Origin of the sequence: Sphingomonas chungangi (assembly GCF_013778325.1) — a bacterium.
Classification (GTDB): Bacteria; Pseudomonadota; Alphaproteobacteria; order Sphingomonadales; family Sphingomonadaceae; genus Solisphingomonas; species Solisphingomonas chungangi.
Map to the genome: position 1 here is coordinate 500,799 of NZ_JACEIB010000006.1, position 88,855 is coordinate 589,653.

Below are 88,855 nucleotides of genomic sequence, written 5' to 3' on the forward strand. Positions count from 1 at the left end.
GGCCGTGTTCGATGCGGCCCGCTTAAAGGAGATGCATCATGAAGATCGTCGTCATCGGCGGCACGGGCCTGATCGGATCGAAGGTGGTAGCATCGCTGTCCGCGCAGGGGCACGAGGCGCTGGCCGCGGCGCCGAGCACGGGCGTCGACACGCTGACCGGTAAGGGGCTGGACGAGGCATTCGCCGGCGCCGACGTGGTGGTCGACATGTCTAACTCGCCGTCGTTCGAGGACGAGGCGGCGATGCATTTCTTCGAGACCGCCGGCCGTAACATCGCCCGCGCCGAGAAGGCGGCCGGCATCGGCCACCATGTCGCGCTTTCGGTGGTCGGTACCGATCGCCTTCAGGCCAGCGGCTATTTCCGCGCCAAGCTTGCGCAGGAACGACTGATCCAGGCATCGGGCATCCCCTTCACGTTGCTCCACGCGACGCAGTTTTTCGAATTCCTGCGCGGCATCGCCGATTTCTCGAAAACGGATGCGGAAGGGATCGTCCATCTTCCGCCCAGGCGCTTCCAACCGATGGCGGCGCAGGATGTTGCCACTGTCGTGGTAGAAGCGGCGCTCGCATCGCCTGCGAACGGCACGATCGAAGTGGCCGGGCCGGAAATCTTCCGCCTCGACGAGCTGGTCGCGCGCGTGCTGCGCCACGACAAGGACCCGCGCCGCGTGATTGCTGATCCGGATGCACCCTATTTCGGGCTGGATATCGACGACAGGTCTCTGATGCCTGGGCCCGGCGCGCGGCTCGGCGCAACCAGCTTTGATTGGTGGCTCGCCAACGTGCCAGCCCCGCAGAAGCGCTGACCCCACAAAACGGAAGGACAGGGTTATGCTGAAACGCATCTGCCTCGCCATGGCCGTGCTGCTGGGGCTCGGCGACATCGCCAACGGCATCTTCATGCTCGCATCGCCGGCCGCCTGGTATTTCGCGGTGCCGGGCGTCACGACCACCGGCCCCTTCAACCAGCACTTTCTCCGCGACATAGGCATCATCTTCGTGTTTCTCGGCGGCGGCTATCTCGCCGGAGCAGCGCGGGCAGAATATCGCGTCGTGCTGTGGGGAACTGCCACGCTGTGGCTGTGCAGCCATGCCGTCTTTCATTTCTGGGAGGTGGCTGTCGGCATCTGTGGGGCTTACGCTCTTGCCCGCGATTTTCCGGCGGTTACGCTTCCCGCGGTGATCGGCGTCGTGCTCACGGTCTGGGCGATTAACGATCGATGTGCACCCCGGAAGAGCTGACTTTGCGTTCCCTCGGCTCGTAGCTGGTAGCTTCCGCGCCGTCTTGTGTTGGGGACGTTCTCATCTGCGCCACTTTCGGTCGTTGCTGGGTTCGAAAGCCACTCCCAACTGCAGTCGGTCCGGTCCAGCAGAGCTACCAACCATTCGGTTGCACCTCACGATGATTAATTTCCGTCAGCGCGCGGCCGGCTGACATGGCGGTCGCGATTGCTTGCAGCGAATACAAGCTATTCAAAGTTACCCACTACGAACGCTGGGACGGATCGCCGACATACCCCTGGTCGAAGGGGCGAAACTGGTTCGCCCGGATATCTGGAGTATGCCGACATGGTCGATGAGAATGGCCCGCACTACTTCGTGGCTTTTCAAACGCCGGGACCGAATTGGGTGCCGGGCGTCAAATATAACGAGCAGCCCGAATTCATGTCGCACGTCGGGTATATGACCGAATTGCAGGAGCGGGGGCTCACTGTGCTCAGTGGCCCCTTCATGCAGGAAGCCGGCGGCCTCAACGGCGTTCTCGCCGATGGCGGCATGACCATCTTTAAGGCCGGGGATTGGGACGAAGCGATCCGGATCGGCACGGATGACCCGACCGTGAAGTCGGGCATGCTGAACGTCGATGTGAAGATGTTCTGGGTGCCATTTCACGACTGAATGGCGTGGGCCGAGACCCACAACACTGCCTCAACGATTTGGGGCTGAATCTGCTTCTACCGGGGGCCTGACGAGCCTCGGGTGCGCATCCGCCCGGGCCGCAAGCGCTTGCCGGTCACCCTCTAAGGATCGAAACAATGAACCGACTTGAAGGCAAGATCGCCGTGGTAACCGGCGGCAGCAGTGGCATGGGACGTGCGACGGCACGGCAGTTCGTCGCGGAAGGCGCGACGGTCGTTATCACCGGCCGGCGGCAGGACCGGCTCGATGAGACTGTTGCCGAGATAGGCGGCGCAATCGAAGGCTTCCGGGGGGACATCGCCAATCTCGCCGATCTCGAATGCTTGCGCTCGCATATCGCGGACACGCACGGTCGCGTCGACGTGCTGTTCGCCAACGCTGGCGGCGGATCGCTTGGTCCGTTCGGCAAGGTGTCGGAAGCGGACTTCGATCGGACGATCGCCACCAATCTGAAGGGCACGTTCTTCACCGTTCAGACCCTGCTGCCGCTCATCGTGGATGGCGGTTCCATTATTCTCAACGGCTCGATCGCTGCCAGTCTCGGTATGCCGGCCTTCACGGTCTATTCTGCCACGAAGGCGGCCATTCGGTCCTTTGCCCGCACTTGGACGACCGACCTCAGTGCCCGCCGGATCCGGGTGAACACTTTGGCGCCGGGAACGATTATCACGCCGATCATGACGGAGCAGGCTGGCTTCAGTGACGAGCGGCTCGAACAATTTTACGAGAAGTTCGCCTCGGAAACGCCGCTCGGCCGGAACGGCGACCCAAGCGAGATTGCTTCGGTCGCGACGTTTCTCGCCTCGGCCGAAAGCAGTTTCATTACCGGCGTGGAGCTCCACGTCGATGGCGGATATGCACAGGTCTGATCGCTCCCCCTGCAGCTGACAACAGTCCGTCGACCGGCCCACTATCATGGTGGCGCCGGCCGACGGATCGGGTAGGATCGTAAACAGAGATGGCTGTCGGGACCGAGGGCTTGAGCGATCAATTTCAAGCCCTTCGGCTGTTCGTGCAGATCGCGAGAACCGGAAGCTTTTCGAAGGGCGCACGGGCGCTTAAGCTCTCGCAGCCTACCGCATCGCGCATCATAGCACTGCTCGAGGAGCAACTAGCCACGACGCTCTTCACCCGATCGTCGCGAGCGCTCATGCTCACCGATGCCGGCAAAGCCTATCTGTCGCGCGTGCAGCCAATCCTGCAGTCGCTCGAAGAGGCTGACAACGAGATACGCGGAACCGACGCACTGCGCGGTACCTTGCGGATCGCCGTCGCATCGATCATCGCATCGCGAGCGATCGTTCCCCGGCTTCAGGCTTTTGTTGCCCGACATCCCGACCTTGGGGTCGAGCTGTCGATCGACGATCGTCGGCAGGATCTGATCCAGGAGGGGATCGATGTTGCGATCCGGTTCGGCAAGCTGCCGGACTCGACGGCGACGGCGCGCTTAATCGGGCGCTGGCCGCTCGTCGTCGCTGCCGCTCCGTCATATTTAGAGGCTCATGGCGTTCCGGACGAGCCGTCGAGCCTTGAAGATCACACTTTCGTCATCGCCGGTCCGGTTGCGAGCAAGGAACTCTCGTTCCAGCGTGGCAACGTCGAGATCAAGGTACAGCCCAAGGGCCAAGTTTCGATAAGCGCGGCGGAAGTCGCCGTGAGTGCCGTCCGGGCCGGCTTGGGCATTGCCGTTGCGAGCCTTCCAGCATTTAGTGAGGACTTCGACATGGGGTCGCTCGTCCAACTACTTCCCGCTTGGAGCCTCGGCGACATTGAAGCGCACGCGCTATTCCCAAGCGGCCAAGCTCCAAAGCCCGCCGCTCGAGCATTCGTCGAGCATATCGTCCAGGAAATTCGTTCGGTATGAACCGCCATCAAAAGAGACTCGCGGATTCCGATGTTGCGGGCTCTTGCGGGGGCATCCCATGTTGAGCGGACTAGCCGGAGCGCGCCCAATATCAGCCGATCCTAACCCCTCTCTTCAATCAAAGAAGCGGACGTTTGTTCAGGTGTGGCAGTGACCTATGAGTACGGCCGCATTCTGGCGGCGACCGGAACTACCGGCCTTGAATGCGGCTACTCCTTCATTTCGGCATCAGTCCAGATTCCTTGAACGTATCGATCAATGCGTCGAAAAGGCCTAAGTCAGACCGACTACGCGCCATGAGCTGGGCGCCGCTTACAGCGGCGAAAATTGCACGCGCTTGCGACTCGACTTTGTCTTCCGGTGCCGAAGCCGCGGTAAGCATCCTGGAAATCCAGGCTACGTTGACGTCGGCGAAGGTCTGTACTTCCTTCTTCACCGTTTCAGGTAGGTCGTCGTATTCGGCGGCCATGAAGCCGCAAAGGCACATCCGGTTGTCCTCCTCAAGGGCCACGCGCCAGAGGGCTGGATAAGCCTGCAACGATTTGATCGGATCCCCGATCTTCGCCGAAAGCTCCTCCAAATTCGCCGCCGTGCTTTCCCAGTACCGTTTCGCGACCGCAGCGCCGAGATCCGCCTTGCTGGGGAAGTGATGGTAGAGGCTTGGCGCCTTGAGGCCGATTGCCTCCCCGATGTCGCGGAAGTTCAGCCCGCCATATCCGTGGGCCTGCGCCACCCGTCGGGCGGCTTCAAGGATCGGTTCTCTTGCATTCTCACTCATAGCTACGGTTCCTGATATCCTACCAAGTGATAGGTAGGGGTTGACGGCGCAAAACGCTAGAGCTATCTGATTCCCTACCAACCACTTGGTAGGATAAGATCATGTCGGACGCCATTACACAATTGGATGCAAGCGGTATCGCCGAGCTGATCGCGAAGCGGGAGCTCTCGCCCGTCGAGGTCATGCAGGCTCATCTCGACCGCATCGCCGAGGTGAACCCCAGGGTGAACGCCATCGTGACGCTTGCCGACGGTGCCTTGGATACCGCGAAAAAGGCCGAACAGGCGGTACTGTCGGGTGCCTTGCTCGGTCCGCTCCATGGCGTACCGTTCACGGTCAAGGATAGCATCGATACCGCCGATGTGCTGACCCAGCGCGGGTCACCCATCTTCAAGGGCCGCGTCCCCGAGGCCGATGCTACCGCCGTCGCCAGGATGAAGGCGTCTGGTGCCATTCTTCTGGCAAAAACGAATGCGCCGGAATTCGCGACCTCCATCGAGACGGATAACCTGCTCACCGGCCAGACGAACAACCCCTGGAATCTCGACTACACGCCGGGTGGCTCGAGTGGTGGCGAATCGGCCGCGATCGCCGCCGGCATGTCGCCGCTCGGACTTGGTAGCGATCTGTCGATCTCGACTCGGGGACCGGCGGCCCATACCGGCATCGTCGGCCTCAAGGCGACGCATGGCCGTGTACCGCTTACCGGTCACTGGCCACGCGCTCCGCGTCGCCTCTGGCACATCGGTCCGATGGCACGCAGTGTGCGCGACGTGGCACTGGCTTATTCGATCATCGCCGGCCCTGACGGTGCTGACGGGTTCTCCACCTTGCCGCCGACCATCGACCTGGGCACGACGCGGACCCGTCCGCTGCGCGTAGGCTGGCTGGCCTCTCCTGGCTTTTTCGGCCCGATCCATCCCGAGGTCGCGGCGACCGTCAAGGCAGCCGCCGAAGCCCTGCGCGGCTCCGGCGCGGAGGTGGAAGAGGTCAACCTGCCGCTCCTGAGCGACACCGACACCGTGAGCGTCTTGTGGCAACTCCACCAAATGGAGGCAGCGCCCGGGTTCAGGAAAGCCACGGAAGGTCACGAGGATCAGATATTCCGCCACGCCAAGCTGGTACTCGATGGAGCAGACACGTCGATCGAGGACTTCGTCGCTGGCGAGCAGACGGTGGAGCGCCTCCGCGACGAATTCGCCAGTTATTTCCAGCGTTACGACGTGCTGCTGGGGCCCGTGACCCCGTTCCCGGCCACAAAGCACGGCCTGGACGACGTAATCGTGGACGGAAAGGCATGGTCTGCCTTTCAGGTCATGAACGCGACCTCGCCTTTCAGCCTGACCGGCCTGCCCGCGATGACACTTCGCTTCGGGACGAGCAGCGACGGCCTCCCGATTGGCGTCCAGATCGTGTCATCTTGGTACGCGGAATCGACGATGTTCGAAGCCGCGTCGCGTCTTGAGTCCTCCAGTCCGGTCCGCGACATCCGCCCGGTCCTCTGACACCTAAAGGGCGGGAGCAAACCTCCCGCCCCATGATCAAGACAAAGAGGCGTGTGGGCACATCGCTTGTGAATCGCGATGGATAGGCGGTTGCCGACAGGTCGCTTCGCGGTCAGGGACGGCAAAGGTGCGGATATTCGGCAAGGCGTCAAATGTCGCCGTTCAACGTGATAAGAAGGATCCCCAATTGCGGATGGTCTGGTCCTTGCGCACTTGCTTCACTGGCGTCTGTGGGTGAAATCAACCGAAAGACGCAATCGTTGAGACCGCATCGGCGAAGGCTGCGGGCGCCTCCTGCGGCAGATTGTGGCCGATGCCGCCGCTGACCGGGCGATGCTCGTAGCGGCCGGTGAAGCGCGTCCGATAGGCGGTGGGTTCGGGGTGCGGCGCGCCGTTGGCGTCGCCCTCCATCGTGATGGTCGGCACCGCGATCGGGGGCGCCGCCGCCAGCGTCGCCTCGGTCGCGTCGTAGCGCGCCTCGCCCTGGGCGAGTCCCAGCCGCCAGCGATAATTGTGGATCACGATCGCGACGTGGTCAGGATTGTCGAAGCTCTTGGCCGAGCGCTCGTAGGTGGCATCGTCGAAATACCATTGCGGGGAGGCGGTCTGCCAGATCAGCCGGTTGAAATCGTGCCGGTTCTGCTCGTAGCCGATCCGGCCGCGCTCGGTCGCGAAGTAGAATTGGTACCACCAGGCGAGCTCGGCCTTGGGCGGCAGCGGCGCGACATTGGCCTTCTGGCTGCCGATCAGATAGCCGCTCACCGAGACGAGGCCTGCGCACCGCTCCGGCCACAGGGCCGCGACGATGTCGGCAGTGCGCGCGCCCCAGTCGAAGCCGGCCAGCGTCGCGCGGCGGATCCCCAGCGCGTCCATCAGCGCGATCACGTCGAAGGCGAGCGCCGCCTGCTGGCCGTTGCGCACCGCGTCGGCGGAGCGGAAGACGGTGCTGCCATAGCCGCGCAGATAGGGGACGATCACGCGATGCCCGGCCTGGGCGAGCAGCGGCGCCACCTCGGCGAAGGCGTGGATGTCGTAGGGCCAGCCGTGGAGCAGGATCACGGGCGCGCCACTGGTCGGGCCCATCTCGACATAGCCGATCGAGAGCGGGCCTGCGTCGACCTGGCGGATCGGGCCGAAGGGCGCCGGCGCGGCGGCGCGCGCGGCGGTGGCGAGCAGCCCGACCTGGCTGGCGACGACGGCGGCGGCGGCCATGCCAAGCAGGCCGCGGCGATTGGGCTCAACCGCATTGCGAAACGGATCGATCATCATGAGACTCCTAGGGTTTTGCGCACAGAGAGCCACCGGCGGAGGAAATCAGCGGCGGCGCCGTGGCACGCACGCACTGACGGTGACAAGAACGATGCCGGCGAGGATCGCGCTGACCAGGCCATCGGCCATGGAGGAATAGGCTGCCCAGGCGATCGCCATGGCGCTCAGGCCCGGCAGGCTCCAAGAGATCCGCATTGGATCGCGACAGCGGCTGGGCTTGAGCCGGGCGAGAATAATCGCCGCTGCCTGATCCAGTTGGAGGGTGCTGAACTGGGACGCGGCCATCCCCGCCTCTGCCGCAGTCACTACCCCCCGATATCTCAGCCGTATGCAGAAAACGCGCAAGGCTTCGAGTCTGGGATCAGCAAGGCCGCGAGGGCGTCTCCAGCCGAACACCGCCTCGTATGCGGCCGCGCTGCGCGACGCATGCGGGATCGTCGTGAGACTCTCCGTCAGGGCCAGATGGACGACCGACCTCTCGAGCGCTGTAAGCGGCTGGCGAAAGCTGGCCGTGTCTTCGAACATCCCTTCAGATTTCGGGTTGGTCTCCGATAGAGGAAAATGAGCTTGGATAGTCATCGCATCCTCCTTGTCGCTGCGGCAACGGCGATCGTGTCTGCCGCGCCCTCGTCGCAAGCTCCTAGGGACGTGCCTCGCCGGACTGCTCGCTCACCATGAAATCCGCGTACCAGCTCGGCCAGTCCGGATCGGGCTTTCCGTTCCGGGCTTCATGCTCACCGTGGGCCGCTGCGGCGCGACGAAGCGCGTCTTTGAGATCGCGCGTGGACGCGTAGGTGGTAGCACCCGTACCAATCCGCCCCGGAAAGCGGGACGTGATCTCCTGCAACACCCAGCCATTGCCGTCCGGATCGCTGAAGGTCAGAAAGGATGCGTAGGTGCGTCGCTCTGGATCAGGCCCAGACGCGCGCGCGTCCGGGTCGAAGCGATTATAGCCGCCCGACGCATCGTGGAAGACGTCGCTGGGGTTTGCACCATTGGCAGCGAGTTCGGCATGGGCTGCCGCGATATCGGACACCACGAGGTGCACGAACTGGCTCGAGCCTGGAGCCGAAGGCGTGAGGCCCGTACCGATCAGGATCGAACAGGGCGATCCGGGCGGGGTGAATTGCAAGATCCACCCGCCGTCGGTGGTTCGGATATCGGCGTCCACGCGCCAGCCGAGCCGACGATAGAACATGTCCGCACGACCGACGTCCGAGACCGGAATGACGATCGCCTCAAGCTTCATGTCGATTTGGCTGCTCATGATCTTGTCTCCCTTGTTGGTCGATGCGCAAAGGCGCCTTCATGCATCGTGCTTGGCTGCGACGTTTCTGCCGAGGTCGAACTCGACGGCCGAGCGTCGCTGCAGGCCGGCGCGCAGCAATGAGGCGGACCTCGCGCGCGTTTCGTCACGCGCCGTCGACTGGAAAAATTGGGCGAGCACCGGCGGAAAAACGGTGTCCGGCGGCAGGGTGACGTCGTCGACAATGGATTTGGTCTCGGCGAGCGCGCGCTTGTCGAAACCGGCAATCCGGCGCGCGAAGCGATCGACGAAAGCCTCCAGTTCGTCGTCTTGGAGCGCGCGGGTCACATAGCCGTAGCGCTCCGCGAGGGGACCTGGGAAGTCGTCGGCGCCGAGCACGATCTCGAGCGTCCGTCCGCGACCGGCTAGACCTGCAAGGCGTGCCATCGGATTGCCCCCCGGAACCGCGCCGAGACCGACCTCGAACTGACCTAGCACGGCTTTTTCGGCGCTCGCGAACCTCAGGTCGCATGCGAGTGCGAACTCGCTTCCTGCGCCTCGAGCACGACCTCGTATCGAGGCGATCGATACAATGGGTGCCCGGGCAAGTCGGATCATCACATCGATCCAGGGATGGTATCCGGTCGGGCCCGGCTGCATCGCAGCGATGCGCGCCTTGTCGGCCAGCACGTCATAATGCGCGAGGAAGAAGTCGGGATCGGCGCTTGCGAACACGATCACCTTCACATCCGGATCGGATTCGAGCCGTCCTACGAGATCGAACATTTCCTCGATCATGTCCGGATCGATGAGATTGATCGGAGGATTGCGAAAGGTCGCGTGCCAATATCCCGGCGCGGGAAAGGAGAGGGAGATCCGCTGCATGGTTCGGGCTCCTGCTGAGCACCCGGACGCTCCGTCGCGGGTTGAAAGCCAGGATATACTCATGCCGGTTTGATGGAATTGAACCATCGTATGTCTGTGCAATACATCCGTCCGATTGCCAGTGCGATCCTGGATCTGCCACGTATCGGTCATCGGGAATCAAGTGTGATCCCCGTGACGATGAAGTCTACCGATTGCGACATCGCATCCGACTGCCTGCGTTCGACGGCTTTTTTCGTCGCATCGATCATCCGAGGAGATTTAAGATGAACGACAATCAGATCGTTGATTCGAGCTTTACCGCCATCATCAACGCGCCGATCGAAAAGGTCGACATCCCCGCCTGGGCGTTTTCGTTGCCCGACCACGAATATCAGGACTGCTCTGGCGCACATGTCGCCGCCGGCTTCACGACTGGACCCGACGGCAAGCGCATGTCGATCAACGTCGAGATCATCGGTGGCAGCCTCATGGTCCAGCATTATGTCGAGACCCTGGGCGAGAAGGACCACCTGATCCTCGAATCCGTGTCCGACGTTTTCACCCCCAACGGCCGGACGACAATCAACGTCTTCTGGGAACTGAGCGTGAAGCCGCTCGGCGACGGGCGCTGCGAGTTCACCAACCACGTGCGTTCGCACGCCACCGAGGAGCTGCTCAATCTGCTCGATCGTCAGGGCATTCCGTTCGATGTCTTCCGCACGCAGCGGCAGCCGATGTCGATCGCCCATAACCAAGGCGAGACCCCGCTCTTTGCGGCCAGCATCGAGCGCGCGGCGCTCCGCGCCTGACGACCGCACGCAATCGAGGAGATCCGGAATGGAACCGCCCACCTATTCGCCGGCGACGACCGCCCTGCTGTTCGTCGACCCGTATAATGACTTCCTGTCCGAAGGCGGGAAGGTCTGGCCGCGCATCGAGCCAATCGCGAACGAGGTCGGCCTGATCGCCAACCTCAGGTCCATCGTCCGCGCCGTCCGAGCCGCCGGCCTTCGCGTCTTCATCGCTCCCCATCGCCGCTGGGAGCCCGGCGACTATGAGGATTGGTGCCACCCCAATCCGACGCAGCGCGCGATCATCGAGCGGCACAGCTTCGCGCGCGGCGAGTGGGGCGGCGAATGGCACCCAGAATTCGCACCGCAACCCGGCGACATCGTCGCCAAGGAGCATTGGGCACAAAGCGGTTTCGCCAATACCGACCTCGATCAGCAGCTGCGCCAGCACGGTATCACCCACGTCATTCTCGTGGGCCTCCTTGCCAATACCTGCATCGAGTCGACCGGGCGCTATGCGATGGAGCTCGGCTATCACGTGACCCTGGTTCGCGATGCGACCGCAGCCTTCTCCAGGGATATGATGCACGCCGCGCACGAGCTGAATGGCCCGACCTTCGCACACGCAATCTTGAAAACGGCGGAGCTTCTCAACGCGCTCCCGCAGTTGGCTGCCGCGGAATAGCTGCCAATCGAGCCTAAGAGGCGTCTTTTCCTTTGAGGGCAAGGCGCCTCTTCCGGTCTCGCATTGCCCGCCCGGTTTATCGTCAGTTCGGCTGTTCGTCCGAGGCAAGCGCTGCCGGAAGCGTGAAAGCGAAGCAGGCCCCCGTTTCTCCGTTCAGCGCCCGGATTTCGCCGCCATGATCCTCCACGATCGACCGGCAGATCGACAGTCCGATGCCGAGCCCGTCGGCCTTGGTAGTTGCAAAGCTGTCAAACAGATGGTCGGCTATGGCGGGAGAAATGCCTGGGCCGTTATCCTCGATCTCGACCTTGATTTGACCAGATCCGCTCAGCGACGTTCGGATTGCTAGGATTCGCATCGGCCGGCCATGCTGGACCATCGCCTGCTTGGCGTTCACGGCGAGGTTGACGAGCACCTGCTGGAGTTGGGTGCGGTCCGCGTCCACATAAGGCAAGCCTGTGGCCGCATCGAAATGGACGCGCACGTCGCTCGACTGCAGGTCGCGGCGGAGAAAATCCAGGGTTTCGGAGACAATCTCGTTGATCGACTGACGTGTACGACCAGCAGGCGTGCGGGTCGCCATGCCGCGGATACGCTGAATGACGTCGGCCGCCCTGCGTGCGTCTGCGACCATCCGGAAAGCGAGTTGCCGGGCTTCCTCGGCATTGGGCTCGGCGCGATCGAGCCAGCGCAGGCTCGTCTCCCCGTTCGTCACGATCGCGGCAAGGGGCTGGTTCACCTCGTGGGCGATCGACGCGGTCAGCTCGCCGAGCGTGGCAATCCGCGCGGCGTGGATGTAGTCCGCCTGGATTTGTTGGAGCTTCCGCTCGGCATCCAACCGGTCCGTGATGTCGATGACCCCTAGTGTGACGACGCCACGCTTACGCGTCTCGGGCGACCATGCGACAGTGAACATGACGTCGAGCCGGCGACCGGAATGGTGATACAGGCTGGTCTCGCGCACGAAGGTCGGCTGCTTTTCGAGGACTGCGACGAGGGAGTCGACAAAGACGGCGTAATTCTCCACCGGCCAATATCGATCGGTTCCGAGACCTACGATCTCCTCCTTGGTCGCCGCCCCGAACATCTCCAGCGTCTTCACGTTGACATCGAGCACGCGCGTCGCCGCCATCATCTCCCGGACCCGTTCGGGGCGTGCCGCGAAATAGCTGCGTAAATCGATATTCTGCTCGCGCAGCGGGAGGAACATTGCGCCCACCGCGTTGAAGTCGATCTCCCAGAAGGAGACTGCCATGGCTTCGAACAGGTTGCGGAAGCGATATTCGCTCAGCCTGATCGCCTCTTCGTTGGCACGTTGCTCGGTCACGTCGCGGCCGGTCTCGACGATCTGGAAAGGGCGACCGTCGTCATGGCGCCGTACGGACGCTCGAACCTCGATCCGTAACTGGCTGCCATCCTTGGCCCACCGGGCTAGCTCGCCAGTCCAGCCACCGTCGGCGAGCAACGTGGCGTCGACCTCGGCTAGCAGTTCGGGCGGGTCGAGCGGCAACAAGTCCGCGAGGGGGCGACCGACCGCCTCAGCGCGAGTCCAGCCATATTGTGCTTCTGCAGCTGCATTCCACTGGATGATCGTGCCGTCTGGAGCTCGCACGATGATGCTGTCGTGGACCAGATCCAGGATCTCGGGACCGCCCATCCAACCGGTCTGCCCCATGGCGTGCACTCGCGCTAGAGGAACCGCCATCATGCGGCCAGTACGCGATCGAGGCAATCGAGCAGATCACGCATCTCGAACGGCTTGCGCAACAGACAAAGCGCGCCGGTCGCTTTCGCCTCGCTGGCCCATTTGGCAACGTCGCGGGCTGTGATCATGATGACGGGGACGGGATCGCCGGCTGCCCGGAGTCTGCGCAGCATCTCGATACCGGTCATGCCCGGCAAATGGATGTCGGAGATGATGCAGGCGCATGTGCCGTCATGCTCCGCGAGGAATTGCTCGGCTGACGCATAGCCCCGGGCCGAGTGCGCCATTGACCGCAGCAGGCCTGCGAGCGCCAACCGGAGAGACTCATCATCCTCGATAATGCAGATAGGTCTCTCGGATTGCACGGGCAAGTCTATGGTACGCATCGGGAAATTGTCGCAGATCGCGGCCGTGTCGCTAGTATACGTGGGGTGCCCACCGTCATACCTATGTATGATTACCGGCTCTGATCCGGTTTGACCTGCAATGCTTCGGCCATCCGGACGAGATCGGGGAGGGTCCGCGCGCCCATCTTCCGCATAGCGGCGCCGCGATGAATCTTGACCGTGATCTCGCTCAACTCGAGATCGCCGGCAGCCTGCTTGTTAAGCCGCCCGGCCGTGACTAACGCCATCACCTGCTGCTCTCGCGGCGAAAGCGTCTCATAGCGGCTGCGCAAGGCATCCGCGGCCGCAGCGGCGCCCTGTCGTTCGCGATCGCGCTCGATCGCGGTGGTGACAGCGTCCAGCATATCCTGATCGCGAAACGGCTTTGCCAGGAAATCCACCGCGCCCGCCTTCATGCCGCGCACCGACATAGGAATATCGCCATGGCCTGTCATGAAGACGACCGGGAGGTGGATGCCGAGCCTGTTGATCTGGTCCTGAAAGTCGAGCCCGTTCACGCCTGGCAGCCGCACGTCGAGCACAAGGCAGCCGGGCTGACTCCCCCGGTCGGCATCGAGGAACTCCCGCGGCGTACCGTAGGTCCTGACCGCGAGTCCGACCGAGCGGAATAGCGAGTCCAGAGCAAACCGCAGCGACGCATCGTCATCGATGACGTGGACGATCGCCAGGTCCGGTTCAGCTGCGGGCGCCAACCACGGGTCTCCTCGGAAGATCAACGAAAATGCCATCATCGGCTCGCTCTCGTCAACGTCGACCGTATGACCCTGCGGCGCCTGCGGATGGCGAGCATCTGCGGCTATGCGAAAAAAGGGACTTGGATGCCTGCCTCGGGGAGGGGCGGCTATCCAAGTCCCCCGAGCTCAGCGCATCGACCGAAAGCCGGCGCGGAGCTCTGAGGCGAAAAGCTGGGGCTGTTCCCACGCGGCGAAGTGGCCGCCCTTGGGCAGGCGGTTGTAATGGACCAGGTTCGGATAGGCGCGCTCGGCCCAGCTACGCGGAGCCGTATAGATCTCGTCTGGGAAAGCGCTGATCGCGGTCGGCAGCGCCACGCCTTTGGGTGCGAAGAATGGGAGTTTGCTTTCCCAGTAGAGGCGCGCGGACGAGACGGCTGTCCGCGTCAGCCAGTAGAGCGTCACGTTGTCGAGGATATCGTCGGGTGTCAGGCCCTCCGGCTCGCCAGCAAGGGCGCGCGCTATCATTCGATAGCTGCGGATATCGTGATCGAGCATCCAGGCCGCGAGACCGACCGGCGAGTCCTCCAGCGCATAGAGCGTCTGCGGGCGGTTGCCCATCTCCTGGGCGTAAGCGAGGCCATGCTTGTAGAAATCGTCGAGCTGAACCCAGGCATACCGCTCCTCGGCGGAGAGGCCGCTGGGTGCTGGCTCGCCATATTGCAGAGCATGGGAGATCGCCTTCGGCAAAGTCGCGGGCATATTGGTGTGAATGCCGACGAGGCCGGCCGGCTTCAGCAGCGCCATCTGCTCGGTGACGGCATTGCCCCAGTCTCCGCCTTGAGCGACGTAGCGATGATAGCCGAGGCGCTGCATCAGCACCGTCCAAGCTCTGGCGATACGGACTGGATCCCAGCCAAGTTCCGTGGGCTTGCCCGAGAAGCCGTGGCCGGGCAGCGACGGGATGACGACATCGAAGGCGTCTGCCGCCGTTTCGCCGTGGGCTTTCGGGTCGGTGAGCGGCCCGATAATCTTCATCTGCTCGATGATCGACCCAGGCCAGCCGTGTGTGATGATCACGGGAAGCGCATTTTCGTTGGGGGAGCGGACATGGATGAAATGGATATCGACGCCATCGATCTCGGTCATGAACTGCGGGAGTGCATTGAGACGGGCTTCGCATTCTCGCCAGTCGTACCCGCCGGTCCAGCGGCGGGCGAGCGCTTGGATGGTGGCCAAGCGAACACCCTGCGTATCGTCACGGACCACTTCCGGCGATGGCCAGCGCGTCGCGAGCACACGGCGCCGAAGATCGGCGAGATCGTCGGCCGGAAATTGGACACGGAAAGGTCGGATGCCGGTGTTGTCTGCCAGTCCGCGCATGGCGGGGGCCGTCAGGCCGGCCTGGCCTGCGAGGGACAACGCGCCGATGGCGGTCGTCGTGGCAATGAGCTGCCGGCGGTTTGGGCGTGAGATATCCTGATCCACCTGTCGTCTCCCGAAAAGCGCGTCGGATGCCCGACTGACCGGAGGATGTGTGAAGCGGATGCCGGGCGGACACTATTGTACGAGCGTGTCCGCCGCTCATGCCTTGGTATGATCGTTAAACACGTGGACGCCATGAGGAGCATCCATATCGATTTCGGCGCGGCCGGGGCCCGTCACCTGAGAAAGCCCCAAGCTTAATAATAGGGGTCAGGCTCGACGTAACCCGGGAGGTTTGACGACAAAGAGTGCTTAAGCCGCTGTCCCTTTTCGTCCACGAGAACCTCGAGCCTGCCTTCCTCCAGGCCAACAAAGCCGATGCGCGCAACATCGTCCGGATTGCTTTTCGGGAGATTTAGGCCGGCGGTTAGATCGGTGTCGACGTAGCCAACGTGGAGAGCGACGACACGCGTACCCTGCTGCTTAAGGGCGAGCCTGAGATGATTGGTATAGCTCCATGCAGCCGCCTTCGAGACTCCGTAGGGTGTCAGGAAAGGGACTGGCAGCCAGGACGCGTTCGAAAGGATGTTGATAATTCCAGCTTCTTCGCTTCGGGCAAGAATGGGAGCGAAACTTTGCGATACCCGGACAACGCCATGATAGTTCACCTCGAAGACGGCCCTCGAAACCTCCTCGACATGGTCGTCGAGCGCGTCGCGCACGGAGCCTCCGATCCCCGCGTTGTTTACCAGAAGCGTCACGTCGGCCGCCTGCAGCACGGCCGCCGCGACGGACTGGGGATCGGTCACATCGATCTGGACAGGGATGAGACCCGACTCATCAAAGCCTTCCACCTTGCGCATCCCGGCGTAGACTTTCGCTGCGCCCAGTGCTCTTGCCTGTCTCGCAAAAGCCAAGCCGAGTCCGCGGTTCGCTCCGGTAATGAAGACAATCGAGCCTTGCACCTTCATCGGACCGGCCCCCTCGTGTCACCCGGTTCGTTGTGGCCTCCCGCCTGGCAGCCACAATGCGAAGCTGCCACGCGCCGCATTTCAGCGTAACATCGATCGTCAGTGACGAGCAATCTGATCGAAGAAATTTGCTGGGCATAGAAGCCCCGCGGTGGGTCGAATTACCGCAGCTCCATAACGGGGCCTTATCACCAAAAAACAGCGGATCGTAGTTCGTCTACGCACGAGAATGAGCACCGCAAGCACGGCCACTGACCGCCGTTGCGACCAAGCCCGGCGGGTACGTCAGGCCTCTGGTTCAATAATGTGGCATCGCCATTTCGGATCCGCTGGGTTGTCTCAGATGCAGGTCAGCAGCGCGCCCAATTGCCGCCGTTCCCTGACTTTTGAGCATTTCCTAATTGCTGACGGTCAGCTCACACGTTTGACCGCGCCAGTATGACGCCACGAGCGCTGCTCCGCGAGAAAGGCACACCCTACGGCGAGCTTGCGCCCAACGCAGGGCCGCACGCTCGCCGTCATGCAGGTGTCGGCGGGATCTCAGTCCTTCAATAGCGTCAATACGCTGCGCCTGCTCGGACGCTGGATGCGGATGTTCACGATCCGGAACCAGAGCTCGATCGCCATGGCTTACAAGGAGTTTGGCGACGACGATCGGATGCGCCCGTCCAGCTATTACGACCGGATCGTCGATGTGATGGAGGAGCTGGTGCGGATGACCGTGCTAATGCGCCCGCACGTCGCTCAGCTCGTCGACCGATATTCCGAGCGCAAGGAGACCGGTTTACCGGTCGCGCGCGAGGACCATTCGGCGATCGCAATCGGACGGTAAATTCTCGCTCTGGACGACAGGTAACAGGGACCGTGCGTCCTTCAAACGGCACCAAATGGTCGAGCGCTGCCCAGCTTCTCAGCGCCCATTTGTGGTTATTTCCGAGCCTCGGAGCCTACAGGTCATCGAACAATGCAAGCAAGTGGGCATGCCGGACCCGCTCAAGAACGCTATCGAAAGTCTCGAAGGGCTCGCCGGCCGCAATGTGATGTTGGATCTGCGCGAACTGCCCACGAGCAGAGGGCCGAGACTCCGACTTCAGATGCACAGCGTTCGCGAGTTGCTCGGGGCTTGCGCATCCCTTGCGGACCACGCCGCTCAGGGTCTGCAGGACGATTGGTACGTCAGGCTCTTCTCCGGCCGCCACGGCTCTCGCCGCGATGATGCGTGCCGGCATGCCGGCGACGAAGGCGAGGTCCGGAACTAGGCGAACCGCGAAGTGCCGCGCAGTCTCGCATGTCTTGATGAGATGCTCCTTGGTCCCAATCGCACGTTCGAGCTCACAGAGCGGCTTGCCCGCCATCCACGCAGTCAGCAGCGGTCTGATCTGCGGCAGCGCGACCTTCGCCTTGGCAACATTGCCGGCGATCGCCCGATAGTCCTTTCCAAATAAACCTTCGATGTCGTTGGGCCTGATCAGATGCATCAACCAAGCCGGGTTGGCCTCGATCCAGTCGAACAGCGTGTTCATGCAGTCCGTACTGTCACCGTCGAACGCTCCTCCCTCGATCAGCGCTGCCAGACTGGCGACGATCTCATAGGGTAATCCCGCCGACGCGGCGACGCGCTCGAGCCAGGTCAGATCCTGCTTCGGCGCCAGCTCATCGCGACGCGCGAGCGCCGCGTCGATGCGGCTCTCGATCCACTCGGCCTTGCCCTCCTGACGCTTGCGGTACGCGGCGAAGGATCGCCGGATCATCGCTTTGGCAGGTTCGTCGGGCGCATCGTCCTCGCCGACCGGTAGACGGGCGAGGAAATAATCCTCATTGCCTTCATGTGCGTTGGTGTGGATGCGATCGAGCAGGCCAGTGATCGGGTCATCGATCTTCAGGCACTGGTCAGACTGCGAGAAGATGCTCTGCAACGACATCCAGTGGCGATGGATCGTGTTTTCATCGTCATCGATGTTGATGATCTTGCTCGGCACCACCAGTACGAAGCCTTGGCCGCCTTCCCCCGCACGACCCGCGCGACCGGCGGCATTGAGCAATTCGTGCGCGTCGAGTTGCTTGAACTTGTCATCCGACACGTCCCAGCGGCTGTCGCCGGCGATTAGGACCACGTCGCTTGGCAGGTTCATGCCCTGCGCCAGCGTGGAGGTGGCGAAAAGGGCGTCGACACCATCCCGCCGCTTAAACAGCGATTCGTGAAGCATCCGCTCGGGCTTGAGTAGCTGACCGTGGTGACTGGTGGCACTCCCATCGACTTGGCCGGAGGCGTCCAGCTTGAGGTAGCAGTGCTGCGGCCCGCCCATCTCCTCCTCGACCAGTTTGCGCCAGCCTTGCTCCTCCTCGGTGAGCACGACGCGGCGTTTGGGCAGTAGGCTACGAAAATGACGGACGGTAGATTCGGCGGCGGTCGTACTTTGCACGAAGGTCAAGGTCTTCAAACCATCCTCGGCCGCAGCGGCCGCAATCGTGCCAGCGACGATGTTGCCGTTCGGCGTCATATACCAATCGCCGGACTTTTCCGACACGCCGGTGGCGAAGGGTACCGCCTCGTCGAGGAGCGCCATTAGCGCATAGTCGTCGCGGTCACGGGTCGCCCAGGTCTGCCGCAGGCAGAAGAAGGCAAAGGGCTGTGCATCGAGGCGGCTTGCGAGAGGCTTGGGTACGCCCTTGGTGGTGGCGGTAAGCTGCTCCGTGGCGAGCAGCTCGTTGAGCGCGGTGATGCGTTCAGCTTCGTAGGCCACGCAGCCGCGTGCCTGGCGGGTCGGTTTCCATGCGAGATCGAGCGGGAGGCACGGGCGGCCGGTGAGCTCGGTCACCCAGCCCGCCATCTCTTCGGCATTTTGCATCATCGCCGATACGAGCAGCAGGTCGGCATCGGGCGCATAGCTGGTGAGATTGAGGATGCACAGCATTGCGTCGATCGCCCGCCGGCTGCGGTCGGATTCGCGAGGATGAAGGAGGTGGCACTCGTCGAACACCACCAGCGCGACCTGCGCGAACGCTTCCGGCTGTATCGACTGCAGCACGAGACAGCGCTCGGGCGTGGTGACGATGATTTCGGGAAGATCGAGGAAATCGGAGAAGGTGATCTCGTCGTCGAGATCGCCAAGCACGGTGAAGTCCTTGAACGCATTGCCCAGTGTGAAGGCGGTCTGGTCAACTAGCGCCAATGTCGGCGCGAGCACAACGACCTGTCCGCCGCCCAGCAGCGCAGCAGCGATCTTGAGTTCTGCCAGCGTCGACTTGCCGCCCCCAGTCGGGAAGCTTACTGCCGCGGATACACCCTTGGCGAGATAACCCTTTTCCAGCGCTTCGCGGTGATTCCGCCAGAGATAAGGACGCTTGCGCGCGGCGCGGCGAATAACCTGCCACCACGCGCCCGGATCGACACCATTCGGCGCGGGAACTCGGCACAGGGCTGATTGGGCCAAATCGCCCGACACAGCCAGCAGCAGCTTGGCGATATGGAGCGGCCCGGGAAAGGCACTGAAGACCTGGGGACCATCAACCTCGAACACGTCGTCGATCGGGGCGACGCACAGGGCGCGTACCTGGGCGAAGATGCGGCGTGATTCTGACATCGCGTCGGCAGCGGCACCTTCACGTGGAGCGACGAGCAGTTCGCGCGCGAGCTGGATGACACCCGCGTGCAGCCGGCGCAGCAGCGCCTCCACCGCGATACCGCTTGCGCTCGTATCGGATGGAGAATCGTAGAACTCGAAATTGTCTTCATCGACCTCGCTGGTGATCACCTCGCGCAGGCGGCCGGTGGCCAGGTTGCCGATCGCGGTCACCAATCGAGCCTCGGCGCTCAGATCGCCGTCCGGGCGCTTGAGCCGCTTGGCCATCTCTGCGGCATCGCTCTGCGAATCCGCGATCAGGAACAACAGCGTCGCGCAGATGTCGTGATCGGCATGGATCGCGTTGATGCTGGAGAAGCGCGGCGCGCCGTCGGCGACGACGGTCTCGGCCATGAGACACAGCTGGTGCGCGGTGCCCGCCACGAACCCGGCCGAGGCGCGGTCGGCTCGCTCGGGCGTGGTTGCGACGAGGAGTTCCTGGGCCGCCGCCAGACGGCGCATTTCGGCGAGCAGCTCTATAACGGCTTCGCCGCGCTGCTCGAGGGTCGCGAGACCGCGCAACCGAACTCGCGCCGCGACGATCTCGGCGAAGGCGTTGGTGAAGCGTTGCGGCAGCTCGGAAAAGTCGAGGTCACCAAGCGGCGGCGCGCGGCCGATCAGGTCGATCGTGACAGGATCAAACATCGTCGCGCCAAACCTCGATCTGCTTGATAGCGTTGGCTGAGAAAACCTTCATCCAGTCGCGCAGCTTGGGGATGGCGATGGTTTCGGCCTGGCGGCGAGCCGCGAGCCCGGGCGCCACGTCGTCAAACCCCTTGAACAGTGCCGCGCGCAAGTCATCATCGTCGTGAGCGGTGTCCGCGGTAACTGCCACACGAAAATGCCGGGCCTCCTCCCAGGCGATCCGTTCCACCGCACCATCAATATCCAACTCGGGGAGTCGTTGTTGATGGGCTTCGAGCAGGCCGCCCGCCTCCGGGATCAGCTCATTCATACGTAGTCCGCTTTCCAAGTCTCGAATGCCCTTCCACACATCGCCAGCGATCGTGCTGCGGGGGTTCTCCGTCGCCTTGTCCTCGAAAATGATGACCGCCGTGATGGTCTTCCCGGACTCGTCGAGTTTCAACTGGAAGCCATCGAAGCCCTTGTGCGCATGAATCATATGCGGCGCGCGGATTACAGCCCCGGCTTCGGCACGGTGCGCCGCGATCCACGAGATCGCTTGGAAGACCCAGCCATCGCGATGATATGGCGGCTTGTCCTTGGGCACGGTCAGTAGTCTGATCGCTCCGGCCGCCGTGTCGGCGCGAGTGGCGGGCGGCCGTTTGTCGACGCCGGCTAGGATCGCTGCGACATGCCGCGCCTGCCCGAGCGCCAGCCGCGCGACCTTACCCGCAAGATCGTCCTCGTCAGCAATGGTCCATCGCGAACCGTGACACAGTGTTCCGTGCGATATCGGTATCAGCGTCAGAGGCATCGTGCCTCCGACAACCCCAGCCCAGCCATGGCCCCTCCCTAATGATGCCAAACACGGCATCCGCTAATATATATAAGTGACACCACTGGAACATATCGAAGCGGAAGCGGACCAAATTGAATGCAACTGATCGCGAGACGTCGATTTTCCAATATCACCCGAAATCTCATATATATTTGCGGTAATCTGAACTCTCTGTCTGGCCGTCAGTGACGTATTTAAGAACCTCTCCTACCATTCTAGCTGCCCGGATAGGAATGGGCAGACGCTGGTTCATCTGCGTCGAGTTCCAGTTGATCTTGGTCAGCGAGAACACCTCCGCCGCGATCTCGGCGACGGTGCTGTCGCACGACTTGTGCGGGCAGAGGAGCAGGGGGCGAGGGTCGTAGGTACCCGGATACGTCCCGTAGTATGGGATGCTGCCGATCGTGTAGAGCAGGCCCCGGCCGCCGAGATCGACGAACGTGCCGCGCAGCACGGGATAGTTGCCATCGCGCAGCACCTTGATCGATCCCGATTCCTGCACCCAGACCAGATCCCGCATCGCGATGCCGGCCTCGCCGATGGCATCGAGGATCCCATCGGCTTCGTCCTCGCGGAAGCGCGACGTCTTCAGCACGATGATCCGCGCCGGCAGCGTCATGTGGTGCGCCTTGTAGGCGGCGAGCACGTTGCCGACGAGGTCGCGCGCATCCTCGCGCGTCATGTAGGGGTGCCTTCCGCGGCTCTCGGTATGGGCGCGCTTGCCCTTGAGGACGAAGCCCCGGCCACGCTCGTCGAACATCTGCGCCGCGCTGGTGAACAGCTGCTGCCCGCCCGCCTCGCGGTAGAAGCTGATGCCGACGTAGCAGGCAGTGTACTCGCCCTCTCTCGCCATCCGCCGCCAAGGGATCCGGCCGCTGCCCTTGTAGTAGAGCGTGGTCAGGAGGTTCCAGCTCCGTCCGGCCATGTCCTGGATCTTGCGGGCGCTGCTCTCCTTCACCTTCAGCGGGATCGCGGCCTTCTCGTCGACGACGTCCTCCCAGACGATCTGGATCGGGAAGTTGAGGCCCATAGCCTTCGCCTTGAGCATGCCGCGGAAGTTCGGCGCGTCCGATCCGCTGCTGTCCTCCTCCTCGAGCGTGCCGCCGGCCTCGACCTTTGCGCTCCAGACCCGCTCGATGAGACGGACGGGCAGCGCGACGATCGCGACGTCCGGGCGATGACCACCGTCGTCCAGCGCCTTGAGCTGATCGATGATCGCGACGACCGCCATCTCGACGGCGCGGCCATGATCCGGCTCCTTGGCGATCTTGTCGATCGTCCCCTGCGTCAGGGTCGACGTGGCCGCGTCGTCCACGTCGAAGCGGCACCGATAGGGATTCTGGTTGCCGAGCCCTGGGAACGCCGGGTGCAGATTGGGATGCTTCTCGGACTTGCCCGCCATGCCGCCTGCCGCGGCGGCAAGAAACTTCTTGGTGTCGGCGATCGTCTTGGACGACCCGACGACGCCGATCTGGATGACCTCGCCGACATGGGTCTGGAGCGGGCCGGCCTCGGTCAGCCCGAGACGCGGATCCTGATGGTGGTGGCGATCGCCGAACTCCAGTTCGGGCTCGTCGAAGATGTCGCTTTCGAAGTCGCTCATCCCAGCATCCTGAACTGTTCCTCGCGCGGTTCGGATTCGGGCTGCTTGCCGCTCTTCCTCTCGCGCTTCTCCTTCCTCTCCCGCTTCTCCTCTTCCGTCGGCCCCCAGGCGTCTTCGGGCACCCGGGTCTTCAGTTGGATGCTCGGCGGGGGACCGAAGAGCAGCCGGCCCTCGGTACCGTCGATCTCGTCATTCGCCGGATCGTCCAGGCCAGAGGTTAGATCGAGAAGGTCCTTCGTCGGCGGAAGCTGGTCCCTGGTCAGGAACCGGTGCCACATGATCACCTGTCCGCGCAGGGCGGAGCTGTTGTCGAGCCGCTTCTTTCCCGACAGGAGGGCGGCGGGATAGGGATGGGGCGCGAACCCGTTGGTCGTGAAATGGTAGGTCGGCGTGACGACCAGATACCATTGGCCGACCAGCCGCTCGAACCGGGGCGCGAACGCGTGATGGCGGACGAACGCTACCTTGTCGGGCTCGGTCTTCGACATGACGACGTTGACCACGTCGGTGTCGGCCTCGCGCTTCGAGGCCGTGTAGGTGAAGGTGCGAGTGGCATTCTCCTCCTCGGCTCGGAAGTAGAGGAGCTTCTTCGATTTCTCCCACCCCAGATCGCCGAAGTTCTGGTGCTTCAGCGTGCTGTTGAGGAGGTAGATAAAGTTGTTCTGCTCGAGCTCGTCGTCATGGAAGGCGATGTCCTCGGTGTCGATCACCTCAACCTGGTCGATGTCGATGATCTCGCGGCAGCATGATGTGCGGGGATCGTGGAACGACCAGAACTCGTCGCCGCGGATCACCCAGTCGAACCTGACGGGCTCGTCGCCGTCGAAGAGGATCGCGGCGGCCTTCTTCGCCGAATAGGGAGTGGTCGCGACATACATCTCGCGGGGCAGGGTGACCGGAAGGATGTTGACGAGCGCGGTCTCGCCGCCGCCCAGTGGCGGAACATAGTAGCCGGGGCCTGCCTTCGGCACGGTGAGCGCCGCGAGACGATCGACCGCGTCCCCGTTGAGGATGTCCTTCGCCTTGTCGAACTCTAGCCGGCGCTCTCCTTCGGTGAACCCGACCGGCACCTGCTTCCAGAAGTAGGTCTCGTCCGACTTGCGGTAGAGGACGATGATCACCGGCAGATTGGACGAACGCCAGTACTCGAGATCCTCGATGCGGAGGAGGTAGCTGAAGCCGGCGTCGTTTTCGCCCGTGTACCTCTGAGACTCCGTCGCCTTGACCTGGACGGCGATCATCCGGGCGAGCGGGCGGCCGTCGTCCATGACCTCGGCGATGCCGTCCACACCGGCTTCGAGGCGCGACCGGCCGTCGAACTGGAAGCCTATGTTGAGGAACCGGAGGCGGGCCGCCGCCTCGCCTATCTCGCCGATCATCTGACTGGGAGTGAGGCGCTTCGTCATGCGCCTTCATTAGAACAAGTCGCGAACCCCGACCAACCTGAAAATCGTTGAAGACGATCAGTCATCCACAGTCTCGTCAGTTGTAGCGATCGTCAGGCGCGGGCGATCAGCTACCGCATTTTAAGCCCCTGCTGACAACCTTGGGGAAAGGCAGCTAACTACGCCACTCGGCTGGAACCAGTCCGTCGCCTAACGGCCAGCACAGGTCATGCTCGTCGTCTGATCGACCAGATCAGGCTAGACAGACTCGTGATCAGCGCGGCTACAGCCGTCAGCAGGGTTGGATCGATATGCATCGAGCGACTCCTTCGAATCACTCGCTAACCTATTTGGCACTATGTAGGAAAGAACAAATTTAGAACGAGGCGGATGCTGGATCTCCGGACCGTTGCGCTCTCTCCCGAAACGGGCCTGTCTCTCATCGGCCAGATGAGGGCACAAAAATACCCGTTAGTCGATGTCTGCACGCTTCCGCGTCGCTTGGTAGAAGGGGAGCGGGAAAGCATAGGAGGGTAGTGGTGGCTTCTGTTCTCGACGCGCGCCGCCCCGATGCTAAGGAAGCTCCGATGCGCACAGATCTCGACCATCTACCCCACGCCAAGCAACGCGAACTGGAGCGGGTCGTCCATATTCTTTTTGAGGAATTCGAGGCGGCCAAGGCGCGTGCGACCGGCGAACGCAAACGTGGCAAGATCCTGAAGGTCATCCTCTACGGTAGCTATGCACGCGGCGGTTGGGTCGATGAGCCCCATACAGCGAAGGGCTACATCTCGGATTTCGACCTGCTGATCATCGTGAATCAGCGCGAACTTGCCGAGCGCGAGCAATGGGTCGATGCCGACGATCGCCTAGCCACAGACCTTGTCGTCAATAAGACGCTGCACACGCCGGTGAACTTCATCGTACACTCGCTTCAGCAGGTGAATGACGGCCTTGCGCATGGGCGCTTCTTCTTCATGGATATCGCCGGCGATGGGATCGCGCTGTACCAATCCGATGACACGCCATTGCACACGCCGAAGCCGAAATCTTCAGAAGAGGCTCTCGCAACTGCAAAGGACTATTTTGCTGAATGGTTCCCAAGTGCAGGCGGAGTTTTGGATACGGCCCGATATGTTCTTGGCAAGGGGCGGTTGAAGGAGGCTGCCTTCAACCTTCATCAGGCGGCTGAGCGCCTCTACCACTGCGCGATGCTTGTCTTAACTTTCTATACACCGCACAATCACAATCTCAACTTTTTGCGCAAGCAGGCCGAGAAGCTTGATCGGCGGCTCTACGACGTGTGGCAGCGCGACGATCGTAAGCACCGCGCGATGTTCGAGAAGCTTAAGGAAGCCTACGTCAAGGCCCGGTACTCGAAACACTATGAAATTAGCGAGGACGAACTGATCTGGCTCGGGCAGCGGGTCGAACAGCTAGGACAACTCGTCCATACTATTTGCACTGAGCGGATTTCGCATCTGTCGCAATCCCTCTGACGATCTTTGAACATTGGTTAGCGGTCCAGAGATCGCAATTTCAAATGTATGGCCTTGTTGATAATATCTCTTTCGGCATAGAGGTCAGAATGGAAACAATCGAAAGTCGAGACACGGGCGCAAATGGCCTTGGTTCGGAGCAATCGCCCCGAGCTTTCGATTGGTTTTGGCGGCCTTGGTACGCTAAGCTTCTCGTGGTCCTTGCAGTTCTCTATTGGGTCGGCCTTTACACCATGCTTCTAATGCCGGTTGAATGGTTGAGCGGCTCTGTTACAGGCGGCATGGTCTGGCTCATTCTCCTTTTCAACCCTTTTTCGGTTATCGCAATCCTCGGCTTCGGGTTTCTGAAGGCCAAGGTCGCCTGTGGAGATTGGATCATTCTCCCCGGCGCGCCTCTCGAAATTGTCGAATGGCAGCGAAGGGAACGCGAGGCAGCTTACATCAACCCCGCGGATGCTCGGTCCGGTTACATGCACCAAGATCATCTTGACGGCCGATAGCCTAGCGATCGCGTCGGTCCTTGAATTGAGCGTCTCCGTCGCCCCAGCCATGGTTTCTGTCACCCGCCAAGCGTCCGGACCCGAGAACGGTAGTTTGCTCGTGTGAGATGAGTGGCGCCGTCACCTGCGTCGTCCCACGGCCCGCATCGGCCGCGTCTAGGTACCGATTCCTAAGACCATCGTTCCCAAGCACCTGTTCACTCAGCGTGTTGGCAAATGCAGTTTCCGGTTTTGAGGATCGTGATGCTGCGCGTTCGGCCATCGCAATGGCGCTCCGCACGTCGTAATTGACCGTGTCGAGCGAGGCTCTAGCCTGCGTTGAGACGATCCCGCGATCCGAGATATCGAAATTGAGACTACCGGCAGCGGTGCCAGAAGTGCCCCCTCCCTTGCGTAGTCCGCTGCCGCGCGTTGAGGACCCCGTAAGGTTTGCTGTTGCGGTTTGGCCGTCGCCTGTCTGATGTTCGGCAGAGCGCGACAGCGCTCGTTGCCACCCTGTCTGACTTATGACGGCGGTGATGTCGCGCTCCAGCGTATCGGCCACCTGCGGCTTCAGCCGCCAATTGCCGCGGCGATCCATCTCGAAACCGCCGTGCAGCCAGCGCGTCATGGCCGCGTGGCCCTCGGCGCCCCCGCCCAGGAAATGCTCGATCGTGTCCGGTCCAGCCTGCTTGCCGGCCTCGAACTTGGTCGACGTATCGCTGCGCGCGGATTGCGAGAAGCCGGTGCTGCTCGAGACGAGGAGGTCGTTGTCGGCGAAGCTGAAGCGGGCGTGGCCCCCTCGCGCAATCGCGCCATATTGGCTGTCGTTGATTAGTCCGCCGCGGCGAAGCTGCGCGGCGGTCCGTGGCGTGACATTCATGCTGAGATCACCATTCTGTGTGAGAGCGAGCTGCTTCCTGTCCATCGCAATGCCATGGGCGCGCAACAGGCCCTGCATGCGGGTCAGGCGCTCCTGGTCGACGATCTGGTTGGTCCGCGCATTGCGCCCCCGATCGGCTATGGCATCTGCGCCACCGTCCGCCATGTCTACCTGATTGCCGGCTGCGGCGCCGAGCGTTTTGATGAAGCTGTCGAGGTGGGCAGCTTCGCGGACAGGAACGCCGGCGGCCGCCGCGGCATCAGCGAAGCCGGCATTTTCGGACTGGCGCCGTTGTTCTCCGATCATGGCATTGCCGCGTACGCCGTCTGGACCGATCTCGCGCTGGGCGTCCAGTTTGCCGGACCGCTCGGCGAAATCGTAGCCAGCTGCCTCACGGGTCCGCGCATAGAAGCTGGTTCCTTCGCGTGCCGCCTCGCGGGTCGCCCCATCAGCTGTGCCGACCTGATTGGCGGCATTGTAGGTTTCAAGTGCATGCTCGACCTGAGCCTCGTTCCGCCCCGTCGCGTGGGCTAGCCCGGTGATCGCGGAAGAGCGGGCTTCGCCGGAGAGCGCGTTGATGAAGCCGATGCGCCGCGCGGTCTCCTGGACGGAGAGGCCTAGCATGGCGGAGGCAGCGCGCTGTCCGGTATTGGTGCCGGTGCGCGTGGCCTGCTCGGTGGCGACGTTCCCGCGCTCGGTCGCGGCAACTTGGCCGCCCGCGAAATCGCGGCGGCCTTCCATGGCACCGACCTGCGTCTGGGCGCCCGTAATCTCGTTGCGGAGAACCTGCTCCTGCTTGAAACTGTTGGCGATAAGCTTGCCGAACAGGGGATCGGCAGCGGCGTCGGCGATCACACCGGACGCCTTCAGCTTGGCATCGTCGGCAGAATATCCGTCGCGCTGGAAGTGGCGAGCAGCACCATCCATCATCATCGCGTAGGCGCGCTCGTCGCCGAACGCCTTCCATTGGACCATATTCTGCGCGAACGACGCGAAAGCGCGTTCGCCGGCTTGGCCCTTGCCGAAATAGGTCTGGCCGAGCGAGCGGAGGGCATCGCCCTGCGCGAACTGCTGGAAGGCGGCCGTTGCCGCGTTGGCCTGGACGGCACGCTGGGTTGCGGGATCCGAGAGATCGCCTCCTCTCAATGCGGGTGCCAGGCCGCCAAGTTCGCGTGCGGCATCGATTCCACCCATGCCGAATGCGGGAATTCCGGGTGCGCCTGGTACCTGTCCACCGACAATCCCGCCGGCCTCGCCGAAACCGCGGTTCGCGGCGAAGCTCGATCGTTCGCCGAAATCCCCGAAGGTCGAGACCGCGTTGCGGCGGGCCGAGGTGCCGAAGGCCGAGGCCTGTGCCTCGAGCGCGGAGGCGCGGCCTTCGCTGGTGGCGAGCGGGGCTGCTGCAGCTGATGCCCCGCGAAGGTCGGCAAGCGCACCGCTCGTGACGGCGCTGAACACGTTGCCGGAGAAGCGGAACACCGTGAAGACGAAGGCACCTGCGAGGCCTGCCGCAGCGGTGCGGAAGCTGCCGAAGATGGCGAGCGCTTTCTGGGCCGCCAAGGGCGCCATCAGCCAGGCATTGGCGGCGACGCCGTTGGCACGCATCTCGGCGAGCGCGCTCATCGCGCGGCCAAGCGTCAGCTGGTAAATGCCGGCATCGATCACGCCCCAGAGCGCCACGAATACGAAGAGCCCAAGCGCGAAGCTCGCCACCCTCAGATTAATCGGGGTCAGAATGAACAGCAGCGCGATCGGCACCATGAAGAGCATGATCCCGAACACGGTCGCGCGGATGGTGGGCATCCATTCGTTGGCGACCGAGAGGGTGGCGAGGCCGCTGGTGATGGTGGCGCGATTGGCCATCACGCGAGCGGCGGTCGCCGGGCTGTCCTCGAAGAGCACATCGCCGACCGTGTTGCCGAGCAGGATGTCGGTCATCAGCCCCTGTGTTCCCAAGGTATTGCCCATCATCATCTGCCCGATCTCGCCGAGCTGGCCCTTGCATCGGGCGAGCTGGTTGGTGTCGGTGCCGTCAAAGCCCGAGCGCGCACAGACCTGGTTCTGGTAGCTGGCGAAGGTCGTTGGATCGCTCAGGCGCGACTGAATATTGGCCCAGGCGTCCGCGCAGCTCATCGTCGTGCCGGCCTTGTCGGCGCTCGAATAGACGGTCGAGTAAGTGGCGGGCCCCGCCATTGCACCGAAGGCCGCGGCGAGGTCCGTCGTGGTCCGGAACAGCTTGTCGTCATCGACGCCGTAGGCGGGCGATACCCGCGCGACCGGGTAGCATTGGCGGGCATAATCCTTGACCGTCTGATCGAGGAAGATGTCGGTCATCGGTCCTTGGGGCGTCACCGCGTTGAAGAAGAGGTCGAAGGCGTGGCCGCCGGCGCCGAAGACGATCTTGCTGTCGGGATCGACCGTGTTGTCGTCGATCGTCTCGACCAGCGCATGTTCCATCAAGTTGGTAGTGCCGGCGACGAGAACGAGCAGGTTGGGCACGCCACCGACGGGCTGATAGGCGTTGCGAACCGGGTCGTAGACGTTGACCGTGCCGGTCGTGGCGATCATGCCCACAAACAGGCCGATCCCGACCAGCATCTGGAAGCCGAAGGCGACGAGGCTCATGCCCGAGCCTCGGATCGAGGCGAGTGCGGCGCCCATCGCGATGCCCACCGTCGCGATGATCACCACCAGGGTCTCGTAGCGCGGATCGGCGAAGATGAGGGCGACGAGGTGGAAGGCATCGACCGTCTCGGCGAAGCCATCATAGGTGTAGAAGCTCGTGTCAAGCGCCAGCGCAGGCGAGGCGAGAAGGGCGGCGGCGGCGAGGGCGAGGACGAGGCGGAGCGCGCGCATGTCCGGTCTCACGGGTTGCGGCCGGCGGCGGCGCCGGCGCTGTTGCGCGCGTCCTGATCGCGTTGGCGAAGAAGGCTGGCGTAGGAGGTCGCGAGATGCGCCTGGTTGAGCGCGGCCAGATAGGATTGGCGCATCTGGGCGCGTTGGCGCAGCACCTCCTCGCGAAGGTCGCGCAACTGCTCGATCCCCTTGGTCAGGATCTTCGTCTGGCAAATGTCCTTGCTATTCCCGTCGGCGGCGCCGGCTGAGGTGACGCCGCGCTCCGCGTTGCCGATCGCGAAGTCGAGGCTTCGGGTCAGGTCGTTCAGCATCTGATAGGCGAGGGTCAGCGCGACGAGATCGTCGGTGTCGTCGATCACGCTGCCCGGCACGCCCTGGCGGACGCCCCATTCGAGCATGCGATAGACGGGCAGCGTATGGACGTTGGCGACGAACTGCTTTTCGTCGTCGGTGAGCGTGCCCCGCGTGCGGATCTTGTCGCTGATCGACTGCATCCGGTCGCGGGCGAGTTCGAGCGCGCCCTTGGTGCCGTCCTGTGAGCAGTCGTTGGCCGTCGGCGGCACGTTAAGGGCGCGCTTCTGGACCTTGCCGGTCAGGAAATCGTCCGAGCTCTCGGTATCCTGGAGCGGGCAGGCGGGGATTGCCGAAAAGAGCGGCACCTTGTCGTTCGTATCCCAGCGCATGTAGACGTCCCCGACCCGCGCGCGCATCTGGTCCGCCCAGTCGCCCGCGCCGACGCGGGCGGCAGCATGTGCCAGCAGCGATCCCGTCTTGAAGATGTCCGTGACCTCCGCCGGGCAGTTCTGCAGCGCGTCCTTCAGATCCTCGGTCGGGTTGTTGTTGTTCGCCTGGATCTTCTCGCGGGACTGCTGGTAGCTCTTGGCGAAGCCCTGGGAGATCGACTTCGATCCGGTCATCTCCTCGATGATCCCGGACATGGTGTCGTCGCCCTTGGCGATCTCGACCATACGGTTGGCAAGACGGCAGTCATTGACCTGGATCGAATTCAGGTAATTGGTCGCGGCCTCGAGCTTCGAGATGATATTTCCCATTTTTTCGTCAAGTGTTTCAAGGAGATACTGAAAGGCGACGGCAGGTGCCGCCTGCAGGATGCTCTCCAGCTTCTGGACGAGATAATCGGGATCGAGGAACGACATGCCGCCGAGGAACATGTCGATGCCGCCGCAGCCGCCTTTGATCTTGGGCAGCGTCAGCGACATCAGATAGTCGTTGTGGACGTCGACGCGGCCCGACATCCCGCCGGCGGTCAGATAGCCGCGGGTCTGGTCGTCGAAGCTTCCAGGCGACGCATAGGTCGCATTGTCGAACCAGCTCTCCGCCCAGCTCGCGGCGCTGGCGGGGGAGGCGGCGCCGACGAGCGCTGCCAGGAACAGGAAGACGGCTGTCAGGCCGGTGATACGCACCTTGCTGCGCATTGCGGGCTCCAGTGATGGAAAGGGATAGGTGTTGAGCCCGCCATGCTCAGCGCCGCGACGAAGAGGCCGGCATCCCCACGATGCCTGTGAATTTGGACATGGCGCGGACGCCGACCGCGGCACGCACGCCGGTCAGCATCTTCGTCGCCAGATAAATGTTGCGTGCAAGATTGGGCAGCAGGTCGGTCCCCACTGCGATCGGGATCGTGCGGTTAGGATCGGCGATCGGCCGGACCCAGACGACGGGGTCGCCCACCCATGGCAGCCCTAGCCGGCCGGACCGGAGCATCGCGTCCTCGCGGGACAGGGTCGCGACCCGCCAACCATAATGCGCGCGGAACATGCCGAGCTTCGCCCAGACGTCCGCGCAGGGCAGGCATCCCGGTGAGGTGCTGGCCTCGATCATGAAAGCCGGCGCCTCACCTTTGAGCGTGTCGGCGAAGTCGGGCGGGAAGTCGCGTGTGGCGGGCACCCGATGCAGCCAGGCGTCCATCGCGACGCTGTTGGCGACCGGGTGGATGGCGGCACGCATCGCGGTTTCGCGCGATATCTCCGCCGAGGCGCGCCCGGCGAGGAAGGCCGACAAAGCGACCAGGATGATGAGCGTGATCGCCCGACTCATGGCTGGACTGTTCCCGAAGTGTCGACGAGTTCGGCACCGACCGCGCGGGGATCGCTTGCCGAGACCGGTCCGTTGGCGAGCGCGTCGAAGAAGCCGTCTTCTTCGCCGGCACCTGTCATGAACTGTTCGGGACGGATGTCGCCGGTGAGCAAGCGCACGGCCTGATAGGCCATCTGGGAGAGGTTCGGGTAGGCCTCGACGCCGCTCGCGATCACCATCTTCTGTTGGGAATTGCGCCGGATCACCATCGTCGTCGGGGTGACTTCGACGCCGAACCGTTCACCGAGATCGGGCCGTTGTTCGAGGTCCATCAGCGTCACCTGCCAGCCCATTTCCTCCTGGAAGCGCTGCACGATCGGCCACTGGACGCGGCAATATCCGCACGACGCCCGCGAGAACATGACGAGCGCGAACTCGTTGGCATGCGCGCGGAGATAGCGGCGCCGGGCATCGTCCTTGAACGCCAACAACTGGTCGCGCGCATCGCCTACCATGGGATTGGCCGACTTCGAATTGAGCTCTGGGTGTTGCAGCATCGCGATCTGGGTGACGCCGGCAAAGGCCCGAGCCTTGCGGCGGGCGAAGTCCTCGAGCTTCCAGAAATCCGAAACAGCGTCGACCGTCAGAATCGTGGCAGCGTAATCGCGTTGCTGTTCGATCAGCGTGTGGATCTTCGGTGGGGTCCAGGTGGCGAGCTCGGCCATCGGTGGGATGACCGGCTTCACGAGCGGAGCCTCGTCCGGCTTTGCCGGATCGGCTTTCGGTGGCGGGGCCTGATACCACCAATATCCCCGGCTCTCGTTTGCCACGGGGGTGGATTGTGCGACGGCAGGCGCTGCAGCAAAGAGCGCGAGCATCGTGCACCGAGTGAGCTGATCGATCACAGCACGCGCTCCATACGGGTGAGGCGATCAACGGCCACCGGGCCGTAATAGCGGCTGTCGTAGCCGTCAGGGTGCGAGGAGCCGACATAGGCAAATCCCGCAGGGATCGGTTTGCGACCCCACGCGAGATGGACCAGCGGCTGGCGCTTTCGCCCAAAGGCTTTGCTGACCCCGACGAGGCGGCCGTCGCAATAATACCAGCCATCTTTCTTGCTCGGCGCCATGCGGGAGGGGCGGTCGATCTCGGCCAGCGTCTGCCCGGCCATGCAGAGCGCATATTTGGTGACGTTGACCGGCTTGGGTCCGGCGATCAAATCGGCAAGCCGGAAGGACACGAGATCACCACGATGGATCGGGCCGGGTGCGGCGCGCACGATCCAGGCGTCGATCGACGGACTCATCACCAAGGTGAAGTGCGGGATCGCCAGCGCCGTCGCCAGGCCGACTGGCAGAACGATGCCGTAGGCCTTCCAGAGCTGGTCGGGGCGGGGCGGGGCGCCGAGACCCGACGCGCCGAGTGCGACCGCCGCGCGGAGCGGCAGCAGCCGGATCTCCGTGCAGCCGGACCTAGCGATCGCCCAGGCGAGCTTCAGCATCGCGCACCTCCTCTTTGGCACCGAGGCGACCGGCTTCTTCCAGCAATCCCGAAAGGGCGGCGTCGCCGTAGACGACGGGCGTCGGTGCGGCGGGGGTTTCGCCCCGCTCGCAATAGGCCTGGGTCGGATCGCCCGCGACCATCGCCATGGCGGGCACATGTTCGATGCCATGCTGGCGGAATGCGATCGGGTCGACGACGATCGGCGTTCCCCGCATTGCGCAGGCTGGGCCTTCGCAACCCGGATCGAGCCGCAATATCTCGGCCGAGAGCTTCGCCATCGGCGCGACGCGATGCAGGCCTCCCGGCATGCCACGGAAGGCCAGCGCGCCCCCGGTCTTCTCGAGTGCCGCCGCGTAGGTGCGCAGTTCGTCGATCGGCATGGACGATGAAACGAAAAGCAGAGGCACCCAGCGGACATGGGCGTCTGGCGCGGCGACCCTTGCGAGGCTGACGATATCGGGCTGGCTCAGGCCCAAGGCCTGCCCGACCCGCATAGACATGGTTGTCTGCTGGGCGACGAGACCAGTTTTACCCTTGGCCATTGCCGCATCGGCCCGGCGTGCCATCCCCGGATCCGCCGCCTGCGCATGCATCGCGCTCCAGGCTTTGCGCTGTGTGGCGCCATCGGCCTTCGGCGTTTCGAACGCAGGCAGCGTCATGGCAGGGGCTGACGCCTTGTCCTGCGCCATGGCGTGGCGCAGGGCGTCCATTGCCGCCTGACCCTCCGCCGCCACGTCTGTCGGCTTCGACGGCGGCGCGGCCCATGCCGATGTTGCGCAGCATGTCGCCGTGAGGCCGAGGGATAAAGCGAGGGCGAGGCTATGGGGCGATCGTCTGCATGTACGCATTGATCTTGTCCTTCATATCGACCTGAATTTGCGAGGCAGACTTGCTCTCGATGTCACTGTAATATTCCGACAGATCCATCCGGCTGAAGTCGAGCGCTTGAAACTCTTCGGCCGTGAAGCCACGGCAGTCGGGGTGCTTCACCGGACCCCAGCCGATAGCGTTGAAGTCCTTGAGCTGCGGACGACCCTGCTCCTGGATGATCCGGCCGAGCTTGGTATTGAAACAGCACTGGCTCTTCGCCTTCTGAATGCAGATGCCGAGTATCGAGGAGGCGCAATATTCGCCGACTTCGTGGCACATGCCCGAGCCCTTGAGCATGCCTGTCTCCATGTCTTGGCTATCGCAGCCCTGGAGCAGCGTCTCGATCATGAAGTCGATGGCGAGGCTGATCGCGATCGATGTCGGGTCGATCCCGACGATGATCGCATGCGCGCCGGCGCTCGCTGCCTGGCTCGCGGTCGCCCCGGCCTTGAAAGCGGCGTAGGCCGCCTTGATCCCGGTGAAGAGGTCTTTCGCGACTGTGATCTTGGTCGATAGCGACATGAGCGACGAGCCCATCCCGTCCTTCACGATCTTGCCCTTGTCGGCGCAGCAATTCTGGAACGTGTCGAGCAAACCGGGCGGCCGGCACCGCAACGCCCGCCCGGAGAAAATCTGGATGTTGCCGAGGCAATTGCCGTTCGCATCGACCTGGCCATCATTGGAGGCGCCGGGATCGTCGACGACCAGCTCGCTGACGATCGGGTTCTGGCCGGTGTCGATGCAGGCATTGGGCGAGCAAGTCGGCACCCCGCCCAAGGCTGCGGCCACGCATCCATATTGAGGTCCGAGCGGGCAGGCATATTGGCCGGCGGTGCCGATGGTGCAGCTGACCTGCTGGATCGGGCACTGCCAGTTTCCACCGGCCATCGCCGTGCAGCTGGCGGTTTCGCCGGGATCGGCGGCGTCGCCATTGCCGTTCAGATCGACCGCGCAGATTTCCTCGGCCTGGGCGGGCAGGGTGATGAGCGTCGTCGCGGCAAGGAGGAGGGCGAGCGGCAGGTGTCGGATCATTGCACGCTCCCCGCATTGCAGGTGAGGTCGCTGCCGGCGAGCCGGACGCTCTGCATCATCACCGCGGCCTCGGGGAATTCGTCGAGGCAGCCGCAGGCGCTGACGACCTCCTCGCCAGGTCCGGCCGGACAGATAGTGTCGGTGCTGCCAACGCCTCCCGAACAGGTGTGGTAATAGACATTCCAACCGGTCGGGTCGTTCTGCTGCGATCCTGTCACCCCGACGGGCGCGGCCGCTGTGCTGGCGGCCGGCGCGCGCGTCTTGCAGATCGCTTCGCAGGCCGGGACCGCGGGTTCGCTTGGGCTACTGAACACGGCCGTCGTGGTGGTGACCGTGCCGTTCGCGCTCCTCGTCTGATCCGCGAGCAGGGTCTCGGTCGAATGATCGATGATGTAGGCGCCGCGGCTGAGATCGGGTGCCGCCGTGGTGCCGCTGTCAATGACGCAGCGATATTGGCGGTCGCGCTCGAAGAACGGTCTCGTCAGCGACAATGCGCAGCTGGCAGAGCCAAACTGGCGCGTTTGCGGAAGCGGGGTGAGCCCCGTGTGGACGCCGCCTGTGACGGTTGTGACGCCATCGACATCTTCGCTCAGCAACTGGCACTGGCTCTGGCCTTCATAGCCCGAGCAGAGATCGGCCAGATCCTCGGTCGCCTCGCAGCCCGTATCGACCTCGATACGGACATCGAGATAGCCGCTCTTGTGGCTGCCATGCGCGTGGATGCGGGCATCGATCGTGACGGCGCCCTGGCGGAGCAGGGCCGAGAGATCGGTGTTCGGCGCAGCGCTGTGATCGTCACCGGTGCCGCAGTCGCTGGGCAGCGCGTCGGTCATCCAGGGACCTTCGCCGGCGGACGCGACGATCGTGCCGTTGACACGGGCCTGGAGGAAGTCGGCGGTCTGGATGTCGGTCAGCCGTGCCGAGACCAGCCGATCGGGCTTGGCAACGGTGAAGCGCCCGGTGAAGGTCGGCGGGGGATAATCGCAATTGCCCGTACCGCCGATCCGGTAGATGCGACAGCCGGCGCCGCAGATCGTCACGCTCTCGAATGAGCCGGTCGCGGTGACGATCTCGTCATAGGTCGGCGACGTCACCGTGACCTCGCGCTGAATTGTGCAGCTTCGTGTTTGAGCGACCTTTCCGGTGCCGGCGGGCGAGCCTTTCAGCATCTGGAAGATGCTGTTGCTAGACGCCTGAGATGCGGCATCGGCCTGGATCGCCGTCGGGTTGGACGCATAAGCCGTCTGCCCGACCGCCGGGCTCGATGCGCAGGATGTCGACTGAGCGCCGACATAGTCGATGACCGGCCCGTTGATGCTGGCCTGGGCGGCCCCGTAACGCGGATCGGCGGTGGTGAGCGCGCCGACGACACCTCCGCCGAGATCGCCGAGCACCGAGGGCATGTTGCTCCAGGCGAGATCGTGGCCGCAGCTGTTGTTGATGCAATAGCAGCTGGTCAGGTTCGGCATGTCGACCTGGGTCAGCTTCAACGCGCCCGCGCCGTCGACCGCCCACTGGAAATCCTCGCACGCATCCCAGGTGCCGGGCGTGCACGAGATGATGCCGTTCGCGCAGATGCCCGAAACCGGCATCGGCAGCGTCAGCGCGGTATCGAAGCTGCCGTCGAAATTGGTGTCGCGACTGATCGTGACCGTGCCGAGATCGCCGGTCGCCGACGGCTGGACGAGCAGCTCCAGCCATTTTGCGCTCTTCTCGCACGCGAGCGCGGCGGTGAAGCTGGTCTTGCCGTCGATCGTACTGATCGGCTGGCCGGAGAGGCCCGGTGTCACGACATTCTGGAGCAGTGAGTTGCTGTCCGACGTTCGGGCGCGCGACGCGGCGGCGGCGGCCTGCGCCCGGTCGGCCATGCTCTGCGCGTGCGCGGTCGCGCTGCACCCAATCAGCATCAGGGCCACGGGAAGGCAGGGGCGCACCTTCATGATTCCTGGGCCTCGACCACGATGATCCTGCGGGTCGCCACCAGGAATCGAAGGTGGAGGTCACCATCGTCGGTGGCCACGCGAAACATGGCCTTCGAACCGAAAAGGGTCAGCGCGGCCTTCGCCCGGACGGGGAGCTGAGGGGGCCTCTCCTCGCCCGGACGAGGGGGCGTGGCCGCGCTGACCGCGGGAATGGCATTGCCGGGGAGGGGCGTGGCCATTCCCGTTCCCCGCATGGATGCGTCGGCCTCATGGCCAAGGCGGGCAGACCAGAGTGGGCCGCATCCACACGGGAAAAGATGCAAGGGGCTCATGGCGCCGACACTCCGGCGCAGCAGATCACCTTGTTGAAGAGCATGAACTGGGCGTTGTCGTGTGCCGGCGCGTGCATGGCGCTCGTCCAGAGCGAGCCGGCGCGTCCGATATTGACGCATTGGCCGCCCTTCACGGGCTCGAGCATCTGGAACTTGTAGCGGGACTTCTTCCAGATCGGCGTCGGGATATCCGAGCAGCCATCCGACGAGCTGATTGTCGAGAGACCGAGCCTGCCCATCATGAACTGGCCGCGCGCGGCGAGGCCCGCCCAGGCCTCGACGCTGTCGTCGAAATGGATGTCGCCGCCCAGCGGATAGGTCGAGCCCCAGCTCCCCATGCACCAGAAGAGCGGGTCGAGCACCTTGCCGGCAGCCGCCGCCGCGCTGTCAGCCATGCAGGCGAGACCGGCAGCGGGGTTGCCGAACAGGATACCTTCGGGCTGGATGATCTCGCCCAATGTCTCCGACTGCCAGGTCGGCAGGATCTCGGTCATCAGCGCGACATCGAAACCCTTGGTCTCGAGGCAGGGCAGGTCGGTGAACATGTCGAGCATGGCCCAGACCGGCGAGATGTAATAATGCATCTGGGCGAACATCTTCCGGGTGTTCGTCCCGTCCGAGATGGACGACTGGCTGCCCTGCAGCTTGCCGTGGGTGGGCAGTATGTCGGTGCCGAGCGCCATCATGCAGTAGGGCTGCGTGACGACATCGACCATCCGCGACGGCGACCAGAAGCTCACCTTCACGCCGAACCAGAAGGTCGCGCCCTTGCGGCAGGCACATAAGGGACTCTCGGAGGATTGAGCATCGAGCGCGGTCGAGAGCTTGTCGAACGTGCCGATCTTCACGCCCCCGATGGTGATAGGGAAGATGCAGGTCCACTGGACCTTGGTGATCGGATTGAAGACCGCGTCCGCGGGACAGGCCGAGGCATGCGCGGGAGCGAGCGGCGCCAGCCAGAGCGCAGCGGCGCCTGCCGCCAGGCGGAGCATGGAGGCGAGGCGGATCATCGCGCCGTCCTCGACACCGGCGCCGGGGCGCGCTCGTCCAGCACCAGCTTCGTGCCGGCCTGCGATATGATGACCGGCGCGACGGTCAGGCCCAGGCGCTGGCGCACGGCGTCTTCGAGGATGAAGATCGGGCGGCCGACCTTCTGCGAGAGCGCGATCGGATCTGGGGACGGAGATGACCCTGAGGCGAGCAGGATCCAGTCGGTCGGCCTGGCCTCGTCCAGCGCCCAGCCGACCTCGCCGGCATGCACCACGATCAGCCGCTGGGGCAGGCGCACATAGGTGAGCGGATTGAAGGTGAAGCCCTTCGGGTAAAGCACGCGGCCATCGGGCAGGCGGATGTCGTCGCCGAGCGTGTAGAAGGGCACGACGGTACGGACGGCATTCCGACGCGCGACCCCAAGCGCCGCGCTGCGCATCGCGGTCCAGTCCGAGCGCGGCCCGAACCTGCTCGTCATCGGCGGGAGCGATGCGACCTTGCCCTCGATCTCGCTCAGCGCATCGGGCTCGGCGATCGGCCAGGTCCGCCCGATCGTCGACGTTGCAGCCTCGGCTGGCAGGACCAGCGTGGCCGGCGCCAGCAGGAGCGCGGCGAGACCGGCGGCTTCGATCCATGCGGGCCGGGCCTGATGGGCGAGGGACGCGGCGATCATGATTTCGGCCTCGCGAAGGCGCGTTCGCCGAAGACAGCGACGAGCAAGGTGGCGATCGAGAGCAGGACCAGCGTGGCCGCGATCGCCGCCAGCGTGCCGTCGAGCGTGGTCGCGTTGCCGAGCAGCAGCACGCTGGTCACGATCAGCAGCAGCTCGCCGCCGATCAGCAGGCGCGCCGTCCAGTTGGCCGGGCGTGTTGAGAGGACGCCCCTCATGCCTGCCTCCGGCGACGGACGCGAGACACGATCCATCCGGCGGCCCCGGACGCCAGGATCAGCACCCCGCCGCTTGCGAAGCAGGCACCCGCGACGATGATCGCGCTGCGGATCACTTGGGCCCAGGACTGGTGGAGCGAGAAACCGGCGACCGCGACGAGCATGCCCATCATCAGCGTCTCGATCAGGATAAGCCGGATACGCCAGCGAAAGGCGTCTGCCTCTGCGCGGACCGCGACGCGCGCCTCGATGATCCGCTCCATCTCGTCCTCGCGCGCGAGGTGCAACTGGAGCTGGTCGGGATGGGGATGAACCTGACCCATTTCTGTCACTCCGCCGCGACCGGCAGCACCGGCTGCCCGAGGATGGAGGCTGGATCGATGCCGGCGAGCTCGCAGACCGCTTCGAGCGGCGATCGGCCGGCGCGGACCTTGGCCTCGAAGGCGGCGACCTCCTGGGGCGCGGACGTATTGATCCAGTAGGAGAAGGGATCGACGACGAGGCGCGCGATGCCCAAGCCCAGCGGCGAGTCGATGAAGACCTCGCTGTAATGCGGCTTGTTGTTGCGGACCGACTTCAGCAGGTCGAGCACGAAGCCCGAATAATCGAGGATCTTGTTGTCGACCGCCTTGTCGTAGGTCGAGCCCTGCAGCAGGAAGCGGGTCGCGGCATTCTCCAGGATGACCTGGCCGGTGCCGCCGAACAGCATCAGGTCGTTCATGCTCTGCAGCACGATCCCGAAGCTGCCCTGGTATTTTCGCGCGCGGCGATAGCCCTGCGCGAAGGCCTCGGCGAGCCGCGACAGGTCCTGACCTTCGGTCCGGGTCATGAACTGGGCGGCTTCGTCGCAGAGCACGAAGCGCGGCCGGTCGCGCTCCGAGAGGTAGAGTTCCTGCGTCAGCGCGTTCACCACCACCATGACGATGACGTTGAACAGGTCCGGCATGTTCTTGAGGCGCTCGAGCTCGAGCACGACGAATTCGTCATGCGCGATGTCGAAGGTCGAGGGTCCGTTGAAATAATGGCCGTAGACGCCGTCGCTCGCGAAATCGCGCAGGTTGAAGGCGAGCTCGCGCGCGACGGGGATCAGATGCTCGACCCGGTCGAGATCGCTAGCGGCGAATTCCGGGTAGGAGCCGAGCCAGGCGCGGACCGCGTCGATCCCTTCCTCGGCATGGCCTTCGTCGATCGTCCACTGGACGGCCGACTTGAGCAGATTCCATTCCGAGGTGGTGACGCCCTTGCGGGTCGCGGCATTGGCCATCTCGGCGACGATCGCGACCGCCATGCTGATCGCCGACTGGCGATCGTCGCCGTCGAGCGCGAGGCCGAGGTCGAAGGGGTTGAGGACGAGATGCTCCTCGCCCACGTCGATGTAGCGGCCCGAGCAGAGCGTGCAGAGCTTGCGGTAGCTTCCGCCGATATCGATGATCCGTATCAGCGCGTTCTGGGCAAAATATTGCAGGCAGAGATTGTTGAGCAGGAAGCTCTTGCCGGCGCCGCTCTCGGCCGAGACGACGAAATTGTAGTTGTTGATGCGTGGATCGAAGAGATCGAGCGTGACGAGCTGACCCTTGCGGCCGACATAGAGGAGGGCGGGGCGGCCGCCGCCGCGGAAGTCGGTCTGGATCGGCGCCATCAGCACCGCGCTCTTCACCGGCATACGGAAATCACGTTCGAGGAGGCGCAGCGTCTTCCTGTCCGGATAGAGGCCGAAGGGGAGGCTCATCGGCAGGAGCACCGGGTTCAGGTAGCTCTCCTCCTGCATCATGAAGGGGAGCGGCTCGGACTCCCACAGCCGCTTTGCCCTGGCGGCCATCTCGCGGGCATGCGCGCGGTCGCGGCCGAACACCCAGAGCGTCGGGATCACGCGGACGAACTTGGAGGTGCCGGCCTCGTCCAGCACCCAGCCGATCTCCTCGATCTGCTTGCCGACCTCGACCGCGAAGCTGCCCGCCGCCTTCTGCGCCGACAGGATCTGGGCACGCTTGTGAATCTCGAACTGGCTGTGATCGAAGAGCACGTTGAGAGTCAGCAGGAAGGGACCGCCAATCTGGTCGCTGTCCTCGGACGAGCCACGCATGCCGCCGGTGAGCCGGTTGGCGCGCTCGGCGGTGATCCGGCGGGCGGGCGACTTGGGCGTCAGGCAGCGCGCGACATGGTTGCCGAGGAACAGCTCCGGCCCCTCGAACGACAGATCCGGCCCCGCATCGATGATCTGGCGGCGGATCGGTGGTGCAGCACCACCGTCGACGGGCTTTGCGGTGAACACGCCGGGTGCGTCCGCGTAGACGCCGTTGAAGATGCGACGATAGAGACTGACCGTTTCCTCCGCGGCCATGCGCCGGATACCGAGTTTGGCGAGCTGCTCCTCGACCTGGCGGCGCAGGTCTTCGTCTAGGGGCTTGGAAGCCTTGATTGACAGGAAGGTCCGAAAGTTGCGCAGTGGAATGCCGTGCAGCGCGCGAAGCCCGTGCCGACCGGCATGGAGATAGTCGGCGGTGTGGCGCGCCGACGCCTGGATCAGCGGATCGTCACGGACCTTGAGATCCTGGTAGGCGTCGAGCGACGGCGCGATCAGCGGATCGGCGAAGCTGTGCAGCTGGAGCACCGTCCCTTCCGGGAAGTGGATATTGAGCAGGCCGAGCAGCGCCTGGTGAACGTGGCCGAACATGTAGGCTGACGGGATCAGCTCCCACCCATAGCCCCAGCCGTCGTCGATGCAGAGGAATGCCTCCTCCTGCTCGCCCCAGGCGACCAGCGGCAGGTAATCGGAATAGCGATCGCGGGCGACAGAGCTGCGCAGGCGCGCGAGCGTCATGTCGCTGGTCTTCGCGGCGCTCACGGCTTCTTCTCCGGAGCGGGCTTGAGACCCGTGGTCGGGAGCGTCGCCGGCAGATCCTCGTCGCCGGGTTTCTCGTGGACCTGGCCAAGGATGGGCGCCTGGGCAGCCTGGCTGGCCGGATCGACGAGGTAGTCGCCGACCACCCACTCGGGCCGTTCGAGGATCGACCAGATATAGCGCGGCATGTAAAGCCGGTCCGGCCGCTGCCTGTCGGCATAAGGCAGGATCAACGTGCGGACCGTGCGCGGAGCTTTCAGCATCGGCGTCGCCGGCTGATCGAGCAGGCCACGAAGCTCCGCATAGATACTGTCGCGATAGCCGGCGAAGGCGGGCGGCGGCGGCGTTTTGCCATGCGGTGCCCTGGGCGATGCTGCAGCCTGATTGGCGCCGTGGGCGTGCAGCAATTTCTTGTCGTTCGTCACCGCCGGATCGGATGTCGATACCCGGCCGGCAACGGCATCCTGGTACGCCTTGTCCGGCGAGATGCAGACGCCGTGGTCGCTGTTCTTGCAGCCGAACTTCTCCGGATAGGGCGACATGACCGAGCCGACCGCGGCGCAGCCGCTGAGCATCAGCATTGCAAGCATGATGCTCGTATGGCGGGCAGATTGAGGGGAGCGGATCATCAGAATTTCACTCCTGCCGTGGGCTTGATCTCGAGGGTGACGCCCTCCTGGACGACCACCGTCACATCCTTGCCGGCGCCGACCTCGACGATGGGGCCGGCCTGGCGGGCGAGATCGAGGTAGAAGTCGGTGAGCTTGTCCGAGGACTTGGAAAGGCCACCCGCGACGCCGGTCTTGATGGAGTCGGTCGGGTTGAGCGTGCGCACCGATCCCAGCGCCGAGACGCTGTTCTCGCCGAACGTGTCCTGCACCGATTGCGAGATGCCGCTGATCGTGCCGGCGATGAAGGCGCGGGCAAGCGTCGCGCCGGCCCGGGTGATGACCTGGCCCGAGAGCCCCTTCTTGCCGTCGGCGTCGACGAAGAAGCCTTTGACCGTCTGGTCGACCACCGAATGGTCGTCGAAGTCGACGCAGGAGAGCGAGACGAGCTGGACCTCGACGCGCTCCTTGGCGAGGCTTCCCGTGGCGTTGCCGATGACGAAGCAGCCGGCGAGGTTGGCCTTGACGTCATTGGGCAGCACCGCCGGCGCCTGGACCCGCGCGATGATCGGCTCGGGATTGGACGTCGCGTCCCGGCTGGCCAGCGCGTCGATCCCCGTCAGAAGCCTGGCTGCCATGAAACCAGGCGGCAAATAGATCGTCCGATTCTTTTTTTTCGAGTCCGCGCCATTCCCGGCCTGGCTCGCGTCCTTTGGCACGATGGGCGCGGAAGCATCCCCAATCCCGCCCACAAGCTTTTCCACAGGCGGCGCGGGCGGCGCTGATGGGCCGGATGGCGGGGGCGGAAGGCTGTCATCCTCGGCGCTTTTGGCGGCGCCTTTCGCGTCAGGCGGTGTCGGCGGATAATTGACCGGCACGTCGGGGAGCGCAGGGGGCAGCGGACCGGCATCGTTCGGCGTCGTGCTGCCATCGGCGGGCGGCGCCTTGGACCCGATCTGGATCTTGCCTTCCTCGATCGCGGATACCCGGTCGCCCAGCAGATTCTGCCCGTCGAGCACCTTCTTCAGGTCACCGCGGAGCTTCTCCTCGAGGCTGTCGCCGCGCAGGCCCGCGCCCATGTCGAGCTTGGCAGCGCCCGTCGCGGGCTTGACCGCCTGGTGGCTATGTCCGGATGCGGTGTAGAGCGCGATGCCGAGCACGCCGATCGCGGCGCCGACACCGATCTGCTTGGCGCGCAGCTTCTGGCGCGAGCCCAGGCTCTGCCACCGCGCGCGTAGCAGGTCCGGTATGCCGCTCGTCGCGGGGGCAGCCGGAATGGCATCGCTGGCGTCTGGCGTGTGGCGCGGGAGAGGGGCGCCGTCGTCTTCGGTGGTGGGGCGGATCTCGTCGGTCATTTGGCCGCCCCCCGCCGCACGATGATCACGCGGGCCACGTCGCCGGGGCCGGCGGTGGCATGGTCGAGCGTGACCGCGAAGATGTTGGCGCCGAGCGCGCTCGCAAGGAAGCTGCGCTCGTCGAGCTTCATCGGAGTCTGGGCGCCGACCAGATATTCGCTGGCCGACAGACCCGAGCCTTCGATTGCGAGGCGGCGACGCTCGTGCAGCGTCGCGCCGGTAAGCGTCGGCAATGCGATGTCGGTCGCCGACGGCGCGGTCTCGGTGAAGGATGCCGGCACGCGGTCCTGCAGCAGCGCCAGCGTGATCGAGACCGCGCGTTCTTCCTCGACCAGCGGGCCGAGCAGCGCCTCGTTGTCGCGGGCCTTCTGGGTAGCACCCGGCGCCAGCACCACGGTCTGCGCAGGGATGTCGGCGGGCTCGGCATAGAGCGGATAGTCGGCGCCATTGCACGACACGAAGAATTCAGACGGCGTGGTGACGTAAGAGCGCGTCACCGCGCCGGCGTCGTCGGTCTCCTTGACCAGGAACTTGATCCAGGCGTCCGACCCGCCTTTCTCGACCGTGATCTGCTTCTCGGCGGAGAATTTCACGTCGTCGATGTCGGATCCCAAGCAGACGACATGATTGATGTCGTGGTTGGAGAGGCGGATCCGGCTGGTCTGGTCGGGCAGCGCGGTGATGGACTGCGCGAAGGCGGGTGCGCCGATCGCGAGCGCGAGGCAGCCGGCGGCGATCCGCCGCTTAGTGGACGTCGGCATCGAACTGCTCCTCGGTGAGGCGGGTCAGCCAGAAGCGGCCATTGTCGATTGCGTAGCCAATCCTTAAGTTTCCGCGGAACTTGCGGATCACGCCGCCGATCACGCGGACCTTCTCGACCGGCACGACGATGTCGCTGTTGGTGAAGGTCACCGGCTGGTCGGAGCGGATATAGGTCGCGATCGAGAGCGTCGGATTGTCGGCGAGCTCGTCGAGCAGCTGGTTCAGCCCGTCACGCACCTGGTCGTAGGCCGACGGATGGACGATCGAGAGCAGTTCCTGGAACTGCCGGTCGGCCGAATAAGCGGAATATGTGCCGGCGAGCGAGACGATGTTGCGAGTGACCGTGCGGAGATAGCCTTCCGACGGCTTGTTGCCGGTGACGTAGAGGTCGCCGCCGGCACCGAACGGCACCAGCACGGTCCGCTGGTTTTGGTTCGACGTGTAGATCAGCAGTCCGAGCACGGCGGTGATGCCAAACAGGCCGACGATCGCGACCTTGAGCAGCCTGTTCTCCTCGAACAGATTGGCCGAGCCCTGCAGATAACGATGGATGCCGAAGCTAGAGGGCTTGCCCTTGAGCTGGCGCTCCTCCGTCTCGTGATGATCCTGGGGGCTAAGGAAATCGAGCATGGTCCGCCTCATTCGAAGAAGCGGGTCTGGGTCGGACCCGGATAATGACGGAAGGCGATCAGCCCCCAGCGCCAGGCGAGGTGGGGCAGGAAGCCGCGGGGCTTCGATCGCTTCCAGGGAATGAAAAGGAGAAGGGCGCCGATGAGCAACCAGCCAACCAGCCCCCCGATGATGGCGGCCACGAAGATGGTCGACATCACCAGGATGAACTCGTCCGATCCGAACCACAGGATCTGGACCGGCCGATGAAGATACTGGGGCAGACGCTCGTCCATCGCCCTTCTCCTCCTGCTTCCTGACCCACCGCGACTGCGGCGGTCATTCCAGGCGTCCCAGCGACGCCTGGCTCTGGGGCCGGGCGAGCCCGTCAGGGCCGCCCGGCCGATCGCATCAGACGACCATTCCGAAGGTCTGGAGGATGGTGTCGGCTTTGATCAGGCAGACCGCGGCGACGATGGTCGGGATGCCGATCATGACGTTCGAGAAAAGCCGCGACACGCCGAACAGGAAGGCGGCGACACCGCCCACGAAGCCAAGCGGCCCCTTCACACCCTTGTTCACGACGATGTCGTAGATGTCGTAGCCGAGGTCGCCCTGGGCCGGTGCGGTGAAGGCATGGGCGCCGCTGGCGCCGAGCACGCCGATCGCGGCGAAAGGGACACCGATACTCGCGAAATGGGCGACACGTTTTCCGATCTTGCGGATCATGAGAGAACTCCCTGAATATGGAGCCGTCCGGAAAGCAGCCTGCCGGCATCGATGATCTCGGTGTCGGCCGGGGAGGACGATGGACGGCTCCTGGAGCCCGTCGTCCCCGGCATCTGGGCCCGCCGCGCCGATGGTCATCGGCAGCGGCGGCCCGCCATGAAGGTGATTTGCGTCAGCGCTGCGCACGGACAGCGGCCTTCGGCCGGTCGAGGAACTGCTCGAGTTCGCCCTGCTGGAAGCCGGCGACGAGCTTGCCATCGATAATGAGGGTCGGCGTGCCGCTGACACCGATCTGGCTGGTCAGCGCCGCATCGGCCGCGACTTTGGCGTGGCCCTCCGGGCAGGTCAGCAGCTTGTCCGGGGCTGCGCCGGCATAGAGGGCGTGGAACGCCTTTTCCTTGTCGGCGGAGCACAGGATATGTTCCGACTTCGCTGCTGATCCCTGGTGGATGTTCGATACGAAATAGACGAGCTGCCGGACCGGTTTCCCCTCCGCCGCTTTCGCATTCCAGAACTTCTCGAGCGCCCGACAATAGGGACATTCGGGATCGGTGAACTCGATCACGGTCGGCGCGCCGGCGGGGCCGATGGCGAGCGCCTTGGCCGGGTCGATCAGTGCCAGGCGTTTGCGGACCGCATCGTCCTGCGCCAACGCGGTCAGGTTGACGCCATCCTTGTCGTAGACGGCGGCGAAGATCAGGTTTCCGCTCTCCGGCGCGAAGTAGAGGATCCGCCCGCCGGCATTGGCCTGGTAGACCGGGCCCTTGATGGGTGAGGGGCCGAAGTCCTCGAAATGCAGGTTGGCGAAGGTCTGGTGGAGCGCGCGTTGAGCGCCCGCTACGACCGTCGCGGTGTCGCGGCCAGTCTCGGCTTGGCTGGGTGTCGCCGCGCAGCTGAGCACCGCGGCCGACATTGCCATCATCAGGCACTGCCGATAGTTTCGCATGCAAGACTCCTCCGTGGCGTGACGAGCACGCGGTGTTCACGTCGATGATGGGCGGAGCAGTCGGCTGAGTGGGCTTTCTCGGGCCCAGGTCCGACCGACGTCCCTGACGCCGTGACGAATGCACGTCGCCTGCAGGGGCTACAAGAGGCAGGGCACTCAACTTCCGGATGGGCTGGACACTGCCGCTACGGCTGTGATCTTCCGATGCGGAAGTCTCGTTCCGCGTCGGTATTATTCTGCCGTTTCAGCACTTCACTGCCGGTTCCGGCAGCGGAATTGATAAGAACGGTGACCGTGAGGGGATGGTGATGGAGCGTGCGATCCGGACTTTTAAGCTGCGCGTATCGCCCGAAGGGTTCGAGGTTCTGGCGAGCTGCCACCATCGTTTGATGACGGCGACCAATACATTGATTCCATATGGAGCTACTCTCACGGCGGCGATGGAGTGGCTTGCCCGCGAGCCCTCAAGGCCATCAGCAGCAATCCAGAGATCCGACATTTCCGAGCTTTCGGGGTCGATTACCCTCTTTGTGGGGGCACCGCGCTGGGTCAGTGCCAAGGCCACGGAAATCAGCAGCCTCCTGGAGAAAGCTGACGGTTGGGGCGAGAAGGTTTCCATGGGCGAGGTTTATCTGCTCGCGCTGTATGCCTTTTCACGAGTGTCGGCGGCAGACGTCGCGAGCGTCGCTGAAGCGGTCGTCGACCAGTGAGAACAGAGTTCAAAAAAGCTGTTTTGCGGGCCTGATTCGGCGAGTGCGAGTAAAACTTCCGAAAAACCGGCGATACCGCCACAACTCCCGACTGGTGGCGGTAAAAATTATTGCGAGAGGTGTATGTTACACCTAGCCTCCTGATGTTCTGGCCATGGCGGGCTGTCATCTCCAGGAGGAGAAAATGGAAATGTCGCTTAACAGCGCGGCTTCCCGCCTTGATGTCCCGCTTCTGAGTTTCGTGAAGGAGGTTTCCGGTCGACGGATCGAGGAAGCACGGCGAAGCGCACGTATCACCCAGACCCATCTTGCCCGCGAAGTTGGCGTCAGTGCGCGATGGCTTCGCGAGGTCGAAGGCGGGAACCCGGCATCGAAACTCGACGATCACCTTCGCTGTTCGCGCTATCTTCGGCTGCCGACTGGCCATATCCTGATTCCTCTCATGTTTCTTGGCCATGAGATGGCCTTTCCTCAGCAACTGGCTTTTGGCGACTTCGCGGATCTCGAGCGACGCTGCATAGATCTTATCGCGGAACGGAACATCAGTCAGATCACCCGGCAGCTGACACCGCATTGGTGGCCAAAGAGCGACGCGGCTTGAAGCGGTGGCTCCGGATCCGGTCCTTCATGAGCGCATCTACGCGGGGTTCAAGGATGATCTCCGCGAGGGCCGGCTTCCTCCGGGCCACCATATCGACCTGCAGGCCATATCCGAAAGATACCGAGCGAGTGTGACACCAGTGCGCGAAGTGGTGTGCAGATTGATGGGCGAAGGCCTAGCTGAGTTTCAGCGCCACGGTGGCTTCCACGTGGCGACATTGTCAGCGAACGAGATTCGCGACCTGTACGTTCTCAACTCGACAATAGTCTTGCGAGCGATCCAGACCTGTACGGACGCCGATCTAGACGAAGCGATGGGAGCTATCTGCTATCCTCGGCCCGGTGCAACTCCACTCGAAGTGGCCAGCTGCTCTGCCTCGATTTTTTCCACTCTCGTCGGTTCGGCCAACAACTCGGCTTTCCTGAAGCTTGTCGAGAATATCAATGATCGCCTCGGCTTCGTCCGTATTGCCGAGTGTCACCTCTTGCGGGATGTCCATCGCGAACTCTTGATGCTCAATCATGGTCCCAATGGCCAACTCCGACGTACGTTGAACCGCAGGATCACGAATTATCATAGACGGCGGATACACATCGTCGAGAGGATCGCCGACGAGCGGATTATGTAGTTTTATATTTAGCGCCATGGCTTTGTTATCGTGGCGCTATATATGTCGAAATATATGTTGGAAGCTGGACTATCCTTTGGTCGTCGCAAGATCGCGACAGAAGGAGAAGACATCATGGACCGCTTCAACGAAGACGACACGATCGATCTGGGCTCGGCCACCGTGGAGACCAAGGGCTCCATCGGCGCGCTCGGCGACGAGAACGGGCTGCACAAGCAGGTCGGCATCTCCAACGACTGACGTCTCGGCGCGCGGGTCGGCAGGCCCGCGCGCATTTCCCTTTCCAGGGGTTGCTATGAATTACCGGGTCAGAGACGGTCTCCACTATTGCCATGTGAGCAGCCACATCGTCTTCCTCAATTTGGTTGCCGATCGATACTTTGCTCTCCAACCGGACAAGGCTGCACAATTCGACCGCCTGCTCTCCGGTGCCGAACTCGCGGCGGAGACGACCGCGATCGCGTCGTCCTTTATGCGTCAAAATCTTCTTGTGGAGAGCGACGCTGAACTCGACAAACCTCCCGTATTGCCCGAGCTTGGTCAATCGCTCGCCATCACCCGCGCCCCGACGCCGTCCATGAGACGAAGCCTGGAAGCGCTGACAAGCCTGGTCAAATGGCGCGTCCGGTACTCTCGCCGCGGACTGCCGGCCATCGCTGCCCGATATCGTCTGGGTAGCGGTCCGGTCGATTTCGAGCCGCGCGTCTCGGTCGCGGACATCATCGCTGCCTTCAGCTGGGCCGAGCAAATCGTCACCGCTCACGACCATTGCGTACCGCGCTCCGTGGCTTTGGCATCGACATTGCGCGCGAACGGCTTTGCGCCAACCGTGGTGATAGGCGTTCAACTTCGGCCTTTCGCGGCTCATTGTTGGGTGCAGCTTGGTGCGGATATCGCCAACGATCAGCTGGACACGATCCGACCCTACACTCCAATTCTGGTGATGTAGCGGTGCGCTACCTGATTGTGATCGGTTTGCACGCCGGCGCCTGCGATCACTTTCATGAGTCATGCGTCGGGCCGGAGACTGGTCGCGATCTTCCACCGGTGGTCAGCCGCTATCCGGATTGCGTCGTTCGCTGTGATGGAACGGATGTCATCGCGTTGCCGGGAGACAATGGCACCATCCTCGGCACTGCGTTCTCCGAAGGGCGGCTGATCCGATCGGGGGACGAGATATCACGTGGGCGTGCCATCGTCTTTAGTGAGAGTGAGGGCAGGGCGATCGTGGATCGGCTCTGGGGCCACTATATCGCAATTCTCCCCGCACCGCGCGGTCGCGGGAACCTCCTGCTGCGCTCCCCTATGGGGGCGCTCGGATGCTATTTCGTCTTGCGGGAATCCTGCCTGCTTGCAAGCAACGATCCCGCCCTACTCCAGCAGGCGATGGCCGTGAAACTGGAGGTGGATTGGGTCGGTGTTGCCGCTCATCTTCTTGTGGCGCCCGTCCGCCCAGACCAAACCGCTCTCGCAGGCGTCACCGAATTGACCGGCGGTGACATGCTTCGTGCTGGAAAAGGAGAGTTTTCCCGGCACCACGTCTGGAGCCCTTGGCAGTTCGCGACCCGTGATCAAGAGCCTTCGAACGCTGAGTCCGATCACCTGCGATCGGTGATCAGCGAATCCATCCAATGCCAGGCGAGCCGCTTCGACAACATCCTTCTCACCCTCTCAGGCGGCCTTGATTCTTCAATCGTTGCCGCTTCGCTCAAGGCGGCAAAATCGAACTTCTCGGCGGTCACATTCACAACAACCGATGCGAGCGGCGACGAGCATTTCTACGCCGAACAGGTTTGCACGCATCTGGAGACCAGGCTCTACAAGCGTCATCGCAATGTCGATGGCGTCGATGTCTCGAAAAGTCACGCTTCGCATCTGCCACGGCCGCTTGCGAGAAGCTTCTCCCAAGAATCCAGCAGGATCATGTCGACGCTCGCGCGCGAGCTTGGCGTGGATGCGTTTTTCGGCGGAGGGGCTGGCGACAATGTGTTTGGCTATCAGACCTCAGTTGCACCACTCGTCGATCGAGTGCGACGCGAGGGGTTACGCGCCGGAGCGCAAACGGCCTCGGATCTGGCGGCGATGACGCAGGTCAGTGTGCCGGCCATTTGGCGAAAGGCAGTCGCGCGCCTGATCGGCCGCCGAAATTCATTTCGGTTACCCTTCAACGCCGCGTTGTTGATGCCGGATGTCGTGGCGGACGGGATCGAACGCTGTAAACATGACTGGCTCGAGCCGCACGCAACGGCTCTGCCCGGCCAGGCAGGCCAGGTCGCTCTTCTCCATTTTGCGCTTAACTATCTGGAAGGCTTTGATCATGAGCGCGCGATGCCGAATGTCTTTCCGCTTCTGTCGCAGCCCATCGTCGAGCTCTGTCTGTCTATTCCGAGCTGGGCCTGGTTCGGCGGCGGATGGAACCGCGTCCCGGCGCGCCACGCTTTTCGCGATCAACTGCCCTCCGACATTATCTGGCGTCAGTCCAAGGGTATGCCAGACAGTTTTGCCGTGGAGATTTTCGAACGATATTTCGAGACGATGCGCGACATGCTGTTAAACGGTCACCTCGCTCGCGAACAGATTGTGGTCCGATCAGAGGTCGAAAGTGCCTTCCGCCGCTGCCGAATCCCCCGAGGCAGCGAATTCTGGCGCCTCATGGCGCTGGTCGATGTCGAGGCGTGGCTAGGTGACCGGATGCTCCGCTGATTGTGACGGAGTTCGACCGCATCGAGGACCAGCGTGCATATTGTTCGCGTTTTGCTGGCGACGCGTCCGAAATCCCCCTCAGCCAGAAATTGAACCAATCGATATTACGACGATAGATCGCCAGCCGATGGGCTGGCTGCCACTTGCTGTGATGTTCGTCGGGAAAGACATACATCTCGACCGGTTGCGACTGATCCCGGAGTGCTTCGAAAGTCTGCAAGGCGAGAAGATATTCGTCGTCCGACAGCTGCATGAGAAGCGGCGGCAACTTCTTCGACGCATTCATGGTCAAGGAATAGGGCGCCCATACGGACGGGAATGCCTCCGAGGGACGCCAGCTTTGATAGCCTGCCTTTCGCAACCCTTCGGCCCAGGCTTCGCCTCCATAGATCATCGAGGTGGTCGGTTCCATGCAGCAGGTACTGATCGAGACTGCCGCGAAGACTCTCGAATTGATCATCGCGAACCGCGCCGTCGAGGCGCCGTCGCTCATGCCTGTCAGGCCGATATGTGCCGGGTCCGCGATACCCATGCTGACAACCAGCCTCGCGCCTTCGACAACGGAGGAGAAATGGCTCCGCCGGTCACGCCAATCCACGATGTTGGCACGTTCCGCATCCGCCCACGATGGCCAGCCCATTCCCGCATGGCGTTTCGCGTAGGGAGAGGGCTCTTCAACATTCAGGATCGCGAACCCTTCGGTAGCCATGGCCTGGATGGGGATTTCGTCGCCGGTACCCCCTCGCAAGAAGCCCTCAGAATCATATTGAACAACCACAAGGGGCAATCTGACGCCGGGGCGATAGTGGGGCGGCAGGACGAGATCACCGAAGGTTTCGACGCCATCGGCATTGCGCCAATAAAGGCGCTGGCTTGAGCCAAGTTCGAGGCGCGAAAACACGGGGTTGGGGTCGAAGACCGTCCTGATCGAGCCGGATTCGACATCGATACGCACGAGCCGGCGCGGACTGGTGCTAGCGTCTCGGAGGCAGAGAAGCGAGGAGCCGGACGCTTGGCAGGCGGACAGGATGTCCTTGGTCAGGAACGTCCGGACCGGGGGACCAGAGCCCGGTCGCCAGCGATACATGGCAAAGGCATTGCGCGCCCAACCCTCGGGCCGAAGGAAATAGAGATCCGTACCGCCGTGCAGCCACCAAACTCCCACCATATTGCCGTTGCAAGTCGCCCAGCGACAGAGATCGACGCTCTTTCCGGGCGCACGAATGTGGAGGCCCACCGGCGACTCGAATAGATCCGCAACCGGTGCGGTCCATGCAGTCCATCCGGTCGACGATGTGGCGATCAACTCTGCCCTCGGCGGCCGATCGGAATCATCAGCGCTCGGAATGCCACTGGTGTCTTGGCCGAGAGAGCGGACGCGACCTGTCGCAACGTCGATCGACAGACTGTCCGTGCTGATGGAGCTCGAGATCTGTGGCCTGTTGCTCATGTTCGGCACGAATCGGGAATCGTAGAAGAACCCAGTACGGCCCTCGTTTGCCAGGCGACTCTCTTCCTTGGGCAGCGCGCCACGCGTTTGAACAAGAAGAGCCGAGCTGTCGGCTGACCAGCGAAAGCTCATCACGGACGAGGCCAAATTGGAGATCTGGCGAAGCCCGATACCATCTGGCGAGACGATCCAGACCTGCGCGCCGGTATTTGACGGTCGGAGATAGGCGATCCAACGCCCATCTGGCGACCAGATTGGCGCGTTTATTGCCTGGATTCCAAGTGGAGTCAGCTGTCCGCGAACGTCGACGGGCTCCATAAGAAGCGCGGTGTCGATCGGCGATATCATGTGCGGTACGCCATCACTCAGGTTCAGAGTGATCAGGACCGCGCATGTGCGGTTCGCATCTGGATCGGCTCGCTTGACGACAAAAGCGACTTGAGACCCGTTGGGCGAGAGCCCGAGCGGACTCGGGAGCCGATACAGGCTGCTATCAGGCTCGCCGATATCGCGCAGCCCTATGAGATCGTCCACACGGGGAGCCCGGCGCGCGATCGCGGCCTCCGCCGCCGTCGGGATCATCGCATCGCAATTGCTCGATGCGGCACGTGCGGGGGTTAAAGAACAAAGTGCCGCGAAGACAATCGCGCCACAGGCGGATGCCGTCGGCAACGCCGGCATCGCCCTCCCGCCTGACAGCCTTACCACCGCTTCGAAACCGTGAAGCTGGCAAAGCGACCGATCGCCGAGTAATTCGTCGTATCGTAGGGCGCGTCGTAGATATTTTCCGTTGCGATAATTTTCGGCTTCGCATTGAGCAGGTTTTGGACCGCGAGGCTCAGTTCCAACCCGTGCGCCCAGGACGATTGGGCGGTGGCTCGGTATCGGAAAGCGAGGTCCAGCGTGGTCATCGATCCGACACGTGGGCTCGGCTCCGAGCGGACGTCGTCGACACCGCCGATATAATTGACGAAGGCGGAGCCGGTTATGACATGCCCGACCCATGTTGCGCCGACGCGGGCGCGGAAGTGGGGTGGATTGAACAGGGATCCAGCCAGCTGCGTGCTCGGCTGCGCTGCGCTCAGTTTCTGGCTGCTGTGCAGATAGCTGGCGTCGCCAGACAGAGTCACCTGACTATCCGACAAGCCGATCTTGTAGCTGCCGGCGAGATCGAACCCGTGAATGAGTTGGCTCGAAACATTGAGATATTGGTCGTTCACAATCGCCGCGACCTGGCTTGGGTCATCGGGAAACGTCGTGTCATTCTCGAATGATCGGCCGGCGCGCGCCGCATTCAACTCCGACACTGAAGGGTTGAAGTCGATGAGGTCTGCATAGCTCGCACTGGAGAGCGCCTCCGCAAGGTAGGTGATAGGCTCGACGACACGGTCACGATAACGGACGTTGAAGTAGCTCAATTCGATCCGGCCGTTGGGCAAAGCGGTCGGATGGAGAACCGCGGTGATTGAGTAGTTCCGGGAACGCTCAGGCTTGAGATCGGGATTGCCACCGGTCAGGAGAAGCGCCGTCGCGGATGCGGGCAGTCCTTCGCCACCAAGCGATGACGCTGTTCGAAGGAAGGCAAAGCCCTCGCTATACAGTTGATAGAGCGTGGGAGCTTTGAAGGAACGCCCCCAGCTCGCCTTGAGGTCGAGGTCAGCCGACGGCGAATAGATCAGACCGATCTTGGGTGTAAGAACCTTGTCGATACCCCGATAATCTTCCCAGCGGGCCGCTCCGCTGAGATTGAGCTTGTTCACGAAAGGGATATCCTGATCCGGCCCAACAATTGGCAGGTTCAGCTCACCATAAAGATAGCCGACATCCTGGCTCGCATGCACATCGGTAAAGAGCTCGCCGAACACCGCCTGCGTGCCATGAAACCGATTGGTTCTGTAGCCACCACCGATCGCGATCCTCGCAGCTCCGCCCGGCATGTGGAAGATCGGTCCATCGGCGCTGAGTTCGATCGAGTTTGCCTTGTTGCAATAGCAACCGCCAACGGGGACGACGAGGTCGCCGTTAAAATATTGGTTGCTCCCGTATTGTGTGCGGTCGATGGCAAACATGCCAGGGATCTGGACACGCCAATCATCGGGCAAAGTAAGCGTCAAGGAGGGCGCAATCACGAACGACTTGGATCGCGAGGTGCTGTTGACGACATAATCTTCGCCGGGGATCGCCGAGTAGCTGCTGTAGCCTTTTCGCCAATTGTAGAACGAATCGATGTCGAAGCTCAGGTTGTGCAAGATGTCTTGATGGCCGGTAACGACCACGCTGTGCCGCTCCAGGGCCGGAAGGAGGGTCAGGCCGGGTGAGCGCTCTGCCACATAGGATCGTTCGCGGGCGACGATCGCGGTGTCCTTCTCGAAGTCGTAGGCGACCATGAACCCGCCGCTCGTCCACCGACGTCCGGCGACGATGCTATACTCCTGCTGTTCGTCACCACCGTCTGTCGCCGCTCCGAGACGGGCGGAGGTTGCCACCCCGTTGAAATCCTTCTTGAGAACGATGTTGGCGACCCCGGCCACGGCGTCGGAGCCATAAAGTGCGGATGATCCATCTGCGACGATTTCGATTCTATCGAGGGCGGCGACGGGAATGGTCGAGACGTCGATGCCCTGCCGCGAAGCGTTATAGGCGAGCCGGTGGCCGTTCACGAGTGTCAGCGTAGCGTCGGGACCGAGGCCCCGCAGGTTGACTGTCGTACCCGATCCGACGTTGACGCCGTTTGCGCTCGGCACGTTATTGCCAATCTGAGGGTTCTGGCCGCCGCCGCTATTCTGCGGGATGCTCTGAACGACCTCGGCAATCGTACTTTGACCGGCGTTGAGGATATCTTCCTGCGTCAACCGGATCACGGGCGAGGCGACAGGCGCTCCCCGAATGCGCGTGCCTGTGACGAGGATTTCGGGTGATGCGGGCGCACTGGCGCCCATCTCCGCCTGTTTGGCCGGTCGCCCCCGGATCAGGATCCCGTCCGGGCGATGATCGGCAACGAGATCGCTGTCCTCGAGCAGAAAGTCGATCGCTTGATCGGCGGTCATGGTGGCATGGATAGGTTTACCCGGCCGATCACCGACATCGTCTGACGCGAACATGATGTCGCGGCCCGTTGCCCGGGCGATCGCGTGCAGCTCGTCGGAGAGATTTTGCTGCGGAATATCGAGCTGCTGCGGCGCCGTTGCCACCAGAGAGGTATCGACGGCAGCGAACATGGTGATCGCGGCAACGCCAGCGAGAAAGCGAATCCGATATTTGGTGGTGAGCATCATGCAGTCCCCCGGCGGGCGTGGTTTCGGCTCGCCCGGGAACTGCAACTTCGGGGTGACGGCCGTTTATGAGACGGCCTGCAACATTTTTTACATATGGAGGATGATGCGCTCGCTGGTCGACGTATCCAACTGGAGGTTGAAAAGGAGAGCCAGGCGCCGCGCGAGGCTCGCTGTGTCGTTGATGCGGAATCGGCCGGAGACCTTGAGCGCGCTCAGATCGGCAGTGCCGAGTACGATCTGGCTCTTGGAATAGCGGTTTGAGGCCGCGATGAGATCGCCGAGAGTCATACGGTCGACGTCGATCACGCCCGTCGGCCACGAGCTCGTGGGTTCAGCGATCGGTCGTATCGTCGGCGCAGTCGCATCGATCGCCGCTGACTGCCCTGCTGCGAGTGGGACGCCTTCAGTCTTGTCACCGCTTTGTGTGACCGACGCGTCGCCGGCGACGACGTGCACCGCGGTAGTCGACATGTTGCGTTTCTCGGCGTCCAGGGTCGCGTGGGTCGCGTCCACACTCCTGTCGCCGACCATCAGTTTGAAGGGGCGAGGATCGGCGCCGATCGTGATCCGCGCCCGGCCGCGCTCCAGCCGTACCGTACGCACGTCCGGCTGGAAGCTGACCGACATCAGACTGTCCGTGTCGAGGATCACCCGAGTGCCATCGGAAAGACCGATCGTCCGAACCTCACCGATCCGGGTCGACAGGGCCTGGGTTGCGATCCGCTGGAAAGGTGCCTTACTTCCGGATTCATCCTGCACAGGTGGGAGCAGCGCCTGCATTGTCGCCTGGCGGTAGCTCAGGCCGCCTATCAGTAGGCCACACGCGAAGATTGCTGTGGCCGCCGCATTTTTGCCGCGTCCACTTTTGTTCGCTGTGGGCGGTAGCGGGGCGGCAAGATCGGATTCTTCCTTCAGATGTTTGCCGAAGGCGTGGATTTCGCCCATGCGATTGTAGGCACTGCGGTGGTAGCTTCCCCGGTTGAGCCAGGCCTCGAAGTCCGGGCGCAATGCGTCCGCCTGTTCTCCATGCATCGCCGCCCACCAGGCAGCTGCCTCCTCGCGGAGTTGTCCATCAGATGGCACGGGTTGCTCGCTGTCTGTCATAGCCGGTCCAGTCGCTGGTCGAGATGCACGAGAGCCCGTGCGATATGATATTGAACCGTCGGAATGCTGATGCCCATGCGTTCGGCGATCTCCCGATAGGTCAGATCGTGAACCCGCTGAAGGAGGAACACCTCGCGCGTTTTCCGCGGAAGCTCGTCCAGAGCCTGTCGATACTGGCCGATCATGTCCTTCAGTTCGATCTCCTGCTCTTGTCGTGCCTCCTCGCGAAGCTCGTCGCCGGTCTCGATCGGGACATGCAGCGCTGCGAACTTTGACTCGGGGCGCTTCGATCGATCAATCAGGAGGTTGCGAGCGATGCGCTGCAAATAGGCTCCCGGTCGATCGAGGGCACGGTCGGATCGGGCCTTGGCAAAGCGGAGGAACGCCTCATGCACGAGATCGAGCGCGTCTTGCCCGGAAGGCAGCCGCCGTCCGAGATAGCGCGCGAGCCGCGGCCCCTCGACGCGATAGATGCGATCCAGGTCACCAGCGTCGATCGGCGACCGATCGTCGGGATCGTCCCTGTCGGGCGTCACCATCCCGGGCCGCCAAGCCCGGGTCGCGCGGCACACGCCACGAATTCGGAGCAACAGGACATGCTCGTCCGCCTGCAAAGGCAGCGCCACCATCAAACGGATGGTGTGAGACCGGTGCGTCGTTCGTCCGCTTCGGGCTGTGCCCTCATCGATCCGGCGACCGCCCGGCCTGAAAGATCGGACGTGGTGATACCTGGCGGGAATATCCCACAGGGCCGCGCGCCAGCCGGAAGCGTCCTGCCCGGATGTTATGCGCAGCCCGACGCGCCTGATCAAGATGTCATTCTCGCGAAAAGCGCCCGAGGAGCAGGCGGATTGTCTCACAGACCGACGGCTTCAGACTAACCCAGTCGCGCCGGTGGTCATCCGGATCTTCCTGACGATCAACAAGCCCGGTAAGCTCCATTTTCTGGAGCCATCGCCTCGTGGTCGAATGCGGGAATTTGAGCCCAGCGCAAACGTCCATGACGCTCATCCTGCGGCCGTGGACCTGCATCGAGAATAGCTCGAGCGCCACATCGAGACCGGAATCGGGCATCAACTCGGCGCCCGCCAGTTCCCGAATTTTCTGGCGGAAGGCAACGATCTGTATCGCCGTCCTGCTTGCTATCGTGCGGCTCTGTTCGTTGGGTGGCCCGCCTGTCTCCACCGCAATCTGCGTGTTGAGTGCGGCCAGCGAGATCTCGAACGACGTTGCAAGGCCGATGAGCCGCGCAATGGGATCGTCGGCGGGATTTGCATCATCGCGGACATTTGCATGGGAGACGCTCACCTCAGCTCTCCTCGCCGTCGGAGAGATAGCCGGAGACGCGCAGGCTTACCGTTCCGGACCGTGCGATGATGAGATGGTCGTGCAGCCGGATGTCGAGCGGCCGGAGTGCCGCATGGATGGCATGCGTGAGGCGTATGTCCTCTCGGCTGGGAGTGGGATCACCCGAGGGATGGTTGTGGACGAGCAGGAGGGCGGTCGCTTGCGTTTCCAGCGCCTTCCGGACGATTTCCCGTGGATAGGCATGGACCCGATTGATAGTTCCCTGAAAGGCGAGTTCCTCCGACAGCAACTCGTTGCGCGCGTTGAGGAAGAGAACGCGCAGGCATTCGGCTGGCGCATGCTGCAGGTCGAACGCGAGATACGCCATCAGGGCGTCCTGGTCGGCCAGGACGGGGCGTTTCATCGCCTTCTCGTGCAGCGCATGCCGCATCGCGCGAATGACGAGATCGAAAACGCGGGCGACGGCGTCCTGACCAACAATGGCGGCGCGGTCTGACGGATGGGCTGCAAAGACGGCGCCGGTCGATCCGAACCGCGCGATCAGTCGGTCTGCGAGATCGGCTGCGGCTTCGGGGGCGCAGAGGCTGATGACGTCTTCCAGGATGCGTCGCGACCGAACCTGTTCAGCCGCAACTCGTGGCGCCGGGTCGCCACGATCAGCAGTAGCAGCATCGGATAGGCCCAGAAGGTCACGATCTCCGAATAGGCGCGAGGGATGAGGTCGGGTGCGATGAGCCGCACCAGATGCGTTCCGACCGCGATCAGCTGCAAAGAGGCAATCCATAGGGGCCAGAATCTCTCGCTTGCGAGGGACAACGCGAAGAACGCGGCAAAGACGGCGAAGTCGACCGCGACCAACCCGTGTTCGATATGGTGAAAGCGCGATGCGTAGGGCGAGACGACGAGCGCAGTGAGTACGGCCGCCAGAAGGAAGATCCCGGCTCCGATCCGTTCCGGCGCGCCGCCCCGCCAGGCGGCGTATCCGCACGACACCAGCAAGAACAGGTTGAACAACGCGATGCGCAGCGCGCCTGCCGTTACGTGGAGTGCCGTGAGATACGCCAAGCCCGGGCCTCAGGCAGCGCGGCGCAGAGGGGGCGGGCCGTCGAGTCGTTTCGGTTGATCGGCCTCAGCCGAGAGCGGCGGCTGTTTGTATTCGTCGCCCCAGCTCACTTCGCGGAGGCCGATCTCATTGCTGGCCGCCTTGAGCCGTGCGTGCGCTTCGACCACGAGCCGGCGCATCCGGGCGGCCAGCATCATCGCCTCCGCGCTGCTCTCGAAAACGTCCTGTCCGATCATTGCGGACAGATTGGCATCCAGGCGGGCGGTCGGAATGGCGGCGTTCAGCTCGGCGAGGTCCCGATAGGTGATGTCCACCGAGCGTTCTGCGGCGAACAGCTTGTCGGCAACGAAGCGGCCGGCGGCCAGTCTCTTGTTCAGCATCATGTTCACACCGCACGCTCTTGCGAGGGCGGGCCCCTTGTTCATTGGCCTCCTCGCAGGTTCAGGAAGAGGCGATTGACGTTCATGACGAACGACACGATCGAGCTGGCCATTCCGGCGCCAAGGAGCGTCATGGCCATCACCACGAGTGTCGTGCTGAGAGTGTTCAGGTCATTGCGCGGCCTCCCGTTGGTCGGGAACGGCAGCGGGATGGAGAGCGAGAGCGTACCCGCCGCCGCATAGGGCATCTGGGTTTCTCGGAACTCGTCCGGATCGTCCCGTTGCGTCCCGAGTGGTTCGACAACGGGTTGATTGGAGCGGGAAATTTCCGCCTCGGGCAGTGACATCGGATAGCCGGCTACTGAATGTCCTTCTGAAGCAGGCGCGTGCTGCGCCTCGAATTCGTGAAAAAGCCGCGCGGCTGCGACGCGCCGTTGAACGCGGAGAATCGTCTTGATCTGGGCAATGTCCTTGTTGACCCGGCCGGGGGACATATCGAGTTCGTGGGATATGTCTTTGGTTTCAAACCGCCGCTGGACGAGTCGGAGAATTTCCTTGTGCCGATCGGTCAGGCGCTCGAAATCCTCAGCGCTGGCCACGATCGGACCCCGGACCGATTCGGGAATCGCTGCAGCCGACCCCGGCCGCAAACGCCTGTACGCGTGCCATCTTCACTCCCTGTGGCAACGGATGATGTACTATACACCGCTGGAGCCGTGAAGTTTTGATAAATATGTCAGGTCGATGACGGCGGGCCGTGAAGGCATCGCCCTCTTGTCTTGAGGGGTGCGTCACGAGCCGCCTTAGAGGTGAAGGTGAGTCGGACTCGGCGGCGGTCTCGAGACGTGCGCTGCTTGTGAACACCCACCGAAATGGACCGAACCGGGCTTGTTCGGAGGCGAGGAGCCATCAAGACATTGTCTTCACTGTGCGGTTTCGCGTTGGCTGGCGCTGTCCGATGCGAGCGTTGGGCGCGACCGTTGATCGAATGGGAATGGGGCGCGGAACGAATAGGAGGATGGCGGCTGCCCGCATGCGCGGGCACCGCGGCTCTATCGGAGCCTGCGGCTCCGACCGAGCTCCGGCTGCGCCGGATCTCGGCCCTGCCGGGTAACGATCCGCTGCCGTTGAAGTGCGAAGCGGGCGATGTGGCAGGCTTGCGCGATGTGTTGCCTCCGGCTCCTTGGCGTGGCCCTGGTATTCCGGGGGATCGGGAACTCCGTCTGGAGCGGAGGAGGGATCGGAGTTGGCAGGTGTGGCGGTTCTCGACGCGAGCCCGTCCGATGCTAAGGAAGCAATCGATGCGTACCGATCTCGATCATCTGCCCCACGCCAAGCAGCGCGAGCTGGAGCGGGTCATCCACATCCTGTTCGAGGAATTCGAAGCCGCCAAGGCGCGCGCCACCGGGGAGCGCAAGCGCGGCAAGATCCTCAAGATCATCCTCTACGGAAGCTATGCGCGGGGCGGCTGGGTGGACGAGCCCCATACCGCGAAGGGCTATCTTTCGGATTTTGACCTTCTCGTCATCGTCAACCAGCGCGAGCTGGCCGAGCGGGAGCAGTGGGTCGATGCCGACGAACGCCTGACCACCGATCTCGTCGTCAACAAGACGCTGCACACGCCGGTCAATTTCATTGTGCACTCGCTCCAGCAGGTGAATGACGGCCTCGCGCATGGCCGCTTCTTCTTCATGGACATCGTGGGCGACGGGATCGCGCTCTACCAGTCGGACGATACGCCGTTGCACACGCCGAAACCGAAGACGCCGGAGGAGGCGTTGGCGGCTGCGAAGGAGTATTTCGACGAGTGGATGACCAGCGCGGTCGACTTTAAGGACGGTTTCGACTTCTACATGTCAAAGCGTCGCTGGAAAAAGGCATCCTTTCTCCTGCATCAGACGGCGGAGAGCCTCTACCATGGAGTGATGTTGGTCTCGACCTTTTATACCCCGCACAACCATAATCTCAGCTTCCTACGCAAGCAGGCCGAGAAGCTCGACCGGCGCCTCTACGACGTGTGGCCGCGGGACGATCGCAAGCAGCGTGCGATGTTCGAGAAGCTGAAGGAAGCCTATGTGAAGGCTCGCTATTCGAAGCATTACGTGATCGGCGAAGAGGAACTGACTTGGCTCGGCGAGCGGGTCGAGCAGCTCGGACAGGTCGTTCACGCGATCAGCAGCGAACGGATCGAGCTGCTTGCGAAAGACGCCGGCTAGGCAATGCGCGGCCGAAGGAGCCAGGAACGTGACGGACTTTGCATTGACGCCGACACAGGTCGAATTGCTGGCGGAGACGATCGAGGCGGGCTGGGGCAAGGGCCATGCCGACCATCACACGAGCACGGACTATACGATCCTCGAGGCTTTCACCGAACATTTGCAGTTGCTGCGGGAGCGTTCTGCGCCTGCGGTGATCGCGGTCCATCCGTGATCGGCGGATCGTAAAGGGGAGGGGGAGGGGCGGACAGGCCCGCGCTCGGCGGGTGCACATTCCGCCAAGGATTTCCCCCAATGGACGACACCCCCGCTCACGCGTTGCTCCGCGACGCGCTCGCGCTGCTGAACGACCGACCGAATTACGGTCTCCGCCACGCGCCGCACGAGACCAGCTACCGGCTTGCCGGCCGGATCGATGCCTATTTTGCCCGGCGGGTTGGTCCAGCCGTCAGCACACTGGCGCGTGCGCGGCGCTTGCTTGGATCGCCACCCTGGCTGAGGTTCGATCCCCCGCTCGCGTCGGAGAGTGCCAATTGGCTGCCGGCCTGGGTCTATGTACCGTGCGAGGATCACGACGACCGCCGCCGCGCCGCGCATGAAACAGCCCTCGCGGCGCTCCCGCCGATGACGAGGGATGTCTTCCTCGCGCATCGCGATCGTGGTCTCGACTATCCCGCGATCGCTGCCGGATTCGGCATCGATGCCGCCGAGGTCGAGCATCGGCTGGCCTCGGCGCTGGTCAAGCTCGATGAAGCGGTGTCGGCCGTAGAAGACACCTGTGGCGGCGATCTCCACTCCGGTGACGGCCATGCCGGTTCTCGCTGACAACAGGCTCGCGGAGATCGGCCGAAAGCTCGTCGAGCAGTTGGGCGGCCAGTGGACCGGGCGCGGGGGGCTCTGCCGCTGTCCGGCCCACGATGATCGTTCGCCCAGCCTGTCGATCCGGCTCGGCGATTATGGCCTTTTCTATCATTGCTTCGCCGGCTGCGATATCGGCGACGTGCTGCGGGAAATCCGGCGATTGGACCGCCATGCGCTGATGACCACGCAGGCGCCGGCTGGCGTTGCCCCCGCTTCCGATCCACGTCTGCTCTCGCGGGTCCGCGCTCTCTGGGATGAAGCTCGTCCAATCCTCGACACGCCAGCGGAGCGCTATCTGCTGTCCCGGCGGCTGGACCCGGCCATCGACAGCCTGCGCTTCCATTTTCGTGTGCCGTTCGGCAGCGGCCGGAATCTCCAATTTCGCCCGGCTATGTTGGCTCCGGTTTGGGAAGGCGGGGGTCTCGTCGCTCTCCACCGAACCTTCCTTTCTCTAGATGGTCGCCTCGCGCGCGACATCGACCCGGCGCGCCGAATGCTGGGCCGGCCAGGACGTGGTGCGGTGCGCCTCCGCCCGGCGCGCGGCCGGCTTGGTCTCGGCGAGGGGATCGAGACGGCTTTGTCGGCCATGCACTATCTGGACCTGCCGGTCTGGGCGGCACTGGGCGCCGAGCGACTCGCCTCGGTCGAAATTCCCCTTGGAGTTCGCTGCCTGATCATTCTTGCCGACAACGACGTTGCGGGTCGCAGGGCTGCGGCACGGGCTGCCGAAGTCCATGCCGCACCCGGCCGGTCGATCCTTCGCTGGTGGCCGGGGCGGGGGGCCAATGACTGGAACGACCGACTGCGAGCCGAAGGGAAGGGGGTGGGGGACCAGGTGCGGTACGCGGCATGATCGTCATGTCCGGCCGCATGTCCGGAGGACCCCATGCAAGACCTTCCCATCCTGGTGCGCGCAGCCGCCTGCACCGTATCGCCCACCAATGTCCGAAAGAGCAGCAATCCCGAGGCGGACGCGCGGCTCGAAGCCAATATCGCCGTCAGCGGCATCCGCCAGAACCTGATCGCCGTGCCCGTCTCGCGCAAGAAGGGCCACTACCGCATCGTCGGCGGCGGCCGGCGCCTGGGATGCGTCCATCGCCTGATCGAGAAGGGCCAGTTCCCGGCCGATTATCAGGTGCCCGTCCTCGTCCTGGCGAACAGCGCCGAGGCGGTCTCGGTCAGCCTGGAAGAGAATTTCTTCACGCTGGCGATGAACCCGGCCGAGGCCTGCCGCGCTTTCCAGGACATCATCGAGACCGAGAAGAAGACGCCCGCCGACGTCGCCAAGCGGTTCGGCGTCACCGAGACGTTCGTACTGGGGCGCCTGCGCCTGGCAGGGCTCGCCGAGCCGGTGTTCGACGCGCTGGCCAATGGCGAGATCACGCTCGATGTCGCCAAGGCCTATGCCAGCACGTCCGACGTGGAACGCCAGGCGGCGGTCTTCGAGAATATGAGCCGCAACAGCTATTACGGCCGTGACGTCAACGAAATCCGCCGCCAGCTCGCGTCCTACAGCTACACCGCCAACGATCCCAAGGCGCTGCTGGTCGGCCGCGATGCTTATGTTGCCGCCGGAGGTCGCATCGACGGCGACCTGTTCACCGACGCCGCGACCGAACGCTGGCTCGACACCCATATCGTCGATCAGCTGCTCGAGGAGAAGCTCGTCCAGGCGGCGATCGGCTTCCGCGAGGCGCAGGGCCTGGCCGAGGTCCGGGTGGCGCCCTCCGTCCAGGTGCCGTGGAACGAAACCCACGGCCTCATCCCGGTGCGCGGCGTGCCGGTGCCGCTGACCGAGGCGGAAGAGGCTCGTCTCGAAGCCGTCGAGGCCGAGCTGACCGCGCTCTACGAGGATCAGCCCGACGACGATGATGTCGACGCGACCGACGCCTTCAATGCGAAGGTCGAGGCGCTGGAGGCCGAGCAGTCGAGCCTCTCTGAGCGCCCGGCCGAGATCAGCGACGAGCAAAAGGCCAATGCTATCGCCTATGTCGTGGTCGGCCATGACGGCCAGCCGCGGCTCCACGCCCAGCTCTATTCCGAGCCGGCGCCGATCGAACCTGATGGAGATGACGGCGACGGTGAGGACTGCAACGAGGATGGTTCCGACGCCGACGACGTGGTTCTCGACGCCCGACCGAAGCTGTCGCAACGGCTCCTCGACGAGCTGGCGATGATGAAGACCGAGCTGATCGCCGCCCATGTCGCGACCGATCCGGCCTTCGCGCTCGATCTCGGCACCTTCATCATGGTCGAGCGCGCCGAGCGCCTCTACAGCACCGGCCTTCCCAGCGAACTGCGCGCATCCAGGCCGTCCGCCCGCGTGCACGGCTTCGAAAGCGGCGCGCCGGCCGCCGAGGAATGGACCAAGCTCGACGAGGCACTCGATCGCAGCTGGCTCAATCACGATTTGCTGGAAGACCGCTACGATGCCTTTTGCGCGCTCGGCGAGGAGGCCCGTGCCGCCTGGCTCGGCTGGGCGATCGCGCGCACCATCGATGCGGTTCCCGCGGGCAGGACCGGGAGCGGCTTCCTCGACCATATCGGGATCAAGCTCGGCATCGATGTCGCCGCCTGGTGGCGCCCGACGGCGCGCACCTATTTCGACCGGGTCAGTCGCGCCACCATCCTCTCGCTGTTCGAGGAGATTGGGGGATCGGAACTCCGCCAGCGTTACGGCGCGGCCAAGAAGCATGATCTCGCCATGTCGGCCGAAAAGGTCTTCGCGGGCGAGACCGTGCTCGACGCCGGGGTCAAGGCGAAGGCGCTTCGCTGGGTGCCGGACGAGATGCGCTTCGCGCCGGAGCCGGTCGAAGACGCGCCGGACGGCGACCAGGAAGACTCCGGAGTCGTGGGGGAGGCAAACGGCGCCGAACCGGCGGAGGACGTGGCCAACGACCCGTCCGCCTCGGATATCTCCGAAGCGGCCTGATCTCCGACCGACGGGCGCCGGTCACCTTGCGAGGTGGCCGGCGCCTTTTCCTTTTTCGCGAAAGCGTGGGCGCTGGTCCCCGGCGTCCGCCTCTCGCTGCTCAAGCGAAAGCGCTCCTGATGACCCAGCCCATGCTCGCCTTCGACGCCGCCGCATCGACGGATGCACCTTCTCCCCTGCTGGACGTGGCTCGCGAGATTGCCGGCCTGCTCCGCGTCGGCTGCCCGATCAGCCGCAAGACGCTCGCGCGCTTGATGACCAGGGCGTTCGGCGGGTCCGATGCCGAGGGGGCCTGGTCGATGCGCCAGGCCTATGACGCGCTCGAAGCTGCCCAGGTGATGCTGGTGCGTGACCCCGATTGGCCTGCGCTGGCCTCCGATGATGCGGAGGCCTTTGGCCATCTTCGCGGTATCGAGAGGAGCCTGCCCACCCAGAGCTATCGCACGGAACGCCAGGTCGATCTCCAGCAGTTCAGCACCCCGATCAGCCTGGCGTGGCTTGCAGCGCAGGCGGCCAGGATCACCGCCGACGATATCGTGCTGGAGCCTTCGGCCGGAACCGGCATGCTGGCCGCTCATGCGGCACGCGCCGGCGCGACCTGCCAGCTCAACGAGCGCGACCCGGACCGCGCCGCCTTGCTCTCGCGCCTGCTCGGCACTGCCGTCACCCGACACGACGCTGAATATATCGCCGTACACATGGCGGGCGCGCCGACCCCGACGGTCGTCCTGATCAACCCGCCGTTCGGACGCAGTGAAGGGCGGGGACGGGACCGGCACGCGGGAGCTCGCCATCTCCGCTCCGCGCTCGAACCTCTCATGCCCGGGGGACGCTGTGTGGCGATCATGTCGCCGGGCTTCGCCGCGAACGGCACCGGTGCGTCGGGCTACGCGTCCGTCTGCGAGGTCGCGCGGCCCAGGGTCGAGATCGATATTCAGGGCCGACCTTACGCCAAGCACGGCACGTCGATCGACGTGCGCCTCGTCGTTTTCGACAAGGGCTGGACCGGCGAGACCCTGCGCTTCGTCTTCGGCGGCATCGATGACGCACTAGCGCGGGTACTGGATCTTCCCGAACGCCTGCCGCTCGGACCATCCTCGCCGCCGCCGCCGACCACTGCGGCCAGAGCTTCCCTCCAGCAACGTGGGGGCGGGCTGCTCGCCGGGACAGAGCGCCGCGCCCTTGCGGCACCACGCCGCATTCTGCCGGACGACGAGGTGGTGTCGGTCGCCTATTCGACCCGCGACGACATCGCTCCACTGGGTGAGCCGGTCGGCATCTATGTCCCGTGGCGCCTCGCGCGGATCGACATTGCCGGTGCCCGTCCGCACCCGGACCGACTGGTGGAGTCGATCGCGATGGCGTCGGTGCCGCCAGCGGCGCCCACCTACCGGCCAAGCCTGCCGCGTCGCGCCTTCGACGCGCTTTCGGAGGCCCAACTGGAGGCGGTCATCCTCGCCGGTGACGCCTTCGAGCGCGATCTTCCCGGCCGCTTCCAGCCCAACTACGCCGGCGACATGCTTACCGAATCGGCGGACGGCGATGCCTACCGCGCCGGGTTCTTTATCGGCGACGGCACGGGCGTCGGTAAGGGCCGCGAGGTTGCCGCCTGCATCATGGACCAATGGTGCCGGGGACGCAGGCGCGCCGTCTGGATCTCGAAGAGCGCCGCCCTCGTCGAGGATGCACGCCGCGACTGGAGCGCGCTCGGCGGTCTCGCCATCGACATCCAGCCGCTCGACGCTTTCCCGTTCGGGCAGCCGATCACGATGGCGAGCGGCATATTGTTCCTGACCTACGCGACGCTCCGATCGCAGCGCCACGATACCCGGTCGCGTTTGCAGCAGATCCTCGAATGGCTCGGCCCCGACCATGACGGCATGATCGTGTTCGACGAGGCGCATGCCATGGCCAATGCCGCCGGCACCGAGACCGAATTCGGCTCGGCCCGCGGCTCGGACCAGGGGCTGGCCGGCGTCCGCCTGCAGAACGCGCTGCCGCGGGCGCGCATCCTGTACGTTTCGGCCACCGGCGCCACCGATCCGTCGAACCTCTGCTACGCCTCGCGTCTCGGTCTCTGGGGACCCGAGACCGCCTTCGGCACCCGCGAGACGTTCATGGCGGCGATGACGGCGGGCGGCATCGCGGCGATGGAGATCGTCGCGCGCGATCTGAAGGCCATGGGCCTCTATCTCGCCCGGGCGCTGAGTTTCAAAGGCGTCGAATATGAGCGGCTCGAGCATCGGCTGACCGCAGAGCAGATCGCGCTTTACGACATCTATGCGGACGGCTGGGCGACCATCCACGCGAATCTGGACGAGGCGCTGCGCGCCGCGAATATCGTCGATCGCATGAATGGGGACACGCTGAACGGGCAGGCGCTGGGGGCAGCTCTATCCCGGTTCGAGTCGGCCAAGCAGCGCTTCTTCTCGCAACTTCTGGTCGCAATGAAGATCCCGTCGCTGATCCAGGCGATCACGGACGAAGTGGCGGCAGGACATTCGGCCGTCGTCCAGCTCGTGACCACGGCCGAGGCGGTGCTCGACCGGCGCCTCGCCGAACTCGGCCCGGAAGACCGGGCGAACCTCGACCTCGAACTGTCCCCGCGCGAATATATGATCGACTACCTTCGCGCCGCTTTCCCGATCCGGCAGATGCGCGTGTTCAAGGACGCCGCCGGCACCACCCGTTCCGAACTGATGCTCGACGAGCAGGGCGACATGGTCATCTGCGAACAGGCGGTCCGCATGCGCGATGACCTAGTCGAACAGCTTTGCGCGCTTCCGCCGATCCCGACCGCGCTTGACGCGCTGATCGCCCATTTCGGCAAGGATATGGTCGCCGAGGTCACTGGCCGATCCCGACGCATCGTGCCGGGATCGAAGGGCGAGCAGGTGCTCGAACGCCGCAGCGCTTCCGCCAATCTGGCCGAGGCCAGCGCCTTTATGGATGGGCGAAAGTCGATCCTGGCGTTCAGCGACGCCGGCGGGACCGGGCGCTCTTATCATGCCGATCGCGATGCCGGCTCCGCCATGCGCCGGCGCATCCACTTCCTGCTCGAACCCGGCTGGCGGGCCGCCGCCGCGATCCAGGGGCTCGGCCGCACGCACCGAACCAATCAGCTGACCGCCCCGGTGTTTCGTCCGGTGACGACAGACTGCAAGGGCGAGCGGCGCTTCATCTCGACGATCGCGCGACGTCTCGACAGCCTGGGCGCGCTGACGCGCGGGCAGCGCCAGACGGGCGGGCAGAATCTTTTCGACCCGGCCGACAATCTCGAGAGCGACTATGCCAAAGAAGCGCTCAACCGCTGGTATCATCTGCTCGCGGCAGGCAAGCTCGCCAGCACCACGCTCACCGATTTCATGGCCGCCACGGGCCTCAAGCTGATCGACAAGGAGAGCGGGATGCTGCTCGAACGGCTGCCGCCGATCCAGCGCTGGCTCAACCGCATCCTCGCGCTACGCATCGCTACTCAGAACGCCATCTTCGATGAATATCTCGGGCTGATCCAGGCCCGCGTCGATGCAGCGCGCGACGCCGGCACCCTCGATGTCGGGGTCGAGATGATCATGGCGGAAAGCATCGAGGTGCTGGAGGATCATCTGCTGCGGACCGACCCTAGGACCGGAGCATCGACACGGTTGCAGCGCCTGGAACTGGAATTGCGTCCCCATGTCACGAGCTATGACCGGTTGACGGGCGTGTGGGGCGATGAGGTCGGACTCGTCCGTTTGCACAACACCCGTTCGGGCCAGGTCGCCCTGCAGGTCTCGTCCTGGCCGGTGACCGACCCCGACGGCCATATGGTCCCGATGGTGCGTTTGATCCGCCCGACCGGAAACCAGAGGGTTGCGCTCGCGAGTCTCGCCACATCGCACTGGACCGTCATTGACGAGCAGCGGTTCGCTTCTGTGTGGACGGAGCAGGCCGCTGAGGCAGCCAGGCGGCTCGAAATCGAGACCGTCCATGTCGTCACCGGCCTGCTTCTCCCGGTCTGGTCGAGCCTGCCGGATGACGACGTCCGGGTCTGGCGTCTCGGAACACCGCGGGGTCAGGATCTGCTCGCCCGGATCGTTCCCCACAGCAGCGTGCCTAAGCTTCTCGACCTTTTCGGGATCAGCTCTGACGCAAAACTCTCGCCGGAGGAGACGATCGCGGCGGCGTCGCAAGGCAGCGGCGTGGCGCTTCGCGGCCTCGACGGCGCGCGACTGCTTGAGGTCCGATTGAACGATCAACGCCGTCTGGAGATCAGGGGATTTCCGGTCGATCGCCTGTCCTGGCTGAAGTCGATCGGCTGTTTCACCGAAATCATCGTGTTCCGCACGCGGCTCTTCCTCCCGATTGACCGCGCGAGCGATATTCTCGCAATGATCGAGGCGACCACGACTTGAGCTTGTCTTCTCCCGACCAACCGTCAGGGGCATGCACGGCCGGGAGCAAAATATCTTGTTTGCTATCGCCCCGCTGCAGGGCGACGAGCTTGCGCTGAGAATTGACCTGCTCCGAAGTACAGTCTTATACAGTGAGCAACCCCGGCGGCCGAAAGCAACGCCTGGGCCAGAGCCGACCGGGGCGACTTGAGACGTCCCGGCCGGCACGACCCTTCAGGGATTTTCGCGGAGGTATTTCTCGATCTCGCGCCACGTCGCCCGCCCGGCATGTGGCGTGTACAGAACTGTCTTGCGGTCCAGCGCGGCGAGCTGTTCGCCGGTCTCGATACCCTCCCAGAGAAGGGCGTTCCGCACCGGAGCGGGGAAACCCATATATTCCACCCGCCTCTCGCCAAGCGGCAGGGCCAGCTCCGCAAGGTGAATGGCATGCCATTCCCGGTAACGGGCGACTTTGAGAGCTATCTGTCGAACCCGCTCGACAGTGACACCATGCTGCTTGGCAACCGCAGTCAGGGTCGAAGCAACAGCCGCCTCGGCGATTTCAAGCTGGCGGTCGTTCGGTGCGTTCATAAGACGGTCGCGTCTCTGGGCAGAAACCCGACGTGCTTGCGGGATCATGAGCGATGAAACTCTGGCGCGCCTGTCGCCGAGGCCTCATCGCTCACAATCCGATCAGGTTGCCGGTTCGGCCGGCTTCGCGGCGCGCTTGGCGCGCGACGGCTTCGCCGCAGCGGGCGCTGCCGCAGGTTTCGCCTTGGGAGCCTGGGCCTTGCGAGCCTTCGGCGCAGGCGTGGACGATGCAGCGCTCGCCGGCGCCTCGACCGGCTTTGGTTTGGGTGCTGCCTTGGCCGGAGCCTTCGGCTTTGCGCCTGCCTTCGGCGCGGGAGCGGACTTCGCCTTCGATGGAGCGGTCACCTCCGCTTTCGCGGGGGCGCTCTTCGCTGCCTTCGGCTTTGTCGGTACCTTGGCTTTCGGTGCCGCTGCTGCGGGCTTCGGCGAGGCTACTTCCGTTGTCTTGCTCTCCACTGGCGCCGCTGCCTTCGCCTGTGCACCCTTCCCGCGGTTGCCGAGACCAAGCTTCTTTGCGATCTCGCGACGCGCCTCCGAATAGGCAGGCGCCACCATCGGGTAATCCTTCGGCAGGCCATATCGTGCGCGATATTCGGCGGGCGTGAGATTGTGGCCATTCAGGTGGCGCTTCAATGTCTGATAGGGCTTTCCGTCGATCAGGCTGATGATCTTGTCCGGCGACTTCAGGCTCTGGCGGATGCTGACGGCGGGCTTGTATTCGGGCTCTTCGGGAGAGGGCGGCTCGGGGGAGTCGATAATTTTCAGAGCCGCGTGCGTAGACTTGATCAGATCTGGAATGGCGCTGTGCTCGACAGTGTTGTTGGCAACATAAGCGCTCAAGAGATCGACCGTGAGATTGGTCAGATTGGACTGATCGGCGTCCGCCATCATTTTACTCCATATGAGCCCGCACCGGCGAGCGAAGAAGGCATCTAATCCGTGGAGGTTGTGCAGTCGTAAACAATCGGACTGTGACTTCAACCCCTGAAAACGATGCGTGTTCGCAGCGTGTCCCCGAGCAAATCCAATCAGCCTGCGGACAAGACAGGAGGGGAGGAAGTGGGGAGCGGCGAGGCGACTGGTCGTCTCGCAGCACCAACAAAGGAACGTCCGATGGCCGATTGCCAAGCACCGGTTGCACCGCGCCTCTACAGTCAAATCGAGCACGATGAGCGTGGAAATTTCGAATATCAGGGTGACCTTCAGCAGCCTGGACTGTCACTGGCAGCTCTCGCGTCATGTGTGCGCAGCCATCTGGAGGCGAGCGTCGCAGGTGCGTCCTTCTCGGTCAGCGGCGAGAGTTTTGCGGGCGGGCGCAAGCTGATTGTCGAGGCGCTCGATGCCCCTGCCGATCTTTCCGATCCCGAAGCGCGCCGGACGTTCGAACTGATGCTGCGCGATCAGGTCGAGCGCTTCGGCTTCACCCGCTCCAATATTCTCCAGGACTTCATGTCCTGCTCCTTTTACTCGGAAGTTCGGATCGGTCGCGCCTATTGGAATGCACTCGCCCGTCGCAAAGGCATGACAAACATCGTCGAACCTATCGTGCCGCTTGCTGCCTTCAAACGGCGCATCCAGCCGGGTGACCAGCTCAAGCTCGTCGCGGCGCCTTCAGGGCATCGCGCGCTCGGCAGCACGCGCAAGGTCATCGCCGTGCGCTCCGCCGACCTGATCCTCGAAGGGCCGAGCTATTTGAGCTTTCCGCGCCCCGCCGCCTTCGCCTGCGATGGTCGCCAGGTGCGCATCGGGGTCGGGCATGACCGCGAGCCGGATGCTCACCTGCTCTACGAATGGCTCCGCGCCGCCTGAGGCGCGGCGCGATCGCGACATCCTCATCGCCTTTTCAGGAGACCGGCCATGCCCGGACGAATTCGCATCCGGTGCGCCGACGCGCATCGCAACATCACCTATATCACGAGGGGTGAAGACCACCGTGTGCGCTGCATACTGTCGAACGGCGTCCTCGCAAGCTTCTTCTATGCCGGGATCCTCTCGGACGAGGTGGCGGCCCGCTTCGCGCTCGAAGATTGTAGGACGCCCGAGGCGGCACTCGAGGTCGTGCGCCGGCTGGGATCGAGGACATTCCAATATTCCCTCGTCGAAGAGCCGCCCGCGTGTCCGGAGCAGACTGTGCCGGCACCGGCTTGCGTCTATCTGCGACTTTTTCACGGCCGGCGTGATCCCGAGGCAGACCTGGAGGAACGGGGAAGCGAGGGGCCAGTGATCGGGCCGCTTGCCTTCGTGCATGTGACCTACCTGTGCGACGTCAAGTTCGCGGCATCATCGCAAGTCATGGAGCGCTTCTTCCCTGATGTGATCTCCGACTGGCGCTCTCGCGGTCTCGCCAACGCGAAAGCGCCGCTCTGCGACTGGCACCTCGATGTCGCGGCCGACCTCATTCTCTACGATGGCGTCTATTATGGCGATTGGTCGGTCACGGCGCGGGCGCCGGACGACCCGGGTCCGCACCAAGCAAAAAAAAGACCACCCGGAGGTGGCCCTGAAGTTTTAGGAGAGGATGCCTGAAAGGCGAGTTTGTTGTGCACCTGCGAAGGCATTAGCGCAACTGCAACCGCAACACGTTGACGTAACATCTGTGCAATCGTGTCGCCGCAGCCGCCGGAGGGGTGCCGTAAGGCGCATCCTCTCTCCTCCTGCGGCCATATCTCTGCTGGCTCGGGCGACTGCGACTGGACCGATTATACAGGGTCCGCAGACCCATGAACGCTCCAATCGTTGCTGCACGGCGGCATGGAAATGACTGGGCCTCCGGGATGCCGCGCCCGGCTTGGTGGGGAGGGGGTGGGGAGGAGTGTCGCGACAGGTTGGTCGTGACGCTCAAACCTTCGGAGACCTGCCATGCTTGCCACTGCCCCCGCAGCCCCCGCGGTGTCGTCGCCGTTCAAGGTCGACGTCAGCCGCGGATCGATGAGCGGACGCGTATCGTCGGAATGGTTCTCGCGGCCCGACGACGAGCGCTTTCTCTCGCTCACCGACCTGCACGCCAGCGTCGCCCGGCGCTCGGAGCGCTCGACGACGCGCATCGTCGAGAGCAAGGCGGTCCGGGTAGAGGCGCGCAGCGACAATCCGGAGAAGCTGGCGCTGATCCTGCCGGACACCGATGAGGCGGTGACGCCGACCCACTGGTCGTTCAGCCAGATGTGCTCATTGGTGCGCGCGCCGTCATCCTACCTCAAGGACCTCCCGGCAGCGCTCGCCGGGATCAATCTCCAGCACGGGCTGCTCAGCCATCCGGCCGAGCATGTGAAGCTGCTCCAGACCCAGGACGGCCGTTCCGAGCTGCGTGCGGTCACCGGCCCCGATTATGGCCGGATCTGGGATCATGACATCGTCGCGGCGGTCATGAAGATCGCCGGAAACGGCACCGGCGACACGCGCTGGAAGGTGCCGGGCGTGCTCGACTGGCGCACCATGAACTACAATCCGTTCGTCGACATCAGTCGCGATACGACCACGCTCTACGCGTCGGATCGCGACATCTTCCTGTTCCTGGTCGACGATACCCACCCGATCGAGGCTGGCCGCCTTCCCAATGGTGATCCCGACCTCTTTTTCCGCGGCTTCTACGTCTGGAATTCGGAAGTCGGCGCCAAGACGATGGGGATCGCGACCTTCTTCCTGCGCGCGGTCTGCCAGAATCGCTGCTTGTGGGGCATGGAGGATTTCCAGGAGATCAGCATCCGCCATTCCAAGTTCGCCGCCCACCGCTTCGCCCACGAGGCCGAGCCGGCGCTCGAACATTATGCCGACTCCTCGGCGCTCGGCTTCGTGCGCGGCATCCAGGCGGCGCGTGAACAGATCGTCGCGCGCAAGGACGAGGATCGGCAGGCCTTCCTCCAGAAGCGCGGTTTCTCCAAGGCCGAGGCCGGCAGAGTGATCGAGACGGTGCTCGCCGAGGAAGGGCGGCCACCCGAATCGATCTTCGACTTCGTTCAGGGCATCACCGCGGTCGCCCGGACCAGGTCCAACCAGGACAAGCGCATCGAGCTCGAAGGCAAGGCCCACACCCTGCTGCAGAAGGTCGGCTGACCATTCGGCCGTCGCCGTCGGCGGGCGGCGACGGTCAACCTTCTTCGCCCCAAGAGGGAGCCTGCTCATGCATATCGACTTCGAAATCCACGGGCGCGTCGAAGTGCCAGACGGAACCTGCCTGGTGCCGGGCATGTCCAACCTGTTCGAACTGCCGTCGGGCGCGGTCATCTCGGTGCACCCGGTGATCGAGATGGCGACCAGCATGGTCGCGGACGATCATCGCGATCTGACCTATGGCGAGGCGGCGGCACTGGGCGTGCAACTCGACCTTTATGATCGCAGCTCGTTTCCAGGCTAGGCGATCGTCCCGGCCTTGCCGCCTAGCGGCCGCGAACATTCTCGACATGGCCCAGCACCGAGATCGGCCCGAAATCCTCCCCATAGCGTTCGAGCACGCTGGCCAGCCGATCGATGCCCTGCGGGGTTGCGTGCAATATGTCGGGGCGGTTGCTGGCTCGTGCCGCGCGCAGCATCACCAGATCGCCTCGCTCGACCATATCGCGCAGGTCCGCGTGTAGGCGCGACCGCTCGGCGTATCGAGAGGCAGGCCCCCGTCGCGGGTCGCGAGCCGGAGATAGGCGATCATCACCTCGAGCGCGAACTTGGGATCCCGGGCCATGTTCTTGCCCTCGCACAGCCCGGTGTCGCTGTCATCGCATCATGGCCAAAAAGAAGGGCCGCCCCTCGTCAGGGGCGGCCCCGCCATTGTTCAGCCGCCGCGGCGGCCTGTCGTTCGATCGCGGTCCTGCGGCTCGCTCCAACGAACCGGCGACCGCGACGATGCCTCAGGCGCCGGTCGCTCCGTGGGAGCGAACCGGACCCGAGTTTCCGCCGTGCGGCGTGAGACAATGAGACATCCGATCACCTCCTTCCATGCTGTTGAACCTGCAGCATGAGATGGGGACGATCGCCCGGAATGGAAGTCCCGGTGCCCGATCTCGTTGCGCGAGGGGCTCTTTGCTGGCCGATCGGAGCTTTCGAAAAAAATCTTTTGGCCTGAAGGTGTTGCGGGGGATCGCAGGGAGCGCTCACCAGTTTTGCTGCCATGGCGACCGTACTTCGCGATCTTTCTGAACAACAGGCTACCACCCGCTTCGTGGCCAGGGTCGGTGCGGCGCGCTGGACCATCGGGCTCGAGCCCTGCGCTTTGGCGGCGATGGACATGGTCGCGGGCCATGCTGCGCCCACTGACCTCTCGGCGCATGACTGGTGGCGCATCATGGACAGCGTACGCGCGAAAGCCGTTGCGCTGAAATGGTATGGCGGAGGCGAAATGACGATCCGCGCGGACGAACTCTGTCCGCCGATCCCGCCGGCATTCGATACCGATGGGAACGAGATCCCACCTGCGGCCTGGTTCACCATCATGCCGGCCGAGGGCGGTGCCGGTCGTCATCTGCGACTGGTTGACCTCGCCTGAGCGTTTACGGGTCAAGGCCGCCGAACCAGTCTGCATAAGGCGTGTTGCGCACCATGTGTCGGTTGAGGTCGGGCGCATCGTCCGACCACCAGACAGGCCCGCGCTCGCCAAGCGCACGTTTGGTCTCGTCGACCCTGGCTCTCGCCGCCCGCAACCTCTTCTTGTCCGCCGCTCGGAGCGCCGTGCCCACGTCGCGCCGCGCGGCCATCAACTCTGCGACTAGCGAGGCACGCCTGGCCGGGCTCAGCCGCGGATCCGCCATCCGCCACAGCCGGCCGCGGACGACGAAGTACCGGCCGTCGGGCGTCACCGGATGGTTCCCGGCCAACTGCTCGCCAAGGGTTGTTTGCGCGCCGATCATGCGCCCAGAACGCGCCTGCCTGCCGCCCCGGTCCATGCGACCGATCCCGCTGCTTTCGTGTTCCACCCGACATGGCACGCAAACAAAAGCTCAAGGTCTATCGGACGCCGATCGGCTTCCATGACGCCTATGTCGCCGCACCGAGCCAGAAGGCCGCCCTGGACGCATGGGGGGCGGATGCCGATCTCTTCGCAAGGGGGCGTCGCCGAGACAGTGAGCGACGAGGCGCTGACCCGCGAGCCGCTCGAACAGCCTGGTGTCGTCGTCCGCAAGCTCCGGGGCACCGCGGACGAACAGATGTTAGCTCTGCCCAGGGATCGTCCGAGGGCGAAGCGCCGCACGACGCCCCCAGACGAGGATGAGGGGCCACCGCCACGGGCACTCCATGGTGGTCGAAGAACCACCGCGGCGCCCCGGCGATCGCCGCTTTTGTCGGCGAGCGAGGCGAAGCCCGCACGTGCGTCACCGCCGAAGGCGGCGCCAAAGCGCAAGGCGCCCCGGCCTAGCAGGGTAAAACTCGATGAAGCCGAACGGGCGATCGAGCAAGCCGAGGCCGAGCACGCGCGCAGGGTCGCAGATCTTCGGGATCGTGAGAAGCAGCTCCAGCAGGAGCGCCGCGCTGCAGAGGCCGCGCATGAGGCCAATATCGCGAAGCTGGAAGCCGCGCTCACGAAAGTTCGCGACCGATATACGGCAGCGCTCCAGAAGTGGCGCGCCTAGCGTCCGCCGGTTCGGCGAGGCGGCATTTCGATACTGACCGTCCTCTTGCCCCGTATCTTGATCTGGATTGTAAAAGGGCCGGAAAACCATGGAGATATTCCGCGAGACCGGAACTGCGCCGAAGCACCACGGTTGATGCTGCAAGGCTATACGGCCTGCCCAATATGGAGAGCAGCATGAGCGTCGAAGGCAAAGTCAAGGAAGTCGCCGGCTACGTGAAGGAAGAGCTGCACGAGCATGGCAAATCGCCCGAGAGCCAGAAGAAGGCCCAGGAGGGTCGCGAACTGCGCAACGAAGGCCGGGTCGAAGATGGCAAGGCGCCGAAGCTCAACGAGCCTGGTACCGGCGACGCCAGCAAATAATCCCGACGTCACCCGCTAGGGTGACGATCGCTGCAGAAACCGCCGTCGGACATTCGTCCGGCGGCGGTTTCGCGGATGCCCAGTGGCAGTGCAACGCCGGGCTCCCGTCCGAAATTCGAGGAGAATATCCATGAAAGCTTTCCTGCTCGGCGCCACCTTGTTGGCCGCCATGACGTCAACCGCGGCGATCGCGGATACGCCCACACCCAAGGAGTTCGTCGGTAAGGCGGGCGCCTCGGATACGTTCGAGATCGATTCGGCTAAGCTGATGGCGACATCGAAGAACCACGCGATCAGCGCGTTCGCGACCCAGATGATCACCGATCACGCCAAGAGCACGCGGCTCGTCCAGTCCGCCGCGCGCGCCGACCATGTCCGCCTGTCGAAGCCCTCGCTCACGGTCGGCCAGCGCACCGACCTGACGGCGCTGAAGGCTGTTCCCAACGGCAAGACCCGCGACGATCTTTACGTGAAGCAACAGAAAGCGGCACATGATGATGCGCTGGCCCTGATGCAGGACTATGCGGCGAACGGTACCGCCCGCCATCTCAAGATGACGGCAGGCAAGATCGCTCCGGTCGTCCAGAAGCACCAGGCGATGCTCTCGACGATGTGATCGGATCTGGGTGATAAGATCTGGGTGATCAGGACTGGTCGATCGGCCAGCGGCGCGACGGCGACCGCAGGGTGATCGACCAGCGACGCTCAGCCATGTCCGCGATGCTGTGCTCCCAAGCGTGCCGGGCCTCGCCCGACAGATGATAGGCGGCGCGCGGCGCGAGCGGCATCGTCGCCCGCTCGAAACCGCCCGCTGGCTTGCGGCGACGGAAACGCATCTCGGCAGCAGCTCCGAGCGAGAGCCCGAGAACATGCTCGTAGATCGGCCGATCGCGGTGCCAGCCGATGCCGGCGCCGGGATCGTAGCGGATCAGCAGGACCTGGACGAACAGCGAAGGATCGAGCCCGGCCTGCGTCGCCATCCGCTCACGGATCGCCAGGAGCCAGGATGGTATCGGATCAGCGCGCGCGACCTGCTGCGTCTCGAAATCATAATGATAGCCAAACGAGCTGGTGAGGCGCTTGCCGGTCCATTGCTGGAACCGGAAAGGGGTGAGGTTGGTCGCATCGATCGCGGCGACCAAGGCGCGTTCTTCCACTTCGCTGACCATGTCCGGCCAGGATGCCAGGCCCGGGAGGATCGGCGCGTCGAACAGGTCTAGTATCGGTCAGGCTCCCACGGCCTCGGCAAAGAGGGGGAGGGCGTCCCCGACCCGGCCAGGCTGCTTCTCGAAATTGGATACGGTCACGCCGACCAGGCGGATGCCCTTTGGCGTCGGCAGGACCGAGCGGATCAGCGCGCGGCTAGCCTCGCGTAACGCAGCCTGGCTGTCGACGAGCGTCGGGAAGCTGCGGCTGCGGGTGATCTGCTGGAAGTCGCCGTATTTGACCTTCACCGTCACCGTCCGGCCGAACGCCTGGGCGCGCTCGCACCAGGTCCACACGTCATCGGCCTGGGAGAGCACGCCCGCCTCGATCTCGCCGTCGACAAGCAGATCCCGGTCGAAGGTGGTCTCGGACCCCGACGATTTGCGTTCGCGATTGGGGTTGACCGGCCGTTCGTCGATCCCGCGCGCGATATGCCAATACCATTCGGCCGAGCTGCCGAAATGCTCGCGCAGGAAATCGAGCGGCTTTGCCCTCAAGTCCGCCCCGCTATCGATCCCGAGCTGGCTCATCTTGGCGGCCGTCACCGGCCCGACGCCATGGAAGCGGGATACCGGCAGCGTCTCGACCCAGGCCGCACCCATGTCGGGCGTCACCGCGAACTGGCCATTGGGCTTGCGCTGGTCCGACGCGAGCTTGGCCAGGAACTTGTTGTAGGAGATGCCGGCAGACGCGGTCAGCCCTGTCTCCTCCAGGATGCGGGCGCGGATATGCTTCGCCGTCGCCCAGGCGGTTGCAAGGCCACGCCGGTCGGCGGTCACGTCGAGATAGGCCTCCTCGAGCGAGAGCGGCTGGATGAGATCGGTATAGTCCGCGAAGATCATGTGGATCTGCGCCGACACCGCCTTGTAGACATCGAACCGGGGCGGCACGAAGATGAGGTCGGGACAGCGGCGCAAGGCCGTGACCGAAGGCAGCGCCGAGCGCACCCCGAAAGTGCGCGCCTCGTAGCTCGCCGCTGCAACCACGCCGCGCGCCGCGGCATAGCCGACCGCCACAGGCTTTCCGCGCAAGGCCGGATTGTCACGCTGTTCGACCGACGCGAAGAAGGCGTCCATGTCGACGTGGATGATCTTGCGCTCGGCCGACTCTGGCATGCCCGCATCATAATATTATCCGAACAAAATGGGAACACGGCTCGTGCCGCTTCTTCGGTCCCGCTCGCGCGTTGCCGCCTTATGGCCGATCCGTTCGATCTCGACCGCTTCGTGCGCGCGCAGCGCGAGACCTATGCCCGCGCGCTCACCGAGGTCCGAGACGGAGCCAAAAGCAGCCACTGGATGTGGTACGTCTTTCCACAGATCGCAGGACTTGGACACAGCCCGATGGCCCGGAGTTTCGCGATTTCGGGCCTCGGCGAAGCCAGGGCATATCTCGCGCATCCCGTCCTTGGTGGTCGGCTGCGCGAAATCACCGCTGCCCTTAGACAACTGCCCGACCCGGACGCGCACCGCGTATTCGGCGACGTCGATGCGATGAAGTTGCGCTCGTGCCTGACCCTGTTCGCGCATGCCGATGACGAGGGAGGCGGCCTGTTCAGGGCGGCGCTGGGTCGCTGGTTCGATGGCGTCGAGGACCCTGCCACCGTGGCGCGCCTGTGAGGGTCGCGACCTACAACGTCAACGGCGTCAACGGCAGGCTTGGCGTGCTGTTGCGCTGGCTCGCCGAAGCCCAACCAGACATCGTCTGTCTCCAGGAGTTGAAGGCGCCGGACGAGCGCTTCCCGGCGAAGGCCATCGGGGACGCCGGCTACGAGGCGATCTGGCACGGCCAGAAAAGCTGGAACGGCGTCGCGATTCTGAGCCGGGTCGGCACGCCGGTTGAGACACGGCGCGCCCTGCCGGGCGACGACGAGGACGTGCAGAGCCGTTATATCGAGGCAGCGGTCAACGGAATGCTCGTCGCCTGCCTCTATCTGCCGAACGGCAATCCGCGTCCCGGGCCCAAATTCGACTACAAGCTGGGCTGGTTCGACCGCCTGATCGCCCACACTGCCGACCTGATCGCAACCGGCATACCCATCGTCGTCGCCGGCGACTTCAACGTGATGCCGACCGAGCAGGACGTCTACAAGCCCGAACGCTGGCAGGGCGACGCGCTGTTCTCGCCGCAGGTGCGCGAGGCTTATGCCCGGCTGCTTGGCCAGGGCTGGACCGACGCCGTGCGCACAATCCATCCCGACGAGACGATCTACACTTTCTGGGATTATTTCCGGAATGCCTACGCGCGCAATGCCGGCCTGCGGATCGATCATCTGTTGCTGAGCCCCGCGCTCGCGCCGCGTCTCGCTGCCGCCGACGTCGATCGCGAGGTGCGCGGATGGGAGAAAAGCAGTGACCATGCCCCCGTCTGGATCGAACTGGCCGATACGCCCGTTCGAACCCGCAGGCGTCGGTCTGGAGCGACGCCTCGAAACGAGGCGTAGCGCATGGATCTGTCGAGGATCGGTCACCAACGGGACATCGACGACGGCAAGCCTGAGGGGCGTGCGACGCTCGGCGCCGGTAGAACCAGCGAAGGCCTCCGCCTGATTCTTGACGCTGCGAGCGATGAGAGCTCGCGATGATCAAGCCGGTCTACCGGGCCACGCGGCACGTCTCGAACCTCATTGCGGACGCCGCCGGCCATCCGGCCGCGCAGCTCGGCGTGCTCATCCTGTGCGTCGCCTGGTGGGCGCTGGGCGGCAGCGAGACAGCGCTCGCGTCCGGCGTATCGATCGGCAGCTTCGTGCTGACCCAGATGGTGCTCAACCAGCAACGACGCCGCGAACTGGCCCTGCAGCTCAAGATCGACGAACTCATCCTGTCGAAGCGCGGCGCGCGCGATGAAGTGGCCGGGATTGAGAGCAAGACGGAAGCCGAGATCGAGGAAATTCGAGCCGGTCGGGATCCCAGCGACTAGGTGTCGCCGAACCACACACAGCTGGAGAATTGAAGAGCATTCCCTGGAACGACATGGCGGTTCTTCTGGTCGAGGCGCCTGGTGGCCGAGAAATCGCCGCCGAGGGGACTCTACGGCAGATGGTCAATCGCATCGCCGCGCGACCGCCGTCCGAATGGCACCGATTTGCTATCTCGCTTCCCGACCGTCGGGTCGCGCCGTTCGCCTACGAAAACGATGACGTCGTCGTCCTCGTCGATGCCATTCGACGAGGTGCCGACCAGCCGCGATGATCAGTGCGGCGGGTTGGTGCGCGGCGTCAGTCGCTCCTGCATCGATCCCCCCGCCGACGCCGGAGTCACCCTCGGCTGGCGGTTGAGCCACATCATTCCCAGGCCGATAATAATAACGGCGAGAACGACGACCAGGAGGGCGAGGCAGCCACGCCGGTTGGTGATCCTCATCGTTTTGCGGTCTCGACCGGACCGAAACCCGCGACCTGGCGAAGCTGGTCCATCAGGTCATCCAGATCCGGGTTTTCGATCGGCGGGCCAACCGACAAACCGCGGCGCAACGCATCGCCCAGCGTCGACAATGCCCCCAGACTGTTATCCCGAGGACGATCCCATCTCATGCTCATCGTCGGCATCCTCCGATTGGCCCAAGAGCGAACGGCGGGTCTCTAAAGGTCCCCATGTTTCGCGGCCGAACTGAAACGGGCTGTCCCAATGGCAGCGCGCCAGCGGTGCGTTCTTCCGTCGCACGCGGGGACACGGCCCGACGGCGTGCAGGAGGGAAGGGGAGGGACGCGGTGGTGATCGCCGGACGGCGGTCCGATCCATCTGATCCAGGAGACACATCATGGCAGATCGTGCGTCTGCATCCATCGTGCTGGGCGGAACGCTCAGCCACATCCACGTCGATGACCTGATCGCGGCCATCGGGGCCGATCGCCTCTGCGTCGACTATGGCGATCGTCCGCTCGACGAAACGGATATCATTTCGGGTTTCTCGCTTTACGGCGCGGCGACGGGGGTCGCAGGCGCGAGCTTTGACGCCGTCGAAGCCTTTTGCCGCGACCATGGCCTCCATTATGTCCGGCGCTCGGATGCGTGCCCTGGCTCGTGGGACACCAACATGGTCGTGTTCACCGGCGACGGCGATGTTCGCACATTCGCATCCGACGATGCCGGCACGGTCATGCTCAGCATCGACGAAATCCGCGATCTCGGCAGCATGTCGGCGATCTACAATTATGTCGGTCCCGCCATGCTCGACGTCGGGCCGCTCGTCATCGTCGGTTCCGACCCGCCCGTGGCGGGAGGGCAGGCAACGGGAGGCGACAGTGATGGATGAGGGGCCGCCAGCGGCCTTGTCACCGGTGCGCGCGGTGCTGGCGTCGTTCGACCACGCCTATGCCGTCGCGATCCAGCAACGGCGAGCGGGCGATTCCTGTCGCCTCGTCGTCGGGACCGGCAATCCGCTCCAGCCGTTCCGCGTCACCCATCTCGCACCGCGACCCCATGAACGGATTCTCGCCCTGATCGCCTGACTTTCCCAGCGAAAGGACATCCCATGCCTGCAACAACCAACGTCCTGGCGACCGCCGGGGCGTCTCCTGGCGTGCGTCTCGACGACCGCCTCGTTCGCCTGAGTTCGCGCGAATATGAACTCGCCACCATCCTCGAATTCGATCCCGAAGCCAGCCTCGCGCCCGGCAGCCTGCAGCCGGTTCCGGCCGGTGACGGGGACTGTCTCGTTCCGGCTTCTCGTTTCTCGCTGGAGACCTGGGCCCGGCTAACTGTTGGCGTGGATGGCCATGATGATGATGATGATGGCGACCGATCGAGCGGGATCTCCCGTTTCCTGGATCGGCGCTGTGTCGTGCTGGCGGCATGACACGCGCGTTTGCTAAGGTTGTTGCGTCGGGTCCGCGCTCGGGCTTCGGATCGAAATTCTTCACCCGACCGGTGGCCTTCCCTTCTTCGGCCGGCGGTAAGACACCTCGCTACGGAGGGCATGCGACAATACAAACTGCTTTCGTTCGGTCGCGATTGTTTTCGTGTCCCGGCAGCATGTCCGCACCGGTCTTGCCGACAGACTTCACCCGGGGCAGCACGTGCTGCTATGGCGGATCTGTGAACAGCGAAGGGTGTTGAGATGAATGCGCATTACGGAATCGACAGCGCTTCGACGCCCCAGGCGCTGGACGAAGAGTTCAAGCGGCGTGCCCGGAAGCCAAGCGCAGCTGCCGCTTCGGCCATGCTCGCCCGTGGCCGCACCGTCGCCTACAGGAACAGCGACACGCCAAACGGATACGTGATCCGCAAGCATCCCGATGGCCGCACGGAGATCGTGAAGATCGATCTCGAAATGCCGGGGGCGAGCACGGCCCGGTGAACGAGGAATCACCGCCGATCCTTTGGGTCTTCGCTGGCCCGAACGGGGCGGGAAAGACCACCCTCTTCAACGACATGCTCAGGGGCGACATCCCCTACGTCAACGCCGACGAGATTGCTCACGAGCTGGATCCGGCCAGCGGCGGGATCGATGCCTTGCGCGCTGGGCGCCTTGCGGTCGAACGTCGCAACGCGATGGTGTCACGCCGCGAAAGCCTCAGTATCGAGACGACGCTCTCCGGTAGCAGCGCGCTCACTTTCATGAGGAAGGCAAAGGCCACCGGCTATCACATCAGCCTCGCGTATGTGGGTATCGATACTCCCGAGCTTTCCCGCGCAAGGATCGACGAGCGTGTCGTCGAGGGTGGGCACGACGTGCCGCAAGACGCAGTGTTGCGAAGGCACCCCGACTCGTTACGCCGGCTCGCCCGAGCGATGGAAATCGCCGATAGTTCGCTCGTGTTCGACAATAGCGGCTTGGAACGCCGGCTGCTGCTTCAGGTCGAGAACGGGATCGTCAGCTTTATCGATGACCACAGACCTGCCTGGTTCGAAGCGGCGGTGTCGAGACGCTTCCGGTATTCAGATTAGACGCGGAGTCAGCTCTCGATCACTTGTCGTCGTTCTCGATCTGCATCACGCTGCCAAGAAGCGGACGGCGTTTCCTAGTTGTTAACGGTTTAGTCGCGATCCTGGTGCAAGGATGCCAAGGCATTCTCGTAGTGCGCCGCGAGTTCGCGATGGATTTGAGCGACCGCCGGATCGGAACATTGATCGGCACGTTGACGCTCTTCGTTCGCGCGTCGGATGAAATAATCGAGATCATCTTCGTTCATTGCAACCGCCTCAAGCTGCCTTCCCCCAGCTAGAAGCGATTTTTTGGTGATCTCCGCGAAGCATTCAATAACCTAGATCAAGTCAGTCATTTGGTCCCGGCAACTCATTGCCCGAGTGCCGAAGGTCGTCGCCTCATGGGCAATAAGGAGTTAGACCGAACGCCGATATCAAGCTGCGTGGCGCTTGCCGTCCCGGCAGCGGATGTTCGCTGCTGCTCGCCAAGCTGCCGTTTCCGACTACTTGGTGCCGATTAGCGCGTCGCTCGCTGGTCGGTCTCGGCTCAGTTGGGTTCATTTTGCGAGGCTATCCCTCGACGATCATGCGAACTCGGCTTGCGAGCTTATCGATCGTGAAGGGCTTGGTGATGATCTCCATGCCGGGCTCGAGCAGACCATTACCAACGGCGGCGTTGTGCGCGTAGCCGGTTACGAAAAGGATCTTCAGTTCTGGCCGCGACACCCGGGCAGCGTCGGCAAGCTGGCGGCCGTTCAAGCCCGGTAGACCAACGTCGGTCACGAGAAGGTCGATCTTCTTTTCGGACTGCAGAATCTCGAGCCCCGAAGGCCCGTCCACCGCCTCCATGGTGCGATAGCCAAGCTCCTGCAGGACGTCGACGATCAAGGCGCGGACCGCCTCCTCGTCCTCGACGACCAGGACGATGTCCCCGTCTTCGGAGCGAACGAGCTCGCCGGGTTCGTCCTCGACCTCTTCGTCGGGGTCACTCCCGCGGTCACGGGGCAGATAAATGCGGATCGTGCTGCCGAGGCCGACCTCGCTGTAGATGTTCACGAAGCCACCCGACTGGCGTGCGAAGCCGTAGATCATCGAAAGGCCAAGACCCGTTCCCTGGCCTATCGGCTTGGTCGTGAAGAAGGGGTCGAACGCCTTGGACACGACCTCGGGTGTCATGCCGGTGCCGGTATCCGTGACCGAAATCGTCACATATTGGCCTGGCGTGGCGAAGCTGTTGCGACGGGCGTAACCTTCATCGATCGAAGCGTTCCCCGTCTCGATCGTCAGGCGCCCCCCCGTCGGCATCGCATCGCGAGCGTTGATGGACAGATTGAGGATGGCGCTCTCGAGTTGGTTGGGGTCGCACCGCGTGGGCCACAGACCACCCGACGCGACGCATTCCAGTTCGACTGCCTCGCCGATCGATCTGCGAAGCAGTTCCTCCATACCACGCACGAGCTGGTTAGCATCGACGCGCTTCGGGTCCAGCGACTGGCGTCGTGAGAAGGCGAGCAGTCGCTGGGTCAGCGCTGCGGCGCGATTGGCCGATGTCGTTGCGGCTGCCGCGTAGCGATCGACGTCCGCCGTGCGTCCCTGCGCGGATTTACGCTGCATCATCTCGAGCGAGCCGATGATGCCGGTCAGCAGGTTATTAAAGTCGTGCGCGATACCGCCGGTGAGCTGGCCCACTGCCTCCATCTTTTGAGACTGGCGCAGCGCATTCTCGGCCGAAGCCAGCGCATCTGACGCGGCCTTCTGCTCGGTCACGTCGCGCCCGTAAGCGTAGACGAGGCCGTCTTCCTGAGATGTATGCCAGGAGATCCAGCGCGCATCTCCACCCGCGGTGACGTAGCGATTCTCGAACCCCGTCACGTCTGCGCCAGAGACCGCCTGATCGAGAGCCGAATGCGTGTCGGCCATATCGTCGGCCAAGACGAAACGGTCCAAGTTCTGCCCGACTACGTCCTCGACCGGATGACCCAAGATCCGAGTCCAGGCCGGGCTCGCCGATCGGATAACGCCATCCGCATCGACGACGATCATGAGATCGCGAGCATGTTTCCAGATGCGTTCCGCACGGCGACGCTCGGTCTCGAGAGTACGGACGTTCGCGATGGCCCCACTGATTTGGGCTGCGATGAGTTCGGCGAAGCCGGAAAGGTCTTCGTCGCGGCGGTAGGGGTTCAGCGCGAGGACCAGTGTGCCGGCCGCAGGCGCGCCCGCAGCCCCCGGAATCTGGATGACGAGCGCCTCGCTCGGCGGCTTCTCCCAGGGACCGGATGGCAAGCGAAGATCCGAAGGCAGTTGGATCTTGCTTCCAGGGTTATCGCTCCCAGCCCAGGGAAAGACGGCCAGGTGCGAGGCATCTTCCGTGCAGGCCCAAAACTCGGTGGTCCCAGCATCTCCCAGTCGCATGAGGGCGAACGGAAAATCTCGCCGGTTTGCCGACAACGTCGCGCAGATCGAGGTCTTGATGGAGTCGACGTCTAGCGATTCCACGAAGCGGGCGCCGAGCAAACGCAACATCGCCATGCGGCGCTCGGTGATGACGCGTTCGGTCTCTTCGCTCACGACGCACAGGAGGCCGGCAACCGTCCCGTTGGAATCGTGGAGCGGGCTGTAGGAGAAGCTGTGATAGGTCTCTTCGGGAAAGCCGCTGCGCTCCAGTAGGAGCAGAAGTGCATCGTTCCAGGTCGATCCGCCGGCAGCGACACTTGCCACCTGATCCTTCACCTCTTCGTAGACTTCGGACCACACGTCCCGGAACGGCCGGCCTAGCGCCGCGGGGTGCTTGACCCCGAGTGTAGGAATGTAGGCATCGTTGTAGAAAAACGAGAGATCCGGCCCCCAGCCGAGCCACATCTCGAACCGTGATGTCAGCAACATGCGTAGAGGGATCTTCAGGGCATCTGGCCAACCGGCTGGGTGGCCCAGCGGCGTTGCCGACCAATCGGTCGCACGCATCAGGTGCGCCATTTCGGTCTCGCCGGGGAATATCGCCTTAAGCGCTTCGGAAGCGGTGTCGTTCATCAATCCCCGAAGCACGCGGCCACCCGTCGACAACTCCTGATTTCGACTTCGGTGCCACGGCCATCACCTAGATCGTTTTGATACCGTGCAGAGCCGATATGGTTGCCTATCGATGCAAGGATCGCGTCGTTTACAAGAGTCCACGAGATTGACGTCAGCCGAGACACGTCGCCGCCTTTTCGTGGGCGATGGAATGGCGGTCTAACCCATTTCGGTGCCGGAAGCTGTCCGACCGCAAAGTTGTCTAATTGATTTGCGCATGTCGCTGTCTTTCTTGTGCCCGGTTGCCAATGGTTGTCTTCGAGGTCATCGAACGGCTTCA

94 protein-coding genes and 1 pseudogene are annotated in these 88,855 nt (G+C 63.8%); 39 read left to right on the top strand and 56 right to left on the bottom strand.

The features are described 5' to 3' along the window. The first annotated feature begins 38 nt into the window (after positions 1-38). The 5 genes from HZF05_RS10740 to HZF05_RS10760 all read left to right on the top strand — a co-directional run bounded on the left by HZF05_RS10740 (position 39) and on the right by HZF05_RS10760 (position 3,784). A complete protein-coding gene (locus HZF05_RS10740; protein ID WP_160366041.1) occupies positions 39-806 on the top strand; it encodes an SDR family oxidoreductase in 768 nt (255 codons plus the stop codon). Positions 807-831: 25 nt separating this feature from the next. After that, positions 832-1,242 (top strand): hypothetical protein, encoded by a 411-nt coding sequence (locus tag HZF05_RS10745; RefSeq protein WP_160366042.1) that lies wholly within the window; start codon positions 832-834, stop codon positions 1,240-1,242. A 327-nt stretch (positions 1,243-1,569) separates the two neighbouring features. Next, complete coding sequence (locus tag HZF05_RS10750) at positions 1,570-1,899, top strand: YciI family protein (RefSeq protein ID WP_160366043.1); 330 nt, start codon at positions 1,570-1,572, stop codon at positions 1,897-1,899. Between the two features lie 137 nt (positions 1,900-2,036). Continuing rightward, positions 2,037-2,789, top strand: coding sequence for an SDR family NAD(P)-dependent oxidoreductase (locus tag HZF05_RS10755; protein WP_160366044.1), 753 nt, complete (start codon positions 2,037-2,039; stop codon positions 2,787-2,789). Positions 2,790-2,878: 89 nt separating this feature from the next. Beyond that, complete coding sequence (locus HZF05_RS10760) at positions 2,879-3,784, top strand: LysR family transcriptional regulator (RefSeq protein ID WP_160366045.1); 906 nt, start codon at positions 2,879-2,881, stop codon at positions 3,782-3,784. A gap of 217 nt (positions 3,785-4,001) precedes the next feature. On the opposite strand, the gene HZF05_RS10765 is transcribed toward HZF05_RS10760, so the two are convergent. Then, the gene (locus HZF05_RS10765) at positions 4,002-4,562 is read right to left on the bottom strand and encodes a TetR/AcrR family transcriptional regulator (RefSeq protein ID WP_160366046.1); all 561 of its coding nucleotides are present in this window, start codon (positions 4,560-4,562) and stop codon (positions 4,002-4,004) included. A 101-nt stretch (positions 4,563-4,663) separates the two neighbouring features. On the opposite strand from HZF05_RS10765, the gene HZF05_RS10770 reads away from it, so the two are divergent. Next, entirely contained in the window at positions 4,664-6,067 is a 1,404-nt protein-coding gene (locus tag HZF05_RS10770) for an amidase (protein WP_160366047.1), read from the top strand. 240 nt (positions 6,068-6,307) lie between these two features. Here HZF05_RS10770 and HZF05_RS10775 read toward each other — a convergent pair whose 3' ends face one another. The 4 genes from HZF05_RS10775 to HZF05_RS10790 form a co-directional block, all read right to left on the bottom strand. Further along, positions 6,308-7,336 carry an alpha/beta fold hydrolase gene (locus HZF05_RS10775; RefSeq protein ID WP_220129794.1) on the bottom strand — a complete coding sequence of 343 codons (1,029 nt, stop codon included), beginning with the start codon at positions 7,334-7,336 and terminating at the stop codon, positions 6,308-6,310. Between the two features lie 45 nt (positions 7,337-7,381). After that, positions 7,382-7,915, bottom strand: coding sequence for a hypothetical protein (locus HZF05_RS10780; protein WP_160366049.1), 534 nt, complete (start codon positions 7,913-7,915; stop codon positions 7,382-7,384). A 61-nt stretch (positions 7,916-7,976) separates the two neighbouring features. Then, positions 7,977-8,603, bottom strand: a complete 627-nt coding sequence (locus HZF05_RS10785) for a VOC family protein (RefSeq protein ID WP_160366050.1) — start codon at positions 8,601-8,603, stop codon at positions 7,977-7,979. A gap of 39 nt (positions 8,604-8,642) precedes the next feature. Then, a complete protein-coding gene (locus tag HZF05_RS10790) occupies positions 8,643-9,620 on the bottom strand; it encodes an enoyl-CoA hydratase/isomerase family protein (protein ID WP_220129795.1) in 978 nt (325 codons plus the stop codon). 113 nt (positions 9,621-9,733) lie between these two features. Here HZF05_RS10790 and HZF05_RS10795 point away from each other — a divergent pair, with 113 nt between their 5' ends. Both HZF05_RS10795 and HZF05_RS10800 read left to right on the top strand, forming a co-directional pair. After that, on the top strand, positions 9,734-10,258 hold the full coding sequence (locus tag HZF05_RS10795; RefSeq protein ID WP_160366051.1) for a hypothetical protein: 525 nt from the start codon (positions 9,734-9,736) through the stop codon (positions 10,256-10,258). A 28-nt stretch (positions 10,259-10,286) separates the two neighbouring features. Continuing rightward, positions 10,287-10,925: a cysteine hydrolase family protein gene (locus tag HZF05_RS10800; protein ID WP_160366052.1), complete on the top strand. Its 639-nt coding sequence runs from the start codon at positions 10,287-10,289 to the stop codon at positions 10,923-10,925. 82 nt (positions 10,926-11,007) lie between these two features. On the opposite strand, the gene HZF05_RS10805 is transcribed toward HZF05_RS10800, so the two are convergent. From HZF05_RS10805 to HZF05_RS10825, 5 genes are all read right to left on the bottom strand, one after another. Further along, positions 11,008-12,600: a sensor histidine kinase gene (locus tag HZF05_RS10805; RefSeq protein ID WP_160366053.1), complete on the bottom strand. Its 1,593-nt coding sequence runs from the start codon at positions 12,598-12,600 to the stop codon at positions 11,008-11,010. Between the two features lie 29 nt (positions 12,601-12,629). Further along, a complete protein-coding gene (locus tag HZF05_RS10810) occupies positions 12,630-13,016 on the bottom strand; it encodes a response regulator transcription factor (protein ID WP_281367501.1) in 387 nt (128 codons plus the stop codon). 71 nt (positions 13,017-13,087) lie between these two features. Further along, positions 13,088-13,768, bottom strand: a complete 681-nt coding sequence (locus tag HZF05_RS10815) for a response regulator transcription factor (RefSeq protein WP_246331872.1) — start codon at positions 13,766-13,768, stop codon at positions 13,088-13,090. A gap of 129 nt (positions 13,769-13,897) precedes the next feature. Next, positions 13,898-15,091 (bottom strand): epoxide hydrolase family protein, encoded by a 1,194-nt coding sequence (locus HZF05_RS10820; RefSeq protein WP_246331874.1) that lies wholly within the window; start codon positions 15,089-15,091, stop codon positions 13,898-13,900. Between the two features lie 299 nt (positions 15,092-15,390). Continuing rightward, positions 15,391-16,104, bottom strand: coding sequence for an SDR family oxidoreductase (locus HZF05_RS10825; protein ID WP_160366056.1), 714 nt, complete (start codon positions 16,102-16,104; stop codon positions 15,391-15,393). A 487-nt stretch (positions 16,105-16,591) separates the two neighbouring features. On the opposite strand from HZF05_RS10825, the pseudogene HZF05_RS10830 reads away from it, so the two are divergent. Further along, a pseudogene (locus HZF05_RS10830) lies at positions 16,592-16,936 on the top strand (NADPH-dependent FMN reductase family protein); the annotation flags it as partial. 115 nt (positions 16,937-17,051) lie between these two features. Here the strand turns inward: HZF05_RS10830 and HZF05_RS10835 are convergent. From HZF05_RS10835 to HZF05_RS10850, 4 genes are all read right to left on the bottom strand, one after another. Continuing rightward, positions 17,052-20,372, bottom strand: coding sequence for a DEAD/DEAH box helicase (locus HZF05_RS10835; RefSeq protein ID WP_160366057.1), 3,321 nt, complete (start codon positions 20,370-20,372; stop codon positions 17,052-17,054). Further along, a complete protein-coding gene (locus HZF05_RS10840) occupies positions 20,365-21,165 on the bottom strand; it encodes a hypothetical protein (protein ID WP_160366058.1) in 801 nt (266 codons plus the stop codon). The genes HZF05_RS10835 and HZF05_RS10840 overlap by 8 nt, the downstream gene beginning before the upstream one ends. A gap of 166 nt (positions 21,166-21,331) precedes the next feature. Beyond that, a complete protein-coding gene (locus HZF05_RS10845) occupies positions 21,332-22,792 on the bottom strand; it encodes an argonaute/piwi family protein (RefSeq protein WP_160366059.1) in 1,461 nt (486 codons plus the stop codon). Next, positions 22,789-24,198, bottom strand: a complete 1,410-nt coding sequence (locus HZF05_RS10850) for a DUF4365 domain-containing protein (protein ID WP_160366060.1) — start codon at positions 24,196-24,198, stop codon at positions 22,789-22,791. Before HZF05_RS10850 ends, HZF05_RS10845 begins: the two co-directional genes overlap by 4 nt. Positions 24,199-24,764: 566 nt before the next feature. Between HZF05_RS10850 and HZF05_RS10855 the strand changes: the two genes are divergently transcribed. Continuing rightward, complete coding sequence (locus HZF05_RS10855) at positions 24,765-25,676, top strand: nucleotidyltransferase and HEPN domain-containing protein (protein WP_160366175.1); 912 nt, start codon at positions 24,765-24,767, stop codon at positions 25,674-25,676. A gap of 89 nt (positions 25,677-25,765) precedes the next feature. Continuing rightward, positions 25,766-26,176, top strand: a complete 411-nt coding sequence (locus tag HZF05_RS10860) for a hypothetical protein (RefSeq protein WP_160366061.1) — start codon at positions 25,766-25,768, stop codon at positions 26,174-26,176. 1 nt (position 26,177) lies between these two features. On the opposite strand, the gene HZF05_RS10865 is transcribed toward HZF05_RS10860, so the two are convergent. The 21 genes from HZF05_RS10865 to HZF05_RS10965 all read right to left on the bottom strand — a co-directional run bounded on the left by HZF05_RS10865 (position 26,178) and on the right by HZF05_RS10965 (position 47,319). Next, entirely contained in the window at positions 26,178-29,894 is a 3,717-nt protein-coding gene (locus HZF05_RS10865; RefSeq protein WP_160366062.1) for a conjugal transfer protein TraG N-terminal domain-containing protein, read from the bottom strand. An 8-nt stretch (positions 29,895-29,902) separates the two neighbouring features. Then, a complete protein-coding gene (locus HZF05_RS10870) occupies positions 29,903-31,330 on the bottom strand; it encodes a conjugal transfer protein TraH (protein WP_160366063.1) in 1,428 nt (475 codons plus the stop codon). Positions 31,331-31,376: 46 nt separating this feature from the next. Next, positions 31,377-31,952 carry a thioredoxin domain-containing protein gene (locus tag HZF05_RS10875; RefSeq protein WP_181638844.1) on the bottom strand — a complete coding sequence of 192 codons (576 nt, stop codon included), beginning with the start codon at positions 31,950-31,952 and terminating at the stop codon, positions 31,377-31,379. Beyond that, positions 31,949-32,809, bottom strand: coding sequence for a conjugal transfer protein TraF (locus tag HZF05_RS10880; protein ID WP_160366177.1), 861 nt, complete (start codon positions 32,807-32,809; stop codon positions 31,949-31,951). Before HZF05_RS10880 ends, HZF05_RS10875 begins: the two co-directional genes overlap by 4 nt. Before the next feature lie 23 nt (positions 32,810-32,832). Further along, on the bottom strand, positions 32,833-33,432 hold the full coding sequence (locus HZF05_RS10885) for a S26 family signal peptidase (protein WP_160366064.1): 600 nt from the start codon (positions 33,430-33,432) through the stop codon (positions 32,833-32,835). Next, positions 33,404-34,168 (bottom strand): type-F conjugative transfer system pilin assembly protein TrbC, encoded by a 765-nt coding sequence (locus HZF05_RS10890; protein ID WP_343046873.1) that lies wholly within the window; start codon positions 34,166-34,168, stop codon positions 33,404-33,406. The genes HZF05_RS10885 and HZF05_RS10890 overlap by 29 nt, the downstream gene beginning before the upstream one ends. An 85-nt stretch (positions 34,169-34,253) precedes the next feature. Continuing rightward, a complete protein-coding gene (gene traN / locus HZF05_RS10895) occupies positions 34,254-35,336 on the bottom strand; it encodes a conjugal transfer protein TraN (RefSeq protein WP_160366065.1) in 1,083 nt (360 codons plus the stop codon). After that, the gene (locus HZF05_RS10900; RefSeq protein ID WP_246331878.1) at positions 35,333-37,276 is read right to left on the bottom strand and encodes a hypothetical protein; all 1,944 of its coding nucleotides are present in this window, start codon (positions 37,274-37,276) and stop codon (positions 35,333-35,335) included. Before HZF05_RS10900 ends, traN begins: the two co-directional genes overlap by 4 nt. Next, positions 37,273-37,497, bottom strand: coding sequence for a hypothetical protein (locus tag HZF05_RS10905; protein ID WP_160366066.1), 225 nt, complete (start codon positions 37,495-37,497; stop codon positions 37,273-37,275). The genes HZF05_RS10900 and HZF05_RS10905 overlap by 4 nt, the downstream gene beginning before the upstream one ends. Positions 37,498-37,586: 89 nt before the next feature. Further along, positions 37,587-38,600 (bottom strand): TraU family protein, encoded by a 1,014-nt coding sequence (locus tag HZF05_RS10910; RefSeq protein ID WP_160366067.1) that lies wholly within the window; start codon positions 38,598-38,600, stop codon positions 37,587-37,589. Beyond that, positions 38,597-39,253, bottom strand: coding sequence for a conjugal transfer protein TraW (locus HZF05_RS10915; protein ID WP_220129796.1), 657 nt, complete (start codon positions 39,251-39,253; stop codon positions 38,597-38,599). Before HZF05_RS10915 ends, HZF05_RS10910 begins: the two co-directional genes overlap by 4 nt. Beyond that, positions 39,250-39,468 (bottom strand): hypothetical protein, encoded by a 219-nt coding sequence (locus HZF05_RS10920; RefSeq protein WP_160366068.1) that lies wholly within the window; start codon positions 39,466-39,468, stop codon positions 39,250-39,252. Before HZF05_RS10920 ends, HZF05_RS10915 begins: the two co-directional genes overlap by 4 nt. After that, positions 39,465-39,791, bottom strand: coding sequence for a hypothetical protein (locus HZF05_RS10925; RefSeq protein ID WP_160366069.1), 327 nt, complete (start codon positions 39,789-39,791; stop codon positions 39,465-39,467). Before HZF05_RS10925 ends, HZF05_RS10920 begins: the two co-directional genes overlap by 4 nt. 5 nt (positions 39,792-39,796) lie before the next feature. Beyond that, positions 39,797-42,289 (bottom strand): TraC family protein, encoded by a 2,493-nt coding sequence (locus HZF05_RS10930; protein WP_160366181.1) that lies wholly within the window; start codon positions 42,287-42,289, stop codon positions 39,797-39,799. 20 nt (positions 42,290-42,309) lie between these two features. Beyond that, a complete protein-coding gene (locus HZF05_RS10935; RefSeq protein ID WP_246331880.1) occupies positions 42,310-42,900 on the bottom strand; it encodes a TraV family lipoprotein in 591 nt (196 codons plus the stop codon). Positions 42,901-42,938: 38 nt separating this feature from the next. Further along, the gene (locus HZF05_RS10940; protein WP_160366071.1) at positions 42,939-44,273 is read right to left on the bottom strand and encodes a TraB/VirB10 family protein; all 1,335 of its coding nucleotides are present in this window, start codon (positions 44,271-44,273) and stop codon (positions 42,939-42,941) included. Further along, complete coding sequence (locus HZF05_RS10945) at positions 44,270-45,034, bottom strand: type-F conjugative transfer system secretin TraK (RefSeq protein WP_160366072.1); 765 nt, start codon at positions 45,032-45,034, stop codon at positions 44,270-44,272. Before HZF05_RS10945 ends, HZF05_RS10940 begins: the two co-directional genes overlap by 4 nt. Further along, the gene (locus HZF05_RS10950) at positions 45,018-45,665 is read right to left on the bottom strand and encodes a TraE/TraK family type IV conjugative transfer system protein (protein ID WP_160366073.1); all 648 of its coding nucleotides are present in this window, start codon (positions 45,663-45,665) and stop codon (positions 45,018-45,020) included. Before HZF05_RS10950 ends, HZF05_RS10945 begins: the two co-directional genes overlap by 17 nt. A gap of 8 nt (positions 45,666-45,673) precedes the next feature. Next, positions 45,674-45,940: a type IV conjugative transfer system protein TraL gene (locus tag HZF05_RS10955; RefSeq protein WP_160366074.1), complete on the bottom strand. Its 267-nt coding sequence runs from the start codon at positions 45,938-45,940 to the stop codon at positions 45,674-45,676. 115 nt (positions 45,941-46,055) lie between these two features. After that, entirely contained in the window at positions 46,056-46,373 is a 318-nt protein-coding gene (locus HZF05_RS10960; protein ID WP_160366075.1) for a hypothetical protein, read from the bottom strand. A 172-nt stretch (positions 46,374-46,545) separates the two neighbouring features. Then, a complete protein-coding gene (locus tag HZF05_RS10965) occupies positions 46,546-47,319 on the bottom strand; it encodes a DsbC family protein (protein WP_246331882.1) in 774 nt (257 codons plus the stop codon). A gap of 308 nt (positions 47,320-47,627) precedes the next feature. On the opposite strand from HZF05_RS10965, the gene HZF05_RS10970 reads away from it, so the two are divergent. The 6 genes from HZF05_RS10970 (at position 47,628) to HZF05_RS10995 (ending at position 51,961) form a co-directional block, all read left to right on the top strand. Further along, positions 47,628-48,029, top strand: a complete 402-nt coding sequence (locus HZF05_RS10970; RefSeq protein WP_160366076.1) for a hypothetical protein — start codon at positions 47,628-47,630, stop codon at positions 48,027-48,029. Between the two features lie 184 nt (positions 48,030-48,213). Next, positions 48,214-48,630, top strand: coding sequence for a helix-turn-helix domain-containing protein (locus HZF05_RS10975; protein ID WP_246331884.1), 417 nt, complete (start codon positions 48,214-48,216; stop codon positions 48,628-48,630). Between the two features lie 4 nt (positions 48,631-48,634). Next, entirely contained in the window at positions 48,635-49,258 is a 624-nt protein-coding gene (locus tag HZF05_RS10980) for a GntR family transcriptional regulator (RefSeq protein ID WP_160366077.1), read from the top strand. A 114-nt stretch (positions 49,259-49,372) separates the two neighbouring features. Next, positions 49,373-49,498 (top strand): benenodin family lasso peptide, encoded by a 126-nt coding sequence (locus HZF05_RS10985; protein ID WP_160366078.1) that lies wholly within the window; start codon positions 49,373-49,375, stop codon positions 49,496-49,498. Positions 49,499-49,553: 55 nt separating this feature from the next. Beyond that, positions 49,554-50,207, top strand: coding sequence for a lasso peptide biosynthesis B2 protein (locus HZF05_RS10990; RefSeq protein WP_160366079.1), 654 nt, complete (start codon positions 49,554-49,556; stop codon positions 50,205-50,207). Positions 50,208-50,209: 2 nt separating this feature from the next. Next, positions 50,210-51,961 (top strand): asparagine synthase-related protein, encoded by a 1,752-nt coding sequence (locus tag HZF05_RS10995; RefSeq protein WP_160366080.1) that lies wholly within the window; start codon positions 50,210-50,212, stop codon positions 51,959-51,961. Here HZF05_RS10995 and HZF05_RS11000 read toward each other — a convergent pair. The 9 genes from HZF05_RS11000 to HZF05_RS11035 form a co-directional block, all read right to left on the bottom strand. Then, positions 51,909-54,092 carry an Atxe2 family lasso peptide isopeptidase gene (locus HZF05_RS11000; protein WP_160366081.1) on the bottom strand — a complete coding sequence of 728 codons (2,184 nt, stop codon included), beginning with the start codon at positions 54,090-54,092 and terminating at the stop codon, positions 51,909-51,911. The two genes, HZF05_RS10995 and HZF05_RS11000, sit on opposite strands and share 53 nt — an antisense overlap. A 20-nt stretch (positions 54,093-54,112) precedes the next feature. Further along, the gene (locus tag HZF05_RS11005) at positions 54,113-56,686 is read right to left on the bottom strand and encodes a TonB-dependent receptor plug domain-containing protein (protein WP_160366082.1); all 2,574 of its coding nucleotides are present in this window, start codon (positions 56,684-56,686) and stop codon (positions 54,113-54,115) included. Positions 56,687-56,773: 87 nt separating this feature from the next. Continuing rightward, entirely contained in the window at positions 56,774-57,790 is a 1,017-nt protein-coding gene (locus HZF05_RS11010; RefSeq protein ID WP_160366083.1) for a FecR family protein, read from the bottom strand. Beyond that, positions 57,787-58,329, bottom strand: coding sequence for an RNA polymerase sigma factor (locus tag HZF05_RS11015; RefSeq protein ID WP_160366084.1), 543 nt, complete (start codon positions 58,327-58,329; stop codon positions 57,787-57,789). Before HZF05_RS11015 ends, HZF05_RS11010 begins: the two co-directional genes overlap by 4 nt. A gap of 277 nt (positions 58,330-58,606) precedes the next feature. Continuing rightward, positions 58,607-59,098, bottom strand: a complete 492-nt coding sequence (locus tag HZF05_RS22300; RefSeq protein ID WP_160366085.1) for a MarR family transcriptional regulator — start codon at positions 59,096-59,098, stop codon at positions 58,607-58,609. 1 nt (position 59,099) lies between these two features. Then, positions 59,100-59,702 (bottom strand): JAB domain-containing protein, encoded by a 603-nt coding sequence (locus tag HZF05_RS11025; protein WP_343046879.1) that lies wholly within the window; start codon positions 59,700-59,702, stop codon positions 59,100-59,102. Continuing rightward, on the bottom strand, positions 59,639-60,163 hold the full coding sequence (locus HZF05_RS21880; protein ID WP_246331930.1) for a hypothetical protein: 525 nt from the start codon (positions 60,161-60,163) through the stop codon (positions 59,639-59,641). Before HZF05_RS21880 ends, HZF05_RS11025 begins: the two co-directional genes overlap by 64 nt. Before the next feature lie 9 nt (positions 60,164-60,172). Continuing rightward, a complete protein-coding gene (locus HZF05_RS11030; protein ID WP_246331926.1) occupies positions 60,173-60,544 on the bottom strand; it encodes a hypothetical protein in 372 nt (123 codons plus the stop codon). A 38-nt stretch (positions 60,545-60,582) separates the two neighbouring features. After that, positions 60,583-61,140, bottom strand: coding sequence for a LuxR C-terminal-related transcriptional regulator (locus tag HZF05_RS11035; protein WP_160366087.1), 558 nt, complete (start codon positions 61,138-61,140; stop codon positions 60,583-60,585). 702 nt (positions 61,141-61,842) lie between these two features. Between HZF05_RS11035 and HZF05_RS11040 the strand changes: the two genes are divergently transcribed. The 6 genes from HZF05_RS11040 (at position 61,843) to HZF05_RS11065 (ending at position 70,944) form a co-directional block, all read left to right on the top strand. Continuing rightward, a complete protein-coding gene (locus tag HZF05_RS11040) occupies positions 61,843-62,757 on the top strand; it encodes a nucleotidyltransferase and HEPN domain-containing protein (RefSeq protein WP_160366088.1) in 915 nt (304 codons plus the stop codon). A 28-nt stretch (positions 62,758-62,785) separates the two neighbouring features. Next, positions 62,786-62,971 carry a hypothetical protein gene (locus tag HZF05_RS11045; protein WP_160366089.1) on the top strand — a complete coding sequence of 62 codons (186 nt, stop codon included), beginning with the start codon at positions 62,786-62,788 and terminating at the stop codon, positions 62,969-62,971. Between the two features lie 80 nt (positions 62,972-63,051). Next, complete coding sequence (locus HZF05_RS11050) at positions 63,052-63,582, top strand: sigma factor-like helix-turn-helix DNA-binding protein (RefSeq protein ID WP_160366090.1); 531 nt, start codon at positions 63,052-63,054, stop codon at positions 63,580-63,582. Then, positions 63,536-64,471 carry a DUF7146 domain-containing protein gene (locus tag HZF05_RS11055; protein ID WP_343046874.1) on the top strand — a complete coding sequence of 312 codons (936 nt, stop codon included), beginning with the start codon at positions 63,536-63,538 and terminating at the stop codon, positions 64,469-64,471. The genes HZF05_RS11050 and HZF05_RS11055 overlap by 47 nt, the downstream gene beginning before the upstream one ends. Before the next feature lie 33 nt (positions 64,472-64,504). After that, a complete protein-coding gene (locus tag HZF05_RS11060) occupies positions 64,505-66,550 on the top strand; it encodes a ParB/RepB/Spo0J family partition protein (RefSeq protein ID WP_160366091.1) in 2,046 nt (681 codons plus the stop codon). 119 nt (positions 66,551-66,669) lie between these two features. Further along, positions 66,670-70,944 (top strand): strawberry notch family protein, encoded by a 4,275-nt coding sequence (locus HZF05_RS11065; protein ID WP_160366092.1) that lies wholly within the window; start codon positions 66,670-66,672, stop codon positions 70,942-70,944. Between the two features lie 213 nt (positions 70,945-71,157). Here HZF05_RS11065 and HZF05_RS11070 read toward each other — a convergent pair whose 3' ends face one another. Together HZF05_RS11070 and HZF05_RS11075 are read right to left on the bottom strand one after the other, a co-directional pair. After that, the gene (locus tag HZF05_RS11070) at positions 71,158-71,514 is read right to left on the bottom strand and encodes a hypothetical protein (RefSeq protein ID WP_160366093.1); all 357 of its coding nucleotides are present in this window, start codon (positions 71,512-71,514) and stop codon (positions 71,158-71,160) included. Positions 71,515-71,616: 102 nt separating this feature from the next. Continuing rightward, a complete protein-coding gene (locus HZF05_RS11075) occupies positions 71,617-72,402 on the bottom strand; it encodes a Ros/MucR family transcriptional regulator (RefSeq protein ID WP_160366094.1) in 786 nt (261 codons plus the stop codon). A 225-nt stretch (positions 72,403-72,627) separates the two neighbouring features. Between HZF05_RS11075 and HZF05_RS11080 the strand changes: the two genes are divergently transcribed. The 4 genes from HZF05_RS11080 to HZF05_RS11095 all read left to right on the top strand — a co-directional run bounded on the left by HZF05_RS11080 (position 72,628) and on the right by HZF05_RS11095 (position 75,865). Further along, on the top strand, positions 72,628-73,323 hold the full coding sequence (locus tag HZF05_RS11080; RefSeq protein ID WP_160366185.1) for a hypothetical protein: 696 nt from the start codon (positions 72,628-72,630) through the stop codon (positions 73,321-73,323). A 48-nt stretch (positions 73,324-73,371) separates the two neighbouring features. Next, complete coding sequence (locus HZF05_RS11085; RefSeq protein ID WP_160366095.1) at positions 73,372-74,040, top strand: hypothetical protein; 669 nt, start codon at positions 73,372-73,374, stop codon at positions 74,038-74,040. 333 nt (positions 74,041-74,373) lie between these two features. After that, positions 74,374-75,564: a DUF932 domain-containing protein gene (locus HZF05_RS11090; protein WP_160366096.1), complete on the top strand. Its 1,191-nt coding sequence runs from the start codon at positions 74,374-74,376 to the stop codon at positions 75,562-75,564. A gap of 67 nt (positions 75,565-75,631) precedes the next feature. Then, positions 75,632-75,865, top strand: coding sequence for a hypothetical protein (locus HZF05_RS11095; protein WP_160366097.1), 234 nt, complete (start codon positions 75,632-75,634; stop codon positions 75,863-75,865). 22 nt (positions 75,866-75,887) lie between these two features. Here HZF05_RS11095 and HZF05_RS21885 read toward each other — a convergent pair whose 3' ends face one another. Both HZF05_RS21885 and HZF05_RS21890 read right to left on the bottom strand, forming a co-directional pair. Then, the gene (locus HZF05_RS21885; protein ID WP_246331886.1) at positions 75,888-76,064 is read right to left on the bottom strand and encodes a hypothetical protein; all 177 of its coding nucleotides are present in this window, start codon (positions 76,062-76,064) and stop codon (positions 75,888-75,890) included. After that, the gene (locus HZF05_RS21890) at positions 76,040-76,186 is read right to left on the bottom strand and encodes a hypothetical protein (protein WP_246331888.1); all 147 of its coding nucleotides are present in this window, start codon (positions 76,184-76,186) and stop codon (positions 76,040-76,042) included. The genes HZF05_RS21885 and HZF05_RS21890 overlap by 25 nt, the downstream gene beginning before the upstream one ends. A gap of 426 nt (positions 76,187-76,612) precedes the next feature. Here HZF05_RS21890 and HZF05_RS11105 point away from each other — a divergent pair, with 426 nt between their 5' ends. Next, positions 76,613-76,987, top strand: a complete 375-nt coding sequence (locus tag HZF05_RS11105; RefSeq protein WP_160366098.1) for a hypothetical protein — start codon at positions 76,613-76,615, stop codon at positions 76,985-76,987. Between the two features lie 4 nt (positions 76,988-76,991). On the opposite strand, the gene HZF05_RS11110 is transcribed toward HZF05_RS11105, so the two are convergent. Together HZF05_RS11110 and HZF05_RS22305 are read right to left on the bottom strand one after the other, a co-directional pair. After that, on the bottom strand, positions 76,992-77,384 hold the full coding sequence (locus HZF05_RS11110) for a hypothetical protein (RefSeq protein ID WP_343046875.1): 393 nt from the start codon (positions 77,382-77,384) through the stop codon (positions 76,992-76,994). Between the two features lie 426 nt (positions 77,385-77,810). Then, positions 77,811-78,158 (bottom strand): hypothetical protein, encoded by a 348-nt coding sequence (locus tag HZF05_RS22305; protein WP_160366099.1) that lies wholly within the window; start codon positions 78,156-78,158, stop codon positions 77,811-77,813. Between the two features lie 86 nt (positions 78,159-78,244). Here HZF05_RS22305 and HZF05_RS11120 point away from each other — a divergent pair, with 86 nt between their 5' ends. Both HZF05_RS11120 and HZF05_RS11125 read left to right on the top strand, forming a co-directional pair. Beyond that, positions 78,245-78,430, top strand: coding sequence for a hypothetical protein (locus HZF05_RS11120; protein WP_160366100.1), 186 nt, complete (start codon positions 78,245-78,247; stop codon positions 78,428-78,430). Positions 78,431-78,560: 130 nt separating this feature from the next. Continuing rightward, complete coding sequence (locus HZF05_RS11125) at positions 78,561-79,046, top strand: DUF4142 domain-containing protein (RefSeq protein WP_160366101.1); 486 nt, start codon at positions 78,561-78,563, stop codon at positions 79,044-79,046. A gap of 28 nt (positions 79,047-79,074) precedes the next feature. Here HZF05_RS11125 and HZF05_RS11130 read toward each other — a convergent pair whose 3' ends face one another. Together HZF05_RS11130 and dinB are read right to left on the bottom strand one after the other, a co-directional pair. Next, complete coding sequence (locus HZF05_RS11130; protein ID WP_160366102.1) at positions 79,075-79,599, bottom strand: alpha-ketoglutarate-dependent dioxygenase AlkB; 525 nt, start codon at positions 79,597-79,599, stop codon at positions 79,075-79,077. 57 nt (positions 79,600-79,656) lie between these two features. Further along, positions 79,657-80,751, bottom strand: a complete 1,095-nt coding sequence (dinB, locus tag HZF05_RS11135) for a DNA polymerase IV (protein ID WP_160366103.1) — start codon at positions 80,749-80,751, stop codon at positions 79,657-79,659. Positions 80,752-80,832: 81 nt separating this feature from the next. Between dinB and HZF05_RS11140 the strand changes: the two genes are divergently transcribed. From HZF05_RS11140 to HZF05_RS11155, 4 genes are all read left to right on the top strand, one after another. Then, entirely contained in the window at positions 80,833-81,255 is a 423-nt protein-coding gene (locus tag HZF05_RS11140; protein ID WP_160366104.1) for a DUF1810 domain-containing protein, read from the top strand. Next, a complete protein-coding gene (gene xth, locus HZF05_RS11145; RefSeq protein ID WP_160366105.1) occupies positions 81,252-82,079 on the top strand; it encodes an exodeoxyribonuclease III in 828 nt (275 codons plus the stop codon). The genes HZF05_RS11140 and xth overlap by 4 nt, the downstream gene beginning before the upstream one ends. Positions 82,080-82,216: 137 nt before the next feature. Beyond that, positions 82,217-82,555, top strand: coding sequence for a low affinity iron permease family protein (locus tag HZF05_RS11150; protein ID WP_160366106.1), 339 nt, complete (start codon positions 82,217-82,219; stop codon positions 82,553-82,555). Between the two features lie 53 nt (positions 82,556-82,608). Next, complete coding sequence (locus tag HZF05_RS11155; RefSeq protein WP_181638846.1) at positions 82,609-82,827, top strand: hypothetical protein; 219 nt, start codon at positions 82,609-82,611, stop codon at positions 82,825-82,827. Here the strand turns inward: HZF05_RS11155 and HZF05_RS11160 are convergent, their stop codons facing one another. Together HZF05_RS11160 and HZF05_RS11165 are read right to left on the bottom strand one after the other, a co-directional pair. Beyond that, positions 82,828-82,998, bottom strand: a complete 171-nt coding sequence (locus tag HZF05_RS11160) for a hypothetical protein (RefSeq protein ID WP_160366108.1) — start codon at positions 82,996-82,998, stop codon at positions 82,828-82,830. Further along, positions 82,995-83,174, bottom strand: a complete 180-nt coding sequence (locus tag HZF05_RS11165) for a hypothetical protein (RefSeq protein ID WP_160366109.1) — start codon at positions 83,172-83,174, stop codon at positions 82,995-82,997. The genes HZF05_RS11160 and HZF05_RS11165 overlap by 4 nt, the downstream gene beginning before the upstream one ends. A gap of 221 nt (positions 83,175-83,395) precedes the next feature. On the opposite strand from HZF05_RS11165, the gene HZF05_RS11170 reads away from it, so the two are divergent. The 5 genes from HZF05_RS11170 (at position 83,396) to HZF05_RS11190 (ending at position 85,524) form a co-directional block, all read left to right on the top strand. Continuing rightward, entirely contained in the window at positions 83,396-83,890 is a 495-nt protein-coding gene (locus tag HZF05_RS11170) for a hypothetical protein (RefSeq protein WP_160366110.1), read from the top strand. Continuing rightward, on the top strand, positions 83,883-84,086 hold the full coding sequence (locus HZF05_RS11175) for a hypothetical protein (protein ID WP_160366111.1): 204 nt from the start codon (positions 83,883-83,885) through the stop codon (positions 84,084-84,086). The genes HZF05_RS11170 and HZF05_RS11175 overlap by 8 nt, the downstream gene beginning before the upstream one ends. Positions 84,087-84,157: 71 nt before the next feature. Further along, complete coding sequence (locus HZF05_RS11180; RefSeq protein WP_160366112.1) at positions 84,158-84,433, top strand: hypothetical protein; 276 nt, start codon at positions 84,158-84,160, stop codon at positions 84,431-84,433. A gap of 261 nt (positions 84,434-84,694) precedes the next feature. Further along, positions 84,695-84,934, top strand: a complete 240-nt coding sequence (locus tag HZF05_RS11185) for a hypothetical protein (protein ID WP_160366113.1) — start codon at positions 84,695-84,697, stop codon at positions 84,932-84,934. Then, positions 84,931-85,524, top strand: coding sequence for a zeta toxin family protein (locus HZF05_RS11190; protein WP_160366114.1), 594 nt, complete (start codon positions 84,931-84,933; stop codon positions 85,522-85,524). The genes HZF05_RS11185 and HZF05_RS11190 overlap by 4 nt, the downstream gene beginning before the upstream one ends. An 89-nt stretch (positions 85,525-85,613) precedes the next feature. Here the strand turns inward: HZF05_RS11190 and HZF05_RS11195 are convergent, their stop codons facing one another. Together HZF05_RS11195 and HZF05_RS11200 are read right to left on the bottom strand one after the other, a co-directional pair. Next, positions 85,614-85,769 (bottom strand): hypothetical protein, encoded by a 156-nt coding sequence (locus HZF05_RS11195; RefSeq protein ID WP_160366115.1) that lies wholly within the window; start codon positions 85,767-85,769, stop codon positions 85,614-85,616. 304 nt (positions 85,770-86,073) lie between these two features. Then, positions 86,074-88,533 (bottom strand): PAS domain-containing protein, encoded by a 2,460-nt coding sequence (locus tag HZF05_RS11200; RefSeq protein WP_160366116.1) that lies wholly within the window; start codon positions 88,531-88,533, stop codon positions 86,074-86,076. Between the last annotated feature and the right edge of the window lie 322 nt (positions 88,534-88,855).

Excerpts from the sequence above, each read along its gene's own strand:
- HZF05_RS10970 (WP_160366076.1), top strand. The coding sequence starts at position 47,628 with ATGGAGCGTGCGATCCGGACTTTTAAGCTGCGCGTATCGCCCGAAGGG.
- dinB (WP_160366103.1), bottom strand. The coding sequence starts at position 80,751 with ATGCCAGAGTCGGCCGAGCGCAAGATCATCCACGTCGACATGGACGCC.
- HZF05_RS10765 (WP_160366046.1), bottom strand. The coding sequence starts at position 4,562 with ATGAGTGAGAATGCAAGAGAACCGATCCTTGAAGCCGCCCGACGGGTG.
- HZF05_RS11085 (WP_160366095.1), top strand. The coding sequence starts at position 73,372 with ATGCCCGGACGAATTCGCATCCGGTGCGCCGACGCGCATCGCAACATC.
- HZF05_RS11110 (WP_343046875.1), bottom strand. The coding sequence starts at position 77,384 with ATGGACCGGGGCGGCAGGCAGGCGCGTTCTGGGCGCATGATCGGCGCG.
- HZF05_RS10960 (WP_160366075.1), bottom strand. The coding sequence starts at position 46,373 with ATGATCCGCAAGATCGGAAAACGTGTCGCCCATTTCGCGAGTATCGGT.
- HZF05_RS10885 (WP_160366064.1), bottom strand. The coding sequence starts at position 33,432 with ATGCTGAAGCTCGCCTGGGCGATCGCTAGGTCCGGCTGCACGGAGATC.
- HZF05_RS10755 (WP_160366044.1), top strand. The coding sequence starts at position 2,037 with ATGAACCGACTTGAAGGCAAGATCGCCGTGGTAACCGGCGGCAGCAGT.
- HZF05_RS11150 (WP_160366106.1), top strand. The coding sequence starts at position 82,217 with ATGATCAAGCCGGTCTACCGGGCCACGCGGCACGTCTCGAACCTCATT.
- HZF05_RS21885 (WP_246331886.1), bottom strand. The coding sequence starts at position 76,064 with ATGGTCGAGCGAGGCGATCTGGTGATGCTGCGCGCGGCACGAGCCAGC.
- HZF05_RS10820 (WP_246331874.1), bottom strand. The coding sequence starts at position 15,091 with ATGCGCGGACTGGCAGACAACACCGGCATCCGACCTTTCCGTGTCCAA.
- HZF05_RS10965 (WP_246331882.1), bottom strand. The coding sequence starts at position 47,319 with ATGCGAAACTATCGGCAGTGCCTGATGATGGCAATGTCGGCCGCGGTG.
- HZF05_RS11010 (WP_160366083.1), bottom strand. The coding sequence starts at position 57,790 with ATGACAGACAGCGAGCAACCCGTGCCATCTGATGGACAACTCCGCGAG.
- HZF05_RS11170 (WP_160366110.1), top strand. The coding sequence starts at position 83,396 with ATGGCAGATCGTGCGTCTGCATCCATCGTGCTGGGCGGAACGCTCAGC.
- HZF05_RS11060 (WP_160366091.1), top strand. The coding sequence starts at position 64,505 with ATGCAAGACCTTCCCATCCTGGTGCGCGCAGCCGCCTGCACCGTATCG.
- HZF05_RS10860 (WP_160366061.1), top strand. The coding sequence starts at position 25,766 with ATGGAAACAATCGAAAGTCGAGACACGGGCGCAAATGGCCTTGGTTCG.
- HZF05_RS10750 (WP_160366043.1), top strand. The coding sequence starts at position 1,570 with ATGGTCGATGAGAATGGCCCGCACTACTTCGTGGCTTTTCAAACGCCG.
- HZF05_RS10790 (WP_220129795.1), bottom strand. The coding sequence starts at position 9,620 with ATGACCGATACGTGGCAGATCCAGGATCGCACTGGCAATCGGACGGAT.
- HZF05_RS10915 (WP_220129796.1), bottom strand. The coding sequence starts at position 39,253 with ATGATCGCCGCGTCCCTCGCCCATCAGGCCCGGCCCGCATGGATCGAA.
- HZF05_RS11195 (WP_160366115.1), bottom strand. The coding sequence starts at position 85,769 with ATGAACGAAGATGATCTCGATTATTTCATCCGACGCGCGAACGAAGAG.
- HZF05_RS11125 (WP_160366101.1), top strand. The coding sequence starts at position 78,561 with ATGAAAGCTTTCCTGCTCGGCGCCACCTTGTTGGCCGCCATGACGTCA.
- HZF05_RS10870 (WP_160366063.1), bottom strand. The coding sequence starts at position 31,330 with ATGCGCAGCAAGGTGCGTATCACCGGCCTGACAGCCGTCTTCCTGTTC.
- HZF05_RS11065 (WP_160366092.1), top strand. The coding sequence starts at position 66,670 with ATGACCCAGCCCATGCTCGCCTTCGACGCCGCCGCATCGACGGATGCA.
- HZF05_RS10840 (WP_160366058.1), bottom strand. The coding sequence starts at position 21,165 with ATGCCTCTGACGCTGATACCGATATCGCACGGAACACTGTGTCACGGT.
- HZF05_RS11075 (WP_160366094.1), bottom strand. The coding sequence starts at position 72,402 with ATGGCGGACGCCGATCAGTCCAATCTGACCAATCTCACGGTCGATCTC.
- HZF05_RS10930 (WP_160366181.1), bottom strand. The coding sequence starts at position 42,289 with ATGACGCTCGCGCGCCTGCGCAGCTCTGTCGCCCGCGATCGCTATTCC.
- HZF05_RS11120 (WP_160366100.1), top strand. The coding sequence starts at position 78,245 with ATGAGCGTCGAAGGCAAAGTCAAGGAAGTCGCCGGCTACGTGAAGGAA.
- HZF05_RS10800 (WP_160366052.1), top strand. The coding sequence starts at position 10,287 with ATGGAACCGCCCACCTATTCGCCGGCGACGACCGCCCTGCTGTTCGTC.
- traN (WP_160366065.1), bottom strand. The coding sequence starts at position 35,336 with ATGATCCGACACCTGCCGCTCGCCCTCCTCCTTGCCGCGACGACGCTC.
- HZF05_RS10785 (WP_160366050.1), bottom strand. The coding sequence starts at position 8,603 with ATGAGCAGCCAAATCGACATGAAGCTTGAGGCGATCGTCATTCCGGTC.
- HZF05_RS10745 (WP_160366042.1), top strand. The coding sequence starts at position 832 with ATGCTGAAACGCATCTGCCTCGCCATGGCCGTGCTGCTGGGGCTCGGC.
- HZF05_RS11095 (WP_160366097.1), top strand. The coding sequence starts at position 75,632 with ATGCATATCGACTTCGAAATCCACGGGCGCGTCGAAGTGCCAGACGGA.
- HZF05_RS10810 (WP_281367501.1), bottom strand. The coding sequence starts at position 13,016 with ATGCGTACCATAGACTTGCCCGTGCAATCCGAGAGACCTATCTGCATT.
- HZF05_RS10850 (WP_160366060.1), bottom strand. The coding sequence starts at position 24,198 with ATGACGAAGCGCCTCACTCCCAGTCAGATGATCGGCGAGATAGGCGAG.
- HZF05_RS10805 (WP_160366053.1), bottom strand. The coding sequence starts at position 12,600 with ATGGGGCAGACCGGTTGGATGGGCGGTCCCGAGATCCTGGATCTGGTC.
- HZF05_RS11040 (WP_160366088.1), top strand. The coding sequence starts at position 61,843 with ATGCGTACCGATCTCGATCATCTGCCCCACGCCAAGCAGCGCGAGCTG.
- HZF05_RS10880 (WP_160366177.1), bottom strand. The coding sequence starts at position 32,809 with ATGCTCGCGCTCTTTGCTGCAGCGCCTGCCGTCGCACAATCCACCCCC.
- HZF05_RS10875 (WP_181638844.1), bottom strand. The coding sequence starts at position 31,952 with ATGAGTCGGGCGATCACGCTCATCATCCTGGTCGCTTTGTCGGCCTTC.
- HZF05_RS10985 (WP_160366078.1), top strand. The coding sequence starts at position 49,373 with ATGGACCGCTTCAACGAAGACGACACGATCGATCTGGGCTCGGCCACC.
- HZF05_RS22305 (WP_160366099.1), bottom strand. The coding sequence starts at position 78,158 with ATGGTTTTCCGGCCCTTTTACAATCCAGATCAAGATACGGGGCAAGAG.
- HZF05_RS11185 (WP_160366113.1), top strand. The coding sequence starts at position 84,695 with ATGAATGCGCATTACGGAATCGACAGCGCTTCGACGCCCCAGGCGCTG.
- HZF05_RS10945 (WP_160366072.1), bottom strand. The coding sequence starts at position 45,034 with ATGCCGACGTCCACTAAGCGGCGGATCGCCGCCGGCTGCCTCGCGCTC.
- HZF05_RS10900 (WP_246331878.1), bottom strand. The coding sequence starts at position 37,276 with ATGAAGGTGCGCCCCTGCCTTCCCGTGGCCCTGATGCTGATTGGGTGC.
- HZF05_RS10925 (WP_160366069.1), bottom strand. The coding sequence starts at position 39,791 with ATGGGTCAGGTTCATCCCCATCCCGACCAGCTCCAGTTGCACCTCGCG.
- HZF05_RS10780 (WP_160366049.1), bottom strand. The coding sequence starts at position 7,915 with ATGACTATCCAAGCTCATTTTCCTCTATCGGAGACCAACCCGAAATCT.
- HZF05_RS10910 (WP_160366067.1), bottom strand. The coding sequence starts at position 38,600 with ATGATCCGCCTCGCCTCCATGCTCCGCCTGGCGGCAGGCGCCGCTGCG.
- HZF05_RS11140 (WP_160366104.1), top strand. The coding sequence starts at position 80,833 with ATGGCCGATCCGTTCGATCTCGACCGCTTCGTGCGCGCGCAGCGCGAG.
- HZF05_RS11080 (WP_160366185.1), top strand. The coding sequence starts at position 72,628 with ATGGCCGATTGCCAAGCACCGGTTGCACCGCGCCTCTACAGTCAAATC.
- HZF05_RS10950 (WP_160366073.1), bottom strand. The coding sequence starts at position 45,665 with ATGCTCGATTTCCTTAGCCCCCAGGATCATCACGAGACGGAGGAGCGC.
- HZF05_RS11175 (WP_160366111.1), top strand. The coding sequence starts at position 83,883 with ATGGATGAGGGGCCGCCAGCGGCCTTGTCACCGGTGCGCGCGGTGCTG.
- HZF05_RS10795 (WP_160366051.1), top strand. The coding sequence starts at position 9,734 with ATGAACGACAATCAGATCGTTGATTCGAGCTTTACCGCCATCATCAAC.
- HZF05_RS11050 (WP_160366090.1), top strand. The coding sequence starts at position 63,052 with ATGGACGACACCCCCGCTCACGCGTTGCTCCGCGACGCGCTCGCGCTG.
- HZF05_RS10975 (WP_246331884.1), top strand. The coding sequence starts at position 48,214 with ATGGAAATGTCGCTTAACAGCGCGGCTTCCCGCCTTGATGTCCCGCTT.
- HZF05_RS10775 (WP_220129794.1), bottom strand. The coding sequence starts at position 7,336 with ATGATGATCGATCCGTTTCGCAATGCGGTTGAGCCCAATCGCCGCGGC.
- HZF05_RS10855 (WP_160366175.1), top strand. The coding sequence starts at position 24,765 with ATGCGCACAGATCTCGACCATCTACCCCACGCCAAGCAACGCGAACTG.
- HZF05_RS10740 (WP_160366041.1), top strand. The coding sequence starts at position 39 with ATGAAGATCGTCGTCATCGGCGGCACGGGCCTGATCGGATCGAAGGTG.
- HZF05_RS11200 (WP_160366116.1), bottom strand. The coding sequence starts at position 88,533 with ATGAACGACACCGCTTCCGAAGCGCTTAAGGCGATATTCCCCGGCGAG.
- HZF05_RS10905 (WP_160366066.1), bottom strand. The coding sequence starts at position 37,497 with ATGGCCACGCCCCTCCCCGGCAATGCCATTCCCGCGGTCAGCGCGGCC.
- HZF05_RS10920 (WP_160366068.1), bottom strand. The coding sequence starts at position 39,468 with ATGAGGGGCGTCCTCTCAACACGCCCGGCCAACTGGACGGCGCGCCTG.
- HZF05_RS10760 (WP_160366045.1), top strand. The coding sequence starts at position 2,879 with ATGGCTGTCGGGACCGAGGGCTTGAGCGATCAATTTCAAGCCCTTCGG.
- HZF05_RS10770 (WP_160366047.1), top strand. The coding sequence starts at position 4,664 with ATGTCGGACGCCATTACACAATTGGATGCAAGCGGTATCGCCGAGCTG.
- HZF05_RS11015 (WP_160366084.1), bottom strand. The coding sequence starts at position 58,329 with ATGGTGACGCCCGACAGGGACGATCCCGACGATCGGTCGCCGATCGAC.
- HZF05_RS10955 (WP_160366074.1), bottom strand. The coding sequence starts at position 45,940 with ATGGACGAGCGTCTGCCCCAGTATCTTCATCGGCCGGTCCAGATCCTG.
- HZF05_RS11105 (WP_160366098.1), top strand. The coding sequence starts at position 76,613 with ATGGCGACCGTACTTCGCGATCTTTCTGAACAACAGGCTACCACCCGC.
- HZF05_RS21890 (WP_246331888.1), bottom strand. The coding sequence starts at position 76,186 with ATGGCCCGGGATCCCAAGTTCGCGCTCGAGGTGATGATCGCCTATCTC.
- HZF05_RS10935 (WP_246331880.1), bottom strand. The coding sequence starts at position 42,900 with ATGCTTGCAATGCTGATGCTCAGCGGCTGCGCCGCGGTCGGCTCGGTC.
- HZF05_RS11160 (WP_160366108.1), bottom strand. The coding sequence starts at position 82,998 with ATGAGGATCACCAACCGGCGTGGCTGCCTCGCCCTCCTGGTCGTCGTT.
- HZF05_RS11130 (WP_160366102.1), bottom strand. The coding sequence starts at position 79,599 with ATGGTCAGCGAAGTGGAAGAACGCGCCTTGGTCGCCGCGATCGATGCG.
- HZF05_RS10825 (WP_160366056.1), bottom strand. The coding sequence starts at position 16,104 with ATGAAGGTGCAAGGCTCGATTGTCTTCATTACCGGAGCGAACCGCGGA.
- HZF05_RS10865 (WP_160366062.1), bottom strand. The coding sequence starts at position 29,894 with ATGCGCGCGCTCCGCCTCGTCCTCGCCCTCGCCGCCGCCGCCCTTCTC.
- HZF05_RS11030 (WP_246331926.1), bottom strand. The coding sequence starts at position 60,544 with ATGATGCTGAACAAGAGACTGGCCGCCGGCCGCTTCGTTGCCGACAAG.
- HZF05_RS11090 (WP_160366096.1), top strand. The coding sequence starts at position 74,374 with ATGCTTGCCACTGCCCCCGCAGCCCCCGCGGTGTCGTCGCCGTTCAAG.
- HZF05_RS11155 (WP_181638846.1), top strand. The coding sequence starts at position 82,609 with ATGGCGGTTCTTCTGGTCGAGGCGCCTGGTGGCCGAGAAATCGCCGCC.
- HZF05_RS10815 (WP_246331872.1), bottom strand. The coding sequence starts at position 13,768 with ATGATGGCATTTTCGTTGATCTTCCGAGGAGACCCGTGGTTGGCGCCC.
- HZF05_RS10845 (WP_160366059.1), bottom strand. The coding sequence starts at position 22,792 with ATGAGCGACTTCGAAAGCGACATCTTCGACGAGCCCGAACTGGAGTTC.
- HZF05_RS11165 (WP_160366109.1), bottom strand. The coding sequence starts at position 83,174 with ATGAGCATGAGATGGGATCGTCCTCGGGATAACAGTCTGGGGGCATTG.
- HZF05_RS11000 (WP_160366081.1), bottom strand. The coding sequence starts at position 54,092 with ATGCCGGCGTTGCCGACGGCATCCGCCTGTGGCGCGATTGTCTTCGCG.
- HZF05_RS10940 (WP_160366071.1), bottom strand. The coding sequence starts at position 44,273 with ATGACCGACGAGATCCGCCCCACCACCGAAGACGACGGCGCCCCTCTC.
- HZF05_RS11005 (WP_160366082.1), bottom strand. The coding sequence starts at position 56,686 with ATGATGCTCACCACCAAATATCGGATTCGCTTTCTCGCTGGCGTTGCC.
- HZF05_RS10835 (WP_160366057.1), bottom strand. The coding sequence starts at position 20,372 with ATGTTTGATCCTGTCACGATCGACCTGATCGGCCGCGCGCCGCCGCTT.
- HZF05_RS11070 (WP_160366093.1), bottom strand. The coding sequence starts at position 71,514 with ATGAACGCACCGAACGACCGCCAGCTTGAAATCGCCGAGGCGGCTGTT.
- HZF05_RS10990 (WP_160366079.1), top strand. The coding sequence starts at position 49,554 with ATGAATTACCGGGTCAGAGACGGTCTCCACTATTGCCATGTGAGCAGC.